Origin of the sequence: Micromonospora chalcea (assembly GCF_002926165.1) — a bacterium.
GTDB classification, from domain to species: domain Bacteria; phylum Actinomycetota; class Actinomycetes; order Mycobacteriales; family Micromonosporaceae; genus Micromonospora; species Micromonospora chalcea.
This window is the reverse complement of the sequence record NZ_MAGP01000110.1, coordinates 56994-169601: the sequence shown is the minus strand read 5'-3', so window position 1 is coordinate 169601 and position 112608 is coordinate 56994. Positions and strand designations below refer to the sequence as shown.

The following is a 112608-nucleotide window of genomic DNA, read 5'->3' as shown; positions in this document are numbered from 1 at the left end:
CCCGGGTGCCCCCCGGGTCGGGGTGGGCGTCGGGGTCGGTGCCGGACCGCTGGGCGCGGCAGCCGGCGGGCCGGCGGGCGCCGACGAACCGGCTACGAAGGCGCTACGCAGCCGCCGGGCGACAGGCGCCTCGACGGTGCTGGACGCGGACTTCACGAACTCGCCCATTTCCTTGAGCTTGGCGAGAACGGTCTTGCTTTCGACCCCGAGCTCCTTGGCAAGCTCGTGTACGCGGGCCTTTCCTGCCACTGCACTCCTCACTCCGAGGTCGTGCGGGCAGCACCCGCAGCGACCTCACTCGTGCACTTGAAGCCTGGTCATTTCAGGGACTTCATCGTGTGCTCATGTCGGTCGTCCTACCTTGCTAGCGACCCTCGACCGGTCGGGCTTGACCGGTCGTCGGGGGTTGCGCGTCGACGTGCTCCGCAAGCGCACCGTGGTCAGGAACCCCGGTGAGGCGCAGTGCCCGCCCGAAGGCGCGACGCCGCACCGCCTGCGCGAAGCAGGCCGGATCAGGGTGCATGTTCGCTCCCCGACCCGGCAGTCTGCGGGCCGGATCGGGCCTGAGACTGATGTGACCAGCCTCGTCACCGATCGCGACAACCCGCAACAACTCGCTGGCCGGCGCCCGTTTCCGGCAGCCCACACAGGTGCGCTCCGGAATCGCGCGTCGTGCCACTGAGTAAGTCTACCCCTAGCCGCCGGAGATCGCGCCGCCCGGCTCCGGGACGTGATCAGCTCCGCCCCGGCTCTGCGGGGCCGCGGTCTCCGCGTCGGACCGGATGTCGATGCGCCAACCGGTCAGGCGGGCCGCCAGGCGGGCGTTCTGCCCTTCCCGGCCGATCGCGAGCGAGAGCTGGAAGTCCGGGACCGTCACCCGGGCGGTACGGGAGGCCAGGTCGACCACCTCGACCCGCAGCGCCTTGGCCGGCGACAACGCGTTGCCGACGAACGTCGCGGGGTCGTCCGACCAGTCGATGATGTCGATCTTCTCGCCGTGCAGCTCGCTCATCACCGCGCGGACCCGCTGCCCCATCGGGCCGATGCAGGCGCCCTTGGCGTTGACGCCGGACGCGGTCGAGCGGACCGCGATCTTCGTACGGTGACCTGCCTCACGGGCGATCGCGCCGATCTCCACGGTGCCGTCGGCGATCTCCGGCACCTCCAGCGCGAACAGCTTCTTCACCAGCGCCGGATGCGACCGGGACAGCGTGATCTGCGGCCCGCGCATGCCCTTGGCGACGTGCACGACCACGCAGCGGATCCGCTCGCCGTGCTCGTACCGCTCGCCCGGGACCTGCTCGGACTGCGGCAGGACACCCTCCAGCTTGCCCAGGTCGACGCTGACGATGCCCTTCTCCCGGCGCGTCTCGTGCGCCTGCACCACGCCGGTGACCAGGTCACCGTCGCGGCCCACGTACTCGCCGAAGTGCACCTCGTCGGTGGCCTCCCGCAGCCGCTGGAGGATCACCTGCTTGGCGGTCATGGCGGCGATCCGCCCGAAGTCGTGCGGAGTGTCGTCCCACTCCCGGGTGACGGTGCCGTCGGCGTCGAGCTCCTGCGCGAAGACCGAGGCGGCCCCGCTCTTGCGGTCGATCTCCACCCGGGCGTGCGACTCGGCGCCGTCGGTGTGCCGGTAGGCGGTCAGCAGCGCGGTCTCGATCGCCGCGAGGATCGTGTCGAACGGGATCTCCCGCTCGCGCTCCAGGGCGCGCAGCGCCGCGAGGTCGATGTTCACCTCTCCTCGTCCTCCAGATCTTCGTCGTCGTCGGTGTCTGTGTCGTCGCCGAGGTCCTCGTCGGCCAGGTCGTCCAGGCGGCTGAACTCCACCTGGACCCGGCCGGGCCCGAGCTCGGCGTACGGGTGTGCCACGGGGCCGGCGTCGGTCTCCAGCTCCACGCGCTCGTCGTCGGCGGCCGTGATCCGGCCGGTGAGCTGGCGGTCCCCGGCGTCGCCGCGGACGGTGACCTTGACCAACCGGCCCACGTTGCGCCGCCAGTGCCGGGGCAGGGTGAGCGGGCGGTCCACGCCGGGCGAGCTGACCTCCAGCTGGTACTCGCCGGCCACGATGTCGCCGCCGGACTCCTCCGCCGCGTCCAGGGCCGCCGACACCGCGCGGGAGACGTCCGCCACGGCGTCCAGGTTGATCCCGCCGTCGGCGTCCACGATCACCCGGACCACGTGCCGCCGCCCGGCGCGGGAGACGGAAAGGTCCTCCAGGTCGTAGCCGGCCGCGGCGACGACCGGTTCGATCACCTCGCGCAGCCGGTTGCGGCGCGCGTTCAGATCGCCACGGGGTGCGCCGCTGCGCTCCGCGCCGCGGGGGCCGTCGGACCGGCGGGGCCGCCCGGCGGGCCCCGTCGGCCGGGTGGCACGGCCACGCTGCGTCATTCCGCGCACCTCTCCTGCTGTTGCCACGACCCACGGGCCGTGTTGTCCCGGGCCGGTGCGAGCGGTCGGCTCGCCATACCGGCACGCCACCGGGGCGTCCGCGCCCGGTGGTTGCGCAGAGCGTAACGCTAACGGCCGCGGACGGACCCGGCGGCGCACCGAGACCCTGACCCACGAGGCGGCGCGAATGGTGTTGACTCTGTCAGGTGGGGACCGGCAGAACACCATCCGACCAGGTCAGAGCGGGGCATTCCCGGCGCTGGCTGCTGCGCGCCGGAGGGCTCGTGGCGCTCGGCGGCGCGGCCGCGCCGCTGACCGGTTGTGATCTTTTCGACCGCGACCAGGAGCCACCGGCGCCTGATGCGCTGGAGCCGCTGGCCGCCGAGGCGCTGGCGCTGGAGGCCCGCTACCGGGCCGCCGCCACCGCCGCCCCGGCGCTCGCCGGACGGCTCACCCCGATCGCCGACGCGCACAAGGCGCACGCCGAGGAGCTACGCCGGGTCATCGGCCGGCCGGCTCCCTCCGGCACGCCGGCGGCCGCCGGCTCGGCGAGCGCGCCCGCGCCCGACGCCGTGCTCACCGAGCTGCGTCAGGCCGAACAGGAGGGCCGGACCAACGCGGCGAAGGCCTGCGCCGAGGCGCCGGCCGAGCGGGCCGCGCTGCTCGGCTCGATCGCCGCCGCGCGGGCGACCCACGTGGAGGCGCTCAAATGAACCCGACAAAGAGCCCGAGCCCGGCACAGGCCCTCGCCGACGCGCTCGCCGCCGAGTACGCGGCGATCTGGGCGTACGGGGTGATCGGCGTGCACCTCACCGGCGCGGCGCGGACGGCGGCCCGGGCCGCCGAGGCGGCGCACCGGTCCCGCCGCGACGCGCTGCTCCTGCAGCTCGCCGAGGGCTCCGGGCAGGTACCCGCGGACCGGGCCGGGTACGCGCTGCCCTATCCGGTCACCGACCGGGCGGGAGCGCTGCGGCTGGCGGTGGAGATCGAGGAGCGGACCGCCGGGCACTGGCGGGCCGCGCTCGCGCACACCAGCGGCGTGGAGCGGAACACGGCGCTCGCCGCGCTCACCGACTGCGCGCTGCGGGCCACCCGCTGGCGGCGTACGGCGGGCGTGACACCGGTCACCGTTCCGTTCCCGGGCCGCCCCGCCTGAGCGCGACGCCGGTCACCCGGCGAAGCTTCCCGGTTGCGCTGCGCATACCAGGTATGCATACTCGCGGTCATGTCCATCCGTCACGGCCTGCTCGCCCTGCTCGAACGCGGCCAGATGTACGGCTATCAGCTCCGTGCCGCGTTCGAGGAGTCCACCGGGTCGACCTGGCCGCTGAACATCGGGCAGGTCTACACCACGCTGGCCCGGCTGGAACGCGACGGACTGGTGCGCCCGCTGCCGGAGAACGAGAGCGGGCAGCGGCCGTACGAGATCACCGACGCCGGACGGGCGGACCTGGCGATGTGGTTCGCCACCCCGATCAGCCGCGCCGACCGTCCCCGCGACGAGTTGTCGATCAAGCTGGCGCTGGCGTTGACCACGCCGGGCGTCGACGTGCGCGCGGTGGTGCAGACCCAGCGCACCGCCACCATGCGCGCGCTCCAGGAGTTCACCCGGTTGAAGTACACGAGCGACAAGCCGGAGGATCTACCCTGGCGGCTGGTGCTGGACGCGATGATCTTCCAGACCGAGGCCGAGGTGCGGTGGCTCGACCACTGCGAGACCAGCCTGGTCCGGCACCGCCCGGCGCCGATCCGGGCGGTCGACCACCCCGAGGCGGTGGACCGGGCCGGCGACGAAGCCCGCCGGTGACCCGGCACGGGAGGCGCTGATGGACCCCATCGACGGGGTGCTGGAACTGCGGGACGTACGCCGTACCCACGGCACCGGTGAGGCCGCCGTGCACGCGCTGCGCGGCGTGAGCCTGACCGTGCGGGCCGGGGAACTGGTGGCGGTGATGGGCCCCTCCGGGTCCGGCAAGTCCACGCTGCTGGCGCTCGCCGGCGGCCTGGACCGGCCGACCAGCGGCGAGGTGGTGGTCGAGGGCGAGGCGCTGGTCGGGCTGTCCGCCCGGGAGCTGGCCCGGCTGCGCCGCCGCCGGATCGGGTACGTCTTCCAGGATCTGAACCTGCTCGGCAGCCTGACCGCCGTGGAGAACGTGGCGCTCCCCCTGGAACTGGACGGCGCCGGCGTACGGGCGGCCCGCCAGTCGGCCCTCGACGCGCTGCGCGAGGTCGACCTGGAGGACCTGGCCGACCGCTTCCCGGACCAGATGTCCGGCGGACAGCAGCAGCGGGTCGCGATCGCCCGGGCCCTCGTCGGCGAACGCCGCCTGGTCCTCGCCGACGAGCCGACCGGCGCGCTGGACTCGCAGACCGGTGAGGCGGTGCTGCACCTGCTGCGCCGCCGGGTCGACGCCGGGGCGGCCGGGGTGCTGGTCACCCACGAGGCCCGGCACGCCGGCTGGGCGGACCGGGTGGTCTTCCTGCGCGACGGGGTGATGGTCGACTCGACCGCCCCGCTGATCGGCGTCGACCACCTGCTCAGCGGCAGCCTCCGGTGACCGGCGGCCGCCTCGCCGCCGTACGCGGATCGTGGCGGACCGCGCTGCGGATCGCCCGCCGGGAGGCCCGGCGGTCCCGGCGGCGCACGCTGCTGGTGCTGGTGATGATCGCGCTGCCGGTGCTCGGCCTCAGCTTCGCCGCGGTCAGCTACGACATGGCGGATCTGAACCGCGCCGAACGGATCGAGCGCCAGCTCGGCGGCGCCGACGTGGCGCTGCGCTGGGACAGCCTGACGGCGGTGACACAGGACGCCTGGGGCGAGTCGGCCTGGCCGGTCCAGGGCGAATGGGTCGACCGGACCCGTCCGGCGACCGCCGAGGAGGTGCGCGCGCTGCTGCCCGAGGGCAGCCGGGTGGCCCGCACGCGCTGGTGGATGACGTTCTCGACGCGGATCGGCCGGCACGTCGAGTCGATCGAGGCGCGCGCGGTGGACCTGACCGACCCGCTCACCCGGCCGCTGGCCCGGGTCCGCGACGGCCGGCCGCCGGTACGCCCCGACGAGATCGCGGTCAGCCCGACGGCGCTGCGCCGGCTGGAGACCCGCATCGGCGACCCGGTACGCACCATCGACGGCACCACCTACCGGGTGGTCGGGGTGGTGGAGTACCCGGACAACCTCCGGGACGTGATCACGCTGCCCGGGGTGACCCCGGAGGGCACGGCCGGCAGCGACACCTGGCTGGTGGACCTGCCCGGCCCGCTGGATCCGGGGCTGGTCGACCGGCTGAACGCGCAGGGCGTCCAGGTCGTCGCCCGCGACCGGCTGCCCGGACGGGACGAGTTCTCCCGCGGCATGCGCGTACCGGACGCCGACGAGGCCGGCGTCGTCGGGGTGGTCGGCGGGCTGGGCCTGCTGGAGGTGGTGCTGCTGGTCGGCCCGGCCTTCGCGGTGAGCGTCCGCCGCCGGCGGCGGGACCTCGCGCTCGTCGCGGTGGCCGGTGGCGACGCCGCCCACCTGCGCCGGATCGTGCTCGCCGACGGGGTGGTGCTCGGGGCCGGCGGGGCCGCCCTCGGCCTGCTGCTCGGCATCGGCGCCGCGTTCGCCGGCCGGCCGATCGTCGAGCAGTACCTGCTCGGCGAGCGCCTCGGCGCGTACCGGATCTTCCCGTCCGCGCTGGTGGCGATCGCCGCGACGGCGGTGCTGGCCGGGGTGCTGGCGGCGATGGCCCCGGCCTGGACGGCGGCCCGGCAGGACGTGGCGACCGGCCTGGCCGGCCGGCGCGACGGGTCCCGGCCGCGCCGCCGCTGGCTGCTGATCGGGCTGGCGCTCACCGTCGCCGGGACCGCTCTCGCCGCGTTCGCCGCCGGCCGCACCTCGCAGACCGGTGTGCTTGCCGGGGTCGCCCTGGGCGAGCTGGGTCTGGTGTTCTGCACCCCGACGCTCGTCGGTGTGCTGGGCCGGGCCGGCCGGCTGCTGCCGCTCACCCCCCGGCTCGCGTTGCGCGACGCCAGCCGCAACCGGTCGTCGGCCGCGCCGGCCATCTCGGCGGTGATGGCCGCCGTCGCCGGAAGCGTCGCGATCGGCGTCTACGTGGCCAGCGACGAGACCCGGTCGCGAGAGCTCTGGCAACCCGGTCTGCCGCCGGGCAACGTGCTGCTCACCCACTCCGGCGACATCCCGGCGGACCCGCCGTCGGCCGACGTCGTCGCCACCCGGGCCCGCACGGTACTGCCCGACGCCACTGTGACGCCCGTCGCGGTCCCCGGATGCGCCGGCACCGTCCGCGACAAGAACGACTGCGCCGCGTACGCGCTCGTTCCGCCCGAGCAGCGCTGCCCGTACACCTCCTCCGACCCGGTCCCCGACGCGGCCCGGCGCGATCCGCGCTGCGTGAGCCCCTTCCAGGAGCCGGTCGACGTCTACCTGCCGGCGCTCGTGGACGACGGCGCCGCGCTGGCCGCGCTCACCGGCGCGCCCGCCGACGAGCTGGCCGCCGCGCGCCGGACGCTCGCCACCGGCGGCGTGGTGGTCACCGACGCCCGGCGGGTGGTGGACGGGCAGGTGCGGGTGGAGGTCAACTACAACTCCGGCGGCCCGCCCTCCGGGCGGCTCCTGCCCGCGTACGTGCTGCGCGGCGGTCTCAGCGTCGACCGGCTGGTGCTCTCCCCCGCCGCCGCCGACGCGCTCGGCCTGTCCGCCGTACCGCTGGGCTACCTGCTGGACACCGCCGGCTCGCCCACCGATCGGCAGATGGAGATGCTGATCGACGAGCTGTACGACATCGGGCCCATGTCGGCGCAGGTGGCGACCGCCGACCCGCCGTCGGACCAGCGCCCGATGCTGCTCCTGCTGGCGGTGGCCTCGGGGGTGATCACGGCCCGGATCTCGCTGAACGCCGACCGGGCGAGCAGGCCGGAGAGGTAGTTGGTGGCGTCGTCGTTGACGACCTTCAGCTCACCCTGCCGGGCCGGACGGTCCGGTTCCGGGGCGGCGGCGAGCGAGGCGGAGAAGTCCTCCGGAATGGAGAAGACCAGGTGGTAGCGCCCGTCGCGCAGCCCCTTCGCGGCATCGGCCTGGTCGGTCACGGTCCAGCCGAACACCTTGCGGTCGAGCAGCTTCTCGGTGAGGTCGCGCCCGGCGTGCACCTCGCTGCCGTCGCCGGCGGTGGCCGGGCGGTCGGCGTTGACCAGGGCGACCGGGATGCGGTCCATCTTCCCGTAGGGATCCCAGAACGCGTACAGGTAGAGCGCGCCGTAGAGCAGCGGGACGATGGTGAGCACGGCCAGGGCGGCGCGCGGCAGCCGGCCCCGGGTCATCCGGCGCAGCTCGAACAGGGCAAGTCGCAGGACGCTCATGCGGGCACTGCCGGGTCGCCGATGCGGTGCACGGTGGCGGCGACGCCGGGTTCGACCGCGCGGGCGCTGGCGACCACCGCGTACCCCTGATCGGCGAGGCGTTCCAGCGCGCCCCACATCCACTCCCGCTCGGGGCGGTCGGCGCCGGCGTCCACGTCGTCGGCGACGATCAGGCTGGGGCCGCCGAGGCTGGCCAGCACCAGGCCGAGCACCTGCCGTTCGACGGGGGTGAGGTCTCTGCCGTACCGGTCGGGGTCGAGTGGCGCGTCGGTGAGGCCGGCGACGGCGGCGGCGTAGGCGTCGCGGCGGTAGGCCCGGCGGGCCCGCACCGCGGCCACCGGCACCAGGCGCCGACGGCGGCGCGGTACCGGGCCGAGCAGCAGCAGCCGTTCGGTGATGTGCTCGGCGACGGTGAGCGTCGGGTCGGGCTCGTGCACGCCGGCCACCTGGCCGAGCGCGGCCGGGCCCCGGCGGCGCAGCTCGCCGTGGTTGTGCGGGAAGCGCCCGGCCAGCGTGAGCAGCAGCGAGGTGCGTCCGCTGCCGGGCGGGCCGGTGACCGCGACCAGCTCACCGCTCGCGGCGGTGAGGTCGACGTCCCGGTAGACCCAGCCGCGGCGCGTCCGCAGCCCCAGGCCGCTGGTCTCGACGATGTTCATCAGACCCCGAATTCCGAACTGACTAGTCAGTATAAAAACATGCCCAGCCTAGCGCCGGGTGTCCGGTTCGGGACCTCCGGCGGGACGTGATCCTCAGAACAGCACTGTGGCGAGCGTGCCGACCGGGCGGAAGCCGCAGCGCTCGTAGACCCGGCGGGCGGGCAGGTTGAAGTCGTTCACGTAGAGGCTCACGGTGGGCGCGACCCGGTCCAGCGCGTCGCGCACCACAGCGGCCATCGCGGCGGTGGCGATGCCCCGGCCCCGCCACTCGGGCGCCACCCAGACGCCCTGCACCTGCGCGGTCCGGCGGGTCACCACCGCCAGCTCCGCCTTGAAGACCACCCGCCCGTCGACGAAACGGGCGTAGGCGCGGCCGGCGCGCACCAGCTCGGTCACCCGGCGCCGGTAGCCGCGCCCGCCGTCCTCGGCCAGCGGCGACACCCCGACCTCCTCGGTGTACATCGCCACCGCGGCCGGGAACAGCCGGTCGACCTCACTGCCGCGCACCCGCCGCACGTCCGGGTCGGGCGCCACGGCGGGCAGCGCGTCAGTCGCCAGCAAGGGCTGGTTCGGGCGTACGTCCCGGGCCGGCCCCCAGTACGCGGAGAGGCGGTCCCAGAGCCCGAGTACGGCGTCGGCGCGGCCCACGATCGAGGAACAGAGCCGCTCCTGCCCGCTCAACTGCTCGGCGAACGCGGTCACCGCCGGCGCGGACGCGAGCACCGGCGTCAGGTTGCCACCCAGCCAGCAGATCGACTCCAGGTTGCGGCGGGAGCCGTAGCCGAGGATCCGCGCCTCGGCCCGCCACCAGGCCAGCCCGCGCGCCGCCACCCGCTCGGCGACCTGCGCGCCGGCGTACGGGTCGAGGTCGAGCAGCCGCTCGACCGCGCGGCGCTCCGACTCCCCGAGTTGGCGTACCGGCATCGTGAGCACGGTTACCAGCCTGCCAGATCCGCGCCGGGGCGCGCGGGCCGACCGGGCACCCCGGACCGCTCCGGTGAGCGGCGGCTCAGCCGACCGTCACGGGTGCCGGTTCGGGCACGGGCGGCCGGGTCCGGGCGGCCCACCGCACCACCGGCGGCACGAGTGCGCCGAGCAGCAGGAACACCCCGCCGAGCACCAGCCAGCCGGGCACGCCCCAGCCGATCGCGAGCGTGGTCACCACCACCGGGGCGACCATCGAGCCGAGCTGCATGCCCATCCCGTACGCTCCCTGATACTGGCCGTGCGCGTGCGCCGGGGCCAGCCCGAACGAGATGCCCCAGCCGGCCGCCGCGTGCCACAGTTCCCCCACGACGTGCACCAGCGCGCCGGCCAGCAGCAGCGGCACCGCCACCGCGACCGGTACGCCGCCACCGGCGGCGAACAGCGCGCAGGCGCCGGCGAGCAGGACGCCGGCCCGGCGGGCGGCCCGGCCCGCGCCGGTCAGGTCCTCGGTGCCCCGCGAGGCGCGGACCTGGAACAGGATCACCACCACCGTGTTGACGAGCAGGCAGACGGAGATCAGCCAGTTGGGCGCGGTGGTGTGCCCGGCGATCCAGAGCGGCAGGGCGATGTTGATCAGCGAGAAGTGCATGGACATCAGCCCGTCCAGCACGGTGAAGGCGAGGAACGGGCGGTCCCGCAGCGCGATCAGCCGCGGTCCGTGCGCCGGGGCGGGCACCGGCGGGACCGGCGGGAGCCGCAGCAGCACCGCCGCCGCCAGCACGTAGGTCGCGGCGTCGAGCAGGATCAGCGTGACGTACGCGCCGCGGGTGTCGGCGGCGAGCGCGAACCCGGCCAGCACGGTGCCCACCGAGATGCCGACGTTGGTGACCGCGCGCAGGTAGGCGCGGGTGCGGACCCGCTGGTCGGGTGGGACGGCGCCGGCGATCAGCGCGCCCCGGGCGCCCCGGGTGCCCGCGTCGGCGAGCGCCATCAGCACGCCGACGGCCAGGAAGCCGGGGAACGAGCGCACCGCTACCAGCGCGGCGGTGCACCCGGCCGAGGCGAGCAGCGCGGCCATCTGGAGCCCGCGCGGGCCGAGGCGGTCGGCCAGGTAGCCCATCGGCGTGCTCGCCACCAGGCTGACCAGCGCGGTGAGGGTGAGCGCCACGCCGACCGCGGCCACCGTGAGCCCGACCGAGCGGGTGAGGAAGAGCGCGCTGGCGGTGAGCCAGGTGCCCCGCCCGACGGTGTTGACGAGCGTGGAGAGGGCGAGGGTCCGGGACGGGCCCGGTTCGGGAAGCAGGCGCACGCCGGCAGCCTAACAGTACGAACGTACGGTTTGCAGCCGAGTTCCAGCCGCGTCTTGTCGGCGATGCATTGCCGATATATCGTTGATGCATCAGTGATACGACGACAGAAGGAGAGCCCTGATGGGTTTCCATCGACGGATGCACGCCATGCACGACGAGATGCGCCGCCGGGGCGGCTTCGGCTTCCCGCCCGTACCCCCCGGTCCGCCGCCCTTCCCGCCCGGACCGCACGGCCACGGGCGGGGCCGCGGCGGGCGCGGACACGGCCGGCGGCCCAACGTGCGCGGCGCCGTGCTGGCCCTGCTCACCGAACGGCCGATGCACGGCTACGAGATGATCCAGGAGATCGACTCCCGCACCGGCGGGGCCTGGCGGCCCAGCCCCGGGTCGATCTACCCGACGCTGCAACTGCTGGAGGACGAGGGCGTCATCGCGACCGCCGCCGACTCCGAGGGCGGGCGCAAACGGTTCGCGCTCACCGAACAGGGCCAGGCCGAGGCGACCGCCGCTGCGCAGACCCCGCCCTGGGCGGAGTTCGCCGAGCAGACGGTAAACAGCTGGCACGACATCCGCGACGCCGGCGCGCAGGCCATGCAGGCGCTGCGGCAGGTGATGACCACCGGCTCCGACGACCAGCGCGCCCGTGCCGCGCAGGTGCTCGACGAGACACGGCGCAAGCTCTACGCCATCCTCGCCGAGTCCGAGTGAGCGCCGCCGCCGCGACGGCACGCCGGCCGGACCACGACCGGCGTGCCGTCAGGCCCGGCGCGCGGTGACGAGCAGGTACTCCCAGCGCATCACGCCGCCGTCCAGGTGCCGGGCGGCCAGGTCGGTCAGCGCGCGGTCGAGCCCGGCCGTGCGCTCCGGGTCGCCCGCGTTCGCGCGGTAGGCCGCCACGGTGGGCCCGTAGTGGGTCGCGAAGAAGTCCCGGAACTGTTCCGGCGTGGCGAACCGGTCCACCACCACGGCGTCGCGCCCCAGCGTGAGCGCGTCGACCCGGTCGCCGAACAACTCCCGGACGTGGTTCTCGTCGCCCCAGAGCGGGGGCGGCTGCGCGCCCGGCGGCGGTGGCGGCGCGAACGGCCGCATGGCCGCGAACAACTGGCCCACGAAGCCCTCCGGGGTCCAGTTGACCAGGCCGATCGTCCCGCCCGGCCGGCACACCCGCAGCAACTCGTCGGCGGCGACCCGGTGCCGGGGCGCGAACATCACGCCCACACAGGACAGCACCGCGTCGAACGCGCCGTCGGCGTACGGCAGCGCCTCCGCGTCCGCCTCCTCCCAGGTCAGCGTCACGCCCTCCCGCTCGGCTGCCGCCCGCCCGATCGCCAGCAACTCCGGGGTGAGGTCCCCGGCCACCACCTGCGCGCCGGTCCGGGCCGCCGGAAGAGCCGCGTTGCCGGTCCCGGCCGCCACGTCCAGCACCCGCATGCCCGGTCCCACTCCGGCGGCCCGGACCAGCGTCGCCCCCAACTGCGGGATCACCTGCGCGGCCACTGCGGAGTAGTCGCCCAGCGCCCACATCGCGCGGTGCCGGGCCTTCACCGCCGCGTCCTGTTCCCGTTCCTCGATCATCTGCCGCTCCTCAGCTGTCGTCCCTGCACAGGACGCTAGGCAGCGGACGACACGGCCCCCAGTACGAGATCTGTACCGCTCCCGACAGGTGCCTGGCCGGGCCGCCGGGCCGGGCGTAGCGTGCCCGCCATGGGGGCCTCCTACCACCAGTTCTGCCCCGTGGCGAAGGCCATGGAACTGCTCGACGAGCGGTGGACGCTGCTCGTGGTCCGGGAGCTGGTCAGCGGCTCGGAACGCTTCAACGACCTGCGCCGGGGCCTGCCCCGGATGTCACCCACGCTGCTGTCGCGCCGGCTGCACCAGCTCGTCCGCGCCGGGGTGGTGGAGCGGCGGGTCGACGGCGCCGACGTGCGCTACGTCCCGACCGCCGCCGGGCGGGAGCTGCGGCCCGTGCTGGAGGCGCTCGGCGCCTGGGGCGTGCGCTGGATCGGCGAGCTGGGCTACGCCGAACTGGACCCGAAGCTGCTGCTGTGGGACATGCACCGGCACGTCGACCACGACGCGGTCCCGCCGGGGCGTACCGTCGTGCGGTTCCGCTTCCGGGACGTGCCGGCGGCGCAGCGCGACTGGTGGCTGGTGATCGCCGCGGGCGAAGCCGACGTCTGCGACATCGACCCCGGGCACGACGTGACGGTGACCGTCACCGCGGACCTGCGTGCCCTGGTCCAGGTCTGGATGGGCGACCTGGGGTGGGCGGCGGCGCTGCGCGGCGGCGCGGTGGAGGTGAGCGGGCCGGAGGCGCTGCGGCGTGCCGCGCCCGGCTGGTTCACGCTCTCCCCGTTCGCCGCCGTGCCCCGGCCCTGAGACGGCGCGTGCGGCCGGCCCCGACGGGGACGGCCGCACGGCGACGCGAAAAGCAGATCAGTGCACGGTGACGGTGGCGCCGCCCGGCACCAGGTCGCGCAGCTCCTCGGGGATCTCGGCGCCCATCTCGTCGGCGATCCGCAGCGCCTCCTCGATCAGCGTCTCCACGATCTGCGCCTCGGGCACGGTCTTGACGACCTTGCCCTTGACGAAGATCTGGCCCTTGCCGTTGCCGGAGGCAACGCCCAGGTCTGCCTCGCGGGCCTCACCCGGACCGTTCACCACGCAGCCCATGACCGCGACGCGCAGCGGCACCGGCAGGCCCTCCAGACCGGCGGTGACCTCCTCGGCCAGCTTGTAGACGTCGACCTGCGCCCGCCCGCAGGACGGGCAGGAGACGATCTCCAGGCCGCGCTCGCGCAGGCCCAGCGACTCCAGGATCGCGGCGCCGACCTTGATCTCCTCGACCGGCGGGGCGGACAGCGAGACCCGGATGGTGTCGCCGATCCCGTCGGCCAGCAGCGCGCCGAACGCCACCGCCGACTTGATCGTGCCCTGGAACGCCGGGCCGGCCTCGGTGACGCCGAGGTGCAGCGGGTAGTCGCACTTCTCGGCCAGCAGCCGGTACGCGCGGATCATCACCACCGGGTCGTTGTGCTTGACCGAGATCTTGATGTCCCGGAAGCCGTGCTCCTCGAACAGCGAGCACTCCCACAGCGCCGACTCGACCAGCGCCTCGGCGGTGGCCTTGCCGTACTTGGCCAGCAGGCGCTTGTCGAGCGAGCCCGCGTTGACGCCGATCCGGATCGGCACACCCGCGTCGCCGGCGGCCCGCGCGATCTCCTTGACCTTGTCGTCGAACTGCCGGATGTTGCCCGGGTTCACCCGCACCGCGGCGCAGCCGGCGTCGATCGCCGCGAAGACGTACTTCGGCTGGAAGTGGATGTCGGCGATCACTGGGATCTGCGACTTCTTGGCGATCGCGGGCAGCGCCTCCACGTCGTCCTGCGACGGCACGGCGACCCGGACGATCTGGCAGCCGGACGCGGTCAGCTCGGCGATCTGCTGGAGCGTGGCGTTGACGTCGGCGGTGAGGGTGGTGGTCATGGACTGCACCGAGACCGGCGCGCCGCCGCCGACCGGCACCGAACCGACCATGATCTGGCGGCTGGCCCGGCGCGGGGCCAGCGGCGGCGGCGGTACGGGGGGCATACCGAGACTGACAGCGGTCACTTCAGGCACTCACCTTGAGAAGAGCGTGATGGGGTTGATGACATCGGCGGTGACTGTCAGCAGCGTGAACGCGCCACCGATCAGGATCACCGCGTACGTGAACGGCATGAGTTTGAGGTAGTCGACCCGGCCGGGATCCCGGCGGCCGATGCGCGCGTACAGCCAGGAGCGCGCCCGTTCGAACCAGGCGATGGCGATGTGCCCGCCGTCCAGCGGGAGCAACGGCAGCAGGTTGAACACGCCGATGAAGAAGTTCAGCGACACGAAGAGCATGAAGAACACCAGCCAGGCGTTGTTCTCCACGGCCTCGCCGCCGAGCCGGGTGGCGCCGACCACGCTGATCGGGGTGTCCATGTCGCGCTCGCTGCCGGTGATCGCGCTCCACAGCGCGGGCACCTTCTGCGGGATGCGCTGCATGGCGTGCGCGGTCTGCACCGCCATGGTGCCGGTGAAGTCGGCGGTGGCGCCGAACGCGGCGATCGGGCCGTACTCGACCCGCGGCGGGGTGCTCGGCCGCAGGGCCACGCCGAGCGCGGAGACCGACGAGGTGGCGCCCTTCGGGTCGTCCAGCGGCGGGCGCTGCACCGCGGCCAGGTCGACCCGGGCCTCCTGCGACCGGCCGTCGCGCTCGAAGGTGACGGTGGCCGCGCCGGGCGGGGTGGCCCGGACCACGTCGAGCATGTCGCCCCAGGTGGAGACCGGCCGGCCGTTCACCGCTGTGATCCGGTCGCCGTCCTTGAGCTGGGCCTTCTCGGCCGGGCTGGCCGGGTCGTCGGCCTGGCAGGCGCGGGCCGCGTTCTCCACCACGACGCAGGGGGCCAGCGCGATCACGGCCGGCTCCGCCTTGAAGCCGTCCTCGGTGGAGGGGAACTTCGGGTTCGGCAGGCCGGCGGTGATCGCGATGATCCAGAGCGCGATCAGGGCCAGCGCGAAATGGGTGATCGAGCCGGCGGACATCACGATCGTCCGCTTCCAGACCGGGTAGCGCCACATCGCGCGCTTCTCGTCCCCGGGCTCGACGTCGTCGTCCTGCGGCGTCATGCCGACGATCTTGCAGAACCCGCCGAGCGGAATGCCCTTGATGCCGTACTCGGTCTCGCCCCGCTTGAACGACCACAGCGTCGGGCCGAAGCCGACGAAGTAGCGGGTGACCTTCATCCCGAACGCCTTGGCGGTCAGCATGTGCCCCGCCTCGTGCAGGCTCACCGAGATGAGAATCGCCAGGGCGAACAGCACCACCCCGAGCAGATAGCTCATCGAGCTCCTTCCACCGACCCGACGATGATCTCCTGGGCGTGCGCCCGTGCCCACGACTCGGCGGCGAGCACGTCCTCGACGGTACCTGGTTCGTCGAAATCGGGTGCGTCCTCCAGCACCCGCTGGAGGGTGTCGACGATCCCGAGGAACGGCAGCCGGCCCGCGACGAACGCGGCCACGCACTCCTCGTTCGCCGCGTTGTAGATCGCCGGGCGGCAGCGCCCGGCCTCACCCGCCGCCTTGGCCAGCGCGACCGCCGGGAACGCCGCGTCGTCCAGCGGGAAGAACTCCCAGGTGTGGGCAGTGGTCCAGTCGACCGCGGCGGCCGCCTCGGACACCCGGTCCGGCCAGCCGATGCCCAGCGCGATGGGCAGCCGCATGTCCGGCGGGCTGGCCTGGGCGAGCGTGGACCCGTCGGTGAACTCGACCATCGAGTGGATCACCGACTGCGGGTGGACCATCACCTCGATGTCGGCGTACGGCACGTCGAACAGCTCGTGCGCCTCGATCACCTCCAGCGCCTTGTTGACCATCGTGGCGGAGTTGATCGTGACGACCGGGCCCATGTTCCAGGTCGGGTGCGCCAGCGCCTGCTCCGGCGTGACGGCGGTCAGCTCGTCGCGCCCCCGCCCCCGGAACGGGCCGCCGCTGGCGGTGACCACCAGCCGCCGCACCTCACCCCGGGCGCCGCCGCGCAGGCACTGCGCCAGCGCGGAGTGCTCGGAATCGACCGGGACGATCTGCCCCGGTCGCGAGACGGCGGCCTTGACCAGCGGGCCGCCGGCGACGAGGGACTCCTTGTTGGCCAGGGCGAGGGTACGCCCGGCGTGCAGCGCGGCCAGCGTCGGCGGCAGGCCCAGCGAGCCGACCACCCCGTTGAGCACCACGTCGCACGGCCACTGCGCCAGCTCGGTCATCGCGTCCGGCCCGGCCACGATCTTGGGCAGTTTGAAGTCGCCGGTGGCCCAGCCGCGCTTGCTCGCCTCGGCGTAGAACGCGAGCTGAAGGTCCTGCGCGGCGGATGCGCGGGCCACGCCGACCGCCTCCACGCCCAGCTCCAGCGCCTGCGCGGCGAGCAACTCCACGTTGCCGCCACCCGCGCCGAGGGCCACCACCCGGAAGCGGTCCGGGTTGCGCTTGACGATGTCGATGGCCTGGGTGCCGATCGAGCCGGTCGAACCGAGCAGCACGAGATCTCGGGGAGTGGTCACCGGACCATTGTTCCCCAGCGCCTCACCCCGGTTCGTCCCGGAGTGCCCGGCGGCATGATCGGCTCCACTTCGCCGAGGTGGTGGCATCCCACGCGCCGCGATGCCACCACTTCGGCGAACTGGTGTCGATCACGCCTCGATCGCCTCCTCGACGCTACAGGGACGCGATCGTCCCGTCTGGCGCGGTGAGGTGCTCCAGGTGCGCCAACGGCAGGTGCGAGGGCTGCCACTCCAGGAACAGCGCGGTGGCGTCGTCGTCGAGCTGGTCCTGCTGGTAGGCGAGGACGGCGCGCACCAGCCGGCGCATCGTCTCCGGGCTGGGCAGCCGCTCGTTGAGGGCACGCTCGACGAAGTCGACGAGCCGGTCCAGCCCGAACCGTTCCCCGTCGTCGCCCCGGGCGTCGGTGATGCCGTCGGTGTACGCGAGGATGCGGTCGCCCGGGTGCAGCGCCTCCTCGTGCGCCCGCGGGCGCCGCGTCGACAGGTTGCCCAGCCCGAGCGGCAGCGCGGTCGGTCCGGGCAGTGCCCGGACGGCCTTGCCGTCCCGCAGCAGCATGGCGCCGGGGTGGCCGGCGTTTATGGTCCGCAGCACGCCGGTCCGCCGGTCGAGTTCGGCGAGCAGCGCGGTCGCGAACAGGCCGGGGTGTTCGGAGCGGACCCACCTGTCGATGCTGATCGCCGTGTCGACCAGGTCGAGACCGGTACGCCGGGCGTTGCGGTACGCGCTGACCACGAGCGAGGCCATCGCGCTCGCCTTGATCCCGTGCCCGCAGGTGTCGAAGAGCCCGACGCTGAGCACGTCACCGTTGAGCGCGTAGTCGAAGATGTCCCCGCCGACGTCGTAACACGGTTCGAGGATGGCGGTGATCACCAGCTCGTCCGTTGCGAAGGTCAGCGGCGGCAGCAGCCCCCACACGGTCTCGGCGGCGACCTGCATCGGCAGGCGGCGGCGAATCCGTTCCACGACGTCGCCGTAGAGCCGGCGGTTCACCAGGACCTGAGCGACGGCGACCGCAACCTCCCAGGCCGGCCGGTCCAGCGCGGGGTCGCCGGCGCGCGACGACACGATCTCCAGTGCCCCCAGCCGTTCGCAGCCGAGCAGCAGGGGCACCCAGAGCCGGTCCGGGCGGTCGGGAGCGCGCTGCACCTGGAGGCAGGTGAACGCCCGGCCGGCCAGCGTCGTCTCGATCGTGAGTTCGTCCCGAGGCGCGCCCGCGCCGACCAGGGGTACGAGCGAGGACTGCGTGTAGTCGGCCAGGTAGATCACGATGTCGGTGGCCCCGATGGCGGGCGCGACCCGGTTCACCAGGAGCGACAGGTCGTCCGGGCCGCCCCGGGCGGCGTGGAGGTGCAGCCAACGCGCTGCGTCGCCACCGTCGACCATCAGTGCCTCCCCCGTATCCCCACCACCGTAGGAGGCCGAGGGCGAACTGCCAACGGCACTGCTCAGGCCGGACGTTCCAGGACGAACGTTTCAACCTCGGCACCGCCGTACCAGTCGGTGCGCACGCCCACGTGCGTCATGCCGAGGCGCCGGGCCACCGCCATCGACGGGTCGTTCCCGGCCATCACCACCGCGTACACCCTCGGGGTGCCGGTGGCGAACTCGCGCTCCAGCACCGCGCGGGCCGCCTCGGTGGCGTAGCCGTTGCCCTGGGCGTCGGGGTGCAGGTGCCAGCCGACCTCGATGTCGTCGGTCAGCGTGACGCCGTCGCGTCCCGGGAGCGGCTTGAGCAGGATGCTCCCGGCCACCGGCCCGCCGGCGCGCGGCTCGATCGCCCACAGGCCCCAGCGGCCGCCGTACGGCGCCCAGCGTTCGTGCCAGGACCGGACCCGCTCGCGCGCCTCGGACGGGTCGGTCATCCGGCCCTTGCCGCCGCCCAGCCAGCGCATCACCTCGTTCCGGGAGTAGATGTCGTAGATCCGGGCCAGGTCGTCCGGGGACTCGGTCCAGTCCCGGAGCACCAGCCGGTCGGTCGTGGCGATCGTCATGCCGCCGGATCGTAATGCGTGGCGCGGGGCCGTACGGGGAACGAGAGGGCGATGGGCGACGGGTGGGATCGGGCGAAGCGGATCACGGCTGCGGCGTTCCGGCCGGTCCGTGGCCGGGATCTCTCCCTGCACGCCGCCGCGATCACGTTCTACGGCGCGATCGCCGTGGTGCCGGTGGCGCTGCTGGCGATCTGGCTGACCGGGCTGCTCGCCGGGGCGGACCGGGTGCGGCGGCTGACCGGGTACGCGATCGAGACGCTGCCCACCGAGATCGGCGCGCACCGGGCGGCGGCCGCGCTGGTCGAGGCCGGGCTGGGGCTGACTCCGCTGCTGGCGCTGGCCTCGCTGCTGCCGGCCTCGCTGTACGGCGAAGGTCTGCGCCGCGCGTTCGTCTCGGTGGCCGAGCCGCGCGCCGAGTCCGGTGCGCTGGTCGGCTGGCGGGGCCGGCTGCTGCTGCTCCCGCTGCTGGCGCCGGCCCCGGCGCTGCTGCTGTCGATCCTGCTGGGGCTGCCGCTGACCACCCGGCTGGTACGCCAGGGCGGCTGGATCGGCGCGCTCGGCGTGGTGCTGTCGTTCCTGGCGGTGTGGCTGGTGCTCACGCCGGTGCTGATCTGGGTGTTCCGGGTGGTCGGCCCGGCCTCCCCGGACTGGCTCGCCACCGTCGTCCTGGGCTCGTTCACGGCGGCGAACCTGTCCGGTTTCCTGCACGGTTTCGTGCTGTTCTGCTCGCTGCCGCTGGACCTGGGCGTGCCGTTCGGCGGCTTCGACGAGATCGGCGGCGGCGTGGCGGTGCTGCTGTGGCTGTACCTGTTCCACGTGATCGTGCTGTCCGGCTATTCCGCGACGCTGGCGGCGAGCCGGTGGCGGGCCACCCGGGAGGCGGCCCGCGCCTGACGGCTGCGGGTCAGCGCCGGAACGGGCCGCGCACCTCGTACGTGATGCCGCCGGTGCCGGCCCGGGCGCCGCTGGTGCCGCGCTGGGAGGAGAAGTAGAGGCGGCTGCCGTCCGGCGAGAACGCCGGCCCGGTGATCTCCGACTCGGACTGCCCGAGCAGCCGCAGGAACGGGGTCACCACACCGGCGGGCGTGATCACGTTGATCTCCATGTTGCCGCCGTCCTCGGCCACGTAGAGGTCGCCGCCGGCGGTGCCGGTGATGTTGTCGACGCCGGTCAGCGGCGCGGCGCCGGCCGGCACCAGCGAGTCGTCGTACGCGAGGTCGAGCCGCTGGTTCACCGCGTCGTACGCCCACACCCGGTTGTCGCCCTTGGTGGTGAACCAGCAGGTGTCGTCGGCGTACCAGCAGCCCTCGCCGCCGTCGAACGTCTGCGCGGCGCCCACCTGGTGGCGGGTGGGCACCGGGAACCCGTCCCGGTCCGGCAGGTCCCGCCAGGTCACCGGGCCGGTGACCTGGCCGTCCGGGGCGCAGAGCACCTGCACCCGGCCGGTGCGCAGGTCGCCCCAGGTGTCCGGCACGAACCGGTAGAAGCAGCCGTCCGACTCGTCCTCGGTCAGGTAGACCACCCGCCGCCGCGGGTCGCAGGCCGCCGCCTCGTGCTTGAAGCGGCCCATCCGGGTCCGCTCCTCGCCGGCCCGGCCGCCCTCGGGCCAGGTCTCGAAGACCCGGCCCAGCGGCACCTCCTCGCAGGACAGCCACGTCCCCCACGGGGTCGGCCCACCGGCGCAGTTGACGTTCGTGCCGCCGAGGATCCGGTACGCGGCGGCGATCGCGCCGTCGGCGGCGAACCGCACCGCCGACGCGCCGCCGACGAGCGGCACCTCCGAGTTGGAGACGTAGATCCAGCCGTCGCCGGACGGGAAGCAGGCGCCGCCGTCCGGCGCCGGGTGCCAGGTGTACGAGGTGCCGGCGACCCGCTGCCCGGACCGCGCGATCACCCGGCTGGTGAAGCCGGCCGGCAACTGGAGACCGTTGACGTCGGCGGACAGCAGGTCGCCGTACCGGCCGGGGCCGGGCTGGGCGGGCTGGGCCGGTGCGGCCGCGGCGGCCCAGAGACCACCGGCGAAAGCGGCGGCGCCGCCGACGGCTGTGGCACGCAGGACGGTACGACGATCCATCGGGGGTTACCTCCCGGAGGCGGTGGGTGTCCCGTCGACGGTAGGACGGAAATGCATCGACAACTGCCACTATAGGGTGAACGCCCGGTGACGGCCGTCCGGCGTCAGAGGCCCTCGACGTACCGCTTCGCGTCGGCGAGCGACATGTGCGTGTGCTCGCGTACCACCTTGATCGCCTGGATCTTCTCGCCCCGGTGCAGCAGCCGCGCGGCCTCGGCCCGCACCGCGTCGTCGACGCCCTTTCCGGGCGCCGGAGGGCCGGGCGACCAGGACCCGCCGGCCGCCAGCGCGTCCACCGCCTGCTTCGCCTCCAGCAGCGACAGGCCGGTCTGCTCACGCAGCACCTTGACCGCCTCGACCCGGCGCCCCGCGTGGATCAGGCGGAGCACCTCGGCCTGCCCGCCGCCGGCCGGGCGATCCGGGGCGACCAGGTCCCGGGGGCGGTCGCGCCGCAGCACGAGCAGGAGCAGGAACACCACCACGACGAGCGCCACCGCGAGCGCGATCTGGACAGCCGGAGACATGCCGGGAACGGTAGCGCCCCGCTGCGAACCCTCCCGCCCGTGCCCGGCCGCCGCTAGGGTCGCGGCATGAGCGAACGCACCGGGAGCGACGCGAGTGAGCTGCCGTCCCGCGCCGACGTCGTGGTGGTCGGCGCCGGGCACAACGGCCTGGTCTCGGCGATCCTGCTGGCCCGCGCCGGCCTGGACGTGCTGGTGCTGGAGGCGTCCGGGGTGATCGGCGGCGCGACCCGCACCGAGAACCCGTTCCCGAAGGTGCCGGGGCTGCGTCACTCCACCGGGTCGTACCTGCTCGGGCTGATGCCCCCGGAGCTGCTGGCCACGCTCGACGTGACCATCCCGGTACTGCGCCGCGACCCGCACTACTTCCTGCCCACGCCGGGCGGGCTCGGCTCGCCGTACCTGCTGGCGGGCAGCGACGTGGCGGCGAGCCGGCGGCAGCTCGCGGAGATGTTCTCCCCCGCCGACGTGGCAGCCGACGACGCGCTGCACGCCGAGCTGGCCCAGCTGCGGGAGGATCTCGCCCCGGCGTGGCTGGCCGAGCCGCTGCCGGTCGAGGAGACCGCCGAGCGCTACGTGCGGCCCGCGCTGCGGCAGGTCTTCGTCGACCTGGTACGCGGCTCGGTGGCCGACCACCTGGCCCGCTTCGACTTCCGCTCCGAGCTGCTGGTCAGCATGTACGCGGTCACCGACGGCCTGTCCGGGCTCAACGCCGGCCCGGACGACCCGGGCACCGGGCACAACTTCCTGGTGCACAACATGTGCCGGCTGCCGGGCGCGGACGGCACCTGGATGATCACCCGGGGCGGCATGGGCACGGTGTCGCGCACGTTCGCCGAGGCCGCCGTGCGCGCGGGCGCGCGGATCGTGGCCGACGCGCCGGTCACCGCGATCCGGCTGACCTCCGGTGCCGCCGCCGGGGTGACACTGGCCGACGGGCGGGAGGTGGACGCCCCGGTGGTGCTCGGCGCCTGTGACCCGTACCGGCTGATGGAGCTGTTGCCCGACGGCGCGCTTCCGGCGGAGCTGGGCGCGCGGATGGCGGCGGTCCGCCGCCCCGGCACCACGCTCAAGATCAACCTGGCGCTGACCGGGCTGCCGCGCTTCTCCTGCCTGCCGGAGGACTCGCCGAGCCCGTTCGGCTCGACCATCCACCTGCTGCCCGGCTCGGCCTCGCTCATCGGCGACGGCGGCGAGTCGCCGATGGCGGCGCTGCGCGGCATGTGGGCGGACGTGCGGGCCGGGCGGCTGCCGGACGAGCCGACCATCGAGTGGTACCTGCACACCACTGTCGACCCGTCGCTGTCCGACGACGCGGGGCACCACTCGTCGGCGCTGTTCGTGCAGTCGGTCCCCTACGAGCTGGCCGGCACCACCTGGGACGCGGCGCTGCCCGGCTACGTGGAGCGGCTGCTCGCGATCTGCGAACGGTACGCCCCGGGCGCCGGTGACCTGGTCGCGGACGCGGTGCCGCTGCCGCCGCCCGGCATCGAGACGCACTTCGGCATCACCGGCGGGCACATCCACCACGTCGACAACACGGTGTCGTTCACCGACCGGATGCCGTACGCGACGGGTGTGGACGGCGTGTACGCGGGCAGCGCCGGCTGCCACCCGGCGGGCAGCGTGATCGGCGCGGCCGGGCACAACGCGGCCCGCCGCATCCTCGCCGACATGTAAGGAAGGGCCCCTTATTAACGCCTCCGGTAGAGGAAGGGCCCCTTCTTAACAACCGCTCACGGCGTGTCGGGCGCCTCCTGGCCGGCGGGCGGGAGATCGCCCGGACCGCGCACCAGGTAGACGCCGACCAGCAGCAGGTACGCCAGCAGGCTCAGCAGCGGGTCGATGAACACGATGGCGAACGCGACGAGGTAGAGCAGCGGGCCGAGCCGGAACCGGCGGGCCACCGCGCTCGCCAGCCTCGGGTCCAGATCCGCGTGCAGCAGCCCGCTGCGGCGCGCCCACCACCAGCTCAGGTTGAAGAAGAGCGCCTCGCCGAGCACCACGCCCACGTACAGCGCGGCGGTCAGCCGCTGGTCGCGCACGGTGCCGCGCAGGTTGTCCGCGAGCAGGTCGGCGGTGAACGGAATCGCCGCCACGAACATCAACAGCAGCAGGTTCAGCACCAGCAGCATCTGGTCGACCCGGCGGACGTAGCGCCACATGTTGTGGTGGGTCAGCCAGACCTGGCCGACGATGGCGAAGGTGATCACGTACGCCAGGTAGGCCCGCCACTCCTGCACGAGCACCGAGGCCAGCCCGTCGTCCTGCGGCAGGTCCGGGTCGAACGCCAGCAGCTCGACGGCCATCAGCGTGAGCACGATGGCGATCACCGCGTCGCTGAACGCCTCCACCCGCGAGGCGTCCCGCGCCATCTCGCTGCCGCGCCCGAACCGGTACACCGGTTCCCTGTCCGCACCCGTCACGCCGCCCCCTCACGACCGATGGTCGCGTGCCGGGGGCGGCGTGCGGGGCGAAACCGTCAGACGGCCGGCGTCGAGGTCTCCGCGTCCGCGCGGTGCGCCCGGATCTTGTGCCCGACGCTGGTCAGGCAGCGGCCGCTGGCCAGGTCGAACTTCCAGCCGTGCAGCTGGCAGGTCAGCTGGTCGCCGTCGACGATGCCGAACCGGCTCAGGTCCGCCTTCAGGTGCGGGCAGCGCCGCTGCACCACCCAGCCGTCGAGCGTGATGTCCTCGGCGTCGACGGCCCGCTCGTGCTCGTCGTACCAGCCCTCGGCGTACTGGAGGCGCTCCTCGGAGAGGCACTTGAAGAAGGCGTAGACGAACTCGTTGTACTGGCCGATGCGGGCCGCCGAGAAGCGGCACGACAGGAACAGCGAGTTGACCCAGTCGACCTCGCCGATGTGCAACAGGTGCTCGATGAGCGCCCGCTCGGTACGGAAGCGGTAGCGGACCTTCTCGTCCGCGTACGGCCGGACCTCCTTGCCCGGGAAGTCCACCACGATGGATTCGACCTCGGAGCCGTCGTAGCCGACCAGGTCGAAGCGGACCGGCCCGCCGACGCCCTTGGCCAGGTAGATCGACTCGTCCAGCAGCGGCTCGATCCGGCGCTTCATCTCACCCAGCACGTCGACCTCGGGGTGCCGCCAGGACGCCTTCTCGGCCTCGATGACGCCGCGCTTGCGCTTCCGCATCTCCTCCAGGTGGGCGACCTTGTTCGCGAAGAACTCCTCCACCGGCACCGGGTGCGTGGTGGTCGCGCCCTCGGTGGTGATCTCCGAGACGCTGCCCGGCAGCAGCACGATGCCGTTGGTGCCGCCGACCTTGGCGTACTCGGACAGGAACACCGACTGGTCGGGGAAGATGTTGCCCTCGTCGCCGAAGATGTCGTTGAACTGCCACAGCTCGTCGTCGAGGAAGCACGGCGGGCCGGCGATCGGGAAGACGTGGTCGGCCTTCAGGTCGTCGATGTAGCGCCACGTGCGGTCGAACTGCCGGTCCCGCTTCTGCTTGCCGAACGCGGTCTTCGCCGCCTGCGGCAGCTCGTAGACCATCGGGTACCAGATCGCGCCGGAGAACTGCAGCATGTGCGCGTGCACGTGGCCCAACTCGGCGAAGACGCTCAGGTCGGTCGGGCGGGCGTCGTTCTGGTTGAGCAGCCGGACGCCGTCGTACTCGACCCAGAGCGAGGAGTCGCCGATCGGGCCGTCGGTCGGGCTGGTCAGCGCCTGGATCATGATCTTCAGGCCGCCGGGCAGCTCCACGACCTGCTCGTTCGGGGCCTTGAGGAACTTGGTGAAGCCCAGCTCCCGGAACTCGTCCTCCATCTCCGAGGTGGGGAACTCGGGGAGCAGGACGGTGGCGTCCTTGGACACGAAGTCGCGCAGGTGCTTGGCGTCGAAGTGGTCCCGGTGCAGGTGCGACACGTACAGGTAGTCGACCTGGCCGAGGGTCTCCCAGTCGAGCAGGGAATTGTCCGGGAAGGGGAACCACGAGGCGAAGTAGGCGGGATTGACCCACGGGTCGCACAGGATGCTGCCCGCGGCCGTGTCGATCCGCATGCTGGCATGGCCCGTACCGGTCACTCGCACCGCAGTCCCCCTCAAAAAGGCATCAGGTGTACGTCAAGACGCTACCGGAGGCAGTGTGCTCGCCGTCCCGCGACGCCGGTAGTGCCCAACCGCCCCGACCCGGACGGGACCTACGGCCCGGGTCATGCGACAACCACGCTGTCGCCCGCCCGGGTCATCAAGCGCACCGGAGGCCGGACCCTGCGCCGGGGCCGGTTGAGGGCGTGCCAGACTGATCGGAGATCCGATCGCGAGGGAAGGACCGACAGTGGCAGGAGACGAGCCGGTAACCGCGCCAGATCAGCACAAGCCCGGGCACCGCAAGTCCGGACGGATCGGCGCGTTGCTGTCGGCGCTGGTCTTGGTTCTGATGGCGCTCTGCGGGATCGAGGAGGGCCGGGTGGAGCACATCTGGCTGTTCGGGATCGCCGGGCTGCTGGTCGCCATCGTCATCGGCGACGCCGTGCTGCGCCGCAACGGCCTGCGGTCCTGACGAGCGGCGCAAACGGTACGCGGAAGGGCCCACCCCTCGCGGGGTGGGCCCTTCGTCGTCGGGTGCGGGTCAGCGGCCGAGCAGGATGTCCTGCACGTCCTTGAGCGCGGCGTCGACCTCGGCCTCGAAGTAGCCGCCGGGCACCAGCCCGAAACGCAGCGTGTCGAGGTCCTTCGGGTTCACCGGCATCGGGTTGCGGCCCTGCATGCCGCCGAGCAGCGTGTCGAAGAACCGGTCGACCTGGTCCGGGTCGTACCCGCTGCCGAACCGGCGGACCTGGAAGCTGCGCCGGATCTGGTCGACCCGGTAGAGGTCGCTGCCGGGCGGGCCGGCCATCGGCGGGCCCACCATCGGCGGACCGGCGACCGGCGGGGTCACCAGCGGCGGGCCGGTCATCGAAGGGCCGGGGCCGTAACCCTGGTCCGGCGGCCCGTAACCGGGCTCCGGCGCGCCGTAGCCCTGCTGCGGCAGCGCGGGCGGGCCACCCGGGCCACGACCACGCAGCTCACGCTCGGGCATGCGGATCTCGGCGGTCATGTCGGCACGCCCACGCCGGCCGGCCTCGAAGCCGTCGAAGCGCTCCTCCTGGCCGTACCCGCCGGGGCCGCTGTCCTGGCCGTACCCGCCGCTGTCCTGGGCGTAGCCGCCCGGACCGGTGTCCTGGCCGTACCCGCCGGGGCCGCTGTCCTGGCCGTAGCCGCCGGGGCCGGGCGGCAGGCCGCGCGGCGGCGGGCCGCCGTGCCCGATCGGCGCGCCCGGGCCCATGGGGCCGGGGCCGCCCGGGCCACGCGGGCCGTCGTAGCCACCGCGCGGGCCGTCGTACCCGCCGGCGAACGCGCCGGTCGGCTCGTCGTAGCGGCTGCCGTAGCGGTCGGCGGGCGGGTCGGGCTGGGCCGGCATCTGCCGGGGCGGCATCGGCGGCTGCGGCACCGGCGACATGCCCCTGTCGTCGCGCATCGGCGGGCCGAGCCGGTCGGGAATCCGGGGGTCGCCACCGCGCCCGGCGGGGGCGCCACCGCGCTCCTCCAGCTCGGCGAGCTGCCGCTCGACCCGGTCGAGGTGCAGGTCCACCTGCCACTCGTCGTAGCCGTTGAAGCGGACCCGGAAGACGACGTCGTGGACCTCCTGGGAGGCCACGGGCGCGCCGACCGGCTGACCGGCGAGTGTCGCCTCGACCCGGTCCAGGAAGGCGTCGACCTCGTCGACCTTGTATCCCCGGCGGAGCGCCTTACGCCGGAAACGCTGACCCTGACTCGCCACTATGTCTCCTGGTCTCGTACCGCTACGCCGTTGCCGCGCGTGAGTCGCCGTCCGTGTCCCCGGCGGCGGCGAGCTGGCCACACGCCCCGTCGATCTCGCGTCCCCGGGTGTCCCGCACGGTGGTCGACACCCCGGCGTCGCGCAACCGCCGGACGAACTCCCGCTCGACCGGCTTCGGGCTGGCGTCCCAGCGGCTGCCCGGAGTCGGGTTGAGCGGGATCAGGTTCACGTGGGCCAGCTTGCCGGCCAACAGCCGCCCGAGCAGATCTGCTCTCCACGGCTGGTCGTTCACGTCCTTGATCATCGCGTATTCGATGGACACGCGACGCCCCGTCGTGGCCGCGTAGTCCCACGCCGCGTCCAGCACCTCGGACACCTTCCAGCGCTGGTTGACCGGGACGAGTTCGTCGCGCAGCTCATCATCGGGGGCATGCAGCGACAACGCAAGGGTCACGGAGAGGTCTTCGCTGGCCAGTCGCCGGATCGCCGGGACCAGCCCGACCGTGGAGACGGTGATGTGCCGCTGCGACAGGCCCAGGCCCTCCGGCGCCGGAGCGACCAGCCGGCGGATCGCCGCCACCACCCGTGAGTAGTTGGCCAGCGGCTCGCCCATGCCCATGAACACCACGTGCGACAGCCGCGGCGGCGAGCCGGACACCGCGCCGGAGGCGGCCACCCCGGCCAGGTAGACCGCCTGGTCGACGATCTCGGCGGTGGACAGGTTGCGGGTCAGCCCGGCCTGGCCGGTCGCGCAGAACGGGCAGGCCATGCCGCACCCGGCCTGGCTGGAGATGCAGACGGTCACCCGGTCCGGGTAGCCCATCAGCACGCTCTCCACGAGCGAGCCGTCGTGCAGCCGCCAGAGCGCCTTACGGGTCGCGCCGTCGTCGCAGGCCAGCTCGCGTACCGGGGTGAGCAGGGTGGGCAGCAGCTCACCCGCCAGCCGCTCCCGGGTCGCCGCCGGCAGGTCGGTCATCCGCTCCGGGTCGCGCACCAGGCGGCCGAAGTAGTGGTTGGAGACCTGCTTGGCGCGGAACGCCGGCTCGCCCAGCTCGGTGACGAGCGCCTGCCGGCCGGACAGGTCCAGGTCGGCGAGGTGGCGCGGGGGCATCGAGGGTCGGCGGCCGCGGGCGTCGGGGTCTACGGAGATCAGCGGGAGACTCGTCATGGCGCGTCCAGTCTGACACGCTCCCGCCCGGACGCACCCGTCCGTACGTGTCGAATCGCCCCCGGCCGCCCGGCCCGCCGCGGGTCTCCGCCGTGACGCATACCTCAGCTCACCACCGGGACGAACACGGCGAGCAGAAGGTAGGCCACCGGCACCGCGAACAGGATCGAGTCGAGCCGGTCCATCAGACCGCCGTGCCCGGGCAGCAGGTTGCTCATGTCCTTGACGCCGAGATCCCGCTTGATCATCGACTCGGCGAGGTCGCCGAGCACCGCGGAGACCGAGATCGCCATCCCGAACAGCGCGCCCCACCAGGGCGCCACGTCGAACAACACCCACAGCAGCACCGCGCTGCCCGCCGCCGCGGCGGTCACCGAGCCGGCGAAGCCCTCCCAGGACTTCTTCGGGCTGATCGTGGGCGCCATCGGATGCTTGCCGAACGACACGCCGGCCGCGTACCCGCCGGTGTCGGAGAGCACCACCGCGACGAGCGTCACCAGGACCCGCAGGTGCCCGTCGCCCGGCGCCGCCGCGAGCATGGCCGCGAACCCGGCGAGGAACGGCACGTACACCGCGATCAGGGTGGCCGCGGTGAGGTCGCGCTGGTAGTTGCCCGGCCCGTCGCCCAGCCGCCAGATCATCGTGCCGAGCACCGTGACCAGCAGGCCGAGGCAGAGCGCGTCCGGGCCGGCGAACCACGCCAGGCCCACCGTGATCACGCCACCGGCGACCAGCGGCGCCAGCGGCGGGTGGGCGCCGCTGCGGCGTACCGCCCGGGCCATCTCCCAGATGCCGATCCCGACCGCGGTCGCCAGCACGGCCAGGAACGCCGGCATGAAGAAGAACAGCGGCACCACCACCGCGGCGCCGAGGGCCACCCCGACGCCGATCGCGGCCGGCAGGTTGCGCCCCGCCCGGGACGTCGTCGGCGTGGTGGTCGGCGGACGCTCGGCGCTCGCCCGCCGTCGCCCCCGACCCCGGCGACCGGGCGGCGGCTCGGGCTCGGGCTCGTCGCGTACCGCCGGGATCTGGTCGGTGGGCTCGTCGCGCACCGGCGCGATCTGCGCGGTCGGGTACTCGTCGTCGCGGGCCGGCTCACCCCACGGGCCGCGGTGCTCCGGCCCGTCGGGCCGGCCGCGGTCGCCGGCCGGCGGTCCGTCGTACCGGCCCGGTCCGTCGTGGCGCCGACCGCTGTTCGGGTACGGCCCGGCGTACGTGTCCGGGCCGGCATAGGTGTCCGGGGCGGCGTACGTGTCCGGGGCGGCGCCGGGGCGGGCGTAGCCGCCCGGCTCGGTCGGGTGGGTGGGCGCCGCCGGGGCGGGCCGCCAGGGGCCCGGCTCCAGATCGGTGTCCGGCCAGGGCAGAGCGGGGGCCGGACGGTCCCAGCCACGCGGCTCGGTGCTGCCGTAGGGGTCGGGGTGGGACATCACGCACCGGCAGCCGGTACGAGAGCCACCACATGACGCAAGACCAAAACCATCCCCTACCGGCGTGAGACTTCTGTTGACCGACCGACGGCCGGGCGACCCCCGCCGTTCACCCCGTGGTGGCCGGGAATCGTGCCGAGCCTACTGCACCCGCCGGAGCCCCGAGGGTCTGCGCCGCCGGGCACGACGACGGCACCGGGCCGCCGCCCGTGCGGGCGACGGCGGCGGTGCCGTGCGGGGTACGCGCGCGCTCAGACCTCGAGCAGCTCGTTCTCCTTGTGCTTGACCAGCTCGTCGACGGTAGCGACGAAACGCTGGGTCAGGTCGTCCAGCTCCTTCTCCGCGCGCCGGCCCTCGTCCTCGCCGACCTCGCCGTCCTTGACCAGGCGGTCCAGCTCCTCCTTGGCCTTGCGGCGGATGTTGCGGACGGCGACCTTGGCCTCCTCGCCCTTCTGCCGGGCGACCTTGATCATCTCCCGGCGCCGCTCCTCGGTCATCTGCGGCAGGACGATGCGGAGCTGGTTGCCCTCGTTGTTCGGGTTGGCCCCGAGGTCCGAGTCGCGGATCGCCTTCTCCATGGCGCCCAGCTGCGAGTTGTCGTACGGCTTGATGATCACCATGCGGGGCTCGGGCACCGCGATGGAGGCCATCTGCGGCAGCGGGGTCGGGCTGCCGTAGTAGTCGATGACGATCCGGGAGAACATGGCGGCGTTGGCGCGACCGGTACGGATCCCGCCGAACTCCTCCTTGGCGTGCTCGATGGCACGCTCCATCTTCTCCTCCGCCTCGAGGAGGGTGTCGTCGATCACCGGTCTCCTCGCCTCCTTCTGTCGCTCGTCGTGGGTAGTGCGGGTGCCGCCGTGGCAGAGGGACCGCTTGTCGATCCGGCGGGCCGGTCAGGCGGTGATCAGGGTGCCGATCTTCTCACCGGCGACGGCCCGGACGATGGTGTCGTCGCCCTGGGCGCCGAAGACCAGCATCGGCAGGCCGTTCTCCATGCAGAGGCTGAACGCGGCGGCGTCGGCCACCCGCAGGTTACGGCGCAGCACCTCGGAGAAGGTGATCGAGTCGAGCTTGCTCGCGGTCGGGTCGATCCGGGGGTCGGCGGTGTACACCGCGTCCACGCCGTTCTTGCTCATCAGCACCACGTCCGCGCGGATCTCCAGCGCCCGCTGGGCGGCCACCGTGTCGGTGGAGAAGTACGGCATGCCGGCGCCCGCGCCGAAGATGACCACGCGGCCCTTCTCCAGGTGCCGGATCGCCCGCAGCGGGATGTACGGCTCGGCGACCTGGGCCATGGTGATCGCGGTCTGCACCCGGGTCTCGATGCCCTCCTTCTCCAGGAAGTCCTGGAGGGCCAGGCAGTTCATGACCGTGCCGAGCATGCCCATGTAGTCCGCGCGGGCCCGGTCCATGCCCCGCTTCTGCAGCTCGGCGCCGCGGAAGAAGTTGCCGCCGCCGACCACCACGGAGACCTGCACACCACGGCGTACGACGGTGGCGATCTGCCGGGCGATGCCCTGCACGACGTCGGGGTCGACACCGATCGCGCCGCCGCCGAAGACCTCACCGGAGAGCTTCAGCACCACCCGGCGGGACCGACCGGGAGGAGGCGCGGTCGGATCCTCCATCGCCAGGCTCCGGTCACTCACAACCTGCGTCATCCGCCCCGCCCCTTCTCCCCGCGCATAGCGCGGGCGTCGCGTACGTGCCCTTGCCGACCCTATGTGACGAGGAGGCCGCGGTGCCTGTCACGTACACCGGCGGCCTCCTCGTCGACGTTCTCCCCTGTGCCCGGGCCCGGAAGGCCCGGCGCGGCGGCTCAGGCCTGGCCGACCTCGAACCGCAGGAAGCGGGTCACCTCGATGCCGGCGTCGGCCAGCACCTGCTTGACGGTCTTCTTGTTGTCGGCGACCGACGCCTGCTCCAGCAGGACGAAGTCCTTGAAGAAGGCGTTCACCCGGCCCTCGACGATCTTCGGCAGCGCCGCCTCGGGCTTGTTCTCCTCGCGGGCGGTCTGCTCGGCGATGCGCCGCTCCGACTCGACGGTCTCGGCCGGCACCTCGTCGCGAGTGAGGTACTTCGGCCGCATCGCGGCGATCTGCATGGCCACGGCGCGCGCGTCGGCGTCCGCCGCCTCGTCGGTCTTGCCGGTGAACTCCACGAGCACGCCGACCGCCGGGGGCAGGTCCTGGCTCTTGCGGTGCAGGTAGACCGCGGTGGTGCCGTCCAGCTTGGCGAAGCGGTTGAGCACCAGCTTCTCGCCGATCTTGGCGGACTGCTCCTGGATCAGGTCGGCCACGCTCTTGCCGTCGATGCTGCTGGCGAGCAGCTCCTCGGCGTTGGTGGCGCCGCTGGCCACGCCGTGCTCGACGAGCTGCTGGGCCAGCGCGATGAAGGCGTCGTTCTTGGCGACGAAGTCCGTCTCGCAGTTGAGCTCGAGCAGCGCCTGGCCGGAGTGGGCGACGAGCCCGTTGGCGGCGGTGCGGCCGGCCCGCTTGCCGACGTCCTTGGCGCCCTTGACGCGCAGGATCTCGACGGCCTTGTCGAAGTCGCCCTCGGCCTCCGTCAGCGCCTTCTTGGAGTCCATCATGCCGGCGCCGGTGAGGTCGCGGAGCTTCTTGACGTCCGCGGCGGTGAAGTTGGACATGACTCTCTCTTCGGTGTCAGTGAGGTGGTCTGGGGTGCTGGTTACCCGGTTCCGGGCCCGTGCTGCCGCCCGGCGTACCCGTCGCGCCCCACCGCCGGGAATCGCCGACGGTGGGGACGCGACGGCGAGATCACTCGGCGGCGGCGGTCGCCGGCTGCTCGGCAGCGGCGGCGGCGGGCTGCTCGTCAGCCTTCTTCGGCTCCTCGAGCAGCTCACGCTCCCACTCGGCCAGCGGCTCGTCGGCGGCGACCTGGCCGGCCTCGGGCTTCTCGTCCGCGCCCCGGTTACGGCCGGAGCGGGCGATCAGACCGTCGGCGACGGCGGCGGCGACGACCTTGGTCAGCAGCTCGGCCGAGCGGATGGCGTCGTCGTTGCCCGGGATCGGGAAGTCGACCTCGTCCGGGTCGCAGTTGGTGTCGAGCACCGCGATCACCGGGATGCCCAGCTTGCGGGCCTCGTCGACGGCGATGTGCTCCTTCTTGGTGTCGACGATCCAGACCGCGGCCGGGAGCTTCTGCATGTCCCGCAGACCACCGAGGGTCTTGGTGAGCTTGATCTTCTCGCGGGAGAGCTGGAGCGTCTCCTTCTTGGTGTAACCGGCGGCGGTGCCGCTCAGGTCACCCAGGGCCTCCAGCTCCTTCATCCGCTGCAGCCGCTTGTACACGGTCTGGAAGTTGGTCAGCATGCCACCGAGCCAGCGGTGGTTGACGTACGGCTGGCCGACCCGGGTCGCCTGCTCGGCGATGGCCTCCTGGGCCTGCTTCTTGGTGCCGACGAACAGGATGCTGCCGCCACCGGCGACGGTGGTGCGGACGAACTCGTACGCCTTCTCGATGTAGTCGAGCGTCTGGCGCAGGTCGATGATGTAGATACCGTTGCGCTCGGTGAAGATGAAGCGCTTCATCTTCGGGTTCCAGCGCCGGGTCTGGTGCCCGAAGTGCACACCGCTTTCCAGCAGCTGACGCATGGTCACGACGGCCATGGTGGGTTACTCCTACTGTGTCCCTGGTTGTCCGTCCGGCCGGCGGCCGGACGCCTGGCGCCCGGTCGGCGGCCGGGGTGGGCCCGGGTGAAGAACCGGGACCAGGGAGGCCGTCGCCCCACGGAGGAGACCGTGGAAAGGGCACGCGAGGTCGACCGCACGAGGCGGTCGCCAGTCGACCAGTGTACGCGCCCTGTCCGCCGCACGGCCTGCGGGTGCGGGAGGCCGGCTCGATCGACTCGGGCCTTGATCGACTCGGGCCTTGATCGACTCCATTACGGCGAAGTGGCGGTGTCAACCTGTCGGTGACACCGCCACTTCGGCGTACTGGTTCAGCGGTCGTCCACCCGCTCAGCCCGCCGCGAGAGCGGCGGCGAGGAAGAGGACCAGCCCGACGGTCAGGTAGGCAGTCGGCGGGCGCAGCCAGCCCCGGCTGCCGTCGGCGAGCGCCAGCCCGCCGGTACGCAGCCCGTACAGGCCGGTGCCGAAGATCGGCAGTCCGACGGTCAGGAACATGCCCACCACCACGTGCGACGTCGACACCGGGTCGCCGAACAGGCCGTGCAGCAACACCCGTACCGCCGGCACCTCCAGCACCAGCACCATCACCGCCAGCAGCACCGCGAGCGCCGGACGCCGGGTCCGGTAGACGCCGTCACCGGGCGGCGGACCGTCCGGCCGGGGCATGAGTGCCGGCATCGGGCCGGTCGGCATCTCCAGCGGATTCGGGGTCGCCGCCGGCTCGGCCGGACCGGCCGGGCGCTCACCGATCCGCAGCGGAGTCGCCTCGCCGGGGTTGAGCCGCGCCGCGGCCGACGGGTCCGTCCCACCGGTCACCGGCGGCTCGGCCGACCGGCCGGTGTCCACGATCGGGTAGCCGCCGAGCGGCCCCGGACCGGCCTGGCCGGCAGCGCCGCCGAGGGCCAGCGCGTTACCGCCACCGCGCGGATCGGCGTGGTGAGCGGCCAGGCCGTACGGGTCGCCGCCGGTACGGGACGCGTCGTCGGAGGCCGGGGCGCCGAGCGGGCTCGCCGGCACCGCGCTCAGCGGGTTGCCGTGCGCGGCGGTGCCGAGCGCGTCCACACCGCTGCGGGACACCGCGGCGAGCGAATCGTCCGCGGACTCGCGGGCTGCCCGCCGGCCGGCCCGCGTCCCGGGTAGCTCACCGGAGACCTCCGGGTCGTCGGGCCGCTGCGACCGCCAACTGCTCGTGTCGTCCACCAGCGGGTCGGCGGCGGAGTACCGGCCCGGCTCGGCGTACCGGCTCTCACCGGCCCGCTGCTCCGGCATGCGGTAGTCGTCGTCGCGGTAGCGGGGCTCACCCGCGGCGCGCCAGTCCGACTCGTATCCGCGGTCGCCCCATCGCGACCCCTGCTCATCCTCGGGATAGCTCCGTCGTCCGTCCACGACGGGCACGGTATGCGACCGGCTCCAGCCGCGCCATTCGGGTCTGGTGGGACATCGCCCCAGCTCGGACGGACTATCTCGCGTCATCGGGTCGTCGCATCTCGTGAGCTGGACACCTAACGGTTGCCGGGTGGGTTCGACGCCTGCTGGCACGCGCCACCGTCGAACCCACCCCGAGGAGGTGCACCACCGAGCGGCAGGCCGCCGATCGCATGGACTCCGCCAAGGCATTACCAAAACCCGCGCAGCCAGGCATCCCGTTCTGGATTTAAACCCTCTCCCGCGAGGTGGTTGCCACAGCCGCCTGCAGCACCTCGGAACGCCTATCCCGAACGCCTCAATAGCTACACTACGGGCTCCCGCCAATCCGCCGAATGATGCTTGCCATTCCCTCCGCAGCAACTCTCAACGCATCGCCAAGAGCGGCGAGATGCTCTGCTCGATTTTGCACATAAGAGTCGGAGGACACCTTTTGCCACGCATCCCGGTAGGCATCCTCTAGATGAAGAACCTCTTCGACAATTTCTGCTCGCTGGTCGAATGGAAGACCAGCCCTGCCCTGCAGGAGCATGCTTAGTTGAGCCCTGGTCGAAATAACGTCCCCGACAAGGCGTATGTGTGCCAGACCAACCCTCTCGCTCAAGAGGATCTCCGCAACAACGGCATCGTGATGCTCCTCTTGACCCAGCAACGCAGCCTCTAGCCTAGAGTTCTCTCGAGCGCAACCATTCCTCGCGCTCCTGCCGGTATATCCACGCCACCAGCTCGCGAAATCGACACGCAGTAGGTTACGCAACTATTGTGAATGCCATCATACGGGCCGAGGTCCGCTCCAATTGACCGTTGCTGGGCCTGCATGGCCGCCCCCACATCAGGAACATCGAAGGTTCGCTCGATAACATTTGAACCCAGCGGCTCCGCTCGCGCACCCGTCGTCGGGAGACCATTTGGGCTTCCTACCCCATCCCATCCTGGGATTACTTGCTCAGTCTCCAACGACTTGCCGCCACCCTCTACCCGAATCGTGGCGTGTTCCATATCGGCGTCCCAACGAACGGTTGCCTTACCACCACAGTTGTGAACAAGAACCGGCGTATCACCGGCGAGCACATAGTACGTGTGGGATTTTCAGCCCGTCACGCAGTGCGAGCTACGTTTTCATGGCGTTTCACCTGGCCTTTCGCGTGTGGCACCAACTCGCCGCATCGAAATCTATCGGTGTTGACGGCGACGGTGGCGGCAACCTGGGGAGACGTCCGCGCTCGCCGGCGGCCGAGGCATCGATGGCCGGCGTTATCCGAGGTAGGGGGTGTCGCCGCGCTGGGCGTGGTGGTGGAGGCGGAGGCGGACGGTGTCGTGGATGGGGATGTGGTCGAAGTCGGTGGGGTGGATGAAGCCGACCTCGGTGGACTCGTCGCTGACGGTCAGCGCGCCGCCGGTGACTCGGGCAAGGTAGGTCACGGTGAACTCTTGCCGCACCTCGCCAACGCAGCGCTGCACGACCTGCTGCGCCACGCCGACACCCACAACGACCTCATCGACTAAGTGATCAAATACCAGGCCGACCGGGGCAACTTCGCCCAGCAACCCGAACACCTCGGACGCCCCAGCAACGACGAGCAGGCCGCGCCACCCACCAAGCGCCCCCGCAGCAACCGCAACCGCGCACCCAAGCAGTAAGCCAGCCGAACCAAGGCCCTCGACCAAGGTCCGACTGGCTCAAAACTGCTCTACAGGATCAAGCGCGCCCGGCTACGCCGGACGCACGCGCACGCGCTACAGCCGTCCCGGCCCCGCGCGCACGCGCCCACACAACAAGATCGTCCAGACCTCGGCAGTCGACCAACCCACGTGCAGAGACCATGACGATCGCCGATAGTGGCTGACCCGGTCGGTGCGCCCGGCGATCGACGCCACGCCGCGCAAGCGCGGCCCCACCGAACAACCCACTCACCCAGCCATCAAGCGCCGTCTGCCGAAGTTCATCCATGTATTCAGATGTGCGCCAAGTGTCTGACGGCAACGCTGACGGCAACCCGGGCGCACAACCACGGACCTCGACTCACCCTGCAAACAACCACCTACAGGCCGTAGTCGGGTAAAATGCATTCATACGACTCCCAGCAAGCTAAGCAGCGCCCGAATGTTCGGCGCAATTTCGACCCACCCATTGTCGCTCCTAAGGTAGACCACCGATGGGTCCGAATCTGAGGTGCGGTAGTCCAAAGCAAAGGGTTGATCTGGCCCCATGTCACCGATCAGTAGCGACCTTGCGGGATCAATATCTCCTGGTGGACTTTCCAGGCTCTTCGATCCCACATACCACTCGCGCGTTTCGGGTTCCATCTCCGAGTGCCATGATTCGTTCTCGCGCACCATACCGTTGACTTTGTAGAAAGTCGGCTGCTGCGGAGCCTCACCAAAAATCGAGGCCAGCAAGGCTGGATCGTTTGGAGCCACCCACCGATCTTCACGGATCGCTTTCAGCAGGAGCTCGGGAACACGAAGACCGCCTACGAGCACTTTGGTTTCGTCTGTCATCGGGACCACACGTTTCTTCCTGTTGCTGCCGAGATTGCGTCCATAATCGACTGCCTGGTGCCTACAGGCGCTAGCGGGTTGCCGTGGTTTCGGCCATTTACGCTTCGTGACATCCAGCTTACGGAGAAGCCGCCTTCCTCAATGAACATCGTGAAGCCGACAGTCTCCCGTGAACCGCCAAAATGCTCGAAATTGATCCGCCCATGCCCACCAAGCCGTCGAACCGAATTCACCGGCGGATTCGGCATGTCCGGATCAACGCTCAGATGAGCCCTAAAGTTGCCCGTGCTTGGCTCATAGATTCCACTAAAGGCCGCACCATTCCCGTGCGCACCTAGTGCACCAGTGTTGTCGTATCCGTCCGCGTTCGAAATTACGTTATTGCAGTTGTGAACGAGTACCGGCACATCGCCGGCGATTACATAGTACGTGTGGACGACGGAGACCGTCAGGTCGCGCATCACCTCACTGCCGCTGAAGTTGCGGACCTTGACGACGTTCACCGTCGACCCGTCCGCCGCGAGCAGCCCTTCGGCGGCCTTGAGCTCACCCGCGCCGACCCACTGATTGCGGGTGACGCTCCAGAACGGGTGGTGCTGCGTCGTGTCGATCGTCGACACAACGCCCTTGCCGTCGCGGACGACCAGGTCGGTCAGGGCGTCGTCCTGGTTGATGTGCAGCTTCTCCACCGTCTGCGCGCTGGTGGCGCCGCGCTCGGGGTCGTGGGCGAGGACCTGGTCGCCCTCCCGCACCTCGGCGATCGGCTGCGTCGATCCGTCGGCCATGAGGACCGGGGTGTCCGGCGAGAAGCTGTGTGTCGGGCAGCCGCCCTTGGAGCTGGGTGCGCCTCCGCCGTTGTTTCCGCCGGTCTTGCCCTTGGCCGGCGCGACGGGCTCCTTTTTCGGAGGTTCGGGCGTCTTCGGTGCCGGTGGCCGCGGAGTCTCCCGGATCTCCTTCTTCAGCAAGGCCATCTCTTTGGCCTCTGCCGCCGGGTTGATCGACGGGGGCTTGCCCCACCTGATGCGCGCCACGACTGCGCCGGCCTTGTCGGCTCCCCAGTCGATGACCTTCTTGCACCACCTGCCGAGCTTGCAGGCCCAGTCGAGTCCGGGCACGACCGAGACGCCGGACAGCGCGGCCTCCCGCCAGTTTCCTTCGGTGGCGTAAATGACCGCGTTGACGCCGTCACATCCCGCGCCCAGACCGATGAGGAAAAGTCCACACGCCTCAAGGGACTCGTGCGTCTTCTGTCGGCCGGTCTTCTTCGTCGGCCCCCCACTGCCGTCGTTGCGGGTGTCGCCCTGGCCCTGGCCGCTCGTACCTTCAACGAAGTTCTGGCACGCGTAGCCCCCGAGGCTGCCGCAAATGTCGAGGTTGTTGCCCTTCGGGTTGAGGTACTCGGGGATGATCAGACCGCTCGGGTCGCTGAACGTGACCGGGTTGTTCGACGCGTAGGTGTACGCGGACAACTGCTGCGGGTTGCCCGGGTCGTTGATCGGGTCGACCGAGATGAACCGGCCGATGGTCGGGTCGTACTCGCGGGCTCCGAGATGGGTCAGGCCGGTCGGGTCCTGATAACCACCGAGGAACCCCTGCTGGTTGGGCCAGGTGACCGCCGCTCCCCGGGGCGACCCGTACGGCGTCTGACGGCGCTGGGTGATGGTCTGGTTCGTGTCGTTGGCGACGCTGACCTGTGAGGTCCCCTGGTGGTCACTGGCCAGCCAGGTGATGCCGGTGACGGTGCGCTGCGCGACCACCTCCCCGCCGAACGAGTAGTAGCGAGTGGCTGTCACCTGCCCGGTGGTGCCGTTCTTGCGGATCTCCTGATCCCCGAGGAACAGGGTGCTTCCGGTGGGATCGGTGGCGATGAGCCGGTTACCGCTCGCGTCGTAGATGTAGGAGCTGGTGCCGGTGCTGTCGGTCACCGAGGCCAGGTGCCCCTCGACGTCCCAGGTGAGGGTCTGCTGCCCGGACTTGCCGGGCCGGCTCTTCGTGTTGCCGGCCTCGTCGTAGGTGTACGAGCCGGTGGTCGTGCCGGTGTTGTCGGTCCTGCTCCACCCGTTGAGCCGGTGCGACTGCGGCGTGCCCGCCGTCGGGTAGGAGTAGGACGTCGTCACCGTCCCCGTCGGGGTCCCGCGCTCGATCTGGGTGCGGCGATTGCCGATGCGGCCCTCCGGGTCGTTCGGCGCGCCGAACGACCACTGCTGCCAGTACGGTGCCGGGCCGCCCAGTTGCGTCTCGGTCTGCGGTTTTGCCGTGCAGTCGAAGGAAGCCGGAGTCCACGCCTCGGTGAGCCGGCGCTGGTGGTCGTAGGTGAAGCACTGGGTGTCGCGGGGACGGGCGCCCGTGTTGTCATCGATCTTGGTGATGTTGCCGCTGGCGTCGTAGTCGTAGAACGTGTTCAGCACATACGAGGGGGCGACTGAGCGTGTCACCGAACTGCTGCTGACCCGGCCCGTGGTCTCGTCGTACAGAGTCTTGCTCTGGACCGACTTCGCGCCCGTCAGCGCGGTGGCGCGGGTGATGGTGTTCAGTTCGTGCATGTCGCTGTAGCCGGCGTCGACCACGTAGTAGGTGGCGTCGATGTAGTCGGTCGCCAACCGGTCCAGCAACGCGTGCGTGGTGTCGTACTTGTAGTTCAGCACCTCCTGGTCGAGGCCACCCGCGGCCGGGATGGTGAGCGTGTTGGGTGAGCCGTCGCCCAGGAAGCTCGCCTTCGACGTGAAGCTACAGGTGACCTTGCCGATACCGCAGAAGCCGGCCTGCGACGCCGGGAGGGTGAGCTTGGTCTGCGTCGTGTTGTACATCTTGTCGACGGACACGACCTCGGAGCGGTACTCCTCGGACCCGATCCACCGCGACGACGACTTGGCGATGCCCTTGACCGGCGAGTCGTAGGTCAGCTCGGTGCGCTTCTGCCCCGTCAGGCTGCCCTCGTGGGTGGTGCGCAGCCGTCCGACCTCGTCGTAGGCGTACCAGAGGTCAGGCGTGTCGGGGCGGGAGTCAGTGGTCCTCTCCAACTCCCCGAGGGTGTTGTACGACCTGGTGGACGTGCCGGCGTCCGGGTCGCTCGACGAGATCAACCGGCCCTGGATGTCGTAGGCGTAGGACCAGGTGTTGCCGGACGGGTCCTTGACGGTGGCCAACTGCCCCACCGGGTGGTAGGTGTACCTGGTCTCGTCGTAGGTCCCGGTGGCGGTCCGCCCGTGGTACTGCCAGAGCTTCTCCGTCCGGCCGTACGGGTCGGTCCATACCGTGGTGGCGGCCTGCCCGACCGGAGGCTCCACGGTGACGTGGTCACCGTGATACGTGGTCGAGGTTCTGGCCTTCTCGACCTGGACGCTCGCGACCGAGCCGAGAAGCAGGGAGTGAGTCTGTCGGCCGGCGTTGTCGTAGATCGCCTGGGTCTGGCTCGGCACGTCCTGGTCGAGCCGCGACCTGATGGTCGAGGTGTCGATCGCGCCGGAGTCGTAGTAGGCCGAGTTGGACTTGTAGATGCGACCGGCCGCGTCGTAGAACGTCTCGGTCATGATCCGGCCGCTGCGATGGGCCGGTTCCTGCGTCTGCCGCTGGCGGCCCAGCGCGTCGAAGATCATGTACGAGGTGTCGCTACCACCGAGAGCGTTCACCGCGGTGGTCACCACGTACGACGGCGCCGTCTTCGACAGCGTGTAGGCATAGCTGGTCGACGGCGTGGTGGGGTTGTTCGCCCGCTGCCGGTTGGGCAACCACACCTGGAGGGCGCGGCCCAGGGCATCGTAGGTGTACTCGGTGACGTAGTTGTTGACGTCGGTGCTCTTGAGCGCGAGGCCGGTGGCCGGGTCGAGGTCCACCGTCGTGGTCCACTGCAACGGGTTGGTGGTCGTCCGCTGGGTGACCGGCCCACCGGTGGCCGGGACGTACGCGGTCGTCGTCTTCTTCCCGGCGATGTCGGTGACCTCGGTCGTGCGGCCCCGAAGGTCGTACTTGGCTGTCCCCACCTGCTGGTAGGTGCGGTTGCCGCCGGCAAAGTCGACGATCTTCTCGCTCGCGGTGAGCAGCCCCTTGTCCGGCGCCGTGCCGTACGCCTGCCCGTCGTAGCTGAACCGGACGTCACCGAGGATCTGGTTGGTGTCGGTGGGCGTGGTGGAGCACGCCCCGACCCAGCCGTGGATTCGCTTGACCGGCGTGAGCAACCACCGGTTGGCGTTGCGGATGTACTCGGTCTTGCTGCACCGCTTGTCCCCGGTGGCGCCGCCGTCGGGGCTGTCCTCCTGGGTGGTCGGCATGCCGTAGTCGTCGAAGTCGGTGGTCGACGTGCTGCGCCGCCAACCGGAGTCCGTGGCGGTGCGGGAACTCACCGTGCGTACCCGGGTGTACCGGGATTCGGCGACTGGGCTTCCCGCCCGGGTGGCCGTCGCCTCGGAGCGCCACATCGTGTATACGGTCGCGGACAGGACGTTTCCGTCCAGCCAGGTGATCGTCTCGCGGGGCGAGCCGCTGAAGTGGTCGTAGTCGTTTACCGCCCCGCCTTCCAGACCCTGGACTTGCGTCGTGCGGGTGCTGCCGTTGGCGAGCTTGTCGCCGTACATCCCTCGGTAGTAGAGGGTTTCGGTCTTGGTCCGCGCGGGGCCCTCACCGACGTAGGTCACCACGCGGGGGAAGCCACGCCACTGCGACCAGGTACGGCGGTCGTTCGGAGTGATGCCGGTGTCGTCGTCGTGGTGCCACAACGCCTCGTTGTTGGTGTTGAGGTACTCGTACGCGGTGCGCAGCGGCCTCGACCCTCCGGTGGGGTCGATCTGCTGGACCTCCTCCACGACGTACTTGTGGAAGAAGTCGGTGACCTTGTCCCTGCCGTTGGGTGCCCACTCGACCGGATAACAGAGCAGTTTGTTCTTGTCCAGCGCGTCCTTCGAGGGCATCACGCTGCCGCGGACGCATTGCGGCTGCTTGTAGGTGACGAAGATCTGCCCGCCGGTCTCCAGGGTGATCAGGTTGACCCGGTGCCAGTTCATCGCCAGGGCCCAGTCGCTGCCGCCGGCGTCCACCCGGTTCGGCATCTGGATGCCGGAGAAGGTCACCTCCGGCGTCGTGATCGTGCCACCGTTGAGACCCTTGTGGGTGATGCCTTCGAGCCAGAGACCGGCCCTCGTGCCGTCACCGGGGTCGAGGAACGCGTGGCGGAAGGTCCACGAGTCCGCCTTCTGGTAGGCCGAGGCGGACGCCTTCCACGCCTTGGTGGTGATCTCCGTGGTGCGCTTTGCGGACCAGAACGTGGGAGAGCCGTTGGTGCACGGGTTGGTCGAGGCGGTGCAACTCTGGTCCCAGGGAGTGTCCGGCCAGTTCGTCGCATTCTTCGTGGTGCAGTTCTGCAGACACCGGTCCACGTTCGTGAACTCGATACGTCCCGGCACGTTCTCGATGTACGGCGACGTGGCGGCGTACTCGTTATCGTCCCGGTTGTCGCTGCCGTAATCGATGCGGGTCAGGTAGCCGGCCCGGTCGTAGACGACGGGCGTCGTGCCCGTCAGGTTCTTGGCGTAGTAGTTGGTCTCCTTGGCCCACCAGTAGGACATGGTGTTGCCGTGGATGTCCTGGACGTAGTCGAGATTCCACCGCCAGGCCTGCGGCTTCCCGTTGCAGTCGGAGGCGGCGAAGGTGCCGGCGTTGCAGGGTTCGCCCGGGTTGTTGCCGTACACCGGGACGGTCAGCACGGAGTTGGTCGTCGGACGGCCGGTGGCCCAGCCGGGAAGCCGGTGACGTCCGAACCAGTACTGGGTGCCGTCGGTGCCGGTGACCTTCCAGTATTCGTTGTCGTTGTCGCCGTTGGCGTACGCCGACGCGGTGAGCAGCTCGACCTTGGTTCCGTTCTCGCTGCGGGGGTGCCAGGTGCCGTCGCTGCCCTTGAGCAGTTCGACGGTGCTGCCGTTGAGCGACATGACGGCGTTCTCCGGGCCCCAGCACAGGTCACCGGTCTTGACCGTGTTGTTCGCGTTGCCACCCATGTCGTCGGCGCACGCCTTGTAGCGCCGCTCGACGAAGCCGGGGGAGAACTCGAAGCCCTCCCCGAACAGGCTCGGCTGGTTGTTGGTCGCCGCGTGCCGACCGTCCACCGACTGCGACGAGTAGCCGAGGCCGAGGGTCGGTTCCGGTCCGCCGGGGCCCGGCGGGACACGCATCGGGTACGACCACTGGAAGCTGCCGGTGGCACCGCTGTGGCTCCACGACGACGTGGAGGCGAGGCTGGAGGCGGCGAAGTCGCCGGCTCCACCGGACGGGCCGGCGGTCAGGGCGAAGACCGCAGCGGCCTGGGCCTCGGGCACCGACACGGTGGTGGTGACCGTCCGGGTCCGCACGTCGTTACGCGAGTTCAACGGCGTGCTGCGGCAGTCCGCTGCGGCGGGGGTGCTCAGGGCACAGTCGGGCAGCTGCGCCAGCCGCAGTCTCGACGCCCAGTCACCGCCGTACGCGGTCGCGAAGGCGGCGTAGTCGATACCCACCTCGACCGGGCCGGCCGCCCGCACCCCGTCAGTGCGTCCGAGGCGTACCAGTAGGCCGTTGATGCCGGCCGCTTCGGCCTGGGCCTTCGGCAGGACCTCGACCCGGACCTTGGCGGGCGCGGCCACCGCGCTTCGGTTGGCCGAGGACGCGGTAGCCGGCCGGACCGTGACCGGCAGCGACCCGGCCCGGCTCGGTGTTGCCGCTGCGCCGGCGGTCGCCGCCAGTGACACCTCGGCGGAGCCCGCCGTTGGCCAGACCGGTGCGGGGCGCCGCACCTTGGCCGCCGCGGCGTCCTTGTCGGGAATCCGCTTGCTGGACGCGGCCTTGTGCAGCGGGGCGGAGGAGTACCGCTGCGGGTCTAGGTGGAAGGCCTGCTCCGGCCGCTCCGCGCGGGCCGGCAACTGGCCACCGAGCGTGGCGGCGAGGACCGTGGCCAACCCCGCGACGAGGGTACGACGGGCGCCCCGTCGCACCGCGACGCTGACCCGCATCCCCCCACCGCCTGGTTGCGGCCGGCCGGATCGATCGATTCTCATTTCTGCCCTTCAAGAACGAGAGGTTGCCGCACCTGCGTTGCGGACGGGACCGGAGACCCGGGTCAGTCGGTTGCGGCGAACGCCGCCTGGACCTCTGCGGCGCTCAGCGCGCCCTGCCATACCTGGACACGGTCGATGTCACCGTTGAAGTAGTCGGTGGGCGCCCCCCACCTGCCTCGGCCGACCGCCAGCCCGCCTGTTCCGTGCCACGGGTTGAAGGTGGGGGTGAGCTGACTGAACAAATTGCCGTCCACGTAGAGGCTCATCGTCCGGCTCGTGGCATCCTGCACGGCCGTGAGGTGCGTCCACTGGTTGACGAGGCAGGTGCTGCCGGTCACGTAGAACCCAGGCGCGGAGGTCAAGTCGCCGGAGCGGAGCATGATTGACCACTTCGACCCGTTCGCGTCGGTACGACAGCTCAGGAACGAACTGGAGATGTTCACACCGTCCTGGGCGATCACCGTGCGGGCGCCCGCGCCGCCTGCGAACCGCACCCACGCCGAGACGGTGTACGACTGGTCGGTGCGCAGCACCGGACCGCTGGTCTGTGCGGCACCCGAGATTCCGTCGAAGCGCAGGGCAGTCGATCCGTTGAAGCCCTCCGTGGTCCAGTTCGCGGCCGGTGCCGGACCGAGAGTCAGTGGCGTCCGGTAGTCGGAGGAGTCTCCCGATTCCCTCGGCTCGTCCTGGTCGTCACTGTCCATGTCCCACTGGCCGACCCGCACAGGGGCCACGATCTCGGACAGGTCCGTCTCCGGGTCGATGACCCGGTCCCAGACCCGGGCCTCGCTGATGGCGCCGTTGATCCAACCGGTCGGTGCCCCGTTGCGCGCAGCACCGATCATCAGCGGCCCGGACGCGGACCACACGGAGGCGTTGGCCATGCCCACGCCCTTGCGGACCCCGTTCACGTACAACGAGAGCTGGTTGGTCGAGCCGGCATCGTAGACACCGGCGAGGTGTACCCACACGCCCGGTTGCACCGGCTCGGTACCGCACGCGGGTGACGGGGTCGCCAGAGCGTTCACCGTGTCCGATGCGTAGCTGACCCAGCACCATCGCTGCTTCGCCGGATGGTACTGGAGTTCGAACGGGCTCTTGTTCGTGCCGACCTGCGCCATGACCACCCCACCGACCACATCGGCGCGTACCCAGGCAGCGAAGGAGAAGCTGCGGGTGGTGTCGATGACCGGGCCTGTGGTCGCGGCCTGATCGTCGCCGTCGAACTTGACCGCCCAGTCCTTGCCGCTTCGCCGGCTCGTACCCAGCACACGCGAGTCCGCCCAGGCCGGGGACGGGCTCATGGTCGCCACCGGAGCGCCCTCGACCTTGTTGTTCAGGATCAGACCGGTTCCCTCATCCATCGCCCAGTGCGCGACCGGACCGGACGGGTCGCCTGCCAGGAAGGCGTAGTCGTAGGGGGCGGACGAGTTCCCGGCCTGGTCGCGGCTGCGGACGGTCAGCACGTTCTCATGCCGCAGCGTGGGCGTCGCCACCGTGGTGGCGGTGCCGCCGAGACTGCTGGCACGGACGACCATCTCCGGACCACCGTTCATCTGGTAGACGTAGTCGTATACGTCGGCGGCGCCGTTGGCCGAGAAGGTGAAGCGCCCGGTGTAACCGACCGATCCCCGCAGGTCCTGGTTCGTGCCCCGGGGCGGCGACTCCAGGTAGAGGCCGTCGGCGGCGACAACCCCGGGGGTCGCCTCGGGTGCGGAGTAGTCGACGGAGAACTCGCACCACGGGGACGCCGTGGAGGAACCGCCGAGGGTGTCCTTGGTCTGCACCTGCCACCGGTAGATCTCGCCGTTGACCGTCTTCGCGGACAGCTGCAACTCGGCCTTGGCTCCGGGCGCGACCCCGGAATCGGTCTTGGGCCAGCCGGACACGTTCGTCCAGGTGCCACCCACCAGCTTCTGGAGGGTGAAGACGCCGGAGAGGCTGCCACCACCGCTGCCGTCCGGGTCACTGACCGTCGCCTTCAGCCACGGGAAGTCCGAGCGCACTGCCGGCCGTGACGTACCGGTCACACACGCCTGCCCCGGAGCGGTGTAGCCGGCGTGGGTCGACAGTTGTGCAGCCGTCGGGGTGTTGGGGTTGGTGTTGTACTCCACCGTCAGCTTGGTCTGCACAGGGTCGAACTTCTTCCACCAGTTGCTCGTCGACTCCGATGTGCCGTCGGACTCGCGGGTCGACAGCGCCAGCGTGTAGATCTCCTGGCCCCGGTTGGCGCTGATGTCGGCGGTGACGTTCGGGCTGGCGAACTCCATCGGCTGGTCCGGCTGGGGGTCGTCGGGGCAGCCCTCACCGGTGGATGGCTTGTGCGCGTGCCCGGACCGCTTCTCCAACCACTTGGAGAAGCTCGGCCCGGACCAGGTCTGCTTGCCCGTGGTCGCCATGTCGGCCGTCCGCCAGAGGTTCACTGGGGTGTTGCCGCAGTCCCACGAGTGCGTCATCTCCGTCAGGAACTTGGCGCTGCGGATGGTCTTGCCGGACAGCGACGTGAGCTTGAACGAGAAGTACGACCGGTAGGTGCCGGACCCCTCGGGGTCCCGGCCGACGCGGGCCACACCGTCGTTGCGGGTCGCGTTGTTGGTGCTCGAGTAACCCCAACGGGTCTTCTCGATTGTGCTCCACGGATCGATGACCACTGGGTAGACCGTGTTCTTGCCCCGCAGCAGCGCCTGGTCCGGCACGATGACCAGGTCGTCGCCCTGCACCCGGGTCGGAATCTCCGCCTTGCGCGCGTGGTCCGGCGCGACCCGCAACGACTCGCGCCGGTCCCAGGCGGCGAAGTCGGCTGCCGCCCGGCTCGTCCCCGCACGCGCCTTCGGCGCCACCCCGGCCGAATCCCACATCAGCGCACCGCCCGCGGACAGCATCGGGCTACCGGTCGGGTCGACCACCTCGAATCCGCCGCCGGCCTTGGACCGCTTGGTCAGCGACCCCGTCGTCCGCAGCGAGAAGCGCAACTCGTTCAACATCGGGTTCGCCGCGGCCTGCGCGGACTTCACCACGAGCGCCCAGGTGAACCCGTCGCGCAAAGCCCGCAGCCGCAGGTCCACGTCCGGCAGCACCGAGGCGTAGACGGCGGTGTCGCCGTCGAGCGAGGGGGCCGGGAGCTCCCCCGGCCAGGACAGCGACACCTGCCCGTCGGCCACCGGCAGCCGAATCGCCGGTGCGCTTCCGCCCTGGCTGAACGACACGTCGGCCAGCGTCGCCACGGGCCCCAGCGAACCGTCGGCTCGCCGTTCGAGCCGGGTATCGATCCGTTGCCACGAGTTGTTGTTGCGAGTCTTCGTCCACTGCGGCTCCACGTATGACTCCAGCACCAGGTTGCCCTGGGGCGTGGCGAGCACACGTGAATTCTCGCTCTTGAGGCTGGTGACCTCGACCTGCATCTTGAGCTTCCTGGCCTGCGCCAGCGCGTCGACCTCGCCCAGCACGGGTGCGTCCGGGGACGCCGGCGGTTCGGCCACCGCTGGCGACGGCAGCAGGGTCGGGCTGCCGACCGCGATCAGGGCCAGCGTGACGACTGCGGCGGCGAAACCGCGACGACGCCACGCGAAAACCGATCCAGGTGCTCTCACCTAGACACTCCTCATTGCGTTTTGGCACGTCAGAGGGCCGTGCGGGGCACGGGACTCAAGGCGTGGAAATCAAGAACCTGTAGCGGAGGGCGGTCGCTCCGGCGCCCGACGTCGGGATGTGTCAGCGCGAGCGGCTCGTCAGCGGGCGAGTTGATCGACGACTGGTCGGCGAGAGTGGCTCAGCGCGACGGTCGTTCTATAGATCAAGCTCAAGTTCATTACAGCCCCCGTTCATTGCTCCTCAGCGATGCGACAGTAAAGATCAGCTACACGCCCTGTAAAGAGACGTCACAACTGGTTAGCGCAAACCGCCCACATGCTCCCGAGGTCGTCACCGCCGTCACCGTCCGCCACTGGCGTCTCGCATGTACGGCCGGCAGCCTTACCACATCGATCCGGTGATCGTGGCTCCGTCCACAACCGTCAGCTTGTCCACAGGGCAGCCGCATCCGTCCCGCCGCCCCGGGCCGCCCCGGCGCATCCTGGCCGGCATGACGAACCGGAACCGAGCCGTCGGCGCGTACGGCGAGCGGTGCGCGCTGCGGCACCTGATCGAGACGGGCCTGCGCCCGGTCGCCCGCAACTGGCGCTGCCCCGAGGGCGAGATCGACATCATCGCCTGGGAGGGCCCGGTCCTGGCCATCTGCGAGGTCAAGACCCGCCGCAGCGAGCAATTCGGCTCCCCCGCCGAGGCCGTCGTCCCGGCCAAGGCCCGCCGGCTGCGCGGCCTGGCCGCCCGGTGGCTCGCCGAGACCGGCACCACCGCCGACGAGGTCCGCTTCGACGTGCTGTCCGTCCGGCTCCCGCTCACCGGCCCCGCCCGGGTCGAGCACCTACGCGGCGCGTTCTGACATGGGGTACGCGAAAGTGCTGAGCGTGGGCCTGGCCGGAGTCGCCGGTCACCTCGTCGAGGTCGAGGCCGACCTCGCCCCCGGCCTGCCCGCCGTGATCATCTCCGGTCTGCCCGACACCGCGCTGCACGAGGCGCGCGACCGGGTCCGTGCCGCGATCGTCAACTCCGGCCAGAAATGGCCGAACCGGCGGATCACCCTCAACCTGCTGCCCGCCACCCTGCCCAAGTACGGCTCGGCGTTCGACCTGGCCATCGCGGTCGCCGTGCTCGCCGGCTCGGGTGAGCTGCCGCCCGTCGCCCTGGACGCCACTGTCGTGCTCGGCGAACTCGGCCTCGACGGCGCGGTGCGCCCGGTGCGCGGCACGCTGCCCATGGTCGCCGCCGCAGCCCGCGCCGGGCACACCCGGGTCGTCGTACCCGCCGGCAACGCCGCCGAGGCGGCAGTCATCCCCGGCGTACGGGTGCACGCCGTCGACACGCTGCACCGGCTCGTCGCACACGTCCGCACCGGCGCGCCACTGCTCGCCCCGCCCGCTCCGGCCCCGGCCGGGACCCCACCCGGGCCGGATCTCGCCGACGTGGCCGGCCAGCCGCTCGGGCGGCGCGCGCTGGAGATCGCCGCCGCCGGCGGTCACCACCTCGCGCTGCTCGGCCCGCCCGGCGCCGGGAAGACCATGCTCGCCGAACGGCTGCCGTCGGTGCTGCCCGAGCTGGACGACGAGGCCGCCCTGGAGGTGACCGCGCTGCACTCGATCGCCGGCCTGCTGCCGCCCGGCGGCGGGCTGCTGCGCCGTCCCCCGTTCCAGGCGCCGCACCACACCGCCACGGTGCCCGCCCTCGTCGGTGGCGGCTCCGGGCTGGCCCGGCCCGGCGCGGTGTCGCTGGCCCACCGCGGGGTTCTGTTCCTCGATGAGGCGCCCGAGTTCGGCAAGGGCGCGCTGGAGGCGTTGCGGCAGCCGCTGGAGAGCGGCCGGGTACGTGTGGCACGCACGCGCGGCGCGACCGAGTACCCGGCCCGCACGCAACTGGTGCTGGCCGCCAACCCCTGCCCGTGCGCGAAGCCGTCCGGCGACGTCGACTGCGAGTGCACACCGCTGGCCCGGCGGCGCTACCTGGGCCGGTTGTCGGGGCCGCTGCTCGACCGGGTGGACGTGCAGGTCCGGCTGCAGGCGGTACGCGCGGCGGAACTGTTGCGGACCGATGCCGCGCACGAGTCCTCGGCCACCGTCGCCGCCCGGGTCGCCGCCGCACGACGAGCCGCCGCCGACCCCTTGACGGCCACCGGGCACCGGGTCAACGCCGACGTCCCCGGCCCGTACCTGCGCCGTCCGCCGTGGCACCTGCCCGCCCGGGTCACGACGGACCTGCGGCACCGGCTCGACACCGGTTCGCTGTCCGCGCGCGGCTACGACCGCGTACTGCGGCTCGCCTGGACCATCGCGGACCTGGACGGGCGGGACCGCCCCGGCCACGACGACGTCGCGGAGGCCATCCAACTGCGGACGGGAGAGGCCGCGTGAGCACCGAAGAGACCAAGCTGGCGCGGGTCGCGCTCACCTGGCTCGCCGAGCCCGGCACCCGATCCGTGTACGCCCTGGTGCAGCGGATCGGCCCGGTCGCCGCGCTCGACCTGCTGCTGTCCGGTGGCGCGCCGGAGCGGACCCTGCGCTCGGCCGTGGCGGCGCGGGCCGCTGCAGGTGACGCCCGGGCGGTCGCGGCCGAGGCGCTGGCCCGTGGCGAGCGGCTGGGCGCCCGGCTGGTCACCCCGGACGACGACGAGTGGCCGGCCCAGGTCCGTGACCTCCGGCGACTCGCGCTGCCCGGCGCCACCCGCCGGGTCGATGTGGAGACCGACCCGCCGCTCTGCTTCTGGGTACGCGGGGCGTGGCCGCTCGGCGAGACGCTGGCGCACTCGGTGGCGGTGGTCGGCGCCCGGGCTGCCACCCCCTACGGCTCACACATCGCCACCGAGCTGGGCTACGGCCTGGCCGACCGGGAGTGGACTGTCGTGTCGGGCGGGGCGTTCGGCATCGACTCCGCCGCCCATCGTGGCGCGTTGACAGCGGGCGGGCGCACCGTCGCCGTGCTGGCGTGCGGGGTGGACCGCCCGTACCCGATGGGCAACGCAGCATTGTTCGACCGGATCGCCGAGACCGGCCTGCTGGTGAGCGAGTGGATGCCGGGCGCGGAGCCGCTGCGGCCCCGGTTCCTCATCCGCAACCGGGTGATAGCGGCGGCGACACGCGGCACGGTGCTGGTGGAGGCGGCGGCGCGCAGCGGTGCCACCCAGACGCTCAACCGGGCGCTCGGCCTCCGCCGCCACGCGATGGTGGTTCCCGGGCCGGTCACCTCCGCGATGTCGGTCGGCGGGCACGAGGTGCTGCGCGAACGGCCGGACGCGCGGCTGGTCACCGGCCTCGCGCACGTGCTGGAGGAGGTGGGACGGATCGGCTACGACCTGGCCCCGCCGGCCCGAGCGCCCGAGCGCCCACGGGACCGGCTCGACGAGGAGGCCACCCAGGTGCTGGAGGCGTTGCCCCGCCGCCGGGCGCTCGACCTGGAGAGCGTCGCCGCCCGGGCCGGCGTGGACCTGCGTACCGCGATGCGCAAGCTGTCCCTGCTGGAGGAACTGACGATGGTGGTTCGTCGCGACGGCGGCTACGCGCTCGCCCCGCCGGCGGCCGGCCCGACGTGACAGGCGGCGCGTACCCCCTCGCAACCGCCCGGCGACGGGGCCGTGGGACCGGCCCCGGTCTTCTAGGATCACCATTTCGCGCGCGGCGGAAGCCGTTGCGGGAACGATCGCGCCCCGGCCGGACGCCGGGCGCCGTCACGGGGAGAAGGATGACTGGGGCAGCGAACCGTCGCACATGTCCACAATGGTCGGAGTCCGATGCCGCGGTGCGGCTCGCCGGGCCGACGTCGGCCATCCCGCCGACGCGCGGAGACGGCCGATGAGCACGCAGGAGACCTCGCGCCGCAACCCGGCGGCTGGCCCACCCGGGTCGGGGCGTCGTGCCTTCGGCGGCATGCTGGTCGTGGTCAGCCTCTTCGTGGTGTTCTTCGCGATCCTGTCCCACCGCGACATCGGCGACTACGACCCGAACGGCCCGACGATGTGCGGCGAGGATGTGATGACGCCCCGGGACCGGTGCATGTTCGGCGCGGGCGACGGCTCCTACCAGGCGCAGAAGGCCGAGGCGGAGAAGCAGCACGACATCGACCTGATGATCCGGGACATCGGCTTCGTCGCCGGTCCGGCGCTGTTCGTGGCCGGAGTCCTGCTGATCGTGTGGGGCACGCGCCGGATCCGGGCCACGCGGCAGCCGGCCGAAGCCTGAGCCGGCACGGCACGGCGACGGGACGCGCGATCGTCAGTCGCCCTCGAACCGGATCTCGGTGTCTCGGCGCTCCGCGCAGCGGCGGGCCAGCCGGGCCAGCCGGCGGATGTGGTCGGCCTCCGCCGGCGCCCCGGCCACCTCGGCCAGGCACCGCAGGTCGGCGAGCAGCTGCGACATCCGATCGGTGTCGACGGTCAGCTCGCCGAGCGGATCGACGCGATCCAGCAGCGGTGTCCGGCCGCCGCCGCGGACCCGCGCCAGCAGGCCGAGCAGCACGTCCTGCGGATCCGCGACGACCTCGATCGAGACGTACGCGGGCCGGCGACGACTGCTGCCCGCCGAGATCTGTCGGTAGAGGACCGCGTCCACTCCCACTGTCGGCCCCTTTTCGTACCGGGCGTCACCGTCGCGGGACGCGGCTGTCCGATCGCGGCCGGATCGGCCACCCGTGGGGCGCCGGCTCAGCCACGCTGCCGTCCGGTTGCCGCCCTGTGCCTGGCCGCAGCATGAGTTTCCTCTGTCCAGGCCCGCTTTAGCCACCCTGCTCGGCGCGGCGCGATCGTCACGCCGGAAGGCACTGGCGCGGCGGCGCACGGCACACCGCGGCCACGGCGGCGCCGACGGCCCGGCCGGCGCGGTGAAGGCGTGCGGCGGCTCAGCGCGCGGCGGCGCTCCGGCCGTACGCTGGACCGGTGATCGCTGTCCGCCTCCGGTACCACCGCGTGCGCCAGATCGGGGTGCCGCGGTGAGCAAGCGGCAGCGCGGCACCCGGGACGCGCACGAGGAGCTGCCCGCGTCGATGCGGGAGGCGGTGGACGACTTCGCCGACCACCTGTCGCGGGTGCGCAACCGGTCCGTCCACACCGTCCGCGCGTACGTCACGGATCTCGTGTCGCTGCTCGACCACGCGGTCCGAATGGGCTGCGCCGAGCTGCCGGAGCTGGACCTCGCCGTGCTGCGCAGCTGGCTGGCGAAACAGCGGACCATGGGCGCGGCCCGGACGACGATGGCCCGCCGCGCCGCCGCGGCCCGGACGTTCAGCGCCTGGGCGCACCGCGCCGGCCTGCTCGCCGACGACATCGCCGCGCCGCTGGCGAGCCCTCGGGCCCGGCGGGAACTGCCCACCGTGCTGCGGGCCGACCAGGCCGCCGCCCTGATGGAGGCGGCCCGGCGCGCCGACGCCCCGCAACCCGAGGGATTACCGGGCGCGGATACGCCCGAGGCCGTGCTGCTGCGTGACCGGCTGCTGCTCGAACTGCTCTACGGCACCGGGGTACGGATCAGCGAGGCGTGCGGCCTGGACGTGACCGACGTCGACCAGGGCCGCCGGGTGGTGCGCGTACTCGGCAAGGGCGGCCGGGAGCGGTCGGTGCCCTACGGGGTGCCGGCGCAGCGGGCGCTCGATGCGTGGCTGAGCGTCGGGCGGCCGGCTCTGGCGATGCCCGGCTCGGGCCGGGCGCTGCTGCTGGGGGCACGGGGCGGGCGGCTCAACCCGACCACCGCGCGGCGGATCGTGGCCGACTGGACCGAAGCCGCCGGGGTGCCCCGGGTGACGCCGCACGGGCTGCGTCACTCGGCCGCCACCCACCTGCTCGAAGGCGGCGCGGACCTGCGGGCGGTGCAGGAGTTGCTCGGGCACTCGTCGCTGGCGAGCACGCAGATCTACACGCACGTGTCGGTCGAGCGGCTGCGTGCGGCGTACAGGCAGGCGCACCCCCGCGCCTGACCGGCGGAATCCGGCCGGGTGATGATCCATCTCGGGCTAGGATCGATGGATGACGGTGCCGCAGCCGCCCGAGCCGATTCCCGGTGCTCGGCTGCTCTTCTCCCTCGATCCCTCCGTCAGCCACCTCAACCACGGCTCGTTCGGCGCCGTGCCGATCGCCGTGCAGCGCGCCCAGCAGCGCCTGCGCGACGAGATGGAGGCCAACCCGCTGCGGTTCTTCACCCAGGGCCTGGTCGACCGGATCGCCCACGCCCGGCGGCACCTGGCCGCGTTCCTCGGCGCGGACCCGGACGGCACCGCGCTGGTCGGCAACGTCACCGCCGGCGCGGCGGTCGTGTTGCAGTCGCTGGCGCTGCGCCCCGGCGACGAGATCCTGACCACCGACCACGGCTACGGGGCGGTGGCCCTCTCGATCGCGCGGGAGTGCGCCCGCACCGGGGCGGTGTCGCGCACCCTGCCGGTGCCGTTGACCGCCACCGACGAGGAGGTGGTCGAGATCGTCCGCGCCGGGTTGCGCCCCGGGCGTACCCGGCTGCTCATCGTCGACCAGCTGACCTCGCCGACCGCCCGGCTGTTTCCGGCCGCCGCGCTCGTCGCGGTGGCCCGGGAGCAGGGCGTGCCGGTGCTGGTGGACGCCGCGCACGCGCCGGGCATGCTGCCGGCTACCGTCGCGTCGATCGGCGCCGACTTCTGGGTGGGCAACCTGCACAAGTGGGCGTACGCGCCGCGCGGCACCGCCGCGCTCGTGGTGGCGCCGTCGTGGCGGGAGAAGATCCAGCCGCTCGTTGTCTCGTGGGAGCAGGACAGCGGCTTCCCGACCCGGGTGGAATGGCAGGCGACGCTCGACTACACCGGCTGGCTGGCCGCCCCGGTGGGCCTGTTCACACTGCGCAGCCTCGGCGTGGACCGGGTACGCGCGCACAACGCGGCGCTGGCCGCGTACGGGCAACGGGTCGTCGGGGACGCGCTGGGGGTGGCGCCCGAGCGGCTGCCGGAGCCCGGCGGACCGGCGGTCGCCATGCGTCTGGTGCCGCTGCCGCCGGGCGTCGCGACGACACTGGACGCGGCCCGGGAGCTGCGGGCCCGGATCGCCGACCGGCTCTCCGCCGAGGTGTCGGTGGCCGGCTGGAACGGGCGCGGCTACCTGCGGCTGTGCGGCCAGGTCTACAACACACCCGACGAGTACGACCGGCTGGCCGTCCGGCTGCCCACGCTGCTCGCCCAGCGCTGAGCGGCGCATCCGGCCGAAGCCGGCGGCGGCGCCACGACTCAGGGGACCGGCGTCGGCTCCCGGGTCGAGCGGCAGCAGCCGGACCCGGCCGAGCCCGAGCAGCGCCAGCGGATCCAGGTACTCGGCGCCGCGTCGCAGCCCCCAGTGCAGGCAGGCCGCCTCGGCGCAGCCGGGATGCCCGGCGAGCAGGTCACCGATCGGGGTGCCGGCGTCGACCCGGGTGCCGGCGGTGACCCGGGACCGGACCGGCTCGTAGGTGGTGCGCAGCCCGTCGTGGTGGCCGACGGTGAGGACCGGCCGGCCGGCGACCGAGCCGGCGAACAGGACGGTCCCGGCGCCGGCCGAGCGGACCTGCGCGCCGGGCGCGTCCGCCAGGTCCACGCCCCGGTGCCCGGACATCCACGGCTGCGGCGGCGGGTCGAACCCGCGTGCCACACGGGGTGGACCGGGCAGCGGCCACCGGAACCGTCCGGCGGTCGCCGGCCCGCCGGGCGCGCCCCGGTATCCCGTCGTGACGTCCGGCCCGTCAAGGACCGCCGCCGAGCCGCCCGCCGCCACCGGCCCGTCAAGGCTCGCCGCGGGGACGCCCGGCAACCAGAAGGCGAGCACGAGCACAAGCAGCAGGCCCCTGCCGGCCCGACCGATGGGGATACGCACACCGCGTACCCTGACCGTCCGCGTGCTGCCCCGCGCGCGCCACGCGGTCGTCCTGTGGACGACGCCCCCACTGTGGACGAGCGCCAACATCGGGGCGGATCTGCTACGGCCGGGACGCCTATGCTGGCCGGGTGACGAAGGACTGGTACGCCTGGCACCGCGACTACGACCAGCCCGAGTCCGCACTGGCCCGGCGGCTCGCCGAGGTGCGGCGGCGTGTCGCCGACGCCCTCGACGCCGCGCCGCCCGGTCCGCTGCGCGCGCTGAGTCTCTGCGCCGGTCAGGGCCGTGACCTGATCCCGGTGCTGGCCGCTCACCCCCGGGGCGCCGACGTGACCGCCCGCCTGGTCGAGCTGGACCCGCGCAACGCCGATCTGGCCCGCCGCGCCACCGCCGACGCGGGGCTCACCGGCGTGCAGGTGGTGACCGGGGACGCCGCGCTGACCGACGGCTACGCCGATCTGGCCCCGGCCGATCTGGTGCTGGTCTGCGGCATCTTCGGCAACATCACCGACGACGGCATCCGGGCGACGGTGCGGCACTGCGCCTCGCTCTGCGCCACCGGCGGCATGGTGCTGTGGACGCGGCACCGGCGCGAGCCGGATCTGGTGCCGGTGATCTGCGAGTGGTTCGCCGAGGAGGGCTTCGAGCCGGTCGCGGTGGGCAGCCCGGCCGACGGTGTGGGTGTCGGCGCGCACCGCTTCACCGGCACCCCGCGCCCGCTGGTGCCGGGTGCACGGATGTTCACGTTCGTGGGCTACGACGTGCTGGAGCGGACGGAGCAGGCATGACCACAGTGGACGACGCGAGCCGGCCCGCCCGGGTCGCCGGGCCGGACGAGGCGATCAGCGCCGAGGAGCTCCAGCTCGCCGCGCGCAACCACGGCATCCCGCTGGAGGCGCTGCGCTACGACGTGACCCCGGCGGGCCTGCACTACCTGCTCATCCACTACGACATCCCGGACGTCGACCCGGCCGCGTACGCGCTGAGCGTGTCCGGCGCGGTGCAGCGTCCACTGCGGCTGGACCTGGCGGCGCTGCGCGACCGGCCCCGGGTGACCCACCGGGTGACGCTGGAGTGCGCGGGCAACGGCCGGGCGCTGCTGCGGCCCCGCCCGGTGAGCCAGCCCTGGCTGGTGGAGGCGGTGGGCAACGCCGAGTGGACCGGTACCCCGCTGGCGCCGCTGCTGCGCGACGCCGGGCTGTCCGGCGACGCGGTGGACGTGGTGTTCACCGGGGCGGACCACGGGATCGAGCGCGGCGTCGAGCAGGACTACCAGCGGGCGCTGCCGGTGGCCGACGCGCTGCGCGAGGAGGTGCTGCTGGCGTACGAGATGAACGGCGCTCCCCTGCTGCCGCAGCACGGCGCGCCGCTGCGGCTGATCGTGCCCGGCTGGTACGGCATGGCGCACGTGAAGTGGCTGCGCGACATCACCGTGACGAACGAGCCGTTCGACGGCTACCAGAACGCGGTGGCCTACCGGTTACGGCGTGACGCCGACGACCCGGGCGTGCCGGTGACCCGGATCGAGCCGCGTGCCCTGGTGCGCCCGCCCGGGTTCCCGGACTTCATGTCCCGGACCCGGGTGGTGCGGCCGGGGCCGTGCACTCTGGACGGCCGGGCCTGGTCCGGGCACGCGCCGGTGACGTCGGTCGAGGTGACGACGGACGGTGGCGGCACGTGGACGCCGGCGGTCCTGGACGAGCCGGCCGGCGGCGAGTGGGCGTGGCGTCGATGGTCGGTGAGCTGGACGGCGACCCCGGGGCGGTACGTGCTGGGCGCCCGGGCGACCGACGCCTCGGGGCGCACTCAGCCGGTCGAGCAGCCGTGGAACCGGGGCGGGTTCGCGAACAACCTGGTGCAGCGGGTCGAAGTGGTCGTGCCGGAGCGGTGATCCGGGCGGCGGGCCGCCCGGGGATCAGCTCCCGAATCCGGAATCTGCGGGAAGCGAGATGTCGGGCTTTTCGAGCTCTTCCACATTGACGTCCTTGAACGTCATCACTCGGACGTTCTTGACGAAACGGGCAGGCCGGTACATGTCCCACACCCAGGCGTCGTGCATCTCGACCTCGAAGTAGACCTCACCGTCCGAGTTGCGGACGTGCAGGTCGACCTGGTTCGCCAGATAGAAACGGCGCTCGGTCTCCACCACGTAGGAGAACTGGCGGACAATGTCGCGGTACTCCCGGTAGAGCTGCAGCTCCATCTCGGTCTCGTACTTCTCGAGATCTTCCGCGCTCATCGCACTCCGCCTTCCATGACCACATCTTCCCCCACCGACGCCGGAGGTCGCGGCTGCTCGCCCAACGCCACGCCGACGGTACCCCCTGGCGCGCCGGAGCGCCCCATCGGCTCGTCCGGGCGCCCGGCGAACGCGCCGGCCCCGAGTCCCGGCAGCCCGGCCACGGGCTCGGGCGACACCACGTCGGCGCCCGCCGGGCGGCGGGCGCGGGGAGGCCGGCCGTCCCGTCCGGAGACGGCGGCCACGTTCACGTACGAGAAGCGGTGTTCCCGGCAGGGCCCGAGCGCGCGCAGCGCGGCGCTGTGCTCGGCGGTGATGTAACCCTTGTGCTCGGCGAAGCCGTAGCCGGGGAACCGCCCGTCCAGTTCCACCATGATCCGGTCCCGGGTGACCTTGGCGAGCACACTGGCCGCCGCCACGCACGCGGCCACCCGGTCGCCCTTCCAGACCGCCAGCCCCGGCACGTCGAGCCCGTCGACGCCGAAGCCGTCGGTCAGGACGTACTCCGGGCGGGTGGTGAGCGAGGCGAGCGCCCGGCGCATCGCGGCGAGGTTGCACACGTGCAGCCCGCGCGCGTCCACCTCCTCGGCCGGGATGACCACCACGGCGTACGCGAGCGCCCGCGCCACCACCTCGTCGTGGACGCGCTCGCGGGCGGCGGGGGTGAGCAGCTTGGAGTCGGCCAGCTCGTCGATCTCGCCCCGGCGCCCCTCGGGCAGGATCGCGGCGGCGGCGACCAGCGGCCCGGCGCAGGCGCCCCGGCCCGCCTCGTCGGCGCCCGCGACGTAGCGGAAGCCCCGCCGTTGCAGGGCCCGCTCCAGCGCGTAGAGGCCGCCGTCGCGGCGCACCACGGTGCGCGGCGGGGTCAGCATGCGCCGCCTCCCGCCAGCGCGGCGCCGAGCCGGCCGGGCAGGTCCGGCGGGTAGTAACGCTCGGCGGTGGCGGCCAGGTCGGTCACCGTCCACCAGCGGTGCCCGTGCACGCTCGCGCGCTCGACGTCGTTGAATCCGGTGGTGTCGACCTCCCAGCCCGCCACCCGGACCAGGTAGAACTGCTGCTCCTGGCGGTACCAGACGCCGTCGAACGGGAACTCGACGGTCTCCGACCAGACCGGCGCGCCCAGCTCGGCCGGGGCCAGCCGCAGGCCGGTCTCCTCGGCCAGCTCACGGGCCGCACCGTCGGCCGGGGCCTCCCCCGGGTCCAGCCCGCCGCCGGGGGTGAACCAGTAGCGGTGACCCGGCCGGGCCGGATCACTGCCCTCGAAGAGCAGCACCCGGTCGGACGCGTCGACCAGCAGCACCCGGGCCGCGCGACGAGGGGTGTAGACGGTCACCGCACCAGCCTGCCAGACGGCTGCGACGAACGACCACGCCCTCCCGCCGGCGGCCGGGGGTGGGCGTGGGGGCGCGCGGAAGCCGTCGGGTCAGGGATTGGGGATCCCCTCGAACTGCTTCGGCACGCTGAGCCAGGTGGCGCGGCTGACCGGCCAGAAGATGGTGAAAGCCCGCCCGACGACCTCGCCCTCCGGGATGGTGGCGACGGTGATGTCCTCGCCGGACTGCTGCCAGTGCTCCAGCGAGTCGCCGGAGGCCTCCCGGTGGTCACCCATGACCCACAGCCGGCCCTTCGGCACGGTGATGTCGAAGTCCTGGTCGGCGGGCTTGTTGCCGGGGAAGATGAACGGCTCGTCGACCGGCTTGCCGTTGATGACCAGCCGGTCCTGCCCGCCCGTACGGTCGCAGCAGACCACGTGATCGCCGCCGACGCCGATCACCCGCTTGATGAAGTCCTCACCGTCGGGGTTGCCGCTCCACTCGGTGGGCGCCTTGAAGACGATCACCTCGCCCCGGTGCGGCGAGCGGAAGTCGTAGACCAGCTTGTTGACCAGCACCCGATCGTCGATCTTGAGGGTGTTCTCCATGGACGGCGACGGGATGAAGAAGGTCTGCAGCACAAAGGCGCGAACCAGCACTGCGACCAGGATCGCCACACCCAGGAGGATGGGCAGCTCCTTCCAGAAGGAGTTGCGCGGCTTCTCGGTCTGCTCGTCGATCACGGGAGGAGCCTACGTCCCCGGGTGCGGCGCAGTCGCCCCGAACCCGCGAGAACCGTGAGCGTCGCCACGACCGGCACGATCAGGACGACTCCGCCCACCGGGTCGGGATCCACCGGGACCGGGCCGGAGGCAGCCGCGGCGTCCGCGCGCGGCACGTCCGCGAACGTCTCCGGTACGGGCAGGGTGGTCCACCGCTGCGACGGCCAGACGATCATGAAGGCGCGACCGATCACGTTCTCGATCGGCACCGGCCCCTGACATCGGGCGTCCTGCGAGACCAGCCGGTGGTCACCCATCACGAAGATCTGCCCCGGCGGCACCACCACCTCGGTGAACTGCCGGGACCGGCATTCCTTCGGATTGGGCGGAAGCTCGAGCGGGGAGTCCTCGGAGACGTACGCCTGCTCGTCCAGCGGCACCCCGTTGACCACCACGCGGCCGTCGTCGCAGCACCAGATCTTGTCGCCCGGCACGCCGATGACCCGCTTGATGAAGTCCTTCTCACCGGGGCGGCTGACGCCCACCAGGTCACCGAGCGTGCGGCTGACCTGGCCGGCGAAGTTGGTGGGTGGCGCGGGCGCCTCCTGGGCGACCCAGCGGTCGGTGCCGCGGAACACCACCACCTCGCCGCGGACCGGGTCGCGGACGTCGTAGACGACCTTGTTGACGAGCACCCGGTCGCCGACGAGCAGCGTGTTCTCCATCGACCCGGAGGGGATGAAGAACGCCTGGAGCAGGAACGTGCGGATCAGCACCGCCAGGCAGAACGCCACGATGAGCAGCAGCGGAAGCTCCTGCCAGAGCGGCATCTGGCGACGCCCGCGCCGGGCCCGCCGGCGCCAGGGATCGACGGCGCCGTCCTCGTCAACCATCTGCACCATGCCACTCTCCGGTCCGCGGAAACGACACTACCGCCCGGGAGTCTCCTTCGAGACCCCACGGGCGGTAGTGGACCGTTTCGCACCGTCCGGCTGCGCCCGTACCGACCAGGGTAATGCGGTCTGGTCGATACGACATCCGCGCAGGCCGGGCGGCGTGGCGAACGCGAATCAGTTCGCCGGCTGCTTCTCCCGCAGCTCCTTGATCTTGGCCTTCTTGCCCCGCAGCTCACGCAGGTAGTAGAGCTTGGCGCGACGCACGTCACCGCGGGTCACGACCTCGATCCGGTCGATGCCCGGGCCGTTGAGCGGGTAGGTCCGCTCCACGCCGACGCCGAAGCTGACCTTGCGGACCGAGAAGGTCTCGCGCAGACCGTCACCCTGGCGGCGGATGACGACGCCCTGGAAGATCTGGACCCGGGAGCGGTTGCCCTCGACGACCCGCGCGTGCACCTTGACGGTGTCACCGGCACGGAAGTCGGGCAGGTCGGTACGCTTCGACTGGGCGTCAAGGGCGTCCAGGAGGTTCATCGCTGCGTCCTCGTGAGGCTCACGGCGCATCGTCAGTCGATGCGCGGATGGGTGATTCTGACCCCCGGGTGGTGACCGGCGAGACCGGCCCCGGTCGAGGGTCCTCGCAGCCGCCCACGGCGTGGACGGATGCGGCAACCCCTCTACTTTGCCACATGCCCCGGTGGCGGGGAAAATCCGCCCCGGTCCAGCGTCGCCCGGTCCCGCTTGTCGAGCGTCTCCGGGGCCAGCGCGCCGATCATGTCGGGGCGGCGCCCGGCCGTGCGCAGCAGCGCCTCGTCCCGGCGCCAGCGGGCGATCCGGCCGTGGTCGCCGGAGCGCAGCACCTCCGGCACATCCAGCCCGCGCCAGGTCGCCGGCTTCGTGTAGAGCGGGGCCTCCAGCAGCCCGTGCGCGTGTGACTCCTCGTCCAGCGAGCCGGCGTTGCCCAGCACCCCGGGCAGCAGCCGGGTGACCGCCTCCAGGATCACCAGCACTGCCACCTCGCCGCCGAAGAGCACGTAGTCACCCAGGGAGACCTCGGTCACCGGCATCCGGGTCGCCGCGTGGTCCAGCACCCGCTGGTCGATGCCCTCGTACCGGCCGCAGGCGAACAGCAGGTGCGACTCGGCGGCCAGCTCGTGCGCCAGGGCCTGGGTGAACGGGACGCCGGCCGGGGACGGCACGATCAGCCGGGGCAGCGTGTGCCCGTCCGGGCTCAGCTCGCCCGGCGCCAGCGCGTCCAGCGCCTCACCCCACGGCTCCGGCCGCATCACCATGCCGGGACCGCCGCCGTAGGGCGTGTCGTCGACGGTGCGGTGCACGTCGTGGGTCCAGGTCCGCAGATCGTGTACGGCCAGCCGCAGCGTGCCGTTCGCGCGGGCCTTGCCGATCAGCGACAGGTCCAGCGGGGCGAAGTACTCAGGGAAGATCGACACGATGTCGACGCGCATGCGGTGGCTCCAGCCGGAGGTCGAGAGCTAGAGATCGAGCAGGCCGTCGGGCAGGTCGACGACGACGCGACCGCCGGCCAGATCCACCTCGGGCACTATCGCCTTGACGAACGGGACCAGCGCGGTACGCCCCTCGGGCCGCCGCAGCACCAGCATGTCGGATGCGGGCGCGTGGTCGATGCGGGCCACCTCGCCCACGTGCTCCCCGTCCCGGGTGACCACGGCGAGGCCGACCAGCTGGTGGTCGTGGAACTCCTCCGGGTCCTCCGGCGGGGCGACGTCGGCGCTGTCCACGCCGAGCAGCGTGTTGCGCAGCGCCTCGGCGACGTTGCGCTCCAGCACGCCCTCGAAGGCGACGAGCAGCCGCCCCTGGTGCCAGCGGGCCGACTCGACGGTGAGCGCCGGCGGCACCCGCCAGGCGCCGGGCTCCGACGGGGTGACCCCCGGCTCGGTGGTCAACACCGAACCGGGGGCGAACCGTGCTTCGGGCTCGTCGGTACGCACCTCCACGGTGACCTCACCGCGGATGCCGTGCGGCTTACCGATCCGGCCGACGACGAGAAGCATCAGTACGAGTCGACGATGTCGACGCGTACCCCACGCCCGCCGATGGACCCGATCACCTGGCGCAGCGCCCTGGCGGTCCGGCCGGACCGCCCGATCACCGTGCCGAGGTCCTCGGGGTGCACGCGGACTTCGAGGCGCTTGCCCCGACGGGAGTCGACCATCCGCACCCGGACGTCGTCCGGGTGGTCGACGATGCCCTTGACCAGGTGCTCCAGAGCGGGACGCAGCGGCATGTCAGGCCTGCTCGCCGGACTCGGCACCGGTCTGCTCCTCGGCCTTGGCCTCGGCCTTCGGCTCCTCCGCCTTGGCGGCGGCCTTCTTGGCCGGCTTGGCCGGGGTGTCCGCCACGCCGGCGGCGGCCTTCGCCTCGGCCTCGTACGCCGCCTTGCGGTCGGCCCGCTCGGGGGCGACCTTCAGCGGCGGCGGGGCCGGCAGGCCCTTGAACTTCTGCCAGTCACCGGTCAGCTCCAGCAGGCGCTGCACGGCCTCGCTCGGCTGAGCGCCGACCGAGAGCCAGTACTGGACCCGCTCCGACTTGACCTCGATCACCGAAGGGTCTTCCTTCGGCTGGTACACACCGACGAACTCGATCGCGCGACCGTCACGCTTGGTACGCGAGTCGGCGATGACGATGCGGTACTGCGGGTTGCGGATCTTGCCCATCCGCAGGAGCCGGATCTTTACGGCCACAGTTGTTTCGCTCCTGTTGCGATCTCACCGGCCCGTACGGGCGGTGTGGCGGGTGAGCGCCGACCGGCACAGTGGGGTTTGGGCCGGAGACTGCTCGGTGAACTGGCGACGCGCCCGGGTTAGAGGGCGCCGGACGCGCGCCGGATACCAGCGAACCATTCTGCCAGATCCGCCCCGGAACTCTCACACCGGACCCGGACACCACGCCCGCGGCGGGTCGGGCCGTGACGGACGACACCCGCTCAGCGCACCGGCGGGCGGTCCCACCCCGGCGGAAGTTCGTCCGGTACACCCCATTCCGTGGGCGGGGTGAAGTCGCACCAGGTGCCGTCGAACGGGAACGCACCCGCCTCGGCGATCCGGATCACCCGTTCACCCTCGGCGCGTACCGCCTTCTCGTCTGTCACCCAGTAGTGCTCCGGGAACGCCAGCCGCTCGGCGAACTCGTCCTCGTCCTTCCACTCCCAGCTCAGGTCCGGGTACACCACCACGTCGAGGTCCTGGTCGACCATGTCGACACCGGCCACCGCGCCGTCGTCCCAGCGGACGCCGGGCGCCTCCAGGTTGACGTACCAGTTCTGGAAGCGCCCGGCGGCGTCGCGGAACCACCAGACCGAGTGGGCCGCGCCGGTGGGCAGGAACTTCAGCACCGGCGGACCGTTCCACCGGCCCTGCGCGAGCCGGTAGGACGACGTCACCCACTCGGCGAACGGCACGGCCCGCATGCCCAGGCCGGCGGCGTTCACCTCGTGCGCGACGGGCGCTGTCCGCGCCACCCAGAGCAGCAGGCCGCGCTCGTCGTCGGAGACCACGCGGGCCGACCGGACCCACCCGATCCGGCCATGCCGCACGTTCCGGTGCATGATCAGCCGCCCCGGCTCGAACCGCACGCTCACCCCCGCCGTCGTGTTAACAAGGGCCCCCGCCTATGCAGAATGCGTTAAGAAGGGGCCCTTCCTTACACCCTCAGTAGGCGCGGGCGAGGATCGCCACCAGGTCGGGCTCGTCCTCCGAGTCCGGCACCGAGCCGTCGGCGCGCACCAGGCAGCGGACCGTCACGCCCTGCCCGTTCGCCTCGGCCTCGCCCTCGACGCCGACCGCCGACCACGGCACCCCCGACCAGCCGGTGGCGGACGCCTCGATCGCCTCGGCCAGCGTCGACACCTCGACGGTGCGGGACCGGCGGAACTCCAGCGCCTGGTCGTGCAGCGCCCGCTGGTCGGCCTCCAGCGCGGCGAGGACCGCGCCGACCACGTCGGCCACCGGGGTCGGGGCCTTCGAACCGTCCGTACGCCGGACCACCACCGCGTTGCCGGCGGCCAGGTCACGCGGGCCGACCTCGACGCGTACCGGGTAGCCGCGCAGCTCGGCGTCGACGGCCCGGCGGCCGAACGCGGTGTCGGTCCGGTCGTCCAGCGCCACCCGCACCCCGGCGTCGCGCAGCGCGTCGCGCAGCTTGGCCGCCGCCTCGCTCACGCCGTCGCCGTCCTTGACGACCATCACGTACGCCTGGACCGGCGCCAGCTTCGGCGGCACCCGCAGCCCGTTGTCGTCGCCGTGGCACATGATCAGGCCGCCGAGCATCCGGGTGGACGTGCCCCAGGAGGTGGTCCAGGCGTGCTCCCGGCCACCCTCGGCCGAGGAGTAGCTGATGTCGAACGCCTTGGCGAAGTTCTGGCCCAGCTCGTGGCTGGTGCCCAGCTGCAGCGCCTTGCCGTCGCCCATCATGCCCTCGCACGTGTACGTGGCGGTGGCGCCGGCGAAGCGCTCCCGGGCGGTCTTCAGGCCGACCACGACCGGGATGCCGAGCACGTTGACCATCAGGTCCTCGTACGCCTCGTGCAGGATCCGCCGCGCGTAGGCCCGGGCGTCCTCACGGGTCGCGTGCGCGGTGTGCCCCTCCTGCCAGAGGAACTCGCTGGTACGGAGGAAGATCCGCGGGCGCAGCTCCCACCGGACCACGTTCGCCCACTGGTTGAGCAGCAGCGGCAGGTCGCGGTACGAGTCGATCCACTTGGCCATGAACTCGCCGATGACCGTCTCGCTGGTGGGGCGCACCACCACCGGCTCGGCGAGCTGCTTGCCGCCGCCGTGCGTGACCACCGCCAGCTCCGGCGAGAAGCCCTCGACGTGCTCGGCCTCGCGCTTGAGGTAGCTCTCCGGGATGAACAGCGGGAAGTACGCGTTCTCCGCGCCGGCCGCCTTGATCCGGGCGTCCATCTCGGCCTGCATCCGCTCCCAGATGGCGTAGCCGGCCGGTCGGATCACCATGGTCCCCCGGACCGGGCCGTTGTCGGCCAGCTTCGCCTTGGCGATCAGGTCCTGGTACCAGCGGGGAAAGTCCTCCGCACGGGGAGTGAGCACGCGTGCCATGACCGCACATCCTATGCGCCGTGCGGGGCGGGGGTTCGCCGGGGAGCCGGGCCGCGCCGTGTCGCCCGGCGCGGCCGTAGACTTCGACGGCGATGGGTGAGACACGGGACGCGATCGTGGAGGCCGCCCGGGCGCAGACCGTGGCCCTCGGGTGGGACCGTGTCCGGATGGGCGCGGTGGCCGCCGCCGCCGGGGTGAGCCGGCAGACGGTCTACAACGAGTTCGGCACCAAGGCGGGCCTGGGCGAGGCGCTGGCCCGGCACGAGGTGGACCGGTTCGTCGGCCAGGTCCGGTCCGCGCTCGGCGAGCACGACTCCGACGTGCGGGCGGCGGCGTACGCGGCGATCCACCGCACGCTCGCCTCAGCCGCCGAGAACCCGCTGGTCCGGGCGGTGCTGACCAGCACGCGGGGCGGCTCGGAGGAGTTACTGCCGTACCTGACCACCCGGTCCGAGCTGGTGCTCGCCGAGGCCGCGGCGGCGCTGCTGGAGTGGACGGGTGACCGCCTGCCCGACGCCGATCCGGCGGCCCTGGCGTTCGCGGCGGACAGCGTCGTACGCCTGGTGGTGAGCCACATCGTGCTGCCCGGCGGCCCGGTCGACGAGACCGCCGACCGGCTGGCCGACCTGGCGGTGCGCCTGTTCCTGATGGCGGCGACGGCGCGCTAGCGACGACGGCGGCCGGTCAGCGGGCGACCCGGCCCGTCAGCGGACGACCCGGCCGCGCAGGACGATCCGGCTGGGCGTCCGGACCACGCGCAGGTCACGGCGCGGATCTTCGGGGTAGACCACCAGGTCGGCGAGGCCGCCCTCGACCAGCCCGGGGAAGCCGAGCCACTCCCGGGCCCGCCAGGAGGCGGCGGCCAGCACGTCCGGCGCGGACATGCCGGCCTGCTCGTGCAGCAGGAGCATCTCCTCGGCCGCGAGCCCGTGGTCGATGCCGCCGCCCGCGTCGGTGCCGACGTAGATCGGCACACCGGCCTCGTGCGCGGCGCGCACCACCTCGGGGAAGCGGTCGCGCAGGGCGAGCATGTGGTCGGCGTACCCGGGGAACTTGGGCCGGGCCTGCTCCGCGATGTGGCCGAACGTCCGGATGTTGATCATCGTGGGGACCAGCGCGGTGCCCTGCCGGGCCATCAGGTCGATCAGGTCGAGGCTCAGCCCGGTCCCGTGCTCCACCGAGTCCACCCCGGCCCGCACCATGATCTCCACCGCCGACTCGGAGAACGTGTGCACCGCCGCGCGTACCCCGGCGGCGTGCGCGGCGGCGACCGCCGCGGTCATGGTGTCGGCGTCCCAGGCCGGCGCCAGGTCGCCCACTCCCCGCTCGATCCAGTCGCCGACCAGCTTGACCCAGCCGTTGCCGGCCGCGGCCTGCGCGGCCACCGTCTCGGCGACCTCCGCCGCGCCGACCTCCACGCCGATGTCGCGCAGGTACCGCTTGGGCGGCGCGACGTGCCGGCCCGCGCGGGCCAGTCGCGGCAGGTCCGGCTCGTCCTCCAGTTCGGGGTACGGGTACGGCGACCCGGCGTCGCGGATCGCCAGCACGCCCGCGTCCCGGTCGATCCGGGCCAGTTCCCGCGCCTGGTCGAGCGAGGTGATCGGGCTGCCGCCGCGGGCGATGCCGATGTGGCAGTGCGCGTCGGTCAGGCCGGGCAGCACGAAGCCGCCGTCGGCCACCGTCTCGGCGCCGGGCACCGGTTCGAAGGTGACCCGGTCGCCGACCAGCCAGACGTCCCGGACCTCGTCGTCGGGAAGGAACACACCGCGCACGTGCAGAGCCATGTGCACAGTCCTACCCGATCAGTCCTCCTCGCCGGCGAGCAGGTCGTTGCGGCGCGCGGTCAGCGCCGGCAGGTCGACCGAGACCTTCCAGGGCCGCTCGGTGACGAACAGGTCCTCGGCCTGGCTGACCTGCTTGTACTCGCGATTGGCGCCGAGCACGTACTCGGTCAGCGTGATCTTCTCCTTGACCGGGTCGAGCACCCAGTAGGAGCGGACACCGGCGTGCGCGTAGACCCTGGCCTTGTCGTACATGTCGCGGAAGGTGGAGGTCGGCGAGATGACCTCGACGGCGAGCACCGCGTCCTCGACCGGCAACGGACTCCGGTTGGCGTTACCCCGCACGACCGCGACGACGTCCGGCCGGGGCTCGTTGCGGTGGTCGACCCGCATCGACAGGTCGATCCCGACCTGGTACTCCTTCGGGCAGTTGACCTCCAACGCGAGCAGGAGACGGACACACATGTCCTGGTGCAGCAGAGTGGGCGACGGCACGATCAACCTTCCGTTGATCAGTTCGTACGGAAGGTCCTTGGGCAGCTCGCCCAGGTCGTCGACCGTCCACTCGTGCCGCTCCGGCAGGATCGGGGCCGCGGTCATTGACATCTCCTTCCAGGGGGCGACATCACTTTAGGAGACAGCGACGTCGCCCACCGTCACCGACACGCTAGCGGGGGCCCTTGTCGCCGCCCTTGCCCAGCTTGTTGAAGTCGATCTTCGGGAGCTTGAAGCCCGGCGGCAGGCCCTGCCCACCCGCCAGGTCACCCGGGTCCAGGCCCGGCGGGAGCTGCGGCATCCCGCCCGGGAAGCCACCCGGCATGCCGGCGCCGGTACGCGGCCGCCCGCCGCCCTTGGTGCCCTTGCGCTTGTTCTTCGGCGACTTGGTCGCCTTGCGCCGGCCACCGCCGGGCAGGCCCATCATGCCGCCCATCTGCTTCATCATCTTCTGCGCGTCGGTGAAGCGGTTGAGCAGCTGGTTGACGTCCATGACGGTGACGCCGGAGCCGTTGGCGATCCGGGCCCGGCGGGAGCCGTTGATGATCTTCGGGTTGGTGCGCTCGGCCGGGGTCATCGACCTGATGATCGCGGTCACCCGGTCGAAGTGCTTGTCGTCCAACTCGGCGAGCTGGTCCTTCATCTGCCCCATGCCCGGCATCATGGCCAGCACGTTGGCGATCGGGCCCATCCGCCGGACCGCGATGAGCTGATCGAGGAAGTCCTCCAGCGTGAAGGTCTCCCCGCCCATCAGCTTGGCGGTCATCTTGTCCTTCTGATCGGAGTCGAAGGCCGCCTCGGCCTGCTCGATCAGAGTGAGGACGTCGCCCATGCCGAGGATCCGGCTGGCCATCCGGTCGGGGTGGAAGACGTCGAAGTCCTCCAGCTTCTCGCCGGTGGAGGCGAACAGGATCGGCTGGCCGGTGACCTCGCGGACGGAGAGCGCGGCGCCGCCGCGGGCGTCGCCGTCGAGCTTGGACAGCACCACGCCGGTGATGCCCACGCCGTCGCGGAACGCCTCTGCGGTACGGACCGCGTCCTGGCCGACCATCGCGTCGATGACGAAGATGACCTCGTCGGGCTGGACCGCGTCGCGGATGTTCGCGGCCTGCTGCATCATCTCGGCGTCGATACCGAGCCGGCCGGCGGTGTCGACGATGACGATGTCGCGGGCGGCGCGGCGGGCGTGCTCGATCGAGTCGCGGGCCACCTGCACCGGGTCGCCGACGCCGTTGCCGGGCGCCGGGGCGTACACCTCGACGCCGGCCCGGCCACCGAGCACCTGGAGCTGCCCGACGGCGTTGGGGCGCTGGAGGTCGGCGGCGACGAGCAGCGGCTGGTGGCCCTGGCTCTTGAGCCAGCGGGCCAGCTTGCCGGCGAGGGTCGTCTTACCGGAGCCCTGGAGGCCGGCCAGCATGATCACGGTCGGCGGGTGCTTGGCGAACTGGAGCCGCCGCCCCTCGCCGCCGAGGACGTTGATTAGCTCCTCGTTGACGATCTTGATGATCTGCTGGGCCGGGTTCAGCGCCTGGGAGACCTCGGCGCTGCGCGCCCGCTCCTTGACGTTCGCGATGAAGCCCTTGACCACCGGCAGGGCGACGTCGGCCTCCAGCAACGCCATCCGGATCTCGCGCGCGGTGGCGTCGATGTCGGCGTCGGTGAGCCGGCCCTTGCCGCGGAGCTTGGTGAAGATCCCGGACAGGCGGTCACTCAAGGTGTCAAACACGCGAACATCCCGTTTGTCGTTTTCGGCGGGCACATGCTGGCGGGCCGATGGTCCAGCCCACCGTTAGGGTAGCCCGCCGCCCGCACCCTCGCTCCGGCCCGGCCGTCCACGGGCCCGCGCCGCTCGTCGGCCGGGTGTTAACAGGGGTCCCTTCCTCTACCGGAGGCGTTAACAAGGGGCCCTTCCTTACACGGCGGCGAGCACGGCGGCCTCGATGCGCGCTCGTTCCTCGTCCGAGGGCCAGCCGCCGACCAGGTAGAAGGCGTCCACCACGTCGCCGCCGAGCGTGGAGATCCGGGCCGCCCGCACCTGGGCGCCGGCCTCGTCGAGCGCGCAGGTGACCCGGTAGAGCAGCCCGGCCGCGTCCGCGGCGCGCAGTTCCAGCAGCACCGCGTCGGTGGCCGCCTCCCGATGCCAGACCACCCGGGGCGCGGCGCCCTGGCTGCGGGCGGCGAGCGCCCGGCCACGCAGCCGCTGGATCACCGAGACGTCGCCGCCGACCGCGCGGCGCAGGTCGGCGCTGAGCGCGATGGGGTTCGGCGCCAGCCCGTAGCGCGGCTGCACCCGGCACTGCACCAGGGCGCGGCCGTCCACGGTGGCGGCGTCCGCGGAGATCACCTCCAGGCGGTGCAGGGCCAGGCAACCGGCGACCGTGGCGAGCAGTCCGCGCCGGTCCGCCGCGGCCACCGACACCCGGTCCTCCCCCAGGTGTACGACAGGCAGCGGCCCGGCCACGAGCGCCGGGTCGGGGGCCGGCGGGGCGGGCACCACGCCGGTGTCCAGGGTGGTGCGCACCCGGGCCACCAGTTCGGCGATCAGCCGGCCCTTCCAGGCCGACCAGGCGGCCGGGCCGGTGGCGGCGGCGTCGGCGCGTACCAGGGCGTGCAGCAGTTCCAGCGTGGCGGTGTCGCCGACCCGCTCGGCCACACCGGCGACTGTCTTCGGGTCGGACAGGTCCCGGCGGGTGGCCACGTCGGGCAGCAGCAGATGCAGCCGGACCAGCGTGCCGATCAGCTCCGCCTCGGCTGGTGGCAGCCCGACCCGGGTGGCCACCGCCTCGGCCAGCGGCGCGCCGACCGTCGAGTGGTCGCCGGGTAGTCCCTTCCCGATGTCGTGCAGGAACGCGCCGAGCAGCAGCAGGTCGGGGCGTTCCACGTCGCGGGTGTGCCGGCTCGCCTCGTACGCGGTCTGCACCAGGTGCCGGTCGAGGGTGAACCGGTGCACCGGGTTGTGCTGGGGCAGGCTGCGCATCCGGGTCCACTCGGGCAGCCAGCGGTCGATCAGCCCGTACCTGTCGCAGGTCTCCCAGGCGGGCACCAGGCCGGGACCGGCGCCGAGCAGCGTGATCAGCGCGGCCCGTGCCGCCGGCGGCCAGGGCGCGGGCGGCGGCGGGCAGTACGCGGCCAGCCATTCGCAGGTGGCCCGCGCGATGGGCAGCCGGGTGGTGGCGGCCGCGGCGGCCACCCGCAGCGACAGGCTCGGGTCGGGGCGGGCCCCGATGGCGGTACGGGCGAGCACCAGTTCCCCGTCCTGCTCGACCACGTCCCGCGCGACCGGGCGGCGCAGCGGCCGGCCGGGGGCGGCCCGGTGGCGGCCGGAGCGGAGCCGGTCGGCGGCCCGCCAGGCGTCGTCCAGGGCGTGGCTGACGGTGCGGGCGTCGCCGGCCACGAGCCGCAGCAGCGCGTCGCCGTCCTCGGCGCCGAGCAGCCGCGCCACGCCGTCGCGTTCCTGGGCGACCAGGCGGTCGACCCGGCGGCCCACCTGCTGGTGCAGCGCGTCGCGGGTGTCCAGCAGCCGCCGGTGCGCCGCGTACACGGCCGGGCGGAGCGCGTCGGTGACCCCGGCGGTGGCGATGGCGCGCAGGATGCCCACGTCGCGCAGCCCGCCGGCCGCCTCCTTGAGGTCGCCTTCGAGCAGGAACGCCAGTTCGCCGTGCGCCTCCCAGCGCGCGGCGGTGATCTCGCGCAGGCCGGGGAGCTGGCGGATCGCGGTCCGCCGCCAGTGGTCGGTGGCGGTACGCGCGAGCTGGTCGGTGAGCGCCGGGTCGCCGGCCACGTGCCGGGCGTCGAGCAGGCCGAGGGCGACCTTGACGTCGTCCTGGGCCACCGACAGCGCCTCGGCGACGGTGCGTACCGAGTGGTCCAGCCGCAGTCCGGCGTCCCAGATCGGGTACCAGAGCGACGCGGCCAGCTCGTCGATGCCGGGCACCCCGGCGTGCAGCAGCACCAGGTCGAGGTCGCCGTAGGGGGCGCACTGGCGGCGGCCCAGTCCGCCCACCGCGACGAGCGCCACCCCGTCCCGGTCCGGGAAGGCCCGGCGCAGCCAGGCGTCGAGCGCCTCGGCCCGCGCGTTCCGGGCCGGCTCACCGATGCCCCCGGGTACGCCGACGACCTCGTTGACCACGGGGACGCCGTCCCCGGTGGGGGTGGCAGCCGTGGTCAACGAGGTCACGTCGGCAGGTCCGGCCGTCAGAGGGCGTCGAGCCCGCGCTCGCCGGTACGCACCCGGACGACCTCTTCGACGCCGGTCACCCAGACCTTGCCGTCGCCGATCTTGCCGGTCCGGGCGGCGCCGACGATCGCGTCCACGATCTTGTCGACGTCGATCTCGTCGGTGAGCACCTCGACCCGGATCTTGGGCAGGAACTCGACCGTGTACTCGGCACCCCGGTAGACCTCGGTGTGCCCCTTCTGCCGGCCGTAGCCCTGGACCTCGCTGACCGTCAGCCCGGCCACGCCGAGGGCGTGCAGAGCCTCCTTCACCGCGTCCAGCTGGTACGGCTTGATGACCGCGGTCACCAGCTTCATGTCCAACCCCTCCATCCCAGGAACGTTAACCGGCGACCTTCTCGCTGACCGGCGCGGACTCGTCCGACTCGGCGGCGGGCTCCGCGCCGGGCTTGCCGGCTCCGATCCCGGCCATCGCGAACGCGCCACCGCCGCTGCCCGTGGTGGGCGACAGGTCGTAGCCGCTCTCCGCGTGCTCGGCGATGTCGATGCCGTCGACCTCGGCCTCGGCGGAGACCCGGAGGCCGATCGTCTTGTCGATCACGAAGCCGAGAGCGTAGGCGACGACGAAGGAGTAGACGCTGACGATCAGCGCGCTGATCGCCTGCTTGCCGAGCAGGCTGGCGTCGCCGCCGACGAACAGGCCGTCGGTCTCCACCAGCGAGCTCACCGAGGCGGTGCCGAACAGGCCGATCCAGAGGCAGCCGATCCAGCCGCCGACGAAGTGCACGCCGACCACGTCGAGGGAGTCGTCGTAGCCGAGCCGGTACTTCAGACCGACCGCGAGGGCGCAGACCGCGCCGGCCACCACGCCCAGCAGCACCGCTGCGGCCGGGGTGATGAACGCACAGGCCGGGGTGATGGCGACCAGACCGGCGATGGCGCCGGACGAGGCGCCGACCAGGGTCGGCTTGCCGTCACGCACCCACTCCACCACGATCCAGCCGAGCAGCGCCGCGGCGGTGGCGACCTGGGTGTTGATGAACGCCAGCGCGGTGACCCCGTCGGCGGTCAACTCGGAGCCGGCGTTGAAGCCGAACCAGCCGAACCACAGCAGCGCGGCGCCGAGGGCGACCATCGGGACGTTGTGCGGCTTCATGCTCTCGCGCGGCCAGCCGACCCGCTTGCCGAGCACGAGCACCAGCGCGAGCGCCGCGGCGCCGGCGTTGATGTGCACGGCGGTACCACCGGCGAAGTCCAGCGCGCCGATGTCGCCGCCGATCAGCCCGCCGCCCCAGACCATGTGGGCGACCGGGAAGTAGACCAGGGTCGCCCAGCCGAACGCGAACAGCAGCCAGCCGGCGAACTTCACCCGGTCGGAGAGCGCGCCGCTGATCAGCGCCACGGTGATGACCGCGAACATCATCTGGAAGGCGATGAAGACGTAGATCGGGATTCCGGTCTCGCCCCACAGGTCGTTCTCGCCGACGAACGTCTTGGTGCCCAGGTACTGACCGAGGTCACCCCAGAACTTGCCGCCCTCGCCGAAGGCGACGGTGAAGCCGTAGAAAAGCCACAGGATGCTGACGAGCCCGATGGACGAGAAGCTCATCATCATCATGTTCAGAACGCCCTTGGACCGGTTCAGGCCGCCGTAGAACAGCGCGAGACCGGGGGTCATGAGCAGCACGAGGGCAGTCGAGACAAGCAACCAGGCAGTGTTCCCGGTGTCGATCTCCACGCTGCCTCCTCTCGTTGTCGTATTCCTCCCTCCGACTGAAGACCTGGCAGCATCGCCCGTCAGCCGGTTGCGCGGAAGCTTTGTCGCCGGCTGTTTCCTTCAGCGACACCCCGCGATTTCCGACACGTGACGGGTTGTTTCCGGCGTGTGAAGAACGCCGATCTTGCTCAGCGGAGCGCGTACTCCAACTGGTGCCGCTCGTAGTCGAGCAGCCGCAGGTCGCGCATGGGGCGACGCAAATGGCCCTTGTGGACGATCCGGACGAAGGCCGGCTCACCGGCGGCGGCCATCCGCCGGATGCCCTCGACGTGGTCGACGATGCGCTTGCGGATGGTGCGGATGAGCCGGTGCCGGTCGCGCGGGATCAGCCCGTACGCGTCAGCGAACAGGCGCAGCCGGCGCGGCCGGTCGGGGCGCTTCCAGCCCAGCGTCACCGAGTCGCGGTCGGAGAAGATCGGCACCCAGGTCCAGGCCGCGTACGCCACGTCGTAGATGCGGGCGCCGGGCGAGGCGAGGTCGAAGTCGATCAGCCCGAGCGTGCCGTCCGGGCGCCAGATCACGTTGTGCGGCGCGGCGTCGTGGTGACAGATCACCTCAGTGTCCGGCGGGGGCGGCCCGAACGAGCGCCAGACCGCGCCGGGCGGCGGGGTGAAGCCGTACTGCGCGTCGTGGAACATCCGCAGCATGGTGGCCACCGTGACCAGGGCCTCGTCGGTGACCCAGTGCGGGGCCAGCGGGTACTCCCCGCACTCCCCCTCCAGGTACGACAGGACCTCGCGGTTGCGCTCGTCCATGCCGAGCGCGCGGGGCGCGCCGGTGAAGCCGACGTATTCCAGGTGGCGCAACAGCGCGTGCACGGAGGGCGTCCACGGGCCGGCGTTGCGCCGGACCGTGTCTCCGACACGGACCACTGTGCTCACGTTCCCGCCGTGCAGCGGGATCTCCTGCGAAGTCACGTACGGTCTCCCGAGGCGTGGCGACGGGTGGCTGGGGTCGCGCCACCCCGCGTAGGCGCGATCGTCAGTCGTCACGGGAGAGGTTACGCGTCCCGGGCGAGCGGCTCGGTGCCGAGCAGCGCGTCGACGAACTGCGCCGGGTCGAACGGGGCCAGGTCGTCCTTGCCCTCGCCGAGGCCGACCAGCTTGACCGGGATGCCGAGCTTGCGCTGCACGGAGATCACGATGCCCCCCTTGGCCGTCCCGTCGAGCTTGGTCAGCACCACGCCCGTCACGTTGACCACCTCGGTGAAGACCCGCGCCTGCTCCAGCCCGTTCTGGCCGGTGGTGGCGTCGAGGATCAGCAGCGTCTCGTCGATCGGGCCGTGCTTCTCCACGACGCGCTTGACCTTGCCCAGCTCGTCCATCAGGCCGATCTTGTTCTGCAGCCGGCCGGCGGTGTCGATGAGCACGGTGTCCACGCCGGTGTCGATGCCGCGCTTGACGGCGTCGAACGCGACGCTGGCCGGGTCGGCGGCCTCGGGCCCGCGGACCGTCTCCGCGCCCACCCGGCTGCCCCAGGTCTCCAGCTGGTCGGCGGCGGCGGCCCGGAACGTGTCGGCCGCGCCGAGCAGCACGCTGCGGCCGTCCGCGACCAGCACCCGGGCGATCTTGCCGCAGGTGGTGGTCTTGCCGGCGCCGTTCACGCCGACCACCAGCACGACCGCGGGGACGCCCTCCTTCGGGGCGGTCCGCAGCGAGCGGTCCAGGCTCGGGTCGAGCGCGTTCACCAGCTCGGCGGCGAGCAGCGCGCGCAGCTCCTCCCCGGTGCGGGTGCCGAGCACCCGGGTCCGCTCGCGCAGCCGGTCGACGATCTCCCGGGTGGAGTCGATGCCGACGTCCGCGGTGATCAGGCTGTCCTCGATCTCCTCCCAGGTGTCCTCGTCCAGCCGGTCGCGGCTGAGCAGGCCGAGCAGGCCCTTGCCGAAGGCGTTCTGGGAGCGGGACAGCCGCGAGCGCAGCCGGACCAGCCGGCCGGCGGTCGGCTCCGGCACCTCGACCGGGGGCGCCTCCACCGGGGGCACCTCGACCACCACGCCGGTGGTGAGGTCCGCCTCCGGGGCCTCGACCGGCGGGCCGGCCAGGTCCTCCTCGGCCCGGGTGTCGACCTCCGTGCGCGGCAGCGGAGGCTCCGGCCGCCGGCGCAGCCGGGGCACCACGAGGCTCAGGCCGCCGATGATCAGCACGCCGAGCAGGGCGAGAGCGACGAGGAGGTATTCCGTCATGCCCGAAATCCTGTCAGATGCCGGCGACGGCGTCCCACTCACCGCCTCGGCACGCGAACAACCTGCGGGTACGCTCACACCGGAAGGCGTACCGCAACCGCCGGCCGGGTAGGGAACAGCCGAAACGATCTTGTCGGAGGTGGATGTCGTGCCCGGTTCCCGCCTGCTCATCGGCCCGTTGCTGCGCCGGGTCGTCGACACGCGGGCGACCGTCTGGGTGGAGACCAGCTCGCCCGCCGTGGTCACCGTCCGCACCGCCGACGGCGCCACCGGCAGCGCGCCCACCTTCTCCGCGTACGACCACCACTACGCGATCGTCGTGGTGACCGGGCTCACCCCGGACAGCGCCACCACCTACGAGGTGCTGATCGACGACGAGGTGGCGTGGCCGCTGCCGGACTCGTCGTTCCCGCCCAGCGTGATCCGGACCCGCGCGCTCGACGACGCCGACCAGCCGGTGCGGCTGCTGTTCGGCTCCTGCCGGGAGACCACCCAGCACTCCACTGCGCGCAAGCTGCCGCCGGACGCGCTCGACGCGTACGCCCGGCGGGTGATGGCCGCGCCCGAGCAGGCCGTGCTGCCCGACCTGCTGGTGCTGCTCGGCGACCAGGTGTACGCGGACGAGACCTCGCCGACCGTGCGGCGGCTGCTCAAGCGCCGCCGCAAGCGGCCGAAGGACGCCCCGGCGACGCAGGTGGTGAGCTTCGACGAGTACACGAAGCTCTACCTGGAGTCGTGGCGTGACCCGGAGATCCGCTGGCTGCTCTCCACCGTGCCGAGTGTGATGATCTTCGACGACCACGAGGTGATCGACGACTGGAACACCTCGCAGTCGTGGCGCGCGGACATGCGCGAGCAGCCGTGGTGGGCCGAGCGGATCCGCAGCGGCCTCGCCTCCTACTGGGTCTACCAGCACCTGGGCAACCTGAGCCCGGACGAGATCGCCGCCGACCCGGTGTACGCGAAGGTCATCGCCGCCGAGGACGCCACCGGCGTGCTGCACGAGTTCGGCGAGCGGGTCGACAAGGAGGCCGACCTGGCGCACGACACCGAGCGCTGGCGGGCCGTGCAGTACCAGTGGAGCTACGCGCTGGACCTGGGCCGCACCCGCCTGGTGATGCTGGACAACCGGTCCAGCCGGGTGCTCCTGCCGGGCAGCCGGGCGATGCTGCCGCCGGGCGAGTGGTCGTGGTTCCTCGACCAGGCGCACGGCGAGTACGACCACCTGGTGGTGGGCAGCTCGCTGCCGTGGCTGCTGCCACCGGGTATCCACCACGTCGAGGCGTGGAACGAGCGCCTGGCCGACTCCGGCCGGCCCTGGGTGGCCCGGATCTCCGAGCAGATCCGCCGGGCCCTGGACCTGGAGCACTGGGCGGCGTTCCGGCGCTCGTTCGAGGCGCTGGGCGAGCTGTTCGCGCGGCTGGGCAGCGGCACCGCGCCGCGCACCGGTGCGCGGGTGGGCGCCGGGCCGGCGTACGCCCGACCGGCGTCGATCAGCGTGCTCTCCGGGGACGTGCACCACTCGTACGTGGCGCGGGCCCGGTTCGCCGACCGTGACGTCCGCACGCCGGTGCACCAGCTCACCTGTTCACCGATCCACAACCAGGTGCCCGCCGGCATGCGCCCGCTGATGACGCTGGGCTGGAATCCCGGCCCGGCCGGGGCGACCCGGGCGCTGGCCCGTGCGGCCGGGGTACGCCGCCCGCCGGTGCGCTGGCGGAAGCTGGCCGGGCCCTATTTCGGCAACGCCGTGGCCACTCTCACCCACCGGGGCCGTGAGGCCGCCGTGGTGATCGAGGGCACGACCAGCGAGGGCGAGCTGCGCCCGGTGGCGCAACAGCAACTCAGCGACGGGGACTGAGTACCCTCTGAGCGTGGACGAGACGCTGCGCGCCGTGGAGCACGAGTTGACCGCGTTGCTGCGCCGCGGCCGGGCGCTGTCCTGGGAGATCGCCCGCGAGGTCCACCCGAACCTGGAGCCCAACGCGTACGGCCTGCTGCTCTGGCTGCGGCGGTCGGGGTCGATCCGGCTCACCGACCTGGCCGTCAAGCTGGGCATCGGCAAGGGCACGCTGAGCCGGCAGATCGGCGGGCTGGAGGCGCTGGGCCTGGTACGCCGCGACCCGGACCCCACCGACCGCCGGGCGGCCCAGCTGAGCCTGACCGAGGAGGGCACCCGGCGGTTCGACGCGGCCCGGGCGGCGCGACTCGGACAGATCAGGCGTTCGCTGGAGAGCTGGCCGAAAGAGGACGTGGCGGACCTCGCCCGGCTGATGCACCGCTTCAACGAGTCGTTCTGATCTTCCGGCGAGGGGGAACAAACCCGACCCGGCAAGAGTTGTTGCTCAAGGCAACGGCTTCTACGGTTGCCCAAGGCAACCTTTCTCCCCCGCTCCGGAGGCAATCCACGATGACCCAGGCGACTGCGCCCGCGCGGGCGACCGCCGTCGACATGTCCCACCGCCAGATCCTGGAGGCGCTCTCCGGCCTGCTGCTGGGCATGTTCGTCGCGATCCTCTCCTCCACGGTCGTCTCCAACGCGCTGCCGCGGATCATCACGGACCTGCGCGGCGGCCAGTCCGCGTACACCTGGGTGGTCACCTCGACGCTGCTGGCGACCACCGCGACCACGCCCATCTGGGGCAAGCTGTCCGACCTGTTCAGCAAGAAGCTGCTGGTCCAGATCTCCCTGGTGGTCTTCGTGCTGGGCTCGGTGCTCGCCGGGCAGGCCCAGACCACCGGCGAGCTGATCGCCTGCCGGGTGGTGCAGGGCGTCGGCGCGGGCGGCCTCACCGCCCTCGCCCAGGTGATCATGGCGACGATGATCGCCCCGCGCGAGCGCGGCCGGTACAGCGGTTACCTCGGCGCAGTGATGGCAGTCGGCACCATCGGCGGCCCGCTGATCGGCGGCGTGATCGTGGACACCTCCTGGCTCGGCTGGCGCTGGTGCTTCTACGTCGGCGTGCCGTTCGCCGTACTCGCCCTGATCGTGCTCCAGCGGACACTGCGCCTGCCGGTGGTCAAGCGCGACGTGAAAATCGACTGGTGGGGCGCCACCCTCATCACCGCCGCCGTCTCGCTGCTGCTGGTCTGGATCACCCTGGCCGGCGACAAGTACGACTGGATCTCCTGGACCAGCGGCGCCATGGTGGCCGGCGCCGCGCTGCTCGGCGCGCTCGCCGTCCGGGTCGAGAAGCGCGCCGCAGACCCGATGATCCCGCCGCGGCTGTTCCGCAACCGCACCATCACGCTCGCCGTGATCGCCAGCATCGCCGTCGGCGTCGGCATGTTCGGCGCCTCGGTGTTCCTCGGGCAGTACTTCCAGATCAGCCGCGGCGCCAGCCCCACCATGTCCGGCCTGATGACGCTGCCCATGATCGGCGGCCTGCTGGTCTCCTCGACGGTGGTCGGCCGGATCATCACCAGCACCGGCCGCTGGAAGAGCTGGCTGGTCATCGGCTCGGTGCTGCTCACCGCCGGCTTCGCGCTGATGGGCACCATGCGGGCCGACACGCCGTACTGGCGCCTGGCCGTGTTCATGGCGCTGATCGGTCTCGGCGTCGGCATGAGCATGCAGAACCTGGTGCTCGCCGTGCAGAACACGGTCCGCCCGGACGAACTCGGCGCGGCCAGCTCGGTGGTGTCCTTCTTCCGCAGCCTCGGCGGCGCGATCGGCGTGAGCGCGCTCGGCGCGATCCTCGGGCACCGGGTCACCGGCTACCTGGCCGACGGGCTAAGCCGCCTCGGCGTCCCCGCCTCCGGCTCGGGTGGCGGCGGCCTGCCCGACGTGCACACGCTGCCCGGGCCGATCCGGGACGTGGTCGAGGCCGCGTACGGGCACGCCGCCGGTGACATCTTCCTGGCCGCCGCCCCGTTCGGGCTGCTCGCCCTGATCGCGGTGGTCCTCATCCGGGAGGTCCCGCTGCGCCGCTCCAACGCCGAGCCGGTCCCCGCCGGGCCCGAGAAGGCCGAGGCGATCCCGGCCCTGAAAGGAAGGGCCCCCTGTTAACGCCTCGCGTTGTGCAGGGGGCCCCTCTTAACATCTGCGCCCATGACCTGGACCGTGCCTGAGATCGACCGCCGCCACGAGCCCTACGTCGCCGACGAGCGCACCATGCTCGAAGGCTGGCTCGACCACCATCGCGACACGCTGGTGCACAAGTGCGCCGGACTCACCGCCGAGCAACTGCGTACCCGCAGTGTCGAGCCCTCCGGGCTGACGCTGCTCGGCCTGGTCCGGCACATGGCCGACGTGGAGCGGTGGTGGTTCCGCATCCGCGCCGCCGGCCAGGACGTGCCGACGCTCTACGACTACAGCGTGGACCCGGACGCCGACCACAACGACGTCGCCGACGCCGACCCGGCCGAGGCGTTCGCCACGCTGCGCGCGGAGATCGAGGCGGCCCGGGAGGCGGGCGCCGGCCTGCCGCTGGAACACACCTTCCGCCATCGCCGGGGCGACACCGTCAACGACGTCAGCCTCCGCTGGGTCTACGTCCACATGATCGAGGAGTACGCCCGGCACAACGGCCACGCCGACCTGATCCGGGAACGCATCGACGGCGTCACCGGCGCCTGAGCCGGATCAGTACGCCAGCGCCGCCCGCAGGTAGCGCAGGTCGGCCGGGCCGCTCCAGCGGTGGGCGGACAGCCCGGCCACCCGGGCACCGGCCACCGAACGGTCCTCGTCGTCGACGAACAGCACCCGCCCCGGTGGCGTCTCCAGCGCCTCGCAGGCGGCCTGGAAGTACTCCTTCGCCGGCTTGTGCACGCCGACGACAGAGGAGTTGACGATCACGTCCAGCTCGTCGGTCAGGTCAAGCGCGGCCAGGTCGGCGTCGAGCAGGTCGGTGGCGTTCGTGCCCAGACCCACCCGGATGCCCGCGGCCCGCACCTCGCGGACGAACGCCAGCACCTCCGGGTCCACCTCGCCGCGGTAGCTCTGCCACTCCTGGACCGCCGCACGGGCCCGGTCCGCGCCGACCGCGGGGGTCAGCGCGTCGGCCACGCTCACCATCCACTGGGCGTGGCTGACCTGGCCGGTCAGCACCGGCTGGAGTAGACCCCAGGACATCGCGATCTCACCGAGGACGCCCTCGGTCAGCCCGTACTCCCGCTCGACGCCGGCGGCCACCGCCGGATCCCAGCGGCGCAGTACGCCGTCGAAGTCCACCAGGAGCGCCGTAGCGCGTTCCCGACTCACTCGCTCGTCACCTGTTCCTCGTCGTCGGCCCGGTTGAGCCGCTGGCTGATCACCTGGGTCACACCGGCGCGCATGGTCACGCCGTACAGCGCGTCGGCGATCTCCATGGTCCGCTTCTGGTGCGTGATCACGATCAGCTGGCTCTTCTCCCGCAACTGTGCCAGCAGCGTGATCAGGCGGCCCAGGTTCACGTCGTCGAGCGCCGCCTCCACCTCGTCCATGATGTAGAACGGGCTGGGCCGGGCGCGGAAGATCGCCACGAGCATTGCCACGGCGGTCAGCGACCGCTCCCCGCCGGAGAGCAGCGACAGCCGCTTGATCTTCTTGCCCGGCGGCCGGGCCTCGACCTCGACGCCTGTGGTGAGCAGGTCCTCCGGGTCGGTGAGTACGAGCCGGCCCTCGCCGCCGGGGAACAGCACCGTGAAGACCTGCTCGAACTCCCGCGCGGTGTCCTCGAACGCGCTGGCGAAGACCTCCAGGATCCGGTCGTCCACGTCCTTGACCACGGTGAGCAGGTCGCGCCGGGTGGCCTTGAGGTCCTCCAGCTGCTCGGAGAGGAACTTGAAGCGCTCCTCCAGCGCGGCGAACTCCTCCAGCGCGAGCGGGTTCACCTTGCCCAGCAGGGCCAGTTCCCGTTCCGCCTTGGCGGCCCGCTTCTCCTGCACCGGCCGCTCGTAGCGGACCGGCTCCGGCACTGGCCGCCCGTCCTTCTCGGCCAGCGCCACGTCCGCGTCGGTGGGCGGGACGAGCCGGTCCGGGCCGTACTCGGCGACGAGCGTCGCCACGTCCAGGCCGAAGTCCTCGGCCGCCTTGGCCTCCAACTGCTCGATACGCATCCGCTGCTCGGCGCGGGCCACCTCGTCGCGGTGCACCTGGCTGGTGAGCCGTTCCAGCTCGGCGGCGAGGCGCTTGGCCGCGCCGCGTACCTCGGACAGCTCGGCCTCGCGGGCGGCGCGTTCGCGGGCGACGGCGTCGCGGTGCTCCTCGGCCCGGGCGATCGAGACGGTGAGCCGGGTGAGCGCCTCGCGGGCGCCGCCGACCACGGCCCGGGCGATCTGGGCGCCGCGGGCGCGGGCCGCGCGCCGGGCCGCGGCGCGCTCCCGCGCCGCGCGTTCGGCGGTGGCCTGCCGGGCCAGCGAGTCGGCCCGCCCGGCGATCGTGGCCACCCGCTCCTCGGCGGTACGCACCGCGAGCCGGACCTCCATCTCGTTCTGCCGTGCCTGCGGAACCATGGCGGCGAGCTGGTCGCGTTCCTCGGTGGACGGTTCGGCGTCGATCGGGGTCGCCTCGGCCAGCCGCAGCCGTTCCTCCAGCTCGGCCAGCGCCGCGAGGTCCCGTTCCCGGGCCGCCTCGGCGCGTGCCCGGGACTCGCCGAGCCGGTCGGTCTCCGCCTTCGCCGACCGGGCGGCCGCGCCCAGTTCGGCGAGGCGGCGCGCGGCGGCGTTGCGGTGGCTCTCCGCCTCCCGCTTCGCGGCGGCGGCGTGCTGCACGGCCTCCTTGGCGGCGGCCACCTCGGCGCGCGCCTCGGCGAGCTGTTCGCGCAGCTCGGCGGCGGTCCGCTCGGCGGTGGCGCGGTTGGCCCGCGCCTCCTCGACGGCGGCCTGCACCTCGATGAAGCTGGGCGCCTTTGCCGACCCGCCCGCCGCCGCGTACGCCCCGACCACGTCGCCGTCGGGGGTGACCGCGCGCAGCTCCGGGTTCGCAACGACGAGCGCGGACGCGGCGGCCAGGTCGTCGACGAGCGCGACGTCGCGCAGCGCCCGGTGCACGGCCGGCCGGATCTCGGCCGAGCACTCCACCAGGTCGGGCGCCCAGCGGGCGCCCTCGGGCAGCTTCGGGCGCAGCGCGTCCGCGGAGCCGTCCATGCCCGGCCCGGCGGGGCTGCCGACCAGCAGCCCGGCCCGGCCGGCGTCGGAGATCTTGAGCAGCCGCATCGCCTCGACCGCTTCGTCCACGCCGCTGACCGCCACCGCGTCGGCGAGCCCGCCCAGCGCGGCGGCGAGCGCCGCCTCGTCACCGGGCGCGACGGTGAGCAGCCCGGCGAGGCTGCCGAGCAGGCCGGGAACCTGGTCGGCGCGGGCCAGCAGCTCACCGGCGCCGTCCTTGCGGCGCAGGCCCATCGCGAGCGCCTCCTCGCGGGCCTTCCAGGTGGCGGCGTCCTTCTCCGCGGCGCGCTCCCCGTCGGTCAGGCTGCGCACCGCCGCCTGGGCCCGCTCGTGTACGGCCACCGCCTCGTCGTGCCGGGCGTCCAGGTCGGCATTGTCCCGGTCGGCCTCGGTCGACTGCTCGGCGACCGCGTCCAGGTCGGCCTGCGCCTTCTCGGCCCGGCCCATCGCGTCGGTGTGCGCGGCGGCGAGCCGTTCGATCTCCTCGCCGGCGCTCGTGGTCCGGGCCCGGGCGGAGTTCACCTGGCCGGTCAGGCGGGCCAGTCCCTCGCGCCGGTCGGCGATCGCCTTGGCGGCGGCGACCAGTTCCCGCTCGGCGGCGGCGAGCTGGCGTTCCAGCTCCTGGCGGTGCTCGACCGCCTCGGCCAGCCGGATCTGGTCCTCGGTGAGCGCGGCGCGCAGCTCCTCCTCCTGCTCGCGGACGCGCCGCGACTCCGCCTCCAGCTGTTCCGGGTCGCGGCCGGGACGCTCATCGTCGCCGGCGGCGCTGAGGTGACGCAGCCGTTCCCGGGCCAGTTGCTCGATCGAGCGGAACCGTTCCTGGAGCGCGGAGAGGCGGTACCAGGTGTCCTGCGCCGCCGCGAGCAGCGGGGCGTCCTCGGCCAGCGCCGCCTCCAGCTCGCCGAGGCGGCCCTGCACCTCGCCGTGCTCGGCCTCGATCAGCTCGCGCCGCTCGCGCAGCGCGGTCTCGTCGGCGATCTCCTTGTCCAGTGTGGTCCGCAGCGTGTGCAGGTCGTCGGCGAGCAGCCGCAGCCGGGCGTCGCGCAGGTTGGCCTGGATCGCGGCGGCGCGACGGGCCACCTCGGCCTGCCGGCCCAGCGGCTTGAGCTGGCGGCGCAGCTCGGCGGTGAGGTCGGTCAGGCGGTTGAGGTTGGTCTGCATCGCGTCGAGCTTCCGCAGCGCCTTCTCCTTGCGCTTGCGGTGCTTGAGGACGCCGGCCGCCTCCTCGATGAATGCCCGCCGGTCCTCCGGCTTGGCGTGCAGCATGCCGTCGAGCCGGCCCTGCCCGACGATGATGTGCATCTCGCGGCCGATGCCCGAGTCGGAGAGCAGCTCCTGGATGTCGAGCAGGCGGCAGGAGTCGCCGTTGATCTCGTACTCGCTCTCGCCGGAGCGGAACATCCGGCGGGTGATGGAGACCTCGGTGTACTCGATCGGCAGCGCGCCGTCGGTGTTGTCGATGGTGAGGGTGACCTCGGCCCGGCCCAGCGGTGCGCGTCCGGCGGTGCCGGCGAAGATGACGTCCTCCATCTTGCCGCCGCGCAGCGCCTTCGCGCCCTGCTCGCCGAGCACCCAGGCGATGGCGTCGACGACGTTGGACTTGCCGGAGCCGTTCGGGCCCACCACGCAGGTGATCCCGGGCTCCAGCTTCAACGTCGTGGCGGAGGCGAAGGACTTGAACCCCTTCACCGTCAGGCTCTTGAGATGCACCTTCTCGATCCTCGTCCGGTGGCCGCCGTACCGTCGCCGGCTGCGCGGACCTGGTGAACCCGCAGACTAACCCGGGACCGCGACGTCGCCGCCACGCGACCCACCCGGCACCTGCGGTGTCCGCTTTCCGCCCGGCCGTCGCGGTGGGAACGGAAATGCATGATCACAATTACCGGACGCAATTCCGGGCGGTTTCGCAAGATCGAGAATTACGGCGGGAACGGCGAAAAGGGGTACGCACATGGCTGCGCGCCGGCACTTGAGTGTCGGCGCGCTTTTCGGCGTGGTGCGATTCAGTTTTCCGGCGACTGGAGATCAGGTCAGCGCGGGCTCGGCCAGACGGAGGAGGTCGTCGGCCTCCGCCGCTGCCGCCGCGAGCCGATCGTTGTCGGCACGCAGACGCGTGATCTCGAACTCCAGTGCCTGAACCCTGGCACGCAGACGGGTGACCTCGTCGAGCAGGCGCCGGTCGGGCGCTGCGCTTACGTGGCCGTAGAGGGCCTTCGCCATGCTGAACTCCTTGATGTGCGCTGCCGGAAAGGCCGGCCAACGCGCGCCCATGATGTTCGCGGCTACCATTCCCGCTGTATCGGGGCATGGCTGGGCGCGACTGGCGACACCACTATATTGAGCCGAAACCCCCTCCTTCGTCAAGTTGACCAAGGCCGTAGATCATCTCCACGTCGGCCGGGCCACTCGCCGGGGGGCTGCCACAAGGCGCGGACACGCTCTGTCCGGACGCCTTTACTGTACGCCGGAAATGTGTGAACGCCTCATCCTCGGGGGCTGCTTCGCCTTAACTCTTTCTTAGCCACGTTGCCGCAGCTCCGAGCGCGCCCGTAGCGTCACCCCGGCCCGTAACCAACCCGTGGAGGGGACAGGCGTGTACCGCTGGAACGACCCGATCGAACCGGAGGGCGCCCGCCGGCGTCCCGAGCCGTCGACCGACGAGGGTCCGGCGTGGCTCAGCGACCGGCCCGAGCCGCGGTCGTCGTACCTCTTCGGCGACGGAGGGCAGCAGCAGCCGCCCGCCGGCTACGGCCCCGCCGGTTACGGCGCCGAGCCGGCCGGCTCCTACCCGCCGCCCCGCGACCGGTGGAACGGCGAGGAACAGCCCACCGCCGCCTGGCACGGCCAGGAGCAGGCGTGGCACGGCCAGGAGCCGCCGGCCGGTGGCTGGGAGCAGCCCGCGGCGACCTGGCAGCCGGCGGACGACATCCCGGCCGACGAGCCGCGACGCCGCAAGCGGCGCCTTTCCCGGCCGCTCGTGATCGGCGGGGCCGCGGCCGCGGCGACGCTCGTGGTGAGTCTCGGCGTGGGCGCCGTCCTGCTGCCCGGCGACGACCAGGGCACGAAGCGCACCTCCGCCGACGCTCCGGTGGCCGCCGGGCCGCAGGCGCCAGAGGACGCCGGGGACAGCCCGGCGGACCCGCTCGCTGCCGAGTCGGCCAGCCCGTCGGCCGTACCGACCACCGCCGCGCCGAGCCCGTCGAAGAAGGCCACCCCGCAGCCGAGCCGCAGCACCGCGCCGTCGCGGCAGCAGGAGCGCAGCAGCGCCCCGAGCGGCGGCGGCACCGCGGCCACCAAGGCCACCGCCACTACCGCGCTGAGCGCGGAACTCCAGAAGGTCGTCACGCTGGTGAACCAGGAGCGGGCGAAGGCCGGCTGCAAGGCGCTGACCGTTAACGCCAAGCTGAACCTGGCCGCCCAGCGGCACAGCCAGGACCAGGCGGACCACAAGAAGATGGACCACAACGGCAGTGACGGCAGCAAGCCCTGGGACCGGGTGAAGCGCGCCGGCTACAACTACAGCATGGTGGGCGAGAACGTCGCCTGGGGCTACCAGAGCGCGGCCGAGGTGATGGACGGCTGGATGAACTCCGAGGGGCACCGGAAGAACATCCTCAACTGCGGGTACACCCAGATCGGAATGGGTCTGGCGCGCAGCAACGGGCCGTACTGGACGCAGGTCTTCGGCACGCCGCGCTGACCGCGCGTCGTGACGGGCCCGGCGCTCGTTGACCGGTCGGGGGCGGCGTCGGGCCGCCCGCGTCCGGGGAGTCGTCGATGCGGATCCGGCCGGGGTGGGCCGTGCCGCGCGCCCGGCCGGCCCGCGTCCGCCGACGTGGCCCGCGCCGGGGCGTGGCGCTCGCGCTGACCGCGGCGCTGCTCGTCCCGGCGCCGGCCTGCCGGCGGCCGATCACGCCGCCCGGCGCGCCCACGCCCGGGCCGGTCGCGCAGGCCGACAGGTGGCGGTGGCAGTGGCAGCTCACCTCCCCGGTGGACGTCACGGCCGACGCCGACGTCTTCCTCCTCGACCCGGTGGCGACCACCTCGACCGAGACCGCCGCGCTGCGCGAGCAGGGCCGCCGGTTGGTCTGCCACGTCCGGGTCGGCACGAACGCCGCCGACGATCCGGACGCCACCCGCTTCCCCGCCGCCGTACGCGGCGCCGCCGTGCCCGGACGGCCGGGGAGCCGCTTCCTGGACGTACGGCGCTGGGACGCGCTGTCACCGGTGCTGGCCGACCGGTTCCGGCTGTGCCGGGGCAAGGGCTTCGGCGCGGTGGCGCTGGCCGACGCGGACGGCTACCGGTACCGCTCCGGTTTCCCGCTGGACTTCGACGACCAGTTGCTGTTCAACCGGCGGCTGGCCGGGCTGGCCCGCAAGCTCGACCTCTCCCCCGGCCTGGTCGACGACGTGGCGCAGGTGGCCGCGCTGGCGCCCGACTTCGACTTCGCGGTCAACCAGGAGTGCGTACGCCGCCGCGAGTGCGCGAAGCTGCTGCCGTTCGTCGACGCCGGCAAGCCGGTCTTCCACGTCGAGTACACGGGTGAGTCGGCGGACTTCTGCGTCACCTCGGTCGGCTACGGCTTCGCCTCGATCCGCAAGGACCGGCAACTGGACGCCTGGCGGGACCCCTGCGTACTGCCGTGACGCCCCCGTCCCCGGCCACCTGGGCCGATACGGCCACGGAGGTGCCGACACTCTGCGTGACGCCATGGCTCAAGAGATGTACGCAAAAGCGATATACCTGAGAGTCATAATTATGACTCTCAGGTATATCGCTCACTAGGGGATGCCGTCTCAGCCGCCAGCACGGTCCGGACCGAATGTCAAGCCGCGACGGACATGCCGCGCGGACCGGCGCCCGGACCCGGAATCAGCGGGCGCCGACCAGCTCCGGGGCCGGGGCGGGCGGCGGCTCCACCGCCGGGGCGACGACCGTACGGCGGCGCATGAAGCGTGGCGCCCACCAGTTCGCGTCACCCAGCAGCGTCATCACCGAGGGCAGCACGACCGCCCGGATGATCGTGGCGTCCAGCAGGATCGCCGCCGCCAGGCCGATGCCGAGCTGCTTGAAGTCGATCATGCTGAGCGTGGCGAAGATGGAGAACACCGCCACCATCACCACCGCGGCGCTGGTCACCACCCCGGCCGAGGAGGTGATGCCGTGCGCCACCGCCTCCCGGTTGGGCATGCCCCGGTCGACCGCCTCACGGATCCGGCTGACCACGAAGACGTGGTAGTCCATCGACAAGCCGAAGAGGACCACGAACAGGAACAGCGGCAGCCAGGTGACGATCGCGTCCATCGAGGTGAAGCCGAGGAGCCCTTCCGCCCAGGTGCTCTGGAAGACCAGCACCAGCAGCCCGTACGCGGCCCCGGCGGAGAGCAGGTTCAGCAGGATCGAGGTCAGCGCCACCACCACCGACCGGAACGTCCACGCCATCACCAGGAACGTCAGCGCCAGCACGAACGCGGCGACGATCGGCAGCTTCGCCCAGATGTGGGCGGCGTAGTCCTCGCTGGCGGCCACGCCGCCGCCGACCGCGTACTCCACGCCCGGGATGCCGCCGAGCGTGGCCGGGACCAGGTCCTCGCGCAGCTCGTGCAGCGACCGGGACGCCTCGTCGGAGCGGCTGGCGTGCGGCGTGGCCACCTCCAGCACCGACACCCGCCGGTCCACCGACACCTGGATCTCCGGGCCGTCCCCCTCGGCCGGCGCGAAGAGCGGGTCCGTGGCGGTCCGGCCGGCCAGGTCGGTGAGCGCGGCCCGTACCCGGTCGGCCTGCTCGGCGGGCGCCCGCACGGCGACCGTGTGGCTGGTGCCGTTGCTCGGGAACGCCGCGGTGAGCCGGTCGTACGCCTGCATGGCGGCGGTGGTGCGCGGCACGTCCTCCGGGCCGGGGAACTTCAGCTTCATGCCGAGCGCGGGCGCGGCCAGCGCGAGCAGCAGCGCCACCGAGATCAGCAGCGTCGCCACCGGCGCGCGCAGCGCCGGCTTGAGCACCGCCGGCCAGAACCGGGGCCGGGCCGACTGACCGGTGCGCGGCGCGGTGATGCGCCACAGCAGCGGCACCCGCGGCCGGTCCACCCAGCGGCCCAGCTTCGCCAGCAGCGCCGGCAGCACTGTGAGCGAGCCGATCACCGCGACCGCCACCACCAGGATCGAGCCGACGGCCAGCGAGGAGAAGATCGCGTCCTGGGCGAGCAGCAGACCGCCCATCGAGATGATCACGGCGGTGCCGGAGACCACCACGGCGTGCCCGGAGGTCTCCGCCGCGATCTCCACCGCGTCCAGACCGGAGCGGCCCTTCGCTCGTTCCTCCCGCTCCCGCCGCACGTAGAACAGCGAGTAGTCGACGCCGACCGCCATACCGATCAGCAGGATGACGCTGGCGGTGGTGTCGGTGGCCGGCACCAGGTGCGAGGCGAGCGTGGAGAGGCCCATCGCGGCGGCCACCGAGGAGAGTGCCAGCAGCACCGGCACACCGGCGGCGATCAGCGCGCCGAACGCGATGATCAGGATGGCCAGCGTCACCGGCAGGCTGAGCAGCTCGGCGCGCTTGAAGTCCTTGCCGAGCGTGTCGTCGAGCGCCTTGTCGATCGACGGGCCGCCGACCTGCTCCACCCGCAGCTGCGGGTGCGCGTCCTGCACCTTCGCGGTGGTGTCCCGCAGCGGCTGCACCCGGTCCCCGGCGGTGCCCGGGTCGCCCGACATGGTGATCGGCACCAGCAGCGCGCTGCCGTCGCGCGACGGCATCGGCGTACCGATCGACGCCACGCCGTCGACCTGCCGCAGCCGGTCGGCCGCGTCCTGCGCGGCGGCCTTCGCCGCCGTCTGGTCGAGCGAACCCGAGCGGGCGGTGATCAGCACGTTCTCGGTCGCCGGCCGGTCGAACCCGCCACTGTCGACGATCAGCTGTGCCCGTCCGAACTCGCCGATCGCCTGATCCTCGTCGGTCGCCTCGTTCAGCCCGGCGGCGCTGCCGCCCACGAAACACACCGCCACGAAGACCACCCACAACGCGATCGCGCGCCACGGATGCTCCGCACTCCACCGTGCCAGCCGCACGGTCACCGGTCGCCTGCCCATGTTCCGGGTTCCACCCTCCTGATGCCGGCCCTGCGCCGACCCCAGATGACGCTAGGCAGCAGGCGGGGCCCCGGCATCGGGGAACGGCCCCCGCTCGTCCCCGATCCGGCGGGCGCGGTCCGCGCGGCCGGAACCGGCCGCGCGGACCGGGCGGAAAAGGGCATCTCCGGGTACGCTCCGGCGCGTCTCCGGGGACCGTCGGGCGATGCACACCGGCGCAACCCCGAATCGGCTCGGGGTCAACCCCGGAGGGTGCCCCGGGGCCGCGGCTGGCATCGCGGGCAGCTGTAGGAGGACCGGTTCATGAACGCCTCCCGCCGGATCGGCGCGCCGCAGCGCGGGCAGGGTTCGGCCTCCCGGCCGTACGCGTTCAGCGACCTGTCGAAGTAGCCGCTCTCGCCGTTGACGTTCACGTACAGCTCGTCGAAGCTGGTGCCGCCCTGCTTGATCGCCTCGGCGAGCACGTCCCGGACGTGCCCGAGCAGCCGCAGCGCGGCCGGGCGGGTGAGCGCGTCGGCCGGGCGGGCGCCGTGCAGCTTCGCCCGCCACAGTGCCTCGTCGGCGTAGATGTTGCCCACCCCGGAGATCAGCGTCTGGTCGAGCAGCGCGCGTTTGATCTCCGTACGCTTGCGGCGCAGCGCCGCCACGAACGCCTCGTCGGAGAACTCCGGGTCCATCGGATCGCGGGCGATGTGCGCGATCTCGGCCGGCAGCTCCGCCCCGCCTTCGGAGACGGACAGCCCGCCGAACGTGCGCTGGTCGACGAAGCGCAACTCCGGCCCGTCGTCGGCGAACCGGAACCGGACCCGCAGGTGCAGCTCGTCGGCCGCGCCGACCGGCTGCAACAGCAACTGGCCGGACATGCCGAGGTGGCCGATCACCGCGTCACCGCTGTCCAGCGGCAGCCAGAGGTACTTGCCGCGGCGGCGTACGCCGGTGATCGTCCGCCCGGCGAGCACGTCGGCGAAGTGCGCGCCGCCCGGCGCGTGCCGGCGTACCGCCCGGGGGTGGCGCACCTCGACGGCGGCGATCCGCCGGCCGATCACCCACTGGGCCAGTCCCACCCGGACGGTCTCGACCTCGGGCAGCTCAGGCACGGCCGGCGCCCGCCTCGACGTCCGCCGTCTCGTCCTGCCCCGCCGTCTCGTCCCCCGCCGCCTCGGCCTCGGCCCGCTCGGTGATCATCCGCCAGGCCGACTCGGCGGCGCGCTGCTCGGCCTCCTTCTTGCTGCGCCCCTCCGCGCCGCCGTAGCGGTTGCCGGCGACCACCACCCAGGCGGTGAACGTCTTCAGGTGGTCCGGTCCGGTGCCCTCGATCCGGTACTCCGGCACGCCGAGCCCCAGCGCCGCGGTCAGCTCCTGGAGGCTGGTCTTCCAGTCCAGCGCCGCGCCCCGGCCCGCCGACTCGGCCATCAGCGGGTCGAAGAGCCGGTGGATCACGATGGCCGCGGTGTCCAGGCCGTACTGGAGGTAGATCGCGCCCAGCAGCGCCTCCAGCGTGTCGGCCAGGATGCTCGCCTTGTCCCGCCCGCCGGTGGCCTCCTCGCCCTTGCCCAGCAGCAGGTACGCGCCCAGCCCGTCCGGGCCCAGGCCACGCGCCACGTCGGCGAGCGCCCGCATGTTGACGACGCTGGCGCGCAGCTTCGCCAGCTGACCCTCGGGCAGGTCGGGGTGGTTGTGGAACAGCGCAGTGGTGATCACCACGCCGAGCACCGAGTCGCCCAGGAACTCCAGCCGCTCGTTCGTGGGCAGGCCGCCGTTCTCGTACGCGTACGAGCGGTGGGTCAGCGCGCGTTCCAGCAGTTCCGGGTCGAGCGACACTCCGAAGGCCGCCTCCAGGTGGCCGACGGGAGCACGCCGCCGCTTGTCGTTGGTCATGGTGCTACCTCGGTGTCGTGTCGGTCAGGTGCGGGTTCGTGCGCAACGTCGGCGAGCAGGGCGCGGACCGTTCCGGCGGCGTCGCGGCGCCACAGGTGAGCGGCCAGGGCGATGCCCGAGGCGACGTCCTCGGAGCCGGCCGCGCCGTGGCACACGACCACGGTGCCGCCCACCCCCAGCAGGGCGGCGGCGCGGGGCGCGCCGCCGCCGGGCGGAGGGCCACCGGCCATCGCGTACGCGCCCTCGATGGCCTTCAGCAGGACGTTGCCGGTGAAGCCGTCGGTCACCACCACGTCGGCGCGGGCGCCGAGGGAGATGTCGTACCCCTCGACCAGGCCGACGTAGCGCGCGTCACAGGGCAGCGCCAGGGCGGCGATCGCGGGATCGGTGTGGCGGCGCAGCCGGTCGCCCTTGCCGGTCTCGTGCCCGACGGAGAGCAACCCGACGCGGGGCGCGGTGACGGAGTGCGCCACTGCCGCGTAGGCGGCGCCCAGGACGGCGTGCCGGGTCAGCGTGGCGGGGCCGGGTTCGAGCGTGCCGCCCACGTCCAGCAGCACCACGGGCCCCTCGACGGCGGGCAGCGTGGCGACGAGCGCGGGGCGGCGTATCCCGGTCCAGCGGCCGAGGCCGAGCGCGGCGGCGGTGACTGTGGCGCCGGTCGAGCCAGCGGAGACCACGGCGTCGGCGAGGCCGTCGCGGACGGCCTGCACGGCCGTGCGTACCGTGCTCTCGCCGCGGGCGGCGGTGGGATGGTCGGCCATGCCGACGGCGGTCCGCACCGGGCGGACCGTGACCCGGGCTCGCTGCGCCGGGTCGAGCGCACCGATCAGCTCGCCGGCCACCTCGATCGGGCCGACGAGCATCAGGTGCAGGGCGGGATCAGTGCGTACCGCTCGCAGAGCGCCGTCAACCACGACGGCGGGAGCATCGTCCCCGCCGAGGAGGTCGACGGCGATCCGCGCGGTGCCCGGCTCCGCCGGCCCGCCGGCCGGAGGCCGGTCGGCGGTGGAGGGAGCCGGGGCACCGGGCGTGAGCCTTGGTGCGCGCGTCACCCGACCGGTGGTCGGGGACGTCACTCGGCGTCCGCGTCAGACCTCGAGGACCTGACGGCCGTTGTAGGTGCCGCAGACGGAGCAGGCGGCGTGCGGCAGCTTGGCCGACTTGCACTGCGGGCAGGCCACGGTCGCCACCGCCGAGGCCTTCCAGTTCGCCCGGCGGGCGCGGGTGTTGCTGCGCGACATCTTGCGCTTGGGGACGGCCACGGTTCTTACTCCTCTGTACGGGTCAGTTGCGTCAGGCTCGCCCAACGCGGGTCGACCTGCTGATGGCTGTGATCGGCCGGCAGATCGTCCCAGTGCACCCCGCAGTCGGGGCACAGGCCTGGGCAGTCCTCCCGGCAGAGCGGGTTCGTCGGCAGCGCCAGCACCACCGCGTCCCGCAACGCCGGCTCCAGGTCGATCAGATCGCCCTGCATCCGGCCCACCTCGTCCTCATCGGTCGTGTCGTCCGTGGTGCTGTTCTCGTACGCGTACAGCTCCTGGATCGTCACGGCCAACGATTCGTCGATCTCGCGCAGGCAGCGGCCGCACTCGCCCTTGACGGGACCGGTGACGGTCCCGGAGACGAGCACGCCCTCGGACACCGACTCCAACCTCAGGTCGAGGTCGAGGTCCGCGCCCTCCGGCACACTGATCAACTCCACGCCGAGGTCCGCCGGTGCCGGCACGACCCGCTTGTGCGTACGCAACGCTCCAGGTCGGCGCGGCAGTTCCCTCGTGTCGAGGACCAGCGGCGACCTGGGGTCGAGTGTGCTTGGCGAGTGTTTGGGCATAGTCAGACTCCGGCCGATGAGAGGCCGACAAAGAAGGTTACCTGCCTGGCGGCGGACCGTCGAACCGGGGGCGGACCTCCGGCTCGGCGGCAGCCGGCTGTCGGCGACCGGCCCGCGCGCCGCTCAGAAGGGTAGCGGGCGGTCCGGCTCGTCCCCGGCGAAGGTGCCGATCTCGCGCAGCGCGTGCATCTTGTCCCGGCCGCGCTCTATCGAGGCGAGCGCCCGGGTGAGGAACTGCTCGAAGTTCGCCAGCGCGGTGTCGACGTAGTCGTCCACCTCCTCGCGGAGGCGTTGCGCCTCGGCCCGCGCCTCGGCGATGATCCGCGCGCCCTCGTGCTCGGCCGAGACGGTGATCTCGTTGACCGAGACCAGCCGGGCGTGTTCCGCCTCACCCTCGCTGATGATCCGGTCGGCCTCGCGCTTGCCGGCCTCCATGATCTTGTCCCGTTCCTCCAGCAGCGCGGCGGCCCGGCGCAGGTCGGCGGGAAGCTCCGCGCGCAACTCGTCGAGCGCGGCGATCATCTCGCCCCGGTCGACCATGCAGTTGTTGCGCGACATCGGGACGGAGCGGGCCTGCTCCACCATGGCGATCAGTTCGTCGATGCGATCGAGCGGGTCCACCGGTACCTCACTCCTGTCTTCGTCGGCCGCCCTCCATGATGCGGCCTGCGCCCGGCTTCGGCGCTGCACACATCATGTCGCGCCCGAGCCACCCACGCCCCACCCGCCCCACCCGGCGCGTCGCCCCGGGCCGCCGTCGCCGCCCACTCCGGGTGGGTCAGGGGCGGAGGCGGGTGGCCAGCTGCTCCCGGACCAGGTCGGGGACGTGGGCGGAGACGTCGCCGCCCCACTTCGCCACGTCCTTGATCAGGCTGGACGAGATGAACGAGTAGAGCGGGTTGGTCGGCATGAACAGCGTCTCCACGCCGGCCAGGCCGATGTTCATCTGGGCCATCTGCAGCTCGTAGTCGAAGTCGCTCACCGCCCGCAGGCCCTTGATCAGCACACTCGCCTGCTGCGCCCGGCAGAAGTCGACGAGCAGACCGCGGAACGACTCGACCCGGACGTTGTCGTACGAGGCGGTGACCTCGTGGAGCATGTCGATCCGCTCCTCGACCGTGAACAGGCCCTGCTTCGACTGGTTGACCAGCACCCCGACGATCACCTCGTCGAACAGCCGGCTCGCCCGGCCGATGATGTCGAGGTGACCGTTGGTGACCGGGTCGAACGAGCCCGGGCAGACCGCACGTCTCATGATCGGCGACCGTACCAAAGAGTGGTCTCGCCGTAACGTCTGCTGCGCTCCGGAGTGACACCTTCCACCCACGTGACCGATCCGGAACGACTGGACCGCTCGACGATCACCAGGGCGTCCGGGGCGAGCCAGCCGCCGTCGACCAGCGCCGTCAGCATCGCGGTGATCTCGGCGTCCGGCACCGCGTACGGCGGATCGGCGAAGACCACGTCGTACGGGCCGTCGGCCGGACCGGCGGCCAGCACGGTGGCGACCTTGCCGGTGACCAGACGCGCGGCGGGAGCGGCCCGGAGCGCGGCGATGTTCTCCCGGATCACCCGGGCGGCACGCGCGTCGGACTCGACGAGCAGCACGTGCGCGGCGCCCCGGGACAGCGCCTCCAGGCCGACCGCGCCGGAACCGGCGTACAGGTCGGCGAAACGTGCCCCGTCCAGGTCGACGTGCGAGTGCACGGCGCTGAACAGCGCCTCCCGGACCCGGTCGGAGGTGGGCCGGGTGCCGGCGCCGGGCGGCGCGGCGATCCGCCGCCCGCCGAGCGTGCCGGCCACGATCCGGGTCACCGTCGCTCCCTGCGCATGCCCCGACGCTACGCGACCCGCGCGCCGGGGTGGATCGAGCACCCGAGGTGACGCCGGGTGACTCGACGTACATCAATGATCTCGGATTCATAACGGACCCTTTACGACCCGTCGATCTCGGTAACGCCCGCACTGTCGATCTCGCTAGGGTCTGGCCCGATTGCCGGACGGACGCGCGGCTCCGGCCCCTCCGCCCGGTCTCTCCCATCCTCCCCCTCGTCAGGAGCAGGCGTGAATCGTCTCCACCTCCGGCGTGCCGCCGCCCTCACCGCCGGCACGCTGCTCGGCCTCGCGGGCGTCGCCACCGTCGCCGGCCCGGCCGCCGCCCACCACCCCGAGCCGTCCGGCAGCTACTGCGCCACCCCGAACGGCGCGGTCACCGTCACCTGGTCCGTGACCAGCAGCGAGACCGACATCTCCGGCCGCATCACCAAGCTCGTGTCCACAGTGCCCGGCCCGGTCAGCGGGGACCTGGCGGTCGGCGCCGAGCTGAAGCCGGCCGGCAAGGGCACGCTCACCGGCACCCAGACCCACACGTTCGCCGGCGCGATTCCGGAGCTGAAGCTGACCGTCGGGGCGCACTGGGACCGGGGCCGCAAGTCGCACGAGGGCGAGCGGACCGTGACGGCCCGCCCGGCCCGCGACTGCGTGACGCCGAGCCCGTCGCCGTCGCCCAGCACGCCGCCGAGTCCCACGCCCACGCCGAGCACGCCGGCCTCGCCGACCCCGACGCCGTCGGCGTCCCTCCCGCCGAGCCCGTCCACCCCGCCGTCGCCGTCCGCCGCGCCGGCGGAGCCGATCTTCAAGCTGGACCAGGACTGCGACTCGATGACGTTCGTCGTGGAGAACCCGGCCCAGGGCGCGCCGTTCACCGCCACGCTGACCACCGAGAAGGGCGTCACCAGGACGCTCGCGTCCGAGCCCGGCAAGACCAGCTCGGTCGAGTTCGACGCCTACCCGGGCCTCAAGGTCACGGTGAAGTACGACGTGGTCGAGGACGCCGAGACCATCCCGTACACCCAGCCGGACGACTGCTCCGGCCAGGGTGGCGGCCTGCCCGTCACCCGCCCGGCCGCCGGCGCCATCGTCGGCGGCGCCGCGCTGCTGCTCACCGCCGGCGCGGTGCTGTTCGTGGTGGCCCGTCGCCGCCGGATCCGCTTCACCGCCTGATCCGCACCCGAGGGCGCGTCGACCACCCGGTCGGCGCGCCCTCGCCGTGCCTGCCGCGGGTCCGGTACAGGGCGCGCGGGCGGTCAGACCGCGTCGAGCACCGACGTGACCGCGACCGGGTCGACCTCGGCCTGGTTGGTCAGCAGGACGAGCCGCTCGTCGGAGTCGGGCAGCCAGGCGGCGAACGCCTTGTAGCCACCGTTGTCCCCGGAGTGGTGCAGCGCCCGCCGGCCGGCCAGCGGGCCGACGAAGAACCCGTAGCCGTACGCCTCGTCGGGCCGTCCGGTGGGCGCGTGCGGCGCCGTCATCGCCGCCACCGAGGCCCTGGCGAGCAGCCGCCCCCGGCGCGGTACGTCGAGCCAGGTGAGCAGGTCCGCCCCGGTGCACCAGACGTCACCCGCGCCCATGCTCACCGTCGCGAGGTCCCAGGACGGCACCGGGCGGCCGCCCTCGTGCCCGGTCGCCACGTCCGGCCGCCCCTCGCCGGAACCGGCGAAGCTGCCGGCCATGCCCAGCGGCGCGAAGACCTCCCCGGCGAGGAACTCGGCGTACGGCCGGTCGGCCACCTGCTCGACGGTCCGGGCCAGCAGCACGTAGCCGGGACTGCTGTAGTGCCACCCGGCGCCGGGCGGGAACAGTGGCGGCAGCGCGGCGAACCGGTCGAGCAGCTCGTCCGGCTCGGCCGGCCCGTGCAGGTCGATCGCCGGGTAGTCCACCCAGTGCCCGAGCCCCGAGGTATGGGTGAGCAGGTGGTGCAGCGTGATGCCGGACCACTGCGGCGGCGTGCCGGGCAGCCGGCGTACGACCGGGTCGGACAGGCTCAGCGCGCCCCGCTCGGCGAGCAGCAGCACCGCCACTGCTGCCATCTGCTTGCTGATCGAGGCGATCTGGAATCGCGTCGCCGGGGTGCAGCGCCGGCCGGACGTCTCGTCGGCGACCCCGGCGACCCGGTCCACCAGGAGCTCGTCACCTCGGGCCAGAAGCAGCACGCCGCGTTCGGGTGATGGTGTCGACATCTGCGCGAGCCTAGGCACGCCACGGGCGTGCCGCTGCCCCGCGACCGCGCCGGCCCGCCGTCAGCCCTTCTCCAGGTATTCGGCGCGTTCCTCGTCGACGAGCGCGGCCACCGAGGCCGCGAGCGCCGGATGCCGGGTCAGGTCCGGGTCCTCCTCGACCAGTTCGATCGCCTCGGCCCGCGCGTCGCGGATCAGCTCGGCGTCGCGTCTCAGCGACAGCAGCCGCAGGTGCGAGCGCCGGCCGGACTGGGTCGCGCCGAGCACGTCGCCCTCGCGGCGCTGTTCCAGGTCGAGTTCGGCCAGCTTGAACCCGTCGGTGGTGGAGGCGACCGCGTCCAGCCGTTCCCGCGCCGACGAGCCCTCGACCGCCTCGGTGACCAGCAGGCACAGACCGGCGGCCGAGCCCCGGCCGACCCGGCCCCGCAACTGGTGCAGCTGGGAGACGCCGAAGCGGTCGGCGTCCAGCACGATCATCACCGTCGCATTCGGCACGTTCACGCCGACCTCGACCACTGTGGTCGCGACCAGCACATCCAGCTCGCCGTCGGCGAACGCGCGCATCACCGCGTCCTTCTCGTCGGCGGGCAGCCGCCCGTGCAGCACCCCGATCCGCAGCCCGTGCAGGGGCCCCTCGGCCAGCAGCGGGGCCACCTCGGTCACCGCCAGCGGCGGGCGCCGGCCGTTGTCGTCCTCCCGCGGCGCCTCCTCGTCCGACACCGGACCCTCACCGATGCGCGGGCACACCACGTACGCCTGGTGGCCCTTCGCGACCTCCTCGCGCAGCCGGCGCCAGGCCCGGTCGAGGAACGCGGGCTTCTCGGCGGCCGGTACGACGTGCGAGGCGATCGGCGAGCGACCCTGCGGAAGCTGGGACAGCGTGGAGGTCTCCAGATCGCCGTAGACGGTCATGGCCACCGTGCGCGGAATCGGGGTGGCCGTCATCACCAGCACGTGCGGCGGCTGGTCGGCCTTGGCGCGCAGCGCGTCGCGCTGCTCCACGCCGAAGCGGTGCTGCTCGTCCACCACCACCAGGCCCAGGTCGTGGAAGTCGACGCCTTCGTAGAGCAGCGCGTGCGTGCCGAGCACGATGCCGGCCCGCCCCTCGGCCACCTCGGCCACCGCCAGGCGCCGGGCCGCCGCGCCGAGCGAGCCGGTGATCAACTCCACCCGGGTGGCGTCCTCGGCGGCGCCCAGCTCACCGGCCCGGCCGAGCGGGCCGAGCAGGTCGAGGATGCCCCGGTGGTGCTGGGCGGCGAGCACCTCGGTCGGCGCGAGCAGCGCTGCCTGCCCACCGGCGTCGACGACCTGGAGCATGGCGCGCAGCGCCACCACGGTCTTGCCGGAGCCCACCTCGCCCTGCAGCAGCCGGTGCATCGGGTGCGCGGCGGCCAGGTCGGCGGCGATCTCCCGCCCGACGACCTGCTGGCCGGAGGTCAGCTCGTACGGCAGCCGGGCGTCGAACGCGTCGAGCAGGCCGCCCGCCTTCGCCGGCCGGGCCCGCGCCGGCCACGCCGCGGCCCGGTGCTTGCGCTGCACCAGCGTGAGCTGCACGGCGAACGCCTCGTCCCACTTGAGCCGCCGACGCGCCCGGTAGAGCGCCTCCTTGCTGGTCGGGCGGTGGATCTCGCGCAGCGCGGTGCCGATGTCGGCCAGGTTGCGGGTGGCCCGCATGGTGGCCGGCAGCGGGTCGTCCGGCGGGGTGAACGTGTCCAGCACGACGCGCACGCAGCGGGCGATCACCCAGGTCGGTACCGCCGCCGCGGCCGGGTAGACCGGGATCAGGGCGCCGGCGAACTCCTCGACCTCCTCGTTGGCCGCCGCCTCGCCCTCGCCGCCCTCGCCGAGCAGGACGTACTCCGGGCCGTTGAGCTGCCGCTTGCCCCGGAACTCGGTCACCTTGCCGGCGAACAACCCCCACCGGCCGGGCCGCAGCTCCCGCTCCCGCCACGCCTGGTTGCCGAAGAACGTGCAGGTGAGCACGCCGCCGGAGCCGTCGCCGACGGTGACCTCCAGCAGGTTGCCGCGCCGCTGGCGCATCGGGCGCACGGTGGTGCGCTGCACCTGGGCGAGCACTGTGACCTGCTCCCCCACGTCGAGCGAGCGGATGTCGGTGTGCTCGCCGCGCTCGTCGTACCGGCGCGGGAAGTGGTAGATCAGGTCGCCCGCGGTGTGCAGGTCGAGATGCCCGGCCAACGCCTTCGCGGTGCGCTCGCCGACCAGCTTCTTCAGCGGCGTGTCCACAGTGGCCGCCTCGCTCGTCATTCGACCCCCACCAGGAGCGGATAGTGCGGCTGCCCGCCCTCGTACGCCTGCACCTCGACGAACGGCCAGGCCCGCTCGACATGCTCACGGACCCGGTCGGCCAGCCCGGCCGGCGCATCCGCGCCGCACAGCAGCGTGACCAGCTCACCGCCACCGCCGAGCATCCGGTCCACCACCGCGATGCAGGTGTCGGTCAGATCCTGCCCGATCAGGTGCACCTCGCCCTCGACCAGCGCCAGCACGTCACCCGCGCGGGCCGGGCCGGCGACGGTGAGCGCCTCCCGGGCGGCGTGGCACACCTCGGCGTACCGGCAGGCGCCGGCCGCCTCGGCCATCGCGATCACGTCGTCCTCGAAGCGCCGCTTCGGATCGCGTACTGCGAGCGCCGCGAGCGCCTGCACCGGGGAACGGGTGGGGACCACGCTCACCTTGACGCCGAGGCCGTACGCCTCCTTCGCGGCCGCGCTCGCCACCGACTGCGTGTTCGGGTCGTTCGGCAGCACCACCACCCGGGCGGCGCCGGTGGCCCGGATCGCGTTCAGCAGCTCACCGGTGGACGGGTTGCCCGGCACCACCACGGCGCCCTCGGCGGCGAACAGCTCGGCGATGCCCGCGCCGGTGGCCACCACCACGGCGGCCCGGCCGTCCGGGCGCGCCACCTGTAGCGCGGGCGCCGGGGCGGTCTGGTCGGCGAAGCGGGTCACGCCGATGCGGTGCGGCCGGCCGGCGACCACGCCCGCCTCGATCGCCGCCCCGACGTCGTTGACGTGCACGTGCACGTTCCAGGTGCCGGCGCCGTCGCCGACGATCGCCAGCGAGTCGCCGAGCACTGCCAGCTCGGCGCGCAGCCGGGCCACCGCCTCGTCGTCCGCGTCGAGCAGGTACTGCACCTCGTAGGCGTACACGTCGGAGCCGCTCTCCCGCACGGCGGTGGCCGGCGGACGGCGGGTGGGCGGCGCGGGCGCCGGCTGCGCCGGGCTCTCCCCCGTGACCACCTCGACCAGCGCGTCAAGCAGCAGACACAGGCCGCGCCCACCGGCGTCGACCACGCCCGCGCGGGCCAGCTCCGGCAACTGCTCGGGGGTACGCGCCAGCGCGTGCGCCGCCGCCTCGGCCGCGGCCCGGGCCACTGTGCGCAGGTCGTCGCTGTCCGCGAGACGGGCCGCGTGGGCCGCCGCGGCGACCACGCTGAGCAGCGTGCCCTCGACCGGCCGGGCGACCGCGGCGTAGGCGGCTGTGGTGGCGTCGGCCAGCGCGTCGGCGAGCTGCCGCCCGCCCACCGCGGGAGCGGCGGCGAGCGTGTCGGCGAGGCCGCGCAGGATCTGCGAGACGATCACCCCGGAGTTGCCGCGCGCCCCGAGCAGCGCGCCCCGGGCCATCAGCCGCAGCGCGTGCCCGTGCGCGGTGTGCCCGTCGTCGGGGAGGGTGCCGAGGTCCATGGCCAGGGCCTGCTGGGCCGAGGTCAGCGTGAGGACCAGGTTGGTGCCGGTGTCGCCGTCGGGCACCGGGTAGACGTTCAGCTCGTCGATCTCGCCCTGGTGCCGCCGGAGGGCGGCCAGCCCGCTCGCGCACCAGCGGCGCACCGCTGCGGCGTCGAGGGTCTCCAGCACGTCGGGAAGCCTACTGGCGCGCACCGACACGCGCCGGGGTCGTCCGCCGCGTGTCCGCCCCGCCCGCCGGCCCGGCCGGGTCGCCGGTACGCTGGGTGGGCTCGCGAAAGGGCCGGTTGGGCGTACCGACTGTCATCGGGTAACCTGACCAGGTTGCCCGGGCAGCGCCTGGCGGCGACCTCATGAACGTTTCAATCCCAGGAGTATCCCGTGGCTAGCGTGTGCGACGTCTGTGGCAAGGGGCCGGGCTTCGGCCACAACGTGTCCCACTCGCACCGGCGGACCAACCGCCGCTGGAACCCGAACATCCAGTCGGTGCGCACCCCGGCCGGTGGCGGCAACACCAAGAAGTTGAAGGTCTGCACCTCGTGCATCAAGGCCGGCAAGGTCACCCGCGCCTGACGCGGTAGCGCCACCGAACATCGTCGGTCGCCGGCGGATCCCTCGGGATCCGCCGGCTTCTGTCGTATCCACCGACCCGCGCCGCACACCTGACCGACCGTACGGCGACCGGCTGGTACGGGCCGGTTAGGGTGCTGCTGCGCCGGCCGTCCGGTTCCGGCGCGAGCCGTGGGGAGGGTGACCGGTGGACCTCGATCTGGGTCGCGAGCAACTGGTGGTGGTGGGCGCGTCGTTCGGCTCACTGAGCTGGTTCGACCAGCAACTGCCGGCCGGCACCGTGGTACTGGTCGAGGAGCCGGACGTGATCGCCCGCCGCGACCTGGCCCGGTTCGCCGAGCGGCTGCCGATGATCGGGCGACTGGTCGAGGCCGAGTACCAGACCGGCTTCGACGCCGACGCCCTGCTCGCCCGCGAGCCCGCCCTGGCCGACGCCCGGCTGGTCCTGCCCGGCCTGGAGTACGCGGTCGGCGCCGCCGCCCGGCTCGCCGAACGGCTCGGGTTGCCCGGCGCCGGGGCGGAGGCCGCTGACATCTTCTCCGACAAGCACCGGATGCGGCTGCTCGCCGACCGGATCGGACTGGCCAACCCCGTCTACGAGCTGGTCGACGACCCGGCGCGGGCGGTGGAGTTCGCGCGGGCGCACGGCGGCCGGTGCGTGCTCAAGCCCACCCGCCGTTCCGGCAGCCTGGGCGTGCAGCTGATCACCGACCCGGCCGAGGTGCCCGCCCGCTGGGCGGCGAGCGCCGCGCCGCCGGACCCGGCCGAGGCCACCGAGCGCGGCCTGCCCACCGGCGTGCTGGTGGAGGAACTGCTGGTCGGCTCCGAGCACAGCGTCGAGCTGCTGGTCGCCGACAGCGAGGTGATCTTCGCTAACGTCACCGACAAGCGGATCGCCGGTGGCCGGTACCCGGTCGAGACCGGCCACACCGTGCCGTCCGCGCTGCCCGCCACCGAGCACGACGCGCTGCGCGCCGCCGCGGTACGCCTCGCCGAGGCGGCCGGCTTCCGCAGCGGCATGCTGCACAGCGAGTGGATCCTCGTCGACGGCGTGCCGACGCTGGTGGAGTGCGCGGCCCGGATGCCCGGCGACATGATCACCGCGCTGATCTCGATCGCCTACGAGCGCGACGTCATCGAGGCGTACCTGCGGGTGCTGCGCGGCGAACGGCCGGCGTTGCCGGCGCGGCCGACCGGCGCGGCGGCCATCGAGTTCCTGATCGCGCCGCCCGGACAGGTCACCGCCGTCGACGGCAAGCGCGACGCGCTGCGCGTGCCGGGCGTGCTCGACGTGCAGGTCGAGACGAAGGTCGGTCAGACCGTGCCGGAACTGCTCTCCTCGGCGCACCGCAGCGGGCACCTGATGGCCTGGGGCGCGACCCCGGACGAGGCGGCCAGTGCCGCGCGCCGCGCCGCGAACGAGATCCGCATCACCGTCGGCTAGAGCGTGCGGCCGTAGGACAGGCAGCCCGGGGCGTCCTTGTAGTAGCCGAAGTTCGGGATCCGCTCGTAGCCGGACGAGGTGTACATGGCGATCGCCTCGGGCTGTTTGTCGCCGCACTCCAGCACGATCCGTTTGCGGCCGTGGTCACGGGCGGAGCGCTCGACCGCGCCGAGCACCGCACGGGCCACGCCCCGGCCCCGGGCCGCCGGGTCGGTGTACATCCGCTTCAACTCGGCCGTGTCGCCGTCCTCGCCGTGGCTGCGCCAGCCGCCGCAGCCCACCGGACGCCCGTCGAGGTAGGCGACGAGGAACGCGCCGTCCGGCGGCGTGAACTCGGCCGCGTCGACAGGGGTGTCGTCGCCGCTGCCGCCGTAACGGGCGCCGAGGTCGGCCAGCGCCGCCCGGATCAGCGCCTGCGACTCGGGCGCGTCGAAGCGCCGCTCCCGGATCTCGATCTCGCTCACCGTGCCAGGTTACGACCGCCTCCGACCCCCGCCCGGCCCGGCGGCCGGGGGTCGGACGCAGATCACTCCGCCGTTCGGCGGAAGTGGTCCCAGCCGCGCGGGCCGTCGTACCCGGCGCCGTCGACGGTGACGCCGGCGCCGGCCGCCACCCGCCCGACCGGCCGCCAGCCGTCGGGCAGCGCGGCGTCGGGCGGGAACGTCGCCGCCAGGGCGTGGTCGTCGCCGCCGGCCAGAATCCAGGTGTACGGGTCGACGCCGAGCGCCGCCGCCGCGTCACGCATCTGCCGGGGCACCTCGAACGCCTCCCGGCTCAGGTCGATCGCGACGCCGCTGGCGGCGGCCACGTGCCCGAGGTCGGCCAGCAGCCCGTCCGACACGTCGATCATGGCGGTGGCGCCGGCCGCGGCGGCGGCCGGTCCGGCCGCGTACGGCACCTCCGGGCGGCGGAACGCCTCGACCAGCAGCCGGGGCGTGCGGAAGCCCCGGGACAGCACGGTGTAGCCCGCCGCCGCCCAGCCGGTGCGCCCGGCCAGCGCCACCACGTCGCCGGGCCGGGCGCCGGAGCGGACCACCGGTGGCCGCCCGGCCAGGTCGCCGAGCGCGGTCACCGCGATGGTGAGCGTCGGGCTGGCCGACATGTCCCCGCCGACCACGCTCGCGCCGACGAGCGCCGCCTCCGCGCCCAGCCCGTCGGCCAGCTCCTCGGCCCAGGCCGGGTCCAGCTCGGCCGGCATGCAGAGCGCGACGAGCAGCGCGGTCGGGGTGGCGCCCATGGCGGCGATGTCGGCGAGGTTGGCCGCCGCCGCGCGGTGTCCCACGTCCCGCGCCGCCGACCAGTCGCGCCGGAAGTGCCGTCCCTCCACCAGCACGTCGGTCGATGCGACCACCCGCCGGTCCGGCGCCGCCACCACCGCGCCGTCGTCGCCGGGGCCGAGCAGGCAGCTCTGTCCCTGCGCCAGCCGGGCGGTCACCCGGTCGATCAGCCCGAACTCGCCGACATCCGTGACCGTCATGCCGTCCCCTCGATCCGCTGCGTCGTTGCGCACGTTCCACCCCTGTCCGCGCCGGCGTGTGCTCGCTCACCGCGTACGACCGGCAACCGATAGGGATCACTGCCGCTCAGTACGGTAGTTTCACCCTTCGGGTCGCCCGGAGGCGACGGACGGAGGTCGAGTCGTGGTACAGGCGTACATCCTCATCCAGACCGAGGTCGGCCGGGCGCGTGACGTGGCCGGTCTGATCGCGGACCTGGCCGGCGTGGTACGGGTCGACGCCGTCACCGGGCCGTACGACGTGGTGGTGCTCACCGAGGCGAACACCGTCGACGAGCTCGGCAAACTCATTGTCAGCAAGGTGCAGATGGTGCCCGGCATCACCCGCACCCTCACGTGTTCGGTGGTGCGGCTGTAAGTGGACGAGAAGACTTCCCCGCGCCCGGACCGCTCCACCCGCCGCGCCGCGCTCTGGGCGACTCTGGTCGCCGTGCCGGTGACGGTGGCGGTGGCCGGGTTCACGTTCGCCAAGCTGGCCCCGGAGTCGCCGGACGCCGGGCCGAGCGCGTCGGCGAGCCCCCGGGCACAGTCGAGCGCGCCGGTCGAGATGGCCGCCCCGGCGCTGGCCGAGCGCCCGACCGTACTCTGCCGTGCCCTGATGTCGCAGCTTCCGGACAGCGTGCGTGACCTGCCGCAGCGTCCGGTCACCGCGGGCCCGGAGCAGAACGCCGCGTACGGCGACCCGGCGCTGACGGTGGCCTGCGGCGGCAGCCCGGCGCAGTTCCCGCCCACCGACGAGGTGTGGACGGTGAACAAGGTCTGCTGGCACGCGGCCGAGGAGGCCGACGCCACGGTGCTGACCACCGTCGACCGGGAGACGCCGATCCGGGTGCGGGTGCCGAAGTCGTACGAGCCGCCGCTGCAGTGGGTGACGACGATCTCCGACACCATCGTCAGCTCCGTGCCCTCGGCGAAGCAGGCCCCCTCGGGCTGCTCCGCCTGACGCCCGGCCGGCCGGTTCAGCGGCCGGCGCGGCGGTGCAGGGCGGTACGGATCAGCCGGTTGACCAGCTTCGGGTACTCCAGCCCGCTGGCCGACCACATCCGCGGGAACATCGACGTCGGGGTGAAGCCCGGCATCGTGTTGATCTCGTTGAGGTAGACGTCCATCTGCGGGGTCACGAAGAAGTCGACCCGGGCCAGGCCGGAGCAGTCGAGCGCGGTGAAGGCCCGGGTGGCGTAGTCGCGCACCTGCCGCGCGACCGGCTCGGGCAGGTCGGCCGGTACGTCGTACTCGCAGACCTCGTCGGCGAAGATGTACTTGGCCTCGAAGTCGTACCAGTCGCGGTCGCCGATCATCCGCACCTCGGCGAGCACCGAGGCCTCCGGCGCGCCGCCGGCCTCGCCCTCCAGCACACCGCACTCGATCTCGCGGCCGACCACGGCGCCCTCGACGAGCACCTTGCTGTCGATCTCCCGGGCGGTGACGAGCGCGGCGTCCAGGTCCGCCCAGTCGTCGACCTTGGTGATGCCGAACGAGGAGCCGGCCCGGGACGGCTTGACGAAGACGGGCAGCCCGAGGCGCTCCTTGTCCTCCTCGCTCAGCGACATCCCGGCGCGCAGCACCGCGTACGGGCCGACCGGGATGCCCTCGGCGGCGCAGAGCTTCTTGGTGAACTCCTTGTCCATGGCCGCGGCGGAGGCGAACACGTTCGCGCCGACGTAGGGGATGTCGGCCATCTCCAGCATTCCCTGGATCGTGCCGTCCTCGCCGTACGCGCCGTGGAGCACCGGGAAGACCACGTCCACGTCGGCGAGCGCGACCGGCCCCTGGGCCGGGTCGAGCACCATCAGGCCGCCCGCGGCCGGGTCGGCGCGCAGCACCAGCTCGGCGCCGGACCCGGCGGTGATCTCCGGGAGTTTCCGGTCGGTGATGGCGAGCCGGCTCGGTTCGCCGTCGGCGAGCACCCACTGGCCCTGCCGGGTGATGCCGACCGGCACCACCTCGAACTCGTCCGGGTCGAGCGCGGCCAGCACGCTGCCGGCGCTGACGCAGGAGATGCCGTGCTCGGGGCTGCGGCCACCGAAGACGATCGCCACACGGGTCTTGCCTGGGGTGGTCATGGTCACCTCATCGTCGCGACTGCGGCTGGCCGTGCTCGCCGGTGGCGCTCACCCGATTGACCTTACTGTGCGTTGTCGGCGGGGGTGGTCGATACCCGGGGAGACGCGGAGCCGCGTGGCAAACGGTCAAGGTGACATATACAGGGAGTAACCATGCGAGGGTGGCCGTGGCTCAGAAGACCGGGTGCCGGGGCCGGCGGCCGACCGCGATCACCTTGACGCGCTGCCGGCCGGCCCGCACCATGCCCAGCGCCATGAACGCGCCGGCGATCCGGTCGGCCGCCTCCCGGCTGTTCGCGCCGACGACCTGCCGTCGGCGTTCGGGGCTGGTCCGCTCGTCGCGCCCGGCGCCGTCCGGGGGTCGCACGTCGGTGAGGACCACGAGGAACCGGGTCATTCCCGGCCACCTCCGCTCCGCAGGCGGCAGGCCGTCACCGTCATCGCGGAATCCCTCCCCATCTCGTGGACCGGCAGGGGCACGCGGCGGCCGGATCGTGGGGGAGTAGAAATCCGACCACCGCGCGCCCCATCCCCTCCGGTCGCTCACCGCCACCGTCGCCACGACAACCGGCGGTGAGGACGCCGTCACAGGTTGACAGGTTCACGGGCGTGAATGCAACTCTCATCGACTTTCTCTCACGCACATTTTCCCACCAGATGTGCGACCATCGATGCATGGCGCCGAAGACCGCCCGGGCCCGACGGCTCGGCATCGCACTGCGGACCCACCGGGAGGCCGCCGGCCTCACCCTGGAGTCCGCGGCCGACGAGATCAACAGCACCCGGAGCACGCTGTCCCGCTACGAGAACGCGCAGACGCTGATCAGTCCCGCCACCGTGCGCGCGTTGCTGACCAGCTACGGCGTGGGCCCGGACGAGATCGCCGCGGCCGTGGAGCTCGCGAAGGACGCCCGCAAGCCCGGCTGGTGGGTGTCCTACTCGTACCTGCTGGACCGCCGCACCATCGACTTCATCGCGCTGGAGGCCGAGGCCACCGGCATCGCGAACTTCGAGCCGTCGGTGGTGCCCGGTCTGCTGCAGACCGCCGACTACATCCGCGGCGTGATGCGCGGCGGCCCGCACACCCTCAGCGACGAGCAGGTCGAGCAGCGGGTGCAGCTACGGCTGGACCGCCAGCAGCGGCTCTCCGGGGACGAGCCGCCGATCCTCGACGCCATCATCGACGAGGGCGCGCTGCTGCGCCCGGTCGGTGGGCCCTCGGTCATGTCCGCCCAGCTCCAGCACCTGGTGAAGATGGCCGAACTGCCGAACATCACGGTGCAGGTGATCCCCCTGGCCGCCGGTTACCACCGCGGCACCCGGGGCTCGCTGCACATGCTGGAGTTCGCCGACCCGGAGGACCCGATCATCGCCTCGGTGGAGACCGTCGCCGGGCAGATGATCCTCGACCGGCCGGGCGACCTGCGTACCTGCACCAAGATCATGGAGCACCTGCGGACCGTGGCGCTGAGCCCGGCGGCCAGTCGGGACCAGTTGCTCCGCCTGCTGAACGAGAGGTGACCCAGATGAACGGCACGAACCGTCCGCACCCGACACCGGCCGGCTGGCGCAAGAGCAGTCACAGCGGCGACGAGGGCGCATGCGTGGAGATGGCGCCGCTGCCCGGCTCGGTGGCGGTCCGCGACTCCAAGGACCCGGCCGGCCCGGTGCTGGTGTTCCGGCCGCACGCCTGGGCCGCGTTCACCGCGGCGCCGCCGCGCCCCTGACCGCGGCTCCTCAGGCGGACGCGCCGCCCGGCCGCAGCGGCGCGGCCACGGCGGCGGCGCGCACCGCCTCCAGCGCGGCGATGGCCACCCCACGCGCCCCGGCCATGTCCCGGTCCGGCACCAGGGCGAAGGTGGCCACCGCCCGCTGCTCCGCACGGAGCACCGTGTGCTCGGCGACAGCGGCGAGGAACCAGTCCCGGAACTCCGGCGCCGCCTCCACCACGCCCCCGCCGACGAAGTACGCGTGCGGGTCGGTGAAGTTGGCCGCGATGGTGAACAGCCGCCCCAGCGCCCGCGCCTGCTGGCCGAAAACCTGGCGGGCCAGCGGGTCGCCCCGCTCGCCGTAGCCGCGCAGCAGCTTCGCGGCCCGGTCCGGCTCCTCCGCGGCCAGCGGATGCTCCGGATGCCGGGCCAGCCAGTACGGCAGCAGGTTGCGCCGGATCGCGGTCAGCGAGGCGACGCTCTCCGCGTCACCGGTGAAGCCGCACGCGCAGACCGGCGCCGCCTGGTCCGGCTCGACCAGGCCGTCCAGCGGGATGTGCACGTGCCCGAACTCGCCGGCCATGCCGGCCGCGCCGCCGACCACCCGCCCGGACTCCACCACACCCCCGCCGAGCCCGGTGCCGACGATGGCGGCCACCGAGGACCGGGCCATCGCGTCCGCGCCGAAGTGCACGTGGTGGGCGTAGAGCGCGGCGGCGTTGCCGTCGTTGGCGTACACCACCGGCAGGCCGAGCCGCCGCTCCAGCGCGGTACGCACGTCGAAGCCGCGCCAGGCCGGCTGGGAGAAGTTGGTGGAGCCCCGCGAGGAGATGACCCCGGTGGCGCTGGCCGGGCCGGGCGTGTCCAGCCCGACCGCGCGTACCAGGTCGCGGGGCACGCCGGTGTGGGCGAGCACGCCGTCGAACGCCCGCGCCAGCGCCTCCACCGCCGCCTCCGGCCCGGCGCCCACGTCACTCGGGATCTCCAGCAGCCCGTCCACCAGGAACCGGCCGTCGACGGTCAGCACAGTGGCGTTGTCGCTCGTGCCCCCGTTGTCGAGCCCCACCACCACCGGCACACCTGCGCTGCCCACCGCCACCGCCTCCCGCCGCGGTCAGCCGGGACGGCGGGCGGTCACCGCTGTCGCCTCGCGTTCCTCGTCGCGGACCACCGCCGGCGCCAGCCCGGCGGCGGTGAACACGGCGCACAACTCCGGGGCCTGCGCGACGCTCACCTCGACCACCACATGCCCGCCCGGGGCGAGCCACTCGGCCGCGCCGGAGGCGACCCGGCGCAGCACGGCCAGGCCGTCCGTGCCGCCGTCCAGCGCCACCGGCGCCTCGTACAGGCGCGCCTCGGCCGGCAGCGAGGTCACCGCGGCGGTCGGCACGTACGGCGCGTTCGCCACCACCAGGTCCAGCGTCCCGCGCCGGCCGGCCGGCAGCGCGTCGAACAGGTCGCCCTCGTAGACCGGGACGCCCAGTGGTTCGAGGTTGCGCCGGGCGCAGGCCACCGCCACGGGGTCGATGTCGGCGGCGGCCAGCCAGCGCGGCGTCAGCCGCTCGTGCAGCACCACGGCGGCGGCGCCGGAGCCGCAGCACAGGTCGAGCACCGCGGGGGCCGGCCCGGCCAGCGCCGTCGCGGCGTCGACGAGCAGGGCGGTCCGGCCGCGCGGCACGAACACACCCGGATGGACGGCGATCCGCCGGCCGCAGAACTCGGCCCAGCCGAGCAGATGTTCCAGCGGCAGGCCGGCGACGCGACGGTCGACCAGCCGGGTCAACGCCTGCGCCGAGTCGGCGGCGGCGATCAGCAGTTCCGCCTCGTCCTCGGCGAAGACGCAACCGGCGGCGCGCAGCCGGCGGACGAGGGCCGGACGATCGGGAGTGAAAACGGTGGATGCCATGGCAGGCCTTTCGGGAAGCGCTCGTCGGCGCTCCCGGCGTCGCCTCAGCTCCTGGGCGACGCGGACTCGGAGGGAACGCCGGTCCTCTGCTGGGGGATCGGACTCACCTCCTCGGGTCGGGGCCGCACGGGCCGTGGCTGCCCGTCACGATAGCCCAGCGGACGTCGCGCCGTCAGCCCGCCGCGTCCAGCGCAGCCGCCACGTCGGCGAGCAGATCGGCGGTGTCCTCGATGCCGCAGGAGAACCGCACGAAGCCGGGCGGCGTGGCGTCGCCCCACTGGGCGCGCCGGTCGGCGGTGCTGTGCAGCCCGCCGAACGAGGTGGCGGCGGCCACCAGCCGGGAGGCGCCGAGGAACCGGGCCACCCGGCCCTCGTCGCCCAGGTCGAACGAGACCACGCCCGGCACGCGCCGCATCTGTGCCGACGCGACCGGGTACGCCGGGTCGTCCGGCCGTCCGGGCCAGCGCACCCCGGTCACGTCCGGCCGGGCCGCGAGCAGGTCGGCCAGCGCCCGCGCGTTGGCGGTCTGCCGGGCCAGCCGCAGGTCGAGCGTGGCCAGTGACCGGTGGGCCAGCCAGCAGTCGAACGCGCCGGGCACCCCACCGGTGGCGTTGCGCCAGGTGGTCGCCGCGTCCCGCAGCCCGGCGTCGCGGGTGGCCAGATAGCCCAGCAGCAGATCCGAGTGGCCGGTCAGCGCCTTGGTGCCGGAGGCGACCACCACGTCCGCGCCGAGGTCCAGCGGGCGCTGCCCGAGCGGCGTCGCGGTGGTGTTGTCCACCGCCACCAGCGCCCCGGCGGCGTGCGCGGCGGCGGCCACCGCCCGCACGTCGTCACCGTGCAGGCCGGGGTTCGCCGGGGTCTCCAGCAGCACCAGCCGCACGCCGTCGAACGACGGGTACGGCCCGGCGGTCGGCACCAGCGTCACCCGTACGCCGAGCTGCTCCAGCGTGCCCGAGGCGAACGAGCGCACCGAGTAGTAGCCGTCGGCGGGCAGCAGCACGGTGTCGCCGGGTCGCAGCACCGTCAGCAGCAGCCCGGTGATGGCGGCCTGGCCGCTGGCGAAGACGCGGCAGTCGGCGCCCTCCAGCTCGCCGATCGCCGTCTCCAGCAGTCGCCGGGTCGGGTTGTCGGGCCGCCCGTACCCGTCCGCCGCCGCCGACGGGCCGCGCTCCGGGTCGAGGTGGTACGGCGCGGCGAAGCCAGTGCCGGGCAGGAACGGCTGCCCGGGTACCGCCTCCGGCAGTCCGGCGTGGACGCTGCGCGTGCCGTCGCCCCAGTTCTCGCCACTCATCCCGGCTCCGCTCACTCGTACGACTCCGGCTTGGCGGTACGGCTCATCAGCGCGTCCACCGCGAGGCGCGGGTCCATCCCCTCGTGGCAGATCCGCTCGATCTGCTCGGTGATCGGCATCTCGACCCCGTGCGCGCGGGC

103 protein-coding genes and 5 pseudogenes (1 of these 108 cut by a window edge) are annotated in these 112608 nt (G+C 72.7%); 33 read left to right on the top strand and 75 right to left on the bottom strand.

Features of this window, described 5'->3' with window-relative positions; all coding sequences use genetic code 11:
• The 4 genes and pseudogenes from BAW75_RS15005 to rimP form a co-directional block, all read right to left on the bottom strand.
• A partial coding sequence (locus BAW75_RS15005) for a translation initiation factor IF-2 N-terminal domain-containing protein (protein WP_146074844.1) occupies positions 1 to 249 on the bottom strand: 249 nt, incomplete at its 3' end.
• 93 nt (positions 250 to 342) lie between these two features.
• A pseudogene (locus tag BAW75_RS15000) lies at positions 343 to 679 on the bottom strand (YlxR family protein).
• 15 nt (positions 680 to 694) lie between these two features.
• On the bottom strand, positions 695 to 1738 hold the full coding sequence (gene nusA, locus BAW75_RS14995) for a transcription termination factor NusA (protein ID WP_030503423.1): 1044 nt from the start codon (positions 1736 to 1738) through the stop codon (positions 695 to 697).
• A complete protein-coding gene (gene rimP, locus BAW75_RS14990; RefSeq protein ID WP_069089328.1) occupies positions 1735 to 2391 on the bottom strand; it encodes a ribosome maturation factor RimP in 657 nt (218 codons plus the stop codon). The genes nusA and rimP overlap by 4 nt, the downstream gene beginning before the upstream one ends.
• Positions 2392 to 2654: 263 nt before the next feature.
• Here rimP and BAW75_RS14985 point away from each other — a divergent pair, with 263 nt between their 5' ends.
• The 5 genes from BAW75_RS14985 to BAW75_RS14965 all read left to right on the top strand — a co-directional run bounded on the left by BAW75_RS14985 (position 2655) and on the right by BAW75_RS14965 (position 7315).
• Positions 2655 to 3104 carry a hypothetical protein gene (locus BAW75_RS14985; RefSeq protein ID WP_176722874.1) on the top strand — a complete coding sequence of 150 codons (450 nt, stop codon included), beginning with the start codon at positions 2655 to 2657 and terminating at the stop codon, positions 3102 to 3104.
• Entirely contained in the window at positions 3101 to 3547 is a 447-nt protein-coding gene (locus BAW75_RS14980; protein WP_104113949.1) for a ferritin-like domain-containing protein, read from the top strand. The genes BAW75_RS14985 and BAW75_RS14980 overlap by 4 nt, the downstream gene beginning before the upstream one ends.
• 69 nt (positions 3548 to 3616) lie before the next feature.
• Positions 3617 to 4198, top strand: coding sequence for a PadR family transcriptional regulator (locus BAW75_RS14975; RefSeq protein ID WP_030503427.1), 582 nt, complete (start codon positions 3617 to 3619; stop codon positions 4196 to 4198).
• Positions 4199 to 4217: 19 nt separating this feature from the next.
• Positions 4218 to 4949, top strand: a complete 732-nt coding sequence (locus BAW75_RS14970; RefSeq protein WP_104113948.1) for an ABC transporter ATP-binding protein — start codon at positions 4218 to 4220, stop codon at positions 4947 to 4949.
• Entirely contained in the window at positions 4946 to 7315 is a 2370-nt protein-coding gene (locus BAW75_RS14965; RefSeq protein WP_244206122.1) for an FtsX-like permease family protein, read from the top strand. Before BAW75_RS14970 ends, BAW75_RS14965 begins: the two co-directional genes overlap by 4 nt.
• Here the strand turns inward: BAW75_RS14965 and BAW75_RS14960 are convergent.
• From BAW75_RS14960 to BAW75_RS14945, 4 genes and pseudogenes are all read right to left on the bottom strand, one after another.
• Positions 7303 to 7707: pseudogene (locus BAW75_RS14960) on the bottom strand (YhgE/Pip domain-containing protein); the annotation flags it as partial. The gene BAW75_RS14965 and the pseudogene BAW75_RS14960 overlap by 13 nt on opposite strands.
• 35 nt (positions 7708 to 7742) lie before the next feature.
• Entirely contained in the window at positions 7743 to 8402 is a 660-nt protein-coding gene (locus BAW75_RS14955) for an ATP-binding cassette domain-containing protein (protein ID WP_104113947.1), read from the bottom strand.
• Positions 8403 to 8495: 93 nt separating this feature from the next.
• Entirely contained in the window at positions 8496 to 9335 is an 840-nt protein-coding gene (locus BAW75_RS14950; protein WP_104113946.1) for a GNAT family N-acetyltransferase, read from the bottom strand.
• 76 nt (positions 9336 to 9411) lie between these two features.
• Positions 9412 to 10638, bottom strand: a complete 1227-nt coding sequence (locus BAW75_RS14945) for an MFS transporter (protein WP_104113945.1) — start codon at positions 10636 to 10638, stop codon at positions 9412 to 9414.
• Between the two features lie 121 nt (positions 10639 to 10759).
• Between BAW75_RS14945 and BAW75_RS14940 the strand changes: the two genes are divergently transcribed.
• The gene (locus BAW75_RS14940; protein WP_104113944.1) at positions 10760 to 11347 is read left to right on the top strand and encodes a PadR family transcriptional regulator; all 588 of its coding nucleotides are present in this window, start codon (positions 10760 to 10762) and stop codon (positions 11345 to 11347) included.
• Between the two features lie 48 nt (positions 11348 to 11395).
• On the opposite strand, the gene BAW75_RS14935 is transcribed toward BAW75_RS14940, so the two are convergent.
• Positions 11396 to 12214, bottom strand: coding sequence for a class I SAM-dependent methyltransferase (locus tag BAW75_RS14935; RefSeq protein ID WP_104113943.1), 819 nt, complete (start codon positions 12212 to 12214; stop codon positions 11396 to 11398).
• Positions 12215 to 12343: 129 nt separating this feature from the next.
• Here BAW75_RS14935 and BAW75_RS14930 point away from each other — a divergent pair, with 129 nt between their 5' ends.
• Positions 12344 to 13018: a winged helix-turn-helix transcriptional regulator gene (locus BAW75_RS14930; RefSeq protein WP_104113953.1), complete on the top strand. Its 675-nt coding sequence runs from the start codon at positions 12344 to 12346 to the stop codon at positions 13016 to 13018.
• A 57-nt stretch (positions 13019 to 13075) separates the two neighbouring features.
• Here the strand turns inward: BAW75_RS14930 and ispG are convergent, their stop codons facing one another.
• From ispG to BAW75_RS14905, 5 genes are all read right to left on the bottom strand, one after another.
• Positions 13076 to 14251 carry a flavodoxin-dependent (E)-4-hydroxy-3-methylbut-2-enyl-diphosphate synthase gene (gene ispG / locus BAW75_RS14925; protein WP_104113942.1) on the bottom strand — a complete coding sequence of 392 codons (1176 nt, stop codon included), beginning with the start codon at positions 14249 to 14251 and terminating at the stop codon, positions 13076 to 13078.
• Between the two features lie 9 nt (positions 14252 to 14260).
• A complete protein-coding gene (locus BAW75_RS14920; RefSeq protein WP_030504229.1) occupies positions 14261 to 15508 on the bottom strand; it encodes a M50 family metallopeptidase in 1248 nt (415 codons plus the stop codon).
• On the bottom strand, positions 15505 to 16719 hold the full coding sequence (gene dxr, locus BAW75_RS14915; RefSeq protein WP_104113941.1) for a 1-deoxy-D-xylulose-5-phosphate reductoisomerase: 1215 nt from the start codon (positions 16717 to 16719) through the stop codon (positions 15505 to 15507). Before dxr ends, BAW75_RS14920 begins: the two co-directional genes overlap by 4 nt.
• Before the next feature lie 154 nt (positions 16720 to 16873).
• Positions 16874 to 18103, bottom strand: a complete 1230-nt coding sequence (locus tag BAW75_RS14910; protein WP_104113940.1) for a PP2C family protein-serine/threonine phosphatase — start codon at positions 18101 to 18103, stop codon at positions 16874 to 16876.
• A 62-nt stretch (positions 18104 to 18165) separates the two neighbouring features.
• Positions 18166 to 18711 carry a GNAT family N-acetyltransferase gene (locus tag BAW75_RS14905; protein ID WP_104113939.1) on the bottom strand — a complete coding sequence of 182 codons (546 nt, stop codon included), beginning with the start codon at positions 18709 to 18711 and terminating at the stop codon, positions 18166 to 18168.
• 51 nt (positions 18712 to 18762) lie between these two features.
• Between BAW75_RS14905 and BAW75_RS14900 the strand changes: the two genes are divergently transcribed.
• The gene (locus BAW75_RS14900; RefSeq protein ID WP_069089231.1) at positions 18763 to 19605 is read left to right on the top strand and encodes a YhjD/YihY/BrkB family envelope integrity protein; all 843 of its coding nucleotides are present in this window, start codon (positions 18763 to 18765) and stop codon (positions 19603 to 19605) included.
• Between the two features lie 10 nt (positions 19606 to 19615).
• On the opposite strand, the gene BAW75_RS14895 is transcribed toward BAW75_RS14900, so the two are convergent.
• A complete protein-coding gene (locus BAW75_RS14895; protein ID WP_104113938.1) occupies positions 19616 to 20785 on the bottom strand; it encodes an alkaline phosphatase PhoX in 1170 nt (389 codons plus the stop codon).
• Positions 20786 to 20889: 104 nt separating this feature from the next.
• Positions 20890 to 21309, bottom strand: coding sequence for a 50S ribosomal protein L7/L12 (locus tag BAW75_RS14890; RefSeq protein WP_043325875.1), 420 nt, complete (start codon positions 21307 to 21309; stop codon positions 20890 to 20892).
• A 66-nt stretch (positions 21310 to 21375) separates the two neighbouring features.
• Between BAW75_RS14890 and BAW75_RS14885 the strand changes: the two genes are divergently transcribed.
• Positions 21376 to 22986 carry a phytoene desaturase family protein gene (locus BAW75_RS14885; RefSeq protein ID WP_104113937.1) on the top strand — a complete coding sequence of 537 codons (1611 nt, stop codon included), beginning with the start codon at positions 21376 to 21378 and terminating at the stop codon, positions 22984 to 22986.
• Positions 22987 to 23042: 56 nt separating this feature from the next.
• Here BAW75_RS14885 and BAW75_RS14880 read toward each other — a convergent pair whose 3' ends face one another.
• On the bottom strand, positions 23043 to 23681 hold the full coding sequence (locus tag BAW75_RS14880) for a TMEM175 family protein (protein ID WP_167435571.1): 639 nt from the start codon (positions 23679 to 23681) through the stop codon (positions 23043 to 23045).
• Positions 23682 to 23788: 107 nt separating this feature from the next.
• Positions 23789 to 25357 carry a Rieske 2Fe-2S domain-containing protein gene (locus tag BAW75_RS14875; RefSeq protein ID WP_104113935.1) on the bottom strand — a complete coding sequence of 523 codons (1569 nt, stop codon included), beginning with the start codon at positions 25355 to 25357 and terminating at the stop codon, positions 23789 to 23791.
• A 247-nt stretch (positions 25358 to 25604) separates the two neighbouring features.
• Between BAW75_RS14875 and BAW75_RS14870 the strand changes: the two genes are divergently transcribed.
• Positions 25605 to 25829, top strand: a complete 225-nt coding sequence (locus BAW75_RS14870; protein ID WP_082931019.1) for a hypothetical protein — start codon at positions 25605 to 25607, stop codon at positions 25827 to 25829.
• Positions 25830 to 25898: 69 nt separating this feature from the next.
• On the opposite strand, the gene BAW75_RS14865 is transcribed toward BAW75_RS14870, so the two are convergent.
• The 9 genes and pseudogenes from BAW75_RS14865 to BAW75_RS14825 all read right to left on the bottom strand — a co-directional run.
• Positions 25899 to 27089: a DivIVA domain-containing protein gene (locus tag BAW75_RS14865; protein ID WP_104113934.1), complete on the bottom strand. Its 1191-nt coding sequence runs from the start codon at positions 27087 to 27089 to the stop codon at positions 25899 to 25901.
• Between the two features lie 22 nt (positions 27090 to 27111).
• A complete protein-coding gene (rlmN, locus tag BAW75_RS14860) occupies positions 27112 to 28257 on the bottom strand; it encodes a dual-specificity RNA methyltransferase RlmN (RefSeq protein WP_104113933.1) in 1146 nt (381 codons plus the stop codon).
• 104 nt (positions 28258 to 28361) lie between these two features.
• On the bottom strand, positions 28362 to 29684 hold the full coding sequence (locus BAW75_RS14855; protein ID WP_104113932.1) for a phosphatidate cytidylyltransferase: 1323 nt from the start codon (positions 29682 to 29684) through the stop codon (positions 28362 to 28364).
• A gap of 251 nt (positions 29685 to 29935) precedes the next feature.
• Positions 29936 to 30493 (bottom strand): ribosome recycling factor, encoded by a 558-nt coding sequence (gene frr, locus BAW75_RS14850; RefSeq protein ID WP_043325889.1) that lies wholly within the window; start codon positions 30491 to 30493, stop codon positions 29936 to 29938.
• Positions 30494 to 30580: 87 nt separating this feature from the next.
• Complete coding sequence (gene pyrH / locus BAW75_RS14845) at positions 30581 to 31348, bottom strand: UMP kinase (protein WP_043325891.1); 768 nt, start codon at positions 31346 to 31348, stop codon at positions 30581 to 30583.
• 158 nt (positions 31349 to 31506) lie between these two features.
• A complete protein-coding gene (gene tsf, locus BAW75_RS14840; protein WP_030504245.1) occupies positions 31507 to 32334 on the bottom strand; it encodes a translation elongation factor Ts in 828 nt (275 codons plus the stop codon).
• 130 nt (positions 32335 to 32464) lie between these two features.
• On the bottom strand, positions 32465 to 33316 hold the full coding sequence (gene rpsB, locus BAW75_RS14835; RefSeq protein ID WP_043325892.1) for a 30S ribosomal protein S2: 852 nt from the start codon (positions 33314 to 33316) through the stop codon (positions 32465 to 32467).
• Positions 33317 to 33667: 351 nt separating this feature from the next.
• Entirely contained in the window at positions 33668 to 34732 is a 1065-nt protein-coding gene (locus BAW75_RS14830; protein WP_104113931.1) for a hypothetical protein, read from the bottom strand.
• Positions 34733 to 36016: 1284 nt separating this feature from the next.
• Positions 36017 to 36208, bottom strand: a pseudogene (locus BAW75_RS14825) (NUDIX hydrolase); the annotation flags it as partial.
• On the opposite strand from BAW75_RS14825, the pseudogene BAW75_RS33200 reads away from it, so the two are divergent.
• Positions 36206 to 36403: pseudogene (locus BAW75_RS33200) on the top strand (GntR family transcriptional regulator); the annotation flags it as partial. The pseudogenes BAW75_RS14825 and BAW75_RS33200 sit on opposite strands and share 3 nt — an antisense overlap.
• Positions 36404 to 36832: 429 nt before the next feature.
• Here the strand turns inward: BAW75_RS33200 and BAW75_RS32055 are convergent.
• From BAW75_RS32055 to BAW75_RS14810, 3 genes are all read right to left on the bottom strand, one after another.
• Entirely contained in the window at positions 36833 to 37264 is a 432-nt protein-coding gene (locus BAW75_RS32055; protein ID WP_146074843.1) for an SMI1/KNR4 family protein, read from the bottom strand.
• Positions 37261 to 44238, bottom strand: a complete 6978-nt coding sequence (locus BAW75_RS14815; protein WP_104113930.1) for an RHS repeat-associated core domain-containing protein — start codon at positions 44236 to 44238, stop codon at positions 37261 to 37263. Before BAW75_RS14815 ends, BAW75_RS32055 begins: the two co-directional genes overlap by 4 nt.
• Positions 44239 to 44345: 107 nt before the next feature.
• The gene (locus tag BAW75_RS14810) at positions 44346 to 47873 is read right to left on the bottom strand and encodes a LamG domain-containing protein (RefSeq protein ID WP_146074842.1); all 3528 of its coding nucleotides are present in this window, start codon (positions 47871 to 47873) and stop codon (positions 44346 to 44348) included.
• A 491-nt stretch (positions 47874 to 48364) separates the two neighbouring features.
• Here BAW75_RS14810 and BAW75_RS14805 point away from each other — a divergent pair, with 491 nt between their 5' ends.
• The 4 genes from BAW75_RS14805 (at position 48365) to BAW75_RS14790 (ending at position 52067) form a co-directional block, all read left to right on the top strand.
• Positions 48365 to 48724: a YraN family protein gene (locus BAW75_RS14805; RefSeq protein ID WP_069088764.1), complete on the top strand. Its 360-nt coding sequence runs from the start codon at positions 48365 to 48367 to the stop codon at positions 48722 to 48724.
• A 1-nt stretch (position 48725) separates the two neighbouring features.
• A complete protein-coding gene (locus BAW75_RS14800) occupies positions 48726 to 50246 on the top strand; it encodes a YifB family Mg chelatase-like AAA ATPase (protein ID WP_104113928.1) in 1521 nt (506 codons plus the stop codon).
• Entirely contained in the window at positions 50243 to 51421 is a 1179-nt protein-coding gene (locus BAW75_RS14795; RefSeq protein ID WP_104113927.1) for a DNA-processing protein DprA, read from the top strand. The genes BAW75_RS14800 and BAW75_RS14795 overlap by 4 nt, the downstream gene beginning before the upstream one ends.
• A 259-nt stretch (positions 51422 to 51680) precedes the next feature.
• Positions 51681 to 52067, top strand: a complete 387-nt coding sequence (locus BAW75_RS14790; RefSeq protein ID WP_146074841.1) for a hypothetical protein — start codon at positions 51681 to 51683, stop codon at positions 52065 to 52067.
• 33 nt (positions 52068 to 52100) lie between these two features.
• Here BAW75_RS14790 and BAW75_RS14785 read toward each other — a convergent pair whose 3' ends face one another.
• Positions 52101 to 52442, bottom strand: a complete 342-nt coding sequence (locus tag BAW75_RS14785; RefSeq protein WP_043325899.1) for a hypothetical protein — start codon at positions 52440 to 52442, stop codon at positions 52101 to 52103.
• Between the two features lie 424 nt (positions 52443 to 52866).
• Here BAW75_RS14785 and BAW75_RS14780 point away from each other — a divergent pair, with 424 nt between their 5' ends.
• On the top strand, positions 52867 to 53793 hold the full coding sequence (locus BAW75_RS14780) for a tyrosine recombinase XerC (RefSeq protein ID WP_167435570.1): 927 nt from the start codon (positions 52867 to 52869) through the stop codon (positions 53791 to 53793).
• Positions 53794 to 53842: 49 nt separating this feature from the next.
• Complete coding sequence (locus BAW75_RS14775) at positions 53843 to 55024, top strand: aminotransferase class V-fold PLP-dependent enzyme (protein WP_104113924.1); 1182 nt, start codon at positions 53843 to 53845, stop codon at positions 55022 to 55024.
• A gap of 57 nt (positions 55025 to 55081) precedes the next feature.
• On the opposite strand, the pseudogene BAW75_RS14770 reads toward BAW75_RS14775, so the two are convergent.
• Positions 55082 to 55618, bottom strand: a pseudogene (locus BAW75_RS14770) (murein hydrolase activator EnvC family protein); the annotation flags it as partial.
• Positions 55619 to 55812: 194 nt separating this feature from the next.
• On the opposite strand from BAW75_RS14770, the gene BAW75_RS14765 reads away from it, so the two are divergent.
• A complete protein-coding gene (locus BAW75_RS14765) occupies positions 55813 to 56472 on the top strand; it encodes a class I SAM-dependent methyltransferase (protein WP_104113923.1) in 660 nt (219 codons plus the stop codon).
• The gene (locus tag BAW75_RS14760) at positions 56469 to 57575 is read left to right on the top strand and encodes a sulfite oxidase (RefSeq protein ID WP_104113922.1); all 1107 of its coding nucleotides are present in this window, start codon (positions 56469 to 56471) and stop codon (positions 57573 to 57575) included. Before BAW75_RS14765 ends, BAW75_RS14760 begins: the two co-directional genes overlap by 4 nt.
• Positions 57576 to 57599: 24 nt before the next feature.
• Here the strand turns inward: BAW75_RS14760 and BAW75_RS14755 are convergent, their stop codons facing one another.
• From BAW75_RS14755 to proS, 12 genes are all read right to left on the bottom strand, one after another.
• The gene (locus tag BAW75_RS14755) at positions 57600 to 57923 is read right to left on the bottom strand and encodes a DUF2469 domain-containing protein (RefSeq protein WP_011905215.1); all 324 of its coding nucleotides are present in this window, start codon (positions 57921 to 57923) and stop codon (positions 57600 to 57602) included.
• Positions 57920 to 58795, bottom strand: a complete 876-nt coding sequence (locus BAW75_RS14750) for a ribonuclease HII (RefSeq protein WP_064447045.1) — start codon at positions 58793 to 58795, stop codon at positions 57920 to 57922. The genes BAW75_RS14755 and BAW75_RS14750 overlap by 4 nt, the downstream gene beginning before the upstream one ends.
• Positions 58789 to 59256 carry an NUDIX hydrolase gene (locus BAW75_RS14745; protein ID WP_104113921.1) on the bottom strand — a complete coding sequence of 156 codons (468 nt, stop codon included), beginning with the start codon at positions 59254 to 59256 and terminating at the stop codon, positions 58789 to 58791. The genes BAW75_RS14750 and BAW75_RS14745 overlap by 7 nt, the downstream gene beginning before the upstream one ends.
• Positions 59257 to 59346: 90 nt before the next feature.
• A complete protein-coding gene (lepB, locus tag BAW75_RS14740; RefSeq protein ID WP_043325910.1) occupies positions 59347 to 59979 on the bottom strand; it encodes a signal peptidase I in 633 nt (210 codons plus the stop codon).
• A complete protein-coding gene (gene lepB / locus BAW75_RS14735; protein WP_043325911.1) occupies positions 59976 to 60860 on the bottom strand; it encodes a signal peptidase I in 885 nt (294 codons plus the stop codon). The genes lepB (BAW75_RS14740) and lepB (BAW75_RS14735) overlap by 4 nt, the downstream gene beginning before the upstream one ends.
• A gap of 168 nt (positions 60861 to 61028) precedes the next feature.
• Positions 61029 to 61388, bottom strand: a complete 360-nt coding sequence (gene rplS / locus BAW75_RS14730) for a 50S ribosomal protein L19 (protein WP_104113920.1) — start codon at positions 61386 to 61388, stop codon at positions 61029 to 61031.
• Between the two features lie 143 nt (positions 61389 to 61531).
• Positions 61532 to 62320, bottom strand: coding sequence for a tRNA (guanosine(37)-N1)-methyltransferase TrmD (gene trmD, locus BAW75_RS14725; protein ID WP_043325913.1), 789 nt, complete (start codon positions 62318 to 62320; stop codon positions 61532 to 61534).
• A gap of 27 nt (positions 62321 to 62347) precedes the next feature.
• A complete protein-coding gene (rimM, locus tag BAW75_RS14720) occupies positions 62348 to 62887 on the bottom strand; it encodes a ribosome maturation factor RimM (protein ID WP_104113919.1) in 540 nt (179 codons plus the stop codon).
• Complete coding sequence (locus BAW75_RS14715; RefSeq protein ID WP_244206120.1) at positions 62887 to 63147, bottom strand: RNA-binding protein; 261 nt, start codon at positions 63145 to 63147, stop codon at positions 62887 to 62889. Before BAW75_RS14715 ends, rimM begins: the two co-directional genes overlap by 1 nt.
• Positions 63122 to 63577 (bottom strand): 30S ribosomal protein S16, encoded by a 456-nt coding sequence (gene rpsP, locus BAW75_RS14710; RefSeq protein ID WP_013284587.1) that lies wholly within the window; start codon positions 63575 to 63577, stop codon positions 63122 to 63124. Before rpsP ends, BAW75_RS14715 begins: the two co-directional genes overlap by 26 nt.
• 242 nt (positions 63578 to 63819) lie before the next feature.
• Complete coding sequence (locus BAW75_RS14705; RefSeq protein ID WP_104113952.1) at positions 63820 to 64467, bottom strand: ribonuclease FAU-1 family protein; 648 nt, start codon at positions 64465 to 64467, stop codon at positions 63820 to 63822.
• A 76-nt stretch (positions 64468 to 64543) separates the two neighbouring features.
• Positions 64544 to 65950, bottom strand: a complete 1407-nt coding sequence (proS, locus tag BAW75_RS14700) for a proline--tRNA ligase (RefSeq protein WP_104113917.1) — start codon at positions 65948 to 65950, stop codon at positions 64544 to 64546.
• Between the two features lie 92 nt (positions 65951 to 66042).
• Between proS and BAW75_RS14695 the strand changes: the two genes are divergently transcribed.
• Positions 66043 to 66618: a TetR/AcrR family transcriptional regulator gene (locus BAW75_RS14695; RefSeq protein WP_064447041.1), complete on the top strand. Its 576-nt coding sequence runs from the start codon at positions 66043 to 66045 to the stop codon at positions 66616 to 66618.
• Positions 66619 to 66654: 36 nt separating this feature from the next.
• On the opposite strand, the gene BAW75_RS14690 is transcribed toward BAW75_RS14695, so the two are convergent.
• The 8 genes from BAW75_RS14690 to ftsY form a co-directional block, all read right to left on the bottom strand.
• Entirely contained in the window at positions 66655 to 67734 is a 1080-nt protein-coding gene (locus BAW75_RS14690) for an amidohydrolase family protein (RefSeq protein WP_064447040.1), read from the bottom strand.
• Between the two features lie 18 nt (positions 67735 to 67752).
• Entirely contained in the window at positions 67753 to 68331 is a 579-nt protein-coding gene (locus BAW75_RS14685; RefSeq protein WP_104113916.1) for a Uma2 family endonuclease, read from the bottom strand.
• 67 nt (positions 68332 to 68398) lie between these two features.
• Entirely contained in the window at positions 68399 to 69952 is a 1554-nt protein-coding gene (ffh, locus tag BAW75_RS14680; RefSeq protein ID WP_043325921.1) for a signal recognition particle protein, read from the bottom strand.
• Between the two features lie 186 nt (positions 69953 to 70138).
• A complete protein-coding gene (locus BAW75_RS14675; protein WP_104113915.1) occupies positions 70139 to 72403 on the bottom strand; it encodes a [protein-PII] uridylyltransferase in 2265 nt (754 codons plus the stop codon).
• Between the two features lie 17 nt (positions 72404 to 72420).
• Entirely contained in the window at positions 72421 to 72759 is a 339-nt protein-coding gene (locus BAW75_RS14670) for a P-II family nitrogen regulator (protein ID WP_174537509.1), read from the bottom strand.
• 25 nt (positions 72760 to 72784) lie between these two features.
• Positions 72785 to 74080 carry an ammonium transporter gene (locus BAW75_RS14665; protein ID WP_231915538.1) on the bottom strand — a complete coding sequence of 432 codons (1296 nt, stop codon included), beginning with the start codon at positions 74078 to 74080 and terminating at the stop codon, positions 72785 to 72787.
• A gap of 227 nt (positions 74081 to 74307) precedes the next feature.
• Positions 74308 to 75171, bottom strand: coding sequence for an aminoglycoside phosphotransferase family protein (locus BAW75_RS14660; protein WP_174537508.1), 864 nt, complete (start codon positions 75169 to 75171; stop codon positions 74308 to 74310).
• Positions 75172 to 75179: 8 nt separating this feature from the next.
• A complete protein-coding gene (gene ftsY, locus BAW75_RS14655) occupies positions 75180 to 76361 on the bottom strand; it encodes a signal recognition particle-docking protein FtsY (protein WP_104113914.1) in 1182 nt (393 codons plus the stop codon).
• Between the two features lie 148 nt (positions 76362 to 76509).
• Here ftsY and BAW75_RS14650 point away from each other — a divergent pair, with 148 nt between their 5' ends.
• From BAW75_RS14650 to BAW75_RS14635, 4 genes are all read left to right on the top strand, one after another.
• Positions 76510 to 78222 carry an alkaline phosphatase D family protein gene (locus BAW75_RS14650; RefSeq protein ID WP_104113913.1) on the top strand — a complete coding sequence of 571 codons (1713 nt, stop codon included), beginning with the start codon at positions 76510 to 76512 and terminating at the stop codon, positions 78220 to 78222.
• A gap of 13 nt (positions 78223 to 78235) precedes the next feature.
• Positions 78236 to 78661, top strand: a complete 426-nt coding sequence (locus BAW75_RS14645; RefSeq protein WP_043325928.1) for a MarR family winged helix-turn-helix transcriptional regulator — start codon at positions 78236 to 78238, stop codon at positions 78659 to 78661.
• A 110-nt stretch (positions 78662 to 78771) separates the two neighbouring features.
• Positions 78772 to 80370 (top strand): MDR family MFS transporter, encoded by a 1599-nt coding sequence (locus BAW75_RS14640; RefSeq protein ID WP_104113912.1) that lies wholly within the window; start codon positions 78772 to 78774, stop codon positions 80368 to 80370.
• 42 nt (positions 80371 to 80412) lie between these two features.
• A complete protein-coding gene (locus BAW75_RS14635) occupies positions 80413 to 80940 on the top strand; it encodes a DinB family protein (RefSeq protein WP_104113911.1) in 528 nt (175 codons plus the stop codon).
• Positions 80941 to 80946: 6 nt separating this feature from the next.
• Here the strand turns inward: BAW75_RS14635 and BAW75_RS14630 are convergent, their stop codons facing one another.
• The 3 genes from BAW75_RS14630 to BAW75_RS14620 form a co-directional block, all read right to left on the bottom strand.
• Positions 80947 to 81564 carry an HAD-IA family hydrolase gene (locus tag BAW75_RS14630; RefSeq protein WP_043325934.1) on the bottom strand — a complete coding sequence of 206 codons (618 nt, stop codon included), beginning with the start codon at positions 81562 to 81564 and terminating at the stop codon, positions 80947 to 80949.
• On the bottom strand, positions 81561 to 85160 hold the full coding sequence (smc, locus tag BAW75_RS14625; RefSeq protein WP_104113910.1) for a chromosome segregation protein SMC: 3600 nt from the start codon (positions 85158 to 85160) through the stop codon (positions 81561 to 81563). The genes BAW75_RS14630 and smc overlap by 4 nt, the downstream gene beginning before the upstream one ends.
• 315 nt (positions 85161 to 85475) lie before the next feature.
• Positions 85476 to 85670 (bottom strand): hypothetical protein, encoded by a 195-nt coding sequence (locus BAW75_RS14620; protein ID WP_013284566.1) that lies wholly within the window; start codon positions 85668 to 85670, stop codon positions 85476 to 85478.
• A gap of 373 nt (positions 85671 to 86043) precedes the next feature.
• Here BAW75_RS14620 and BAW75_RS14615 point away from each other — a divergent pair, with 373 nt between their 5' ends.
• A complete protein-coding gene (locus BAW75_RS14615; protein ID WP_104113909.1) occupies positions 86044 to 87150 on the top strand; it encodes a CAP domain-containing protein in 1107 nt (368 codons plus the stop codon).
• 77 nt (positions 87151 to 87227) lie between these two features.
• Entirely contained in the window at positions 87228 to 88097 is an 870-nt protein-coding gene (locus tag BAW75_RS14610) for an endo alpha-1,4 polygalactosaminidase (RefSeq protein WP_104113908.1), read from the top strand.
• Positions 88098 to 88323: 226 nt separating this feature from the next.
• Here the strand turns inward: BAW75_RS14610 and BAW75_RS14605 are convergent, their stop codons facing one another.
• The 9 genes from BAW75_RS14605 to rsmD form a co-directional block, all read right to left on the bottom strand.
• Entirely contained in the window at positions 88324 to 90540 is a 2217-nt protein-coding gene (locus BAW75_RS14605; RefSeq protein ID WP_104113907.1) for an MMPL family transporter, read from the bottom strand.
• 239 nt (positions 90541 to 90779) lie between these two features.
• Entirely contained in the window at positions 90780 to 91637 is an 858-nt protein-coding gene (gene mutM / locus BAW75_RS14600) for a bifunctional DNA-formamidopyrimidine glycosylase/DNA-(apurinic or apyrimidinic site) lyase (RefSeq protein ID WP_104113906.1), read from the bottom strand.
• Positions 91630 to 92418 (bottom strand): ribonuclease III, encoded by a 789-nt coding sequence (gene rnc / locus BAW75_RS14595; RefSeq protein WP_043325941.1) that lies wholly within the window; start codon positions 92416 to 92418, stop codon positions 91630 to 91632. Before rnc ends, mutM begins: the two co-directional genes overlap by 8 nt.
• Positions 92415 to 93374 (bottom strand): phosphate acyltransferase PlsX, encoded by a 960-nt coding sequence (locus tag BAW75_RS14590; RefSeq protein ID WP_176722757.1) that lies wholly within the window; start codon positions 93372 to 93374, stop codon positions 92415 to 92417. Before BAW75_RS14590 ends, rnc begins: the two co-directional genes overlap by 4 nt.
• 132 nt (positions 93375 to 93506) lie before the next feature.
• Positions 93507 to 93680, bottom strand: coding sequence for a 50S ribosomal protein L32 (rpmF, locus tag BAW75_RS14585; RefSeq protein WP_030500827.1), 174 nt, complete (start codon positions 93678 to 93680; stop codon positions 93507 to 93509).
• A gap of 5 nt (positions 93681 to 93685) precedes the next feature.
• Positions 93686 to 94249 (bottom strand): YceD family protein, encoded by a 564-nt coding sequence (locus tag BAW75_RS14580; RefSeq protein ID WP_043325942.1) that lies wholly within the window; start codon positions 94247 to 94249, stop codon positions 93686 to 93688.
• A 123-nt stretch (positions 94250 to 94372) separates the two neighbouring features.
• Positions 94373 to 94870 (bottom strand): SPFH domain-containing protein, encoded by a 498-nt coding sequence (locus BAW75_RS14575; RefSeq protein ID WP_043325943.1) that lies wholly within the window; start codon positions 94868 to 94870, stop codon positions 94373 to 94375.
• Between the two features lie 157 nt (positions 94871 to 95027).
• The gene (gene coaD / locus BAW75_RS14570; RefSeq protein ID WP_043325944.1) at positions 95028 to 95504 is read right to left on the bottom strand and encodes a pantetheine-phosphate adenylyltransferase; all 477 of its coding nucleotides are present in this window, start codon (positions 95502 to 95504) and stop codon (positions 95028 to 95030) included.
• Positions 95501 to 96064 (bottom strand): 16S rRNA (guanine(966)-N(2))-methyltransferase RsmD, encoded by a 564-nt coding sequence (gene rsmD, locus BAW75_RS14565; protein ID WP_069087646.1) that lies wholly within the window; start codon positions 96062 to 96064, stop codon positions 95501 to 95503. Before rsmD ends, coaD begins: the two co-directional genes overlap by 4 nt.
• A gap of 249 nt (positions 96065 to 96313) precedes the next feature.
• On the opposite strand from rsmD, the gene BAW75_RS14560 reads away from it, so the two are divergent.
• Positions 96314 to 97252, top strand: coding sequence for a cell wall anchor protein (locus BAW75_RS14560; protein WP_104113905.1), 939 nt, complete (start codon positions 96314 to 96316; stop codon positions 97250 to 97252).
• Between the two features lie 83 nt (positions 97253 to 97335).
• On the opposite strand, the gene BAW75_RS14555 is transcribed toward BAW75_RS14560, so the two are convergent.
• Genes BAW75_RS14555 through BAW75_RS14545 form a run of 3 tightly spaced genes read right to left on the bottom strand, consistent with a single transcriptional unit; the run spans position 97336 to position 102140 of the window.
• Positions 97336 to 98268: a serine hydrolase domain-containing protein gene (locus BAW75_RS14555; RefSeq protein ID WP_104113904.1), complete on the bottom strand. Its 933-nt coding sequence runs from the start codon at positions 98266 to 98268 to the stop codon at positions 97336 to 97338.
• Between the two features lie 60 nt (positions 98269 to 98328).
• On the bottom strand, positions 98329 to 100530 hold the full coding sequence (gene recG, locus BAW75_RS14550) for an ATP-dependent DNA helicase RecG (RefSeq protein ID WP_104113903.1): 2202 nt from the start codon (positions 100528 to 100530) through the stop codon (positions 98329 to 98331).
• Positions 100527 to 102140, bottom strand: coding sequence for a DAK2 domain-containing protein (locus BAW75_RS14545; protein ID WP_104113902.1), 1614 nt, complete (start codon positions 102138 to 102140; stop codon positions 100527 to 100529). Before BAW75_RS14545 ends, recG begins: the two co-directional genes overlap by 4 nt.
• 210 nt (positions 102141 to 102350) lie before the next feature.
• Here BAW75_RS14545 and rpmB point away from each other — a divergent pair, with 210 nt between their 5' ends.
• Together rpmB and BAW75_RS14535 are read left to right on the top strand one after the other, a co-directional pair.
• Entirely contained in the window at positions 102351 to 102542 is a 192-nt protein-coding gene (rpmB, locus tag BAW75_RS14540; RefSeq protein WP_011905179.1) for a 50S ribosomal protein L28, read from the top strand.
• 184 nt (positions 102543 to 102726) lie between these two features.
• Positions 102727 to 103983, top strand: a complete 1257-nt coding sequence (locus BAW75_RS14535; protein WP_104113901.1) for an ATP-grasp domain-containing protein — start codon at positions 102727 to 102729, stop codon at positions 103981 to 103983.
• Here the strand turns inward: BAW75_RS14535 and BAW75_RS14530 are convergent.
• Both BAW75_RS14530 and BAW75_RS14525 read right to left on the bottom strand, forming a co-directional pair.
• Positions 103980 to 104447, bottom strand: coding sequence for a GNAT family N-acetyltransferase (locus tag BAW75_RS14530; protein ID WP_043325950.1), 468 nt, complete (start codon positions 104445 to 104447; stop codon positions 103980 to 103982). The genes BAW75_RS14535 and BAW75_RS14530 overlap by 4 nt on opposite strands.
• Before the next feature lie 62 nt (positions 104448 to 104509).
• On the bottom strand, positions 104510 to 105460 hold the full coding sequence (locus tag BAW75_RS14525; protein WP_104113900.1) for a thiamine-phosphate kinase: 951 nt from the start codon (positions 105458 to 105460) through the stop codon (positions 104510 to 104512).
• Between the two features lie 163 nt (positions 105461 to 105623).
• On the opposite strand from BAW75_RS14525, the gene BAW75_RS14520 reads away from it, so the two are divergent.
• Both BAW75_RS14520 and BAW75_RS14515 read left to right on the top strand, forming a co-directional pair.
• Positions 105624 to 105857, top strand: coding sequence for an Lrp/AsnC ligand binding domain-containing protein (locus tag BAW75_RS14520; protein ID WP_013284547.1), 234 nt, complete (start codon positions 105624 to 105626; stop codon positions 105855 to 105857).
• Entirely contained in the window at positions 105858 to 106442 is a 585-nt protein-coding gene (locus tag BAW75_RS14515; protein ID WP_043325952.1) for a DUF3515 family protein, read from the top strand.
• Positions 106443 to 106458: 16 nt separating this feature from the next.
• On the opposite strand, the gene BAW75_RS14510 is transcribed toward BAW75_RS14515, so the two are convergent.
• Together BAW75_RS14510 and BAW75_RS14505 are read right to left on the bottom strand one after the other, a co-directional pair.
• Positions 106459 to 107562: a D-alanine--D-alanine ligase family protein gene (locus BAW75_RS14510; RefSeq protein WP_043325953.1), complete on the bottom strand. Its 1104-nt coding sequence runs from the start codon at positions 107560 to 107562 to the stop codon at positions 106459 to 106461.
• Between the two features lie 172 nt (positions 107563 to 107734).
• Entirely contained in the window at positions 107735 to 107959 is a 225-nt protein-coding gene (locus tag BAW75_RS14505; RefSeq protein WP_104113899.1) for a hypothetical protein, read from the bottom strand.
• Between the two features lie 278 nt (positions 107960 to 108237).
• Between BAW75_RS14505 and BAW75_RS14500 the strand changes: the two genes are divergently transcribed.
• Positions 108238 to 109083 carry a helix-turn-helix domain-containing protein gene (locus BAW75_RS14500; RefSeq protein WP_043325956.1) on the top strand — a complete coding sequence of 282 codons (846 nt, stop codon included), beginning with the start codon at positions 108238 to 108240 and terminating at the stop codon, positions 109081 to 109083.
• A gap of 5 nt (positions 109084 to 109088) precedes the next feature.
• Positions 109089 to 109289: a DUF397 domain-containing protein gene (locus BAW75_RS14495; RefSeq protein WP_064447251.1), complete on the top strand. Its 201-nt coding sequence runs from the start codon at positions 109089 to 109091 to the stop codon at positions 109287 to 109289.
• A gap of 10 nt (positions 109290 to 109299) precedes the next feature.
• Here the strand turns inward: BAW75_RS14495 and BAW75_RS14490 are convergent, their stop codons facing one another.
• The 4 genes from BAW75_RS14490 to BAW75_RS14475 form a co-directional block, all read right to left on the bottom strand.
• The gene (locus BAW75_RS14490; protein ID WP_043330564.1) at positions 109300 to 110364 is read right to left on the bottom strand and encodes an ROK family protein; all 1065 of its coding nucleotides are present in this window, start codon (positions 110362 to 110364) and stop codon (positions 109300 to 109302) included.
• 21 nt (positions 110365 to 110385) lie between these two features.
• Complete coding sequence (locus BAW75_RS14485; RefSeq protein ID WP_104113898.1) at positions 110386 to 111177, bottom strand: putative protein N(5)-glutamine methyltransferase; 792 nt, start codon at positions 111175 to 111177, stop codon at positions 110386 to 110388.
• Between the two features lie 172 nt (positions 111178 to 111349).
• Positions 111350 to 112468: a cystathionine gamma-lyase gene (locus BAW75_RS14480; protein WP_104113951.1), complete on the bottom strand. Its 1119-nt coding sequence runs from the start codon at positions 112466 to 112468 to the stop codon at positions 111350 to 111352.
• Between the two features lie 11 nt (positions 112469 to 112479).
• On the bottom strand, positions 112480 to 112608 hold the end of the coding sequence (locus BAW75_RS14475) for an NAD(P)H-dependent glycerol-3-phosphate dehydrogenase (RefSeq protein WP_104113897.1). It continues 879 nt past the right edge of the window; 129 of the gene's 1008 nt are visible here — the last part of the coding sequence; the start codon falls outside the window, past its right edge; it ends in the stop codon at positions 112480 to 112482.

Excerpts from the sequence above, each read along its gene's own strand:
- rimP (WP_069089328.1), bottom strand. The coding sequence starts at position 2,391 with ATGACGCAGCGTGGCCGTGCCACCCGGCCGACGGGGCCCGCCGGGCGG.
- BAW75_RS14980 (WP_104113949.1), top strand. The coding sequence starts at position 3,101 with ATGAACCCGACAAAGAGCCCGAGCCCGGCACAGGCCCTCGCCGACGCG.
- BAW75_RS14975 (WP_030503427.1), top strand. The coding sequence starts at position 3,617 with ATGTCCATCCGTCACGGCCTGCTCGCCCTGCTCGAACGCGGCCAGATG.
- BAW75_RS14970 (WP_104113948.1), top strand. The coding sequence starts at position 4,218 with ATGGACCCCATCGACGGGGTGCTGGAACTGCGGGACGTACGCCGTACC.
- BAW75_RS14955 (WP_104113947.1), bottom strand. The coding sequence starts at position 8,402 with ATGAACATCGTCGAGACCAGCGGCCTGGGGCTGCGGACGCGCCGCGGC.
- BAW75_RS14940 (WP_104113944.1), top strand. The coding sequence starts at position 10,760 with ATGGGTTTCCATCGACGGATGCACGCCATGCACGACGAGATGCGCCGC.
- BAW75_RS14935 (WP_104113943.1), bottom strand. The coding sequence starts at position 12,214 with ATGATCGAGGAACGGGAACAGGACGCGGCGGTGAAGGCCCGGCACCGC.
- BAW75_RS14930 (WP_104113953.1), top strand. The coding sequence starts at position 12,344 with ATGGGGGCCTCCTACCACCAGTTCTGCCCCGTGGCGAAGGCCATGGAA.
- BAW75_RS14920 (WP_030504229.1), bottom strand. The coding sequence starts at position 15,508 with ATGAGCTATCTGCTCGGGGTGGTGCTGTTCGCCCTGGCGATTCTCATC.
- BAW75_RS14910 (WP_104113940.1), bottom strand. The coding sequence starts at position 18,103 with ATGGTCGACGGTGGCGACGCAGCGCGTTGGCTGCACCTCCACGCCGCC.
- BAW75_RS14905 (WP_104113939.1), bottom strand. The coding sequence starts at position 18,711 with ATGACGATCGCCACGACCGACCGGCTGGTGCTCCGGGACTGGACCGAG.
- BAW75_RS14900 (WP_069089231.1), top strand. The coding sequence starts at position 18,763 with ATGGGCGACGGGTGGGATCGGGCGAAGCGGATCACGGCTGCGGCGTTC.
- BAW75_RS14895 (WP_104113938.1), bottom strand. The coding sequence starts at position 20,785 with ATGGATCGTCGTACCGTCCTGCGTGCCACAGCCGTCGGCGGCGCCGCC.
- BAW75_RS14890 (WP_043325875.1), bottom strand. The coding sequence starts at position 21,309 with ATGTCTCCGGCTGTCCAGATCGCGCTCGCGGTGGCGCTCGTCGTGGTG.
- BAW75_RS14885 (WP_104113937.1), top strand. The coding sequence starts at position 21,376 with ATGAGCGAACGCACCGGGAGCGACGCGAGTGAGCTGCCGTCCCGCGCC.
- BAW75_RS14880 (WP_167435571.1), bottom strand. The coding sequence starts at position 23,681 with ATGGCGCGGGACGCCTCGCGGGTGGAGGCGTTCAGCGACGCGGTGATC.
- rlmN (WP_104113933.1), bottom strand. The coding sequence starts at position 28,257 with ATGACGAGTCTCCCGCTGATCTCCGTAGACCCCGACGCCCGCGGCCGC.
- BAW75_RS14855 (WP_104113932.1), bottom strand. The coding sequence starts at position 29,684 with ATGTCCCACCCCGACCCCTACGGCAGCACCGAGCCGCGTGGCTGGGAC.
- pyrH (WP_043325891.1), bottom strand. The coding sequence starts at position 31,348 with ATGACGCAGGTTGTGAGTGACCGGAGCCTGGCGATGGAGGATCCGACC.
- tsf (WP_030504245.1), bottom strand. The coding sequence starts at position 32,334 with ATGTCCAACTTCACCGCCGCGGACGTCAAGAAGCTCCGCGACCTCACC.
- rpsB (WP_043325892.1), bottom strand. The coding sequence starts at position 33,316 with ATGGCCGTCGTGACCATGCGTCAGCTGCTGGAAAGCGGTGTGCACTTC.
- BAW75_RS32055 (WP_146074843.1), bottom strand. The coding sequence starts at position 37,264 with ATGACAGACGAAACCAAAGTGCTCGTAGGCGGTCTTCGTGTTCCCGAG.
- BAW75_RS14815 (WP_104113930.1), bottom strand. The coding sequence starts at position 44,238 with ATGCGGGTCAGCGTCGCGGTGCGACGGGGCGCCCGTCGTACCCTCGTC.
- BAW75_RS14805 (WP_069088764.1), top strand. The coding sequence starts at position 48,365 with ATGACGAACCGGAACCGAGCCGTCGGCGCGTACGGCGAGCGGTGCGCG.
- BAW75_RS14800 (WP_104113928.1), top strand. The coding sequence starts at position 48,726 with ATGGGGTACGCGAAAGTGCTGAGCGTGGGCCTGGCCGGAGTCGCCGGT.
- BAW75_RS14790 (WP_146074841.1), top strand. The coding sequence starts at position 51,681 with ATGAGCACGCAGGAGACCTCGCGCCGCAACCCGGCGGCTGGCCCACCC.
- BAW75_RS14780 (WP_167435570.1), top strand. The coding sequence starts at position 52,867 with ATGCGGGAGGCGGTGGACGACTTCGCCGACCACCTGTCGCGGGTGCGC.
- BAW75_RS14775 (WP_104113924.1), top strand. The coding sequence starts at position 53,843 with ATGACGGTGCCGCAGCCGCCCGAGCCGATTCCCGGTGCTCGGCTGCTC.
- BAW75_RS14760 (WP_104113922.1), top strand. The coding sequence starts at position 56,469 with ATGACCACAGTGGACGACGCGAGCCGGCCCGCCCGGGTCGCCGGGCCG.
- BAW75_RS14755 (WP_011905215.1), bottom strand. The coding sequence starts at position 57,923 with ATGAGCGCGGAAGATCTCGAGAAGTACGAGACCGAGATGGAGCTGCAG.
- BAW75_RS14750 (WP_064447045.1), bottom strand. The coding sequence starts at position 58,795 with ATGCTGACCCCGCCGCGCACCGTGGTGCGCCGCGACGGCGGCCTCTAC.
- lepB (WP_043325911.1), bottom strand. The coding sequence starts at position 60,860 with ATGGTGCAGATGGTTGACGAGGACGGCGCCGTCGATCCCTGGCGCCGG.
- rplS (WP_104113920.1), bottom strand. The coding sequence starts at position 61,388 with ATGAACCTCCTGGACGCCCTTGACGCCCAGTCGAAGCGTACCGACCTG.
- trmD (WP_043325913.1), bottom strand. The coding sequence starts at position 62,320 with ATGCGCGTCGACATCGTGTCGATCTTCCCTGAGTACTTCGCCCCGCTG.
- rimM (WP_104113919.1), bottom strand. The coding sequence starts at position 62,887 with ATGCTTCTCGTCGTCGGCCGGATCGGTAAGCCGCACGGCATCCGCGGT.
- proS (WP_104113917.1), bottom strand. The coding sequence starts at position 65,950 with ATGGCACGCGTGCTCACTCCCCGTGCGGAGGACTTTCCCCGCTGGTAC.
- BAW75_RS14695 (WP_064447041.1), top strand. The coding sequence starts at position 66,043 with ATGGGTGAGACACGGGACGCGATCGTGGAGGCCGCCCGGGCGCAGACC.
- BAW75_RS14690 (WP_064447040.1), bottom strand. The coding sequence starts at position 67,734 with ATGGCTCTGCACGTGCGCGGTGTGTTCCTTCCCGACGACGAGGTCCGG.
- BAW75_RS14685 (WP_104113916.1), bottom strand. The coding sequence starts at position 68,331 with ATGACCGCGGCCCCGATCCTGCCGGAGCGGCACGAGTGGACGGTCGAC.
- BAW75_RS14670 (WP_174537509.1), bottom strand. The coding sequence starts at position 72,759 with ATGAAGCTGGTGACCGCGGTCATCAAGCCGTACCAGCTGGACGCGGTG.
- BAW75_RS14665 (WP_231915538.1), bottom strand. The coding sequence starts at position 74,080 with ATGACCCCCGGTCTCGCGCTGTTCTACGGCGGCCTGAACCGGTCCAAG.
- ftsY (WP_104113914.1), bottom strand. The coding sequence starts at position 76,361 with ATGACGGAATACCTCCTCGTCGCTCTCGCCCTGCTCGGCGTGCTGATC.
- BAW75_RS14640 (WP_104113912.1), top strand. The coding sequence starts at position 78,772 with ATGACCCAGGCGACTGCGCCCGCGCGGGCGACCGCCGTCGACATGTCC.
- BAW75_RS14635 (WP_104113911.1), top strand. The coding sequence starts at position 80,413 with ATGACCTGGACCGTGCCTGAGATCGACCGCCGCCACGAGCCCTACGTC.
- BAW75_RS14620 (WP_013284566.1), bottom strand. The coding sequence starts at position 85,670 with ATGGCGAAGGCCCTCTACGGCCACGTAAGCGCAGCGCCCGACCGGCGC.
- BAW75_RS14610 (WP_104113908.1), top strand. The coding sequence starts at position 87,228 with ATGCGGATCCGGCCGGGGTGGGCCGTGCCGCGCGCCCGGCCGGCCCGC.
- BAW75_RS14605 (WP_104113907.1), bottom strand. The coding sequence starts at position 90,540 with ATGGGCAGGCGACCGGTGACCGTGCGGCTGGCACGGTGGAGTGCGGAG.
- rnc (WP_043325941.1), bottom strand. The coding sequence starts at position 92,418 with ATGACCAACGACAAGCGGCGGCGTGCTCCCGTCGGCCACCTGGAGGCG.
- BAW75_RS14580 (WP_043325942.1), bottom strand. The coding sequence starts at position 94,249 with ATGCCCAAACACTCGCCAAGCACACTCGACCCCAGGTCGCCGCTGGTC.
- coaD (WP_043325944.1), bottom strand. The coding sequence starts at position 95,504 with ATGAGACGTGCGGTCTGCCCGGGCTCGTTCGACCCGGTCACCAACGGT.
- BAW75_RS14555 (WP_104113904.1), bottom strand. The coding sequence starts at position 98,268 with ATGTCGACACCATCACCCGAACGCGGCGTGCTGCTTCTGGCCCGAGGT.
- recG (WP_104113903.1), bottom strand. The coding sequence starts at position 100,530 with ATGACGAGCGAGGCGGCCACTGTGGACACGCCGCTGAAGAAGCTGGTC.
- BAW75_RS14525 (WP_104113900.1), bottom strand. The coding sequence starts at position 105,460 with ATGACGGTCACGGATGTCGGCGAGTTCGGGCTGATCGACCGGGTGACC.
- BAW75_RS14510 (WP_043325953.1), bottom strand. The coding sequence starts at position 107,562 with ATGACCACCCCAGGCAAGACCCGTGTGGCGATCGTCTTCGGTGGCCGC.
- BAW75_RS14505 (WP_104113899.1), bottom strand. The coding sequence starts at position 107,959 with ATGACCCGGTTCCTCGTGGTCCTCACCGACGTGCGACCCCCGGACGGC.
- BAW75_RS14500 (WP_043325956.1), top strand. The coding sequence starts at position 108,238 with ATGGCGCCGAAGACCGCCCGGGCCCGACGGCTCGGCATCGCACTGCGG.
- BAW75_RS14495 (WP_064447251.1), top strand. The coding sequence starts at position 109,089 with ATGAACGGCACGAACCGTCCGCACCCGACACCGGCCGGCTGGCGCAAG.
- BAW75_RS14485 (WP_104113898.1), bottom strand. The coding sequence starts at position 111,177 with ATGGCATCCACCGTTTTCACTCCCGATCGTCCGGCCCTCGTCCGCCGG.
- BAW75_RS14480 (WP_104113951.1), bottom strand. The coding sequence starts at position 112,468 with ATGAGTGGCGAGAACTGGGGCGACGGCACGCGCAGCGTCCACGCCGGA.